This window comes from Streptomyces sp. NRRL F-5727 (assembly GCF_000719555.1).
Lineage (GTDB): Bacteria > Actinomycetota > Actinomycetes > Streptomycetales > Streptomycetaceae > Streptomyces.
In genome coordinates, this window is sequence record NZ_JOGX01000004.1 from 227,780 (window position 1) to 339,798 (window position 112,019).

A 112,019-nucleotide genomic window follows, 5' to 3' on the forward strand; every position below is an offset into this window, starting at 1 on the left:
TGACCACGGTCGCGGAGCGGCTGGGCGTCCCGGTGGATTGATCCGATCCCCCGGCGACCGGAACCCGTCGGCTGTCAGGTCAGGGCCTGGCCCGCGTACAGGGCCCCGATCGTCGTGGCGAGCGCCCCGAGGAGGAGGCGGAGGGCGCGCTCGGGCAGCCGGGGCTGGAGGCGGGCGCCGACGTAGCCGCCGATCAGACCGCCGAGGCCGCAGGCCAGGCCGAGCCACCAGTCGGGCGCGATGTCGCCCGTGCCGGCGAGGGACAGGACGGCGTAGGTCGCCGCGCCGACGACGGACGTCACGAACGTGGTCGCGAGGGCCGCCGGCGCGACCCGGGCGACGGGCAGGCCGCGGGCGACGAGGACCGGGCCGAGGAGGGAGCCGCCGCCGATGCCGTAGATGCCGCCGACGACGCCGACGGCGAGGGCGAGGCCGGTGAGCACGCCGGGCGACGGCTCGGCCGCGGGGGACGCCGGGCCGGGGCGGCGCGCCGGGCGGAGGGTGCGGGCGCACAGCCACAGGCCCAGCGGGAGGAGGAGCCCCGCGATGAGCAGGCGGTAGACCGTCGGGCCCGGCAGGGCGTGGACGCGGATCACCGCGCCGGCCACCACCCCGGGCAGCGTCCCGGCGACCAGGCGCCGGGCGAGCGGGCCGCGCAGCGCGCCGTCGCGGCGGTAGCGCCACAGGGCGCCGGGGCCCGCCACGACGTTGAACAGCAGGTTCGTCGGTGTGACCGCCGGGTTGGGGACGCCGAAGACGCTGAGGTGGACCGGCAGCAGGAAGACGGCGCCGGAGACGCCCACGGGCGCGGTCACCACCGAGATCAGCAGACCGGCGAGCACGCCCGCCGCCGGCGTCCACTCCACCGCCGCCCTCCCCCCTGCTCCCCTTGCCGCTTCCCGTCAGTATCCGCTGCCCGTGTCCGGGGCGGTCAGCGGGAGGGCGATGCCCCAGGCGGCGGCCCGGGCGGCGGCCGCCGCCCGGTTGGGGACGTCGAGCTTCGCGAGGATGTGCTCGACGTGGGTGCCCACGGTGCGCGGGGTGACGTACAGCCGCTCGGCGATCTGCCGGTTGGTGCGGCCGGCCGTCAGCTCGGCCAGCACTTCGAGCTCGCGCGGCGAGAGCCCGCCGGGCCGCTCCGGGCCCGGCGCGGGTCCGGCCGCGGCCTCCTGGTCGGGCGGGGCCTCGCAGGAGGCCACCGCCGCGGCGAGGGACTCGGTGAGCAGGGTGACGACGGCGCGGGCCGGGTCGGGGGTGCGGCGCCGGCCCCGGACGCTGATGTTGAGCATGCCGACGTACCGGCCGTCGGCGGCGAAGAGGCACTGGGCCACGCCGTCCTCGATGCCGAGCGGGGCCAGGACGTCCTGGAAGCCCGGCGAGGCGGCCAGCAGTTCCTCGGGTACGTCCCCGAGCCAGAGCCCGCCCCGGGCCGGGCCGCGCAGCACGGTGAACACCGGGTCCCGGTGGAGGCGGGTCTCGATGTAGGCCGTGGCGTCCTCGGGGTAGCTGCCCGCCAGCGTGGTGTGGCGCCGCCGTCGGGGGTCCCACCGGCTCAGTGAGGCGTGGTCGTGCTCCACCACGTCCGCCAGGGCCGCCAGGACCGTGTCGGCGCCCGCCTCCCCGGCCGTGGCGCTCCTGGCGGCCTCGCGGACGCGGAGGGCCGAGTCCAGGATGTCCGTCGTGTCGCGCCGTGCTGCCATTCCTCCAGGATGATCATCCGTCCGGTGGACGTCAATCGCGCAGCGTGTCGTGGACGATCCGCCCGTCCATGACGGTGAGGACGACGGGCATCTCCGGGATGGCGTGCGGGTCCGCGCCGAGCAGGTCCCCGTCGACCACGCACAGGTCGGCGGCCTTGCCCGGCTCCAGGGAGCCCTTCCAGTCGTCGGCGAAGTCCTGCCAGGCGGCCACGACGGTGTACGTGCGGATCGCCTCGGCCAGCGCGATGCGCTGCTCCGGGCCGCTGACCCGGCCGGCCGCCTTCGACTCGCGCAGCACCATGGTGGCGACGCCCTGGCGCCAGTCCGGGAGGGTGACGGGGGCGTCGGAACCGCTCGCGACCCGCACGCCGGCGTCGAGGGCGTCACGGTAGGGCCAGGCGTAGGCGGCGCGGCCGGCGCCGACGAACTCCTCCTCCATGTCGGCGACGGTCCACTTGATGGTGGGGTTCATGTTGACGCCGTAGTCGTGGGCGGCGAGCACCTTCATGGCGTGCGGGGTGAGGAAGTCGCCGTGGATGACGTAGTGACGGGCGTCGGTCCTCGGGAGGGCGGCCGTGGCCTCGGCGAAGGCGTCCGCGACGGTGTCGATGGCCCGGTCACCGGTGGCGTGGACGCCGAGCTGGTGGCCGGCGGCGTGGGCGTGCCGGATCATGGCCCGGATCTCGGCGACCCGCTCGTCGTCGAGCTCGCCGCCGACGCAGAGGGAGCCGCAGCCGCCGCCGACGTACGGCTCGTGCATCCAGGCCGTCTTGTTGGGGACGATGCCGTCGGCGAAGATCTTGACGCCGTGGACGGCGAGGCGGCGCGGGTCGGCGCCGCCGGCCGGGTCGGAGGCGTCGAGGGCGTCGAGGTTCCGGGCGAACTCCTCGGAGGTGCTCGCCATGCCGGTGGGGAGGAGCAGGATGCCGACGCGGGCGGTCAGCTCGCCGGCGGCGAGCAGCTCGCGGTAGACGTCCAGGGTCTCCGTGCCCATGGTGCCGCGCATGATGCCGTCGCCGCCGGGGCCGAGACCGGGCTCGGTGTAGCTGGTGACGCCGAGTCCGGCGAGGGTGGTGAGGGTCGAGCGGATCGCGTCGGCCCGCTCCCGCCGGCTGAGCGGCGGCAGCGCGTTCTGGACGAGCGCCTGCGCGCCCTCGTGGAGCAGGCCGGTCGGCTCCCCCGCCTCGTCCGTGACGATGGCGCCGCCGGGCGGGGCGACGGTGTCGCGGTCGACGCCGATGAGCTCCAGGGCCTTGGAGTTGACCCAGGTGGCGTGGCCGGAGAAGGAGTACAGGACGACGGGGTGGTCCGGGCTGACCGTGTCGAGGTCGGTGCGCGAGGGCAGCCGGGAGGGGTCGGCGACGCACTCGTCGAGATAGCCGGTGTCCCAGCCGTGCCCGGTGATCCACTGCCCCGCCGGGACGCGCCCCACGGCCTCCCGCACCGCCTCGGTCACGTCGGCGAGGGAGGCGACGGCGGGGTGGCTCAGGTCGAGGGAGAGCGGCGGGGAGGACATGCCGAAGGCGGCGCCGTGCAGGTGGGAGTCGTTGATGCCGGGGAGCAGGGTCGCGCCCTTCAGGTCGACGACGCGGGTGTCCGGTCCGACGTACGGGGCGACGTCCTCCCGGCTGCCGACGGCGCTGATGACCGGGCCGGTCACGGCCAGGGCCTCGGCGACGGAGAACTCCGCGTCGACCGTGACCACACGGCCGCCGACGAACACCAGATCCGCATACGTGTCCACTGAGGGTCCTTTCGAAGAACAGGCGCACCACAGGCGCCCGCGAACGATCTCCCCAGGACTCTGCCGAAACCCGCCCTCGCCGCACATCGGTCATTCCACCGATACGGGCGTGGGGCCGAAAGGGTGCTCCTGCCGGCGGACCGCGGGCGCCCCCCGCGCGCCCCGCCGAACGGACAGGCGGGGCAGGTCAGGACGGGATGTCCGCAGATCCGTTTGGCATCTGAATCCCCAGGATCTCCACCTCTGCTGGTCCCGATGGCGGAGCTCTCGGTTAATAGCAACACGTGGGCCATGCCAGCGAGTTGGTGTCTCCTGTCGTCACCCGTCGCCGCCCGTACCCGTTAGGGGCAGCTAGGACGGGAGCTCTTCCCGCCGGACGAAAGGACAGACACTCCATGCGGTACTTCCGCGGTTTGCTCATCGCGTTCTCGGTAGGTGCCCTGTCACTGGGCACCGTCACCGCCTCCCAGGCGCTGGTCGGCACCGTCGACGCGGCGGCGCACGTCCGCCACGGCGCTGGGGACGAGGGGCACGACAAGGGCGGCGACCACGTCGTCATCGACAAGTCGAAGCACAACCTGAACCACAGCTGCAAGGGCACGTTCGGGTACTGCACCCAGAACGCGGTCTTCGCCCCGAAGATCATCGGAGACGTCGGTCTCATCGGCACCACCGGCCTGATCGGCCTCACGGGAACCACGGGCACGACCGGCACCACCGGTACGAACGGCACGACCGGTACCACCGGAACGACCGGGACCACTGGCACGACCGGGACGACGACGCCGCCCGCGGACGCCGAGTGGTGCTCGCCCGGCTTCTGGAAGAACCACCCCGAGGAGTGGCCGGTCTCGACCGAGATCAAGTACAGCACCGTCTTCGGCGCCCCGCCGCCGCGGTCGAACCTGGGCGTCGCCCAGGGCGCGCCGACGAACCCCTCCCTCTTCGAGGTCGTCAGCAACCCGCAGTGGTACGGCGGCAGCGCGGCCGAGAGGGTCGCCGACTACCTCAGCGACCAGGACCCGCGGATCAACTACCAGGGCTTCCGCGTCGACAACTGCCCGCTCTGAGCACCTCCCCGGCGGCTAGGTCCAGCCGCCGACACCCCCGCTGAGCAGATGTGGCCCGTGCGAAACGCCGACGACGCACGGGCCACCTCACCCAAGGAGCACGATGCGAGAACCGAGGCACCCCGCCCGGTGGTCCCCCGCGTCGACGGCCGCGCTCGCCGTCACGGCGCTCACACTGAGCGGCGCCCTCCTCGCCCACCTGGGGTTCGTCTTCCTCGGCGTGGCCCCGGCCAACGCCGTGAGCGCGCGCCACCACGAGCGGATCGACGCCTACGTCCAGCCCGAGTTCGCCCAGGACTGGAAGCTCTTCGCCCCCAACCCCATGCAGCGCAACGACGCCGTCGGCGTCCGGGTGACGACGGTCGACGCCGACGGCCGCACCCGGCTCTCCGACTGGATCAACCTCACCGACCAGGACATCGAGTCGATCCGCGGCGCCGTAGCGCCGAGCCACGTGGACCAGAACATGCTCCGCCGGGCCTGGGACTCGTACGTCGCCACCCACAGCGTCGAGGGCGACCTCCCCAAGGGCGCACGCGGGGAGCTGACCGGCGCCTACCTCAAGCGCGTGGTCCTCCAGCGGGTGGGGGCCGTCCGGGACGGCGGCCGGGTCACCTCGATGCAGGTCGCCGGCCGCTTCACGCTGATCGACCCGCCGGCCTGGAGCCGGGAGGTGCCGTCGGACACGACCGAGTACCGGTTGCTCCCCTGGTGGCCGGTCGTCCCGCAGGACCTCAGGGAGCTGTGACATGAACCGCTCGCCCCTCCTTCCCGCCCTCGCCGCGCGCTTCGCGGGGCGGCTCCCGGACATCACGACGGTGCGGGCGCCGTACCAGGCCGCCGTCCTGCGCATCGGCCTCGCGGCCGTCTGCCTCGCCTTCCTGCTGCGCGAGTGGCCCCACCGCCACGTGCTGTACGGGAACCGCAGCCCGCTCTCGTCCGACCTGGCCCGGATCCTGGTCGAGGAGGAGGGCAGCTTCACCGTGCTCCTCTGGAGCGACGGGCAGCTGTGGTTCGAGACCGTCTACACCCTGGCGACGGCCGCCGCCGTCGCCGTCCTGCTCGGCTGGCGCACCCGGACCATGTCCGTCCTCCTCATGGTGGGCCTGCTGTCGCTGGAGAACCGCAACAGCCTGGTGGGCGACGGTGGCGACAACGTCCTGCGCATCATGGTCATCTACCTGGTCCTCACCCGCTGCGCCGAGGTGTGGTCCCTCGACGCGCGCCGTGTGCGCCGACGGGCGCGGGAGCTGGAGCGGGCGGCGGAGGCGGGCGGGGCCGAGGAGGCCCGTACCTCCTGGGCGGCGTTCGACGTCCCGGGCATCACCCTGTGGGCGCTGGCGCCCGCGCCGCTCCTCACGGTGTCCGGTCACGCGCCGTGGGGCTGGGCCGCCGCCCTCTGGACGCTGTGGGCGGTCCTCGGCGTCTGGTACGCCGCCGCCCGCTGGTTCCCGCACCACGAGGCGCGGGCCGTCCTGGACGCCGCGGCCTCGATGCTGCACAACGCGGCGATGGTCGTCGTGGCCGCGCAGGTGTGCCTGATCTACGCGACCGCGGGCTGGTACAAGATCCAGGGCTCGCGGTGGCAGGAGGGCAGCGCGCTCTACTACGCCCTGCACCTGGACTACTTCGCGCCGTGGCCGGCGATCTCGGGGTTCCTCGCCTCCCAGACCCTGCTGGTCCTGGCGCTGACCTACGGGACCGTCATGGTGCAGGTGGCATTCCCCTTCACGCTGGCCCACCGCGGGCTGAAGAACGTCCTGCTCGCCGTGATGATCGTGGAGCACCTGGGCATCGCGGTCCTGCTCGGCATCCCGCTGCTGTCGCTGTCGATGGTCGTGTGCGACGCGGTCTTCCTGCCCACCGGCCTGCTCGTGGCGCTCGGTGCCCGGTGCGCCCGGCTCCGCCCGCCCGCGAGGGTGCCCGCCCCCAGGGAGGCGGAACGGGCCCCGGCGACGACGCCGGGCTGACCGCCGGGCCCTGCCCGGGGAAGCGCTACGACCGCGCCCACGCCGGATTCCCGGCGTGGGCGCGGTGCTCTGTGTGGGCGGGCGGGCCCGGGACGTCGGCGCCCGGTCAGAAGACGCTGACGCCGTAGGCGCTGAGGGCCTCCGTGACGGGCTGGAAGAAGGTGGTGCCGCCGGTGGAGCAGTTGCCGCTGCCGCCGGAGGTGAGGCCGAGGGCGGTGGTGCCGGAGAACATGGCGCCGCCGCTGTCGCCGGGCTCGGCGCAGACGTTGGTCTGGATCAGGCCGTAGACGATGTCGCCGTTGCCGTAGTTGACGGTGGCGTTGAGGCCGGTGACGGTGCCGCCGCGCAGGCCGGTGGTGCTGCCGCTGCGCTGGACGGACTGGCCGACGTAGGCGTTGCCGGCGGCGGTGATGTCCCGGTAGCTGCCGTTGTAGAGGTAGACGCGGCCGTCGGCGGCGGAGGCGTTGGAGTGGCGGATGATGCCGTAGTCGTTGCTGGGGAAGCTGGTGCCGGCCCGGGTGCCGAGGACGGCGGTCTGGCCGGAGTTGGTGTACCAGGTGCTCGCGATCTCGGTGCAGTGGCCGGCCGTGAGGGCGTAGTAGGTGCTGCCGCTGCGGACGTTGAAGCCGAGGGAGCAACGGCCGCCGCCGGCCGCGTAGATGGCCTGGCCGCCCGCGATGAGCTTGTTGATCTTGCCGTGGGTGCGCTCGATCTTCAGGTGGGCGGCGTTGCCGCCGGCGGCCTCGCGGAGGGCGGCGATCTCGTCCTGCGAGACGGTGGCGTCGACGGTGACGACGACCTTGCCGGTGGCCTGGTCGGTGTACCAGGCGGTGCCGGCGACGTCGGCCCGGAGCACCGCGTCGCTGGCGGAGGAGAGCGCGGCGGCGGTGGCCCGGGCGGTGTCGGCCGGCTGGGCCGAGGAGGTGGGGGCGGCCAGGGCGGTCGCGGCGACGAAGGCGCCGAGCACGGCGAGCAGGCGGGTGCCCTTGGTGAGGCCGCGGCTGCGGGACGAACGGTTCACTGGATCCTCCGTATGGGGGGCGGGCCGCTGGGTGGGCGGCTCGGGCGGGGAGTGCGATCGGTCATGGGTGACCGACATGAACCTGACAAGCGCTTGCGCTGGGAGGAATCCTCGACTCCGCCGGGCGGGCGCGGCAAGGTGGACTTTCGGCCGCTCTACGCGCGTCCACCCCCGGCCGCAGGAGCGCCGCGCCCGACGGGCCGCCTCCCGAGCCGATCTGAAAACAGGTCAGAAACTTGCAGAGACCCGTTGCAGTTCAGACGCGGGGAACCGGCCCCGCCCCGGACCGCGCTCCCCCGACGCGGCCGATCACCGCCCCACGGCCGGACGGCCGGCTCCGGGACCGGCGGTACGGGGCGGTGGGTCCGCGTTTACGGCGTTCCGCCGGATGGCCGGTTCGCGGCCTTGCGCGGCGTCACGGCGTCCCCCATGAAGCCCCCCGGTCAGGAGAGGAACGCACCGCCCCGGGCGACGACGGCGCCGCCGTGCACGACGAGGTCGCGCTGCGGCGGGCGGGGGCGCGCACGCCGTGGTCGAGGGGGACCACCGGGGGCAGGTACATCCCGCGCCGCCGGACGACCCCGACCGGGCGCGGATCACCGAGGCGCATCTGGCGCCCGTCCGGGGGAACTTCGCCCGCCTCGGGCATCGGCGGCTCGACTGCACGAACACCGCCGGCGTCCTGCCCGAGGCGACCGGCCTCTTCACCCGCGCCCTCGCGCCGGGACCGCGCGGGTGGCGACGGACGGCCGGGGCGTCGGGGGGGGGATCGCCCGGGGCGCCCTGGCCGCGACGGGACGGCTCGGCGCGGCCGGCTGACGCCGCCGCTCAGAAGTCGAAGACCTGCCCGGTCGCGAGGGTGCGCGCGCAGTCGTCGGCGTAGGTGCGCGTCCAGCGCACCGGCCTGCCCTCGTACACGCCGTCAGCGGTCACGGTGACGGTGGTGCCGGGCTCGTCGGCGCAGAACGCGAACGTCGTGCCCGGCAGGCGGTCGAGGTCGCCGGCCGCCCCGCGGACGTCCCGGCACGCCTCCCGGGCGTACGGGTGCGGGGCGGGGGCGTCGGCGGGGCAGTCGAGGTGGACGTGGCCGGCCGACACGATCCGCCCGCCCTCGGACACGTGCGCGCGGGTCAGGTGGAGGGAGGCCGCGCCCGGCGCGACGCCGGGGAGTGGCGCAGCGGCGGCGCAGAGCGTCGTGACGAGCGTGGTCGTGGCGGCGGCGAGGGCGGTGGTGAGGAGTCGTCTCATGGCTCCTCCAACGGGTTCCCCGGGCTTCCGTCACCTCCAGGGGGCCGTTCGGGGTGCGCGGGCGGGCGCGGGAAGGCTTCGGTTGTTGTTCACGGAGGAAGTCCGGGCGTGAGGGGCGGTGTTCGGGTCGGACCGGGACCCTCGTGGCGCCCCGCCCCCCTCGAACCCCAGGACGGACTTCCGTGACCCTTCCGCGCGCACGCCGCCGGCGCCGTGACCTGCCCCTCGCCCTCGCCGCCGTGCCGGCGCTCCTCCTCGGCGCGCTGACCGCCGCGCCCGCGCACGCCGCACCGGCCGACGACGTCCGCGTCAACGAGGTCGTCACCACCGGCTCCGTCGAGGACTCGATCGAGCTGTACAACAAGGGCACGGCGGCGGTCGACGTCTCCGGCTGGATCCTCAAGGACGACAACGACAGCTCCCGGTACACGATCCCCGCCGGCACGACCCTGGCGCCGGGCGCGTTCCGCGCCTTCGACGTCCACGGGAAGTTCGGGCTCGGCTCCAGTGACAAGGCGCGCCTGTACCTGGCCGACGGCAGCACCCTCGTCGACAGTCACTCCTGGAGCAGCCACTCCGCGCCGTCCTGGTCGCGCTGCCCCGACGGCACCGGGGCGTTCCGGGCCGCGGCCGTCACGCTCGGCGCGGCCAACAGCTGCGGCGGCACCGGCGGCGGTACGGAGGCGGCCTGGCCCGGCGGCTCCACGGTCGTCACGGCGGACGCGGCGAACGTCTTCGGCGGCGACCTCAGCGGCCTCCACCAGGAGGGCGGGATCCTCTGGGCCGCGCAGAACAGCGGCAAGCTGTGGCGGCTGGTCCGGGACGGCTCCGGCGGCTGGACGCCCGACACGTCCGCCGGCTGGGGCTCCGGCAAGACCGTGCGCTTCCCCGGCGGTTCCGGCGCTCCTGACGCCGAGGGCGTGACGGTCACCGGGGCGGGCGCCGCCGCCGGCGTGTACGTCGCGAGCGAGCGGAACGGCGACGCCTCCGGCACCAGCCGGCTCTCCGTGCTCCGGTACGACGTCTCCGGCACGGGCTCCACGCTGACCGCCGTCCGCGAGTGGAACCTCACCGCGAGCCTGCCGGCGACCGGCTCCAACCTCGGCTTCGAGGGCATCACCTGGGTCCCCGACACCGCCCTCACCGCCGCCGGCTTCAGGGACGCCGCCACCGGCGCCCTCTACGACCCGGCCGGATACGGAGCCCACGGCGGCGGCGTGTTCTTCGTCGGCGTGGAGGGGACCGGCGCCGTCCACGGGTACGTCCTCCAGGACGGCGGCGCCGCCACGCGCGTCGCCACGGTCGCCACCGGACTGGCCGGCGTCATGGAGCTCCAGTGGGAGCCGCAGGCGTCGCGGCTGTGGGCCGTCTGCGACGACACCTGCGACGGCCGGCACCGCACGCTGAAGGTCGACGCCACCGGCACCTTCGCCGTCGACGCCACGTACGCGCGCCCCGCGGGCATGCCCGACCACAACAACGAGGGCTTCGCGCTCGCCGGCGCCGACGAGTGCGTGGCCGGCAGCAAGCCCGTCTACTGGTCCGACGACTCCAACACCGATGGTCACGCCCTGCGCAGGGGCACCGTCAGCTGCTGACCCGACCGAGTCCCCGGGCTCCCGCCACGCGGTCAGGACCGCTTGGCGGGGGCCTTGGCGGACTTGGCCGGCTTGGCCGGCTTGGCGGAGGTCTTCTTGGCCGAGGGCTTCTCGGCGGGGGCCTTCTCGGTGGCGTTTCCGGGTGCCTTCTCGGCGGGCGGGGTCTTCTTCGCGGACGCCTTCTTGGCAGCCGCCTTCTTCGCGGACGCCTTCTCGGCGGTCGCCTTCTTCGCGGCCTTCTTGGCCGCGGTCTTCTTCGCGGCCTTCTTCGCCACCGCCTTCTTCGCCACCGCCTTCGCCACCACCGGCTTCTCGGCGACGGACTTCTTCCCCGCGGCCCCGGCGACCGGCCACTTCAGCTCCACCTCCAGCTCGACCTCGCCGCCCTCCACCGACAGCTCGATCTCGCCGCGCAGCTCGTCCGGGATCCGCAGGTTCAGCACGCCTCCGCTCAGTTCGAGTTCGGCCTCGCCGCCCGCCCGCAGCGCCTCCGCCAGGGCGGTCAGCTGGTCGGCGGCCTCCTTCCGGGAGAGCGACCGCTTGCGCTCGAACTTGAAGTCCTTCATGACGGCCTCCGGTCATCACACGATGTCGTACATTGCGGACAATACTATCGATCTTGGTCCGCCGCTGGTCGGGTGAAGGCCGGGCGGGCGCGGTGCGCCGGGCGGCGGCGGGGCGGGCCGCGGTGGTAGCCGTCGGCCATGCAGCCGCAGTCCGCGGGGCCGCCCCGGGTGGCCCCTTCCTCCGCACGGCCGCCGCGTACGCGTGGCGGCTGCTCGCCGTCGGCCTACTCCTCTCCACGCTGTTCGCCCTCCTCGGCCGGTTCCACGAGATCGGGGTGGCCCTCTTCCTCGGGCTCGTGGTCACCGCGCTGCTGCGGCCGGTCGCGGACGTCGTCGCCCGCGGGCTGCCGCGGGCGCTCGCGGTGGCCCTCACGCTGCTGGGCGGGCTGGCGCTCGTCCTCGGCGTCCTCGCGCTGGTCGGGGAGGCGGTGGCGGGCCGGCGCACCACGCTGGCGCGGGAGTTCGGGGACGGCCTCGGCCGGGTCCAGCGCTGGCTGGAGGCGCCGCCGTTCCGCCTGGACCCGGGGCCCTGACGGGCCTGGAGGCGAGGATCGGGCGGTTCCTGTCCGACCACCGCTCGGCGCTGCTCGGCGAGGCGGTGAGCGGCGCGCACCACGTGGTGGCGGTGCTCACGACGCTCGCCCTGGCGCTGTTCGCGTCGGTGTTCTTCCTGCACTCCGGGGACCGTCAGTGGGCGTGGTTCCAGGATCAGCTGCCGGAGTCGGTGCGGGGGCGGGTGGCGGTCGGGGGCGGGGCCGCGTGGCGTACGTTCACGGGGTACACGCACGGGATCGTGCTGGTCGCGGCGGTGAACGCGGTCCTGGTGGGGCTCGCGCCGTGGCTGCTGGGGGTGCCGCTCGCGGTGCCGCTGGCGCTGCTGGAGTTCGCCGCCGCGTTCGTGCCGCTGATCGGTTCGCCGATCGCCCTGGCGGTGGCCGCCGTGGTGGCCCTGGCGGCGAAGGGCCCGCTGGTGGCGGGGCTGGTGGTGGCGCTGATCGTCGTCATCGGCCAGATCGAGGGCCATCTGCTGCATCCGCTGGTGATGAGCCGGGCGGTACGGCTCCACCCGCTGGTGGTGGCGATCTCGGTGGTCGCGGGCTCGATCGCGGCGGGCATCGTCGGCGCGGTGGTGGCGGTGCCCCTGGTGTCGGTGGTGTGGTCGGTGTACACCGCGCTGCGGCGCGAGGCCCGGGGCCGTACCGGGGAGTCCGCCGGGAGCCGTACCGGGGAGGCGGAAGCCGGATGAGGGGCGCGGGGCCGACCGGGTGACGGTCCGGCACCGCGCTGGTCTCAGGACGCTTCGATCGCGGCCTTGATGCGCTGTCCGAAGGCGGGCGCGTCCTTGCGGGCCGCGGCCAGGGCGAGGCCGACGAGAAGCCTGCCGAGGCCGTGGCCCTCCAGGACGTTGTGGATGCGGACCCGGGTACCGCCGCCCGGCAGCGGCTCCAGGTCGTAGCCGCCCTGGCTCGCCGTCACCAGGTTCCTGGACTCCTCGGCCCAGCGCAGGGTCCGGGGCGGCTCGTAGGCGGTGATCCGGAAGGTGCGGGCGGTCGTCATCCCGGCGTCCTTCACGGTGGAGCGGAACACGGTGCCGACGGCGGTCGGACCCTCGGGGATCCGCTCGATCCGGAGCACGCGGGGGCTGAACCGTGGGTCGTTCCGCCCGTCGGCGAGGTACGCGAACACCTCGTCGACGGGACGGCCGACCTCGACGGTCGCCTCGAACCGGCCGGACATGGCGCCTCCTGCTCCACTCGGAAGAAACCGGACGAACGCTCACATGGTCACAGCCCACCAGGGATCGCGCCGTCCGGGGCTCCGCCGTTCACGCGTGTCGGGCGAAGGCGTCCGGGAGCGGCTCGCGGGAGGCGTGCCAGGCGGCGGGGAGGGCGGCCACGCCCGTGCGGGCGGCGATCACGCCGCCCGCGATGGCGCAGGTGGTGTCGATGTCGCCGCGCCCGGCGACGGTGGTCCAGAGGCCCTCGTGGAGGTCGTCGAGGTGGCCGGCCGCGCACCAGAGGGCGTAGGGGACGGTGTCGGGGCCCGACATGCGGAAGCCGGAGCCGAGGACTTCGGCGGCGTGCCGCACCGAGGTGTGCGCGGGCATGCGGGCGGCGATCCGGACGCCGGACCGGACGTCGCTCTCCGGGAGGTGCGCGGCGACGGTGTGGAGGACGTCGGGGCGGGTCGGGGCGGGGCCGCCGCGGCTGCGGGTCGCCAGCGCGGCGGCGAGGGCGACGGCCACGGCTCCGGCGACCGCCTCGGGGTGGTGGTGGGAGACGACGGCCTGCCGGGCCGCCTGCTCGGCGGCCGTGTCGAGGTCGGCGGCGTGCCAGGCGCCGAGCGGGGCGACGCGCATGGCCGCGCCGTTGCCCCACGAGCCCTGCCCCTCGAACTGGCCGGCGACGACCTCCCGCCAGGGCTCGCCGGCGCCGATCCTGCGCAGGACGTCGTGCATGGAGGCGCCGTAGCCCCGGTGGCTGTCGTCGGCGTAGGCCGCGGCGAGGGCGTGGGCGAGGCGGTCCTGGTCGACGGTGCCGGCGCCGTCGGCGAGTTCCCGTACGAGGACGAGGGCCTGGGCGGTGTCGTCGCTCCAGCGCCACTGCTCCTCGGACGGCAGGGTGCGCGCCCGGAGCGGCGCCTCTCCGTCGCGGCGGAGGATGCGGAACCAGCGGTCGCCGAAGGCGTCACCGAAGGCGAGCCCGTGCAGCGCGTCCCGTACGGCGGTCGGTGTCTCGGTCATCGGAGCAGTAGATCAGCGGGGAGGCCGCTCGGGCACCTGGTTTCGGGGCCGGGGCCGGTGGGGGCTACAGCGTCTCCCCGGCCGAGTCGACGAGGCGGCGGCGGGCCGTGCGGACGGCCGGGGGCAGGGCGGCGAGGGCGCCGGTCGCGGTGACGGTGAGGACGAGGGCGGCGAGGGCGGCAGGGTCGGGGAGGCGGGCGACTCCGGCGCCGAGGCCGGTCGCGGCGGCCTCGGCGTCGACGAGGCGGTGGCCGAGGGCCGAGCCCGCGGCCGTGCCGAGGAGCGCGGCGGCCAGGGTGGTGAGCGCGGCGGAGGTGACGACGACGGCGCCGAGCTGGCGGGGGGTCAGGCCGATGGCCCGGAGGGCGAGCAGGTCGCGGACCCGGTCGCGTACGCCGGTGCCGATCAGGGTGAGCAGTTCGACGAGGGCGATGAGGGCGAGGACCGCGACGAGCGCGGCGAGGACGCCACGGGGGGCGTCCTCGCCGTCCCCCGGTTCGGCGGTGCCGCGGACCTCGACGCGGGCCCCGGTGGCCGCGGGGACGGCGGCGGCGACCGCCCGGGGGTCGGCGTCCGGGCGCAGGACGAGGGCGTGGAAGGCGGGGCGGAGGCCGGGGGCGCCGTCGCGGAGGGTGTCGAGGGTGGTGGAGACGACCCGGCCGCCGTGGTCGGGTTCGATGCTGCGGCCGACGAGGTGGAGGATCTGCGGGCGGCCCTCGACCGTCATCCGGACCCACTCCCCCACCCGTACGCCCAGGAGGTCGAGCAGCCCCTGGCCGGCGACGGCCTCGTCGGGGCCCTCGGGGGCGCGGCCCTCGACGACGGTGTGCGGGTAGGGCGCCGCGCGGGTGCCGAGGCCGCGCAGGGTGAGGGTGCCGGTCTGGCCGGGGACGAGGGCCGTGAACTCGACGCCCGGGACGGCGTGGGCGACGCCGTCGACGGCCTCCAGCGCGGCCGTGAAGCCGTCGCCGGGCGCCGGCTGTTCGGTGCGGACGGTGAGGGCGGCGGCCCGGCCGACACGGGCGGGGTCGGTACGGAACTGGCCGAGGGTCGTCCAGGCGACGAGGGCCACGGTGATCAGGGCGAGCGGGAGGGCGAGCCGGACCGTGGCGCCGAGGGCCCGGGTCCGGCCGGGTGCGGTGAAGGCGGAGCGCCAGCCGAGGACGAGGACCGGGGAGAGGCGGAGTCCGAGGGCGCGGCGGCCGAGCGCGGAGAGCGGCCGGGCGGCGGGGTGGGCCGAGCGGGCGGCGGGCACCGGGGGGACGCGGCCGGCCCGCCAGGCGGCGAGGGCGGTGGCCGCGGCGATGAGGAGGACGGCGGCGGCGGGGACGCCGACCACGGCGGCGTGGTGGCCGGGCATGCGGGGCCAGAGGGCGACGGCGGCGCCGATCCGGCCGGGGATCCACCGTCCGCAGGCGAGGGTGGCGGCGGTGCCGAGCGCCGCGCCGGCGACGGCGAAGCCGAGGTGCTGGAGGAGGAAGCCGCGGACGACCTGGCCGGGGGTGAAGCCGACGGCCTTGAGGACGGCGATGTCGCCGGCCTGTCCGCGCACCCGGGCCCGGACCGCGCCGGCGACGGCGACGGCCGCGGCGAGGAGGGCGGCGAGGCCGAAGGCGGCGAAGATCTGGCCGAGGAGCCGGTCGTCGCCGCCGATGTCGGCCTTGGCCTGCTGCCATTTGGTGACCTGGTCGATGCGGGCGGCGCCGAGGAGGGTGACGGCGCGCTGGACGGTGTAGTCGGTGTCGTCGGGGTCCTTCAGGCGGAGGCCGGCGGTCTGTCCGGTGGCGGCGGGGGCGAGCCGGTCGAGGGTGCCGGGGAGGATCCAGCCGATGCCGTTGCCCTGGCCGGCCCGGTAGCGCGGTTCGGCGGTCTCGGCGACGCCGGCGACGTGCAGGGTGCGGGTGGTGGGGCCGTGCCGGCCGGCGAGGGTCACGGTGACGGTCTCGCCGGGTTCGGCCCACAGGGTGCGGGCGAGGCTGCGCTCCAGGACGATCTGGTCGGCCGGGGTGCCGGTGGTGAGCCAGTGGCCGGCGGTGAGGAGGGGGCGGGCGGTGTCGGGCGGGCGGGGTCCGGTGACACGCAGGACGACGCCGGCGCGGGTCCCGCCGGTCTCCAGGGTGGCGGCGGCGGTGCGGAAGGGGCCGGAGACGGCGGCGACCTCGTCGAGGGCGGCGAGCGGGGCCAGGTCGGCGGGGTCGAATCCGTCCCGGCCGTCGCGGCCGTGCAGCCAGACGTGGCTGCCCTGCGACTGGTTGAAGAGCCGCTGCCAGGGGTTGACGGAGTAGCTGAGGAGGGCGGCGGAGAGCAGCAGGGAGGCGATGACTCCGGCGCTGGCGAGGACCGCGAAGAGGGCCTCGCCGCGGTGGGTGCGGAGGTCGGAGTGGACCCATCGCCAGGTCGCCCGCATGTCGCCCTTCCTTCCTGGCCGCCTCGGCCGCCCTGCTCGCGGTCAGTCCTTCAGGTCGAGTACGCCGCTCACCCCCGGGCGGGTGGGGGTGGGGTCGCCGAGGGTGGCGTCGTCGGCGATCCGGCCGTCGAAGAAGCTGATGACGCGGTCGGCGGCGCTCGCCATCCGGGCGTCGTGGGTGACCATGAGGATGGTCTGGCCGCGGGCGTGGAAGCGGGCGAGGAGGCGCAGGACGTCGCGCGTGCCCTTGCTGTCGAGACTGCCGGCGGGCTCGTCGGCGAGCAGCAGGGCGGGCTGGTTGACGAGGGCGCGGGCGAGGGCGACCCGCTGCTGTTCGCCGCCGGAGAGGGCGGCGGGGAGGGCGTTCTCGCGTCCCTGGAGGCCGAGTTCGGCGAGGAGTGCGGCGCGGCTCGCGCGGGCGGCGCGGGGGGTGGCGCCGGCGAGGAGGGCGGGGAGTTCGACGTTGTCGGCGACGGTGAGGTGGGAGACGAGGTTGAAGAACTGGAAGACGACGCCGACGCTGCGGCGGCGCAGGACGGCCCAGCGGGCCTCGCCGTGGGCGTCGACGCGTTCGCCGCCGATCCAGAGGCGGCCGCTGTCGGGGCGTTCGAGGCCGCCGACGAGGTGGAGGAGGGTGGACTTGCCGGCGCCGGAGGGGCCGGTGACGGCGACGAACTCGCCTTCCCGGACGGTGAGGTCGACGCCGCGGACGGCGTGGACGGGGGCGCGGTCGCCGCGGTGGGTCTTGGTCAGGCCCTCGGCGTGCACGATCGCCCCCGGCGGGGCGCCCGGTCCTCCGGTCATTCGAGCTCCTCCTGACAGCGCTCCAGCCAGTCGAGGTCGGCCTGGAGGTGCAGCATGGCGCCTTCGATGAGCAGTTGGGCGATCTTGTTGTCGCGGTCCTCGCCGGCGGCGAGCCGGGAGAGGCTGCGCATGGTGTTGAGGTGCTGCCGTCGCTGCCGGTTGATCAGGGCGATGGGGTCGGCGAGTCCGGAGAGGGGGGCGAGGGCGAGTTTCATGAAGAACCCGTCGCGCACCCGGGGTTCGTCGGTGGTGTCCTCGAACCACGCGGCGACGGCCTCCCGTCCGGCGTCGGTCAGGCGGTAGATCCGCTTGTTGGGGCGGCCCGTCTGTTCGACGTCCTCGCCCTCGATGAGTCCGCTCTTCTCCAGCCGGCCGAGGGTCACGTAGACCTGGCCGACGTTGGGCTGAGGGTAGGCGGAGCCGAGGAGTTGTTCAAGGCCCTGCTTGAGCTCGTAGCCGTGGGCGGGGCCCCGGGTGAGGAGTGCCAGCAGCTGCTGCCGCACGCGCTCCCCCTTCTGTCGTGCGCCGTTCCCGGCCCGGTGGTGGCGGCCCGGGGGCCGGTGGACCGGCGGTCGCCGGGTCCGCCGGACCAGTATCACCGATGGGGCGCGCCGTGGGTCTGCCACGATGGAGCGTCGCGTGCGGCACCACGTCCGGGAGGAACGCATGGGGTGGGTACGGTCCGTGGCGAGGGGCGTGCTGGTGGCGGCGGTGCTGCTGGCGGGGTGCGCCGGGGGCGCGCCGCCGTCCGGGGCGGGGCCGGCCGGCGGGCGGGGGGCGCTGACGTTCGTGACGGCGGGGGATCTCACCGACTATCTGGGTCCGTTGGTGGCGGAGTGGAACGCGCGGCGGCCGGCGGAGCGGGTGACGCTGGTCGAGCTGCCGGACGCGGCGGACGAGACGCGGGCGCAGATGCTGAGCGAACTGCGGTCGGGGAGCCGCCGGTTCGACGTGCTGAACATCGATGTGGCGTGGACGTCGGAGTTCGCGGCGGCGGGGCTGGTCGCGCCGCTGGAGCGGGAGCGGTTCGACCTGGCGGCGTTCCTGCCGCCGGTGGTGGAGACGGCGACGTTCCGGGGGCGGCTGTACGCGGTGCCGTACGTGACCAACGCCGGGTTGCTGTACTACCGCAAGGACGTGCTGGACGCGGCGGGCGAGCGGCCGCCCCGGACGTGGGCGGAGCTGGCGCGGCTCGCGCGGACGCTGGCGCCGCGGCACGGACTCGGCGGCTACGCGGGGCAGTTCCTGCCGTACGAGGGGCTGACCGTGAACGTGACGGAGGCGATCCAGTCGGCGGGCGGGACGGTGCTGCGGGAGGAGGGCGCGCGGGTCGGGGTGGACTCGGACGCGGCGCGGGCGGCGCTGACGTTCCTGGCCGGCGGGGTGCGGGAGGGGTGGATCCCGGCGGAGTCGCTGCGGTTCACGGAGGAGGAGTCCCGGGCGGCGTTCGAGGAGGGGCGGCTGCTGTTCCTGCGGAACTGGCCGTATGTGTACGCGGACGCGGGGCGGCCGGGGTCGAAGGTGGCGGGGCGGTTCGAGGCGGCGCCGCTGCCGGGGCCGTACGGTCCGGGGACCAGTGTGCTCGGCGGCTCGAACCTGGCGGTGTCGGCCCGGTCGCGGCACCCGGCGACGGCCGCCGACTTCCTCGCGTATCTGACGAGCGAGCGGGTGCAGCGGCAGGTGCTGACGCGGGGGTCGCTGCCGCCGGTGCGGGCCTCGCTGTACACGGATCCGGAGCTGGTGGCGGCCCACCCGTATCTGCCGATCCTGCGGGAGAGTGTGCTGGCGGCGGTGCCGCGGCCGAAGAGCGCGCGGTACGACCAGGTGAGCCTGGCGGTGCAGGCGGTCGCGCAGGACGTGCTGGCGCTGCGGACCTCGCCCGAGGAGGGGGTCCGGCGGCTGACGCGGGAGCTGGCCGCGATCCCGCACGACGGGCGGGAGACAGCGGGCCCCGTCGGCGACTGACTCCACCACCGCCGCTCCTCTCCCTCGACCCCTCTGCCTACGCGTTAGGTAGAGGGGTTATCCGTTCTCCCCCGAGCGTGCCCAAATGGGCTGTGACACAAGCCTGTTGAGTCGACACCGTTGACATGCTTTCGACATTGCTACTTAACATGAAAGTACCGATGCGAAGGAAGGACGACCATGCGACGACCCTCCCTCACCACCCTCCGCGCCGCCGGCGCGCTCTCCGCGACCCTCGCCCTCGCGCTCACCGCCACCGCCTGCGGCAGCACCGACGACAGCGGGTCCGGCGGCGAGCTCAGCGGCACGACCGTCACGGTCGCCGGCGTCTGGACCGGCAGCGAGCAGAAGAACTTCAAGAAGGTCCTGGACGCGTTCGGCGCGAAGACCGGCGCCAAGACCGTCTTCGTCCCCTCCGGCGACAACGTCTCCACCTTCGTCGGCAGCAAGATCGAGGGCGGCAACGCCCCCGACGTCGTCCTCGTCCCCCAGGTCGGCGTCCTCCAGCAGTTCGCGAAGGCCGGCTGGCTCAAGCCGCTCTCCGAGCAGACCGCCACCACCGCCGGCGGCAACCTCGCGCCGGTCTGGAAGAACTACGGCACGGTCGACGGCACCTTCTACGGCCTGTACTTCAAGGCCGCCCACAAGTCGACCGTCTGGTACGCCCCCGACGCGCTGGAACAGGCCGGGGTGACCGAACCGAAGAGCTGGGACGAACTCCTCGCGGCCGGCCGGACGCTCGCCGACTCCGGCAGGCCCGCCTTCGCCGTCGCCGGCGAGGACGGCTGGACCCTCACCGACTGGTTCGAGAACGTCTACCTCTCGCAGGCCGGACCGGAGAAGTACGACCGGCTCGCCCGCCACGAACTGAAGTGGAACGACCCCAGCGTCGTCACCGCCCTCACCACCCTCGCCGAGGTCTTCAAGGACGAGCGGCTGGTCGCGGGCGGCGCCGCCGAGGCGCTGCGCACCGACTTCCCCGGCTCCGTGGAGAAGGTCTTCGGCCCCGAGCCCAAGGCCGCCCTGGTGTACGAGGGCGACTTCGTCGGCGGCGTCGCCAAGGACGAGTTCGGCCGGAAGCCCGGCGAGGACGCCCGGTTCTTCCCCTTCCCGCCGGTCGGCTCCGGGAAGGCGCCCGTGGTCAGCGGCGGCGACGCCGCCGTCGTCCTCAAGGACGCGAAGAACGCCGACGCCGGCATGCGGTTCCTGGAGTACCTCGCCACCCCGGAGGCCGCCGCGGTGTGGGCCGGCGCCGGCGGCTTCCTCTCCCCCAACAAGGACGTGAAGCCGGAGGCGTACGCCGACGACACCGCCCGCGCCACCGCCGCCTCGCTCGTCGCCGCCGGCGACGACGTCCGCTTCGACATGTCCGACCAGGCGCCCGCCGCCTTCGGCGGCACGAAGGGCGCCGGCGAGTGGAAGCTGCTCCAGGACTTCCTGCGCGACCCCTCGGACCCGGCGCGGACCGCGGCCGCCCTGGAGGCCGCCGCCGCCAAGGCGTACGGGAACTGAGGCCGGACCGCCATGGACCGGCAGTCCGTCACGGACCGGAGCCCCCGCACGCACCGGCGGCCGAAGGCGCGCGCCGCGGGCGACCCGCGGCGCCGCGTCCGGCGCGGCAGGCGGCTCCTCGGTGCCGCCTTCGCCCTGCCCGCGCTCCTGCTGCTGGGCGCGCTCGTCGCGTACCCGGTCGTCTTCTCCGTCGTCCGCAGCCTGTTCGACGCGAGCGGCGACCGCTTCGTCGGCGCGGACAACTACCTGGAGATGGTCCGCGACCCGGCCACCCTGAAGGCGCTCCGCAACAGCGCGATCTGGGTGGTGGTCGCCCCCGTCCTGCTCACCGGGCTCGGGCTCGTCCTGGCCGTGCTCACCGAGCGGGTCCGCTGGGCGACCGCGTTCAAGCTGGTGCTGTTCCTGCCGATGGCCGTGTCGTTCCTCGCCGCGGGCATCGTCTTCCGGCTGGCGTACGAGCAGGATCCCGACCGGGGCGTCCTCAACGCGGTGGTGGTCGGCGTCCACGACGCCTTCGACGCGCCGGCCCCGTATCCGACCGCCCGCGCCCGGGACGGCCGGGGCCTGACCGGCGGACCGGCGAGCGGGTACACGACCGGCGAGCTCCGGCCCGGCTCCGTCGCCGTCCTGCCCTTCGTGGGCGTCGCCCCCGGGGCCGTACCGGGGCGTGCGGAGCCGGCGCGGGCCCCGGAACCGGCACCGGACGGCCTGACCGGCACGGTCTACCTGGACTTCACGCCCGGCACGGGCGGCCGGCCGGGCGTCGTCGACGGACGGGAGCAGGGGCTGCCCGGGATGACCGTCGAGGCGGTCCGCGACGGGAAGGCGGTGGCGTCGGCGCGCACGGACGCCGCCGGCTCGTTCCGGTTCGACGGGCTCGGCGACGGCACGTACCGGCTGCGGGTGCCGGCCGCCAACTTCGCCGCGGGGTACGGCGGTGTCGACTGGCTCGGCCCGACGCTCGTCACCCCGGCGATCATCGGCGCCTATCTGTGGGTGTGGACCGGCTTCTCCATGGTGCTGATCGGCGCGGGGCTGGCCGCGCTCCCCCGCGACGTCATCGAGGCGGCCCGGGTGGACGGCGCGAACGAGCGGCAGATCTTCCGCCGGATCACCGTGCCGCTGCTGGCCCCCGTCCTCACGGTCGTCCTCGTCACGCTGGTCATCAACGTGATGAAGGTCTTCGACCTCGTCTACGTCATCGCCCCGGGACCGGTGCAGGAGGAGGCGAACGTGCTGGCCACCCGCATGTGGCTGGTCTCCTTCGGCGGCGGCAACGACCAGGGGCTCGGCGCCGCCCTCAGCGTGCTGCTGCTCCTGCTCGTCGTCCCGGCGATGGTCTTCAACATCCGGCGCTTCCGGAAGGGCGGCGGCTCATGAACAGGCCCACGCGCGTCACCCGGTGGCTCGGAAGTGCGGCGGTGCAGTCGCTGCTCGTCCTGGTCGCCCTCGTCTGGATCACCCCGCTGGCGGGGCTGCTGCTCTCCTCGCTCCGCTCCGAGCGGGACAACGCCTCGGACGGCTGGTGGACGTCGCTCGTCGAGCCGTCGCAGCTCTCCTTCGACAACTACCGTGCCCTGCTGGAGGATTCGGGGCTGGTCCAGGCGTTCTGGAACACCGTCCTGATCGCCGTCCCCACCACCGCCCTCGTGGTCGGGATCGCGGCGCTCGCCGGATACGCCTTCGCGTGGCTGGACTTCCCCGGCCGGGACGGGCTCTTCCTGGTGGTGGTCGGCCTGTTGGTGGTGCCGGTGCAGATCGGCCTGCTGCCGGTGGCCAAACTCTTCGGCGCCGTGGGGCTGTTCGGGACGGTCGCCGGGGTCGTCCTCTTCCATGTGGCGTACGGACTGCCGTTCGGGGTCTTCCTGCTGCGGAACTTCTTCGCCGAGATCCCCCGCGAGATGCTGGAGGCGGCCCGGCTCGACGGCGGCGGCGAGTGGCGGATCTTCCGGGGTCTCGTGCTGCCGCTGGGCCGGCCGGCGCTGGCGAGCCTGGCGATCTTCCAGTTCCTGTGGGTCTGGAACGACATGCTGGTGGCCCTGCTCTTCGCCGACGGGGAGTCCCAGCCGCTGACGGTGGCGCTCCAGTCCCAGATGCGGCAGTTCGGCTCCAACATCGGGGTCCTCGCGCCGGGGGCCTTCCTCTCCCTGGTCGTCCCGCTGGTGGTGTTCTTCGCCTTCCAGCGGCACTTCGTCCAGGGGGTGATGGCCGGGTCGGTCAAGTGACGGGCGCCGCCCCTCGCCGGGAGCCACCCGAACGGCTGACGCCGGAATCACAGCGGAGCGGACGGAGCGGAAAGTATGATCAGGCGATGTCTGACATGACTGAGACCACGCCCGGCTGGATGACCTCGGACGAGCTGGACACGGCCCGTGCCCGGATGCCGATCCTGTACGTCGACGCGGTTCCCGTGCGGGTGGACGACAGCGGCGAAGTCACGAGCATCGGACTGCTGCTCCGCATCGGCGCCGACGGAACGATCAACCGCACCCTCGTCTCCGGACGCGTGATGCACCACGAGCGCGTCCGGGACGCCCTGTTGCGGCACCTGGAGAAGGACCTGGGTCCGGTCGCCCTGCCGCGGGTGCCCGCCTCGCTCCAGCCCTTCACGGTCGCCGAGTACTTCCCGACCGCGGGCATCACCCCGTTCCACGACCCCCGCCAGCACGCGGTGTCGCTCGCCTACATCGTCCCCGTGAGCGGCGACTGCCGTCCCCGCCAGGACGCCCTCGACCTGGTCTGGTTCACCCCCCAGGAGGCCGCGTCACCGGCCGTCCAGAGCGAGATGCCCGGCGGCCACGGCGTCCTGCTGAAGCAGGCGCTGGCCCATGTGGGGGTCACCTGCTGACACCGCCGAAGCGGGCCCGGCCGCGACGCTCTCGCGCGCGCGGCCGGGCCTGTGCGGTGCCGACTCGGACGGGGACGCGGACTCAGATGCCGCAGGAGGAGGCGGACCAGTAGCGGCTGGACCGGTGGTCCACGTGGGTGTGGTCGGAGTGGCCGGGGTAGCCCGGGCCGAGGATGCCGTTGAAGCCGTGGTAGCGGGCCTGCTGGGCCAGCCGGCACAGCGAGTGCGGGCCGGAGCCGAGGTCGGCGGCGTCGCCGTAGAGGTGCCGGCTGTCCGAGGCGCCGCCGACAGCTGAGTTGCAGGCGGTGCTGCGGAAGCCGCTGGTCACCCGGATGGGCTCGTCGCCGAGGGCGTGGCGGAGCGCCTCCAGCTTCCACATCGTGCGCAGCGCGTTGGCCTTGGCGGTGGTGGCGCTGACGGCGCCGCCCGCCCAGGTGGTGTTGCAGTCGTTCAGCTCGGCGTACGTGAAGTGGATCGGTGTGCAGTCGTCGTCCTGGAGCGCGTACAGCTTGCTGAAGGTCGCCGGTCCGGCGACCCCGTCGGCGGCCAGGCCGTAGGCGGACTGGAAGCGCGACACGGCGGCGGCGGTGGCCGGGCCGTACGAGCCGTCGACGGCCAGCACGCCCCCGTAGCCCGGGTAGCCGGCGACCCGGATCTGGAGCTGGGTGACGTCGGCGCCGGTCGCTCCCTGGGAGAGGGTGCGCGACCAGGTGTAGCAGGCGTCGGCGCGGGCGGGACCCGCACCGGCCACGACGCCGGTGAGGCCGGCGAGCAGCAGGACGAGGGCGAGCAGGAGTCGGGACACGGGGGACGCGAGGGACACGGGCGGAACGGAAGCGCGGGTGTGCGGGGACATACGGGCGGGCCTCCACCTCGGCGGGTACGGAGAACAGGGACCGTGCGTGTCATGCATCTGTCAGAGAACGCCTCTCGGGAGGAAGCCTGGCCGGTCGGTCGACGCGCGTCAACCTCCCCGGACACGGCCGTACGGCGGCACCGCGGCGGGCCGGGATCGGCCCGCGCCGCGATGATGAGAGCGTGAAGGGCGGTGAGAGCACGGGAAGGCCCGGCGGACACGGCGCGGACGTGCCGGGGAACGGGCCGGACCCCGGTGCGGGCGCGGCGGACACGGGTACGGGCGGGACGCCCGTCGATCCGCGGATGTTCGACGGGACCGTCGCCGCCGTCGCCGTCCTCGCGGGCCCCGAGGGACGGCTCCTCTACACCAACTCCGCGTTCACCCGGCTCTTCGGCCCCCGGCGGATCGGACTGCCGGCCCACGCCGCCTTCCCGGACGCGGACGGGCACCGCTTCCTGTCGGTGCTCGACTCCGTACGGGCCACGGGCCGGGCCCGGCAGGTCGTCGGCGAGCGGCGCACCGACCCCGGGGCCGCCGGGCAGGCCCGGCACTTCGTCTACTCCTGCAGCCCCGTCACCACGGAGCGGGGCCCCGGGATCCTCGTCCTCGCCATGGACACCACCGCCGAGACCCAGGCGCTCCAGCGGTACGAGGCGCTGGTCTCCGCGGTCTCCCAGATGGTCTGGGTGATGGGCGCCGACGGGTCCATGGAGGAGCTCGTCCCCGGCTGGGAGCAGCTGACCGGGAAGCCCTGGCACCCGCGGGCGGACGCGGGCTGGTACCCGCACATCCACCCGCGCGACCGGGAGAAGCTGAGCGCGGGATGGCGGCGCGCGGCCGGGGAGGGCGAGCGGCCCGGGGTCTTCGAGGCGACGTTCCGGGTGCGGGCCGCGGACGGCTCCTACCGGCATCTGTCCACCCGTTCCGTGCCGGTGCTGCGGGACGGGCGCGTCGCCGAGTGGGTGGCGGCCACCGCCGACGTCGAGGACGCCTGGGGCACGCGGCTGCGCGAGCGGCTGCTCGCGCAGGTCGCCGCGGTGACGGAGGCGAGCCTGCCGGACGCCTTCGCCGAGGTCGTGAAGGTGCTGGTGCCGGAGCTCACCGACGCCTGCCTGATCCTGCTGCTGTCGCACGACGAGTGGCCGCTGCCGGAGCACGCCGGGGTGACGGCGCGGCGGATCGCGTCGGCGACCCGACCCGGACTGCCGGCCCCGCCCGCGCTGCGCGGGCAGGAGGTGGCGGTGACGCCCGCGGTCCGCGAGGTCCTGCGGGGGCGGGAGCCGGTCACCTTCCCGCTGCCGCCCGGCGGGCCGGTGCCGCCCGGGCTGATCCCCACGGTCAGCGAACGCTGGCTGACCGCCTCGGGCGCCACCAGCCTCACCCTCGTCCCGCTGATCGTCGGCGACCTGGTGCTCGGATACGCCGCCAGCAGCACCAACGGCGACACGCCGATCCCCGGCCCGGCCGAGACCGAACTCCTCCGTGAGGTGCTGCACCACGCCCAGCACCCGATCCGGAAGGTCCTGGACCTCCAGCGGGCCCGGCGCACCGCGCTGGGGCTCCAGCGGTCGCATCTGACCGAGCCGCCGCCGGTGCGGGGCGGGGCGCTGGCGGCGCGCTACCAGCCGGCCAGTCCCAGCGGGGAGATCGGCGGGGACTGGTACGACGCCTTCACGCTGCCGGACGGGACGCTCGTCCTCGGCATCGGGGACGTGGCCGGGCACGATCTGACGGCGGCGACGGCGATGGGGCAGATGCGCAGCATGCTGCGGGCCCTGGCGTACGCGGGCGGGCCGGAGGCCGCGCCGGACGAGGTCCTCGCCCGGCTCGACCAGGTGTCGGCCGGTCTGGCCACCGCTCCCCTGGCCACCGCCCTGCACGCGACCCTGCGCCGCGGCGCGGCCGGTACGTGGCGGCTGACCTGGTCCACCGCCGGGCACCCGCCGCCGCTGCTGGTGCCCGCCGAGGGCGCCGCCCGCTATCTCCCCGGCTCGGCCGACCCGCCCCTCTGCGTGGCCTCGGAACTCCCCCGGACGACCCACGCCCACGTCCTGCGTCCCGGCGACACCCTGCTCCTGTACACCGACGGCCTCATCGAGACGCCGTCCGCCGCCATCGACGAGGGGCAGCGCCAGCTGGCCGCCGAGTCCGCGCGCGGCCGCCGCCTGCCGCTCCCCGAGCTCCTGGGCGTCCTCCAGGAGCTGTCGGACCACCGTGACGACACGGCCCTGCTGGCCTTCCGGGTGGACCGGGGGAGCTGACGCGGGCGGGCCGGGCCGCTCGGTGCGAGCGGCCCGGCCCGGTGCTCCGCGCCTTCCCGGCGCCGGGCGTCAGTAGCGGAGGACGGCGGCGATGCGGCCCTGGCCGTCGAGGGTGCCCGTGGGGACGAAACGGACCTCGGCGCCGGTGTCCAGGGCCCGTTCGACGATCTCGTCGACCATGTCGTCGCGGGCGCCGGCGTCGCCGGCCTCGGCCGGCTGCAGGTGGTCGCCCTCCTCGCGCACGACCGTCCGGTAGTCCTCCTCGACGGCGACGAGCCGCGCCCGGCCCTCCTTGGCCGCCCGCCACACCTCGTCGATGCCGCCGGCGAACTCGCGCCGGCCGCGCGCCGCGTCGAGCTCGGCGGAGAGCGCCGTGACGGCGGCGGCCGCCCGGGCGGCGCGGGAGGGTTCGACGGCGGCGTGGACGGCGGCGGCCGGGGCGCCGGCGAGGCCGCCGTGCTCGACGGTCACCGTGTCGGGGCCGAGCGGGCCCAGCTCCTCCACCGCGCCGAGGGCCGCGGCCGAGCCGAGCACGTACAGCGGGCGGGGCTCGGCGGCGAGGAGGACCCGCAGCTTCTCGTGCGCCTCGCGCAGGAACTGCCGGGTGTCCTCGTCCCGGAAGAGGCTGGGGACATCGCCGACGCGTTCCTCGCGTTCGACGTCCTGGGGCTCCAGGCTGCGGGTCAGCGGGAAGCCGTCCCGGGCGGCCTCGGTGGCCCGCTCGGGGTCGCCGCTCCACAGGGAGACCCGGTCGGCGGCGACGGCGACGGCCCAGTAGGGCTGTTCGGCGGCGCGGGCGGCGACCAGGTTCCGGGTGAGGAAGGTGTCCGAGAGGACCACCCGCTCGGGCACGGTCCGGGGCAGCGACCACACCTGGTGCTCGCCCTGCGCGGCGTAGATCACGAGGCCGTCCTCGGCGCGGGTGAGGTCCACCTCGGCGGCGGCGCGGCCGAGTTGGTCGAGGATGTCGAGCCGGCGCTCGCGCGGCACGTCCGGATCGCCGGTGAGCCGCTTCTCGGCCTCGGCGAGCAGATTGCGCAGCCGGACCGGGTCCTGGGCGTTGTCCGGTCCGCGGCGGTGCGTCGGCATCGCCAGCGAGACGGCCGGGTACGGGCGGGGCTGACGCAGCTTCGCGAGCACCTCAGTGCTGAGCACGGGGTCCATGGAGGGGCCTTCCTGTGGGGTCGGGCGGGCACCGGGGACGGGGGGCCGGCGGTGGTGCGGGGTGGGTACGGAGAGGGGGTCACTCGGGGCCGGCGAGCTGCCGCGCCAGTTCCCTCTCGTCCGCGTCGCTGAGGGACGTCTTCAGGACGGTGCCGCCGTGGCGCTGCATCGCCGCGGTGAACTTGTCCTCGGTGAGCTTCGCGGCCATGATCACGACGGCGGCGGTGCCCGGCCGCAGCAGATCGCCGACCTGCTGCCGGAACCGCTCGTCGATGCCGGACTTGCTGAGCCGGCCGACGAGTCCGCCGAGCGCGGCGCCGGTGAGGGCGCCCACCGCGGGGGCCAGGAAGAGAATGCCGAAGATGGTGCCCCACAGGGCGCCCGTCGCGGCGGTGGCGCCCACGACCCGGCTCGACGTGTCGACATGGGTGCCGCCCTCCGCGTCCACGGAGACGACCGCGAGGCCGTTGAGCACCACCACCTGGTCGCGCTGCAGGTCCTGCACCGTGCCGAGGGCCTCCTCGGCGGCGGCGCGGTCCTCGTACCCGATCACGATGAGTTCCGACACGGACGCCTCCTCGGTCTCGCGCGGGGCGGCGGGGCCGGGCCGCGCGACCGCGTGGGGGCGCCGTCAGCCGCCCCCTTCTCCGCCCGATCCTGTCCCGATATGTCCGGTCCCGCGAATCGAACCGCGCCCGCCGGGGGACGTCAGGCGGGCGTGGTCGCCAGGATCTCCAGGGCCAGTGCGGCGGCGCGCCGGTGCCACAGGCGGGCGCCGCGCAGCATGGTGTGGCCGCCGAACGGCATGGGGACGCCGGTCGCGTCCGCGCCGGCCTCCCGGGCCCGGGCGACGAAGGCCCACGAGTCGCGGGCGGCCGTCACCCGGTCCGTCTCGTCGTGGAGGAGGTGCAGCCGGCGCCCCGCGAGGTGGGCGACCGGCTCGCCCGGCGGACACCAGGGCGCGAGGGCGACGACGCCCCGGACGGCCGGGTCACCGGCGACGGCGAGGGCGGCCCGGCCACCCATGGAGTGGCCGACGAGGACGACCGGGATCTCCCCGAAGCGGGCCCGCAGCCCGGCGAGCGCGGTCTCGGCGTCCCTGGCGGCGTCGGCGCGCTCGCCGTTCCACCCCCGGTGCCGGTAGCGGCCCTCGGCGACCAGCACCGCCCGGCCGCCCGCCGCCCGCCGCACGGCCTCGGCGAAGGGCCGCATGCGCAGGGCGGGCAGGTTGAGGAAGGGCGGGGCCTCCAGCCCGTCGGCCCGCCCGCCGTGCAGCAGGAGCACCGCGCCGGCCGGGGCCTCGGCCCCGTACCGCACGAGCAGCGCGGGGGACGCGGCGGACCGGGGAAGGACGGTCATCGGGCCTCCTGTCGGCCGTTCGGGTGATCGGGCTGAGGCCCGCAGTCTCCCACGACCCTTCACGCCACGCTCTCCCACGGGCCCTTCACGCGAGCCTCCCGCGGGCCCTTCACGCCACGCCCTTCACGCCACGCGCGCGGGCTGTCACGTCATGCCCCACGGCGCTCCGGCCCCGTGCCGCCCGCGCGGGCCTCAGGGCCGGTGATTGTGCCGATGACGGCCTTCCCCGCCGCCCCCACAGTGGCGGGGCCGTCCCACGGCAGCGGCCCCCTCAGGGCGGCCGTACCACGACACGAGAGGACGACTTCGTCGTGAAGCGATACCTTGCCGCGGCCTCCGCCGTCGCCGCCGGCCTCGCGCTGCTCCTCGCCCCGGGCGCGGGAGCGGCGACCGGCAATCCGTACGAGCGCGGCCCCGCGCCCACCGAGGCGAGCGTCGAGGCCCTGCGCGGCCCCTACGCGGTCGCGCAGACCTCGGTCTCCTCGCTCGCCGCCGTCGGTTTCGGCGGCGGCACCATCTACTACCCGACGAGCACGGCCGACGGCACGTTCGGCGCGGTGGCCATCTCGCCCGGCTTCACCGCCACCCAGTCGTCGGTGGCCTGGCTCGGGCCCCGGCTGGCCTCGCAGGGCTTCGTCGTCTTCGTCATCGACACGCTCACCACGCTCGACCAGCCGGACAGCCGGGGCCGCCAGCTCCTCGCCGCCCTCGACCACCTCACCCAGAAGAGCCCCGTCCGGAACCGGGTCGACGCCTCGCGGCTCGGCGTGATGGGCCACTCGATGGGCGGCGGCGGCACCCTCGAAGCGGCGAAGAGCCGACCGAGCCTGAAGGCGGCCGTGCCGCTGACCGGCTGGAACACGGACAAGACCTGGCCCGAGATCAGCACCCCGACCCTCGTCATCGGCGCGGACGGCGACACGATCGCCCCCGTCCTCACCCACTCCGAGCCGTTCTACGAGAGCCTTCCCTCCGGCCTCGACAAGGCGTACCTGGAGCTGAACGGCGCCACGCACTTCACGCCCAACACGTCGGACACGACGATCGCGAAGTACAGCCTCGCGTGGCTGAAGCGCTTCGTCGACGACGACACCCGGTACGAGCAGTTCCTCTGCCCGCTCCCCCGGCCGAGCCTGACGATCGAGGAGTACCGGGGCTCCTGCCCGCTGGGGTCCTGACGGGTCGTGCCGGGACCCGGCGGCCGTGGCGGGCCCGGCGGGTTCCGGCCTCGTGTGCGCGGGCACAGCCCCGCGGCCGGGGGTCTGGGCGCCGGCCCAGACCCCCGTACGGCTCCGTTCCGACCTCCCGCCGGGGCCGTTAGCGTGACGGGCGTGACCGCCGACACCGGACCCGTGCTGTACGGACGGGAGGCCGAACTGGCCGCCGTCTCCCAGCTGTTGTGCCCGACGGAGCGGCCGCTGGGGGGCGAGCCGCTGGTCCGTGTGGCCGGCGGTCCCGGGGAGGGGCGCTCCGCCCTGCTGGCCCGCGCGGCCCGGGACTTCCCCGGTGCGGCGTACGTGGTCGGCGCGCCGCGCCGGCAGGTGCCGTGGAGCGGGGCGCGGGCGCTGTTCGACGCGCTGGTCCCGTCCGGGGCGGGGGCCGGCCGGGCGGCTCGGCTCGCCCGTGGCCCGGACGGGATCGCGGCGGCGCTCGCCGCCTCGCTGCCCGGCCGGGGGCCGGTGCTGCTCTGCCTCGACGACTTCCCGCTGTGGGACGCGCACTCGCGGGCCGCGTTCACGGCACACTGGCGGGCCTCGCACCCGCGCGGCAGCGCCCGCGTCGGCTGGCTCGTGGCGTCCGCACCCGGCCGCCCGCTGCCCGCGGCGGACCCCGTGGACGGCACGGACGCCGCACCGCTGGTCCGGCTGCCGCGCCTCCACCGCGCGAGCGCCCGGGCGCTGGTGGCCGGCGCCGCCGGAGGGCGCGTCGACCCCGCCGTGGGCGAGCGGCTCCTCGACGAGGCGGCCGGGCACCCGGGGGTCCTGGCCGAGGCGGTCCGCCGGCTCGCGCCCGGCGTGCTCGCCGGGACGGTCCCCCGGCCGGGGCGGCTGGTCGACGACGGCGTCCTGGTCACCGTGTACGGCGGGCTGCTGGACGCCCTCCCGGCGGACGGACGCCGGCTGCTGGGCGTGGTGGCGCGGGCCTGCGGCGCGCCGGACGCGTCGAGCCCCGCGCCCGGGGACCCGAACCGCACGGCCGCCGGCACGGCGCTGGCCCGCGCCCGCTCCCTCCGGGTGCCGACCGAGGCCCTCGACGGTCTGGTGGCGGCCGGACTGCTGCACCTCCGGGACGACGCACTCGCCTTCCCCGACCCGTTCCTGCGACGGGCGGCGGCGGCCCAGGACGGCCGGACCCACGGCCGGGACGGGGACCGGGAGCGGGAGCGGGACCGGGGCCGGGACCGGCGGCACGTCTCCACCGCTCCGCCCGACCCCCACGAGCGGCACCGGGCCGATCGTCTCGGGCCTCCCCCGGTCGTGCGGGCGCGGTCGGCCGCGGCGCGGGGGCGGGCCCTGCTGACGCGGGGGTTCGCCGCGCTCGCGGGCGGGCCGGTGATGGACGCGCACGAGGCGTTCCTGCAGGCGGCGAAGGTGCTGCGGGACCGGGAGCCGGCCGAGGCGGCGGACGCCCGGTTCCTCGCCATGGAGGCCGCGTGGGCGGCCGGGGACGTCGGGGCCTGTCTCGCCGCGCTCGACCTGGCCCCCGCCGTCCCGGGCACCGAGCGGGCCTTCGCCGAGGGGCTGCGGGCGGCGCTCACGGTCCGCCCGGACCAGGCGCGTACCCCGCTCTCCTCGGTCGTCGCGGGCGGTGCGGCCCGCGACGAGCCCAGGCTGCTGCTGCGGGCGGGGTCGGCCGCGCTGGTGCTCGGCGACGTCACGGCGGCGGCCCGGCTGCACGGCCGGGCCCTGGCGCGGGCGCGGGCCGAGCAGCGGGCGTCGCTGCTCCCCCGGATCCTCGAACACCTCGCGTACGCCGAGCTGCGCGCCGGACGGTACGCCCGGGCCGGGCACGCCGCCGGGGAGGGGCTGCGCGCCGCCCGCGCCACCGGCCAGCTCAACTCGGCGGCCCACCAGCACGCGGTGCTGGCCCTGGTGGCGTCGGTGACCGGCGACGGGTCGTCGGTCGCGGAGCACGCGGAGCGGGCGCTCGCGATCGGACGCCCGCACGGTCTCGCCCAGGCGGTGACGCTCGCCGAATGGGCGCTGGCCCGGGCGGAGCTGGGCGGGGGTCTCGCCGCCCAGGCCGCCGCGCGCCTCGCGCCGCTGGTCCGCCCCGGCCCGCGCGGCGGCCACTTCGCGCTCCGCATGCTGGCCGTCCCGTGCTTCGTGGAGGCGGCGGTCGCCTCGGGGCGGGCGGTGGAGGCCCGGGCGGCGACGGAGGAGTACGCACGCTGGGCGGGGTACGGGCTCGACCGGCCAGCCCCCGCCCAACTGGCCCGCTGCCGCGCCCTGCTGGCCCCGCACGGCGAGGAGACGCACCGCTGGTTCGGCGAGGCCCTGCGGCACCACGAGACCGGCGGCAACGACTTCGAGCGGGCCCGCACCCTCTTCGCGTACGGGACCTGGCTGCGCCGGCGGCGCCGGCCGGGCGAGGCGCGGGGCCCGCTGCGCGACGCCCTGGTCGCCTTCGAGCGGGCCGCCGCCGAGGGATGGGCCCGGCAGGCCCGCGCGGAGCTCCGGGCGACGGGTGCGCCCGGCGCGCGGCGGCCCGACCCCTCCGCCCTGGCCGGGCTCACGCCGCAGCAGCGGCGGATCGCCCGGCTCGTCGCGGACGGCGCCACGAACGAGGAGGTCGCGGTGCGCCTCTCGCTGAGCCCCCGGACCGTCGACCACCATCTGCGCGGCGTCTACGCCAGGCTCCAGCTCCGGTCCCGGGTCGAACTGTCCGCCCTGGTCGCGGCGGCGGAGCGGTGACCGTCCGGCCGGTCAGCGGGCGCCGAAGACCTGGGTCCAGTAGGGCCCGCCGTCGGTGTGGATGCCGACGCCGATCTCCTTGAAGTCGCAGTTGAGGATGTTCGCGCGGTGGCCGGGGCTGTTCATCCACGCGTCCATGACCTGCTCGGGCGTCGTCTGCCCCTTGGCGATGTTCTCGCCGTAGGTGGTCCACGGGTAGCCGGCGGCGGTGACCCGCTCCCCGGGGCCGTCGCCGTCGGGGTTGGTGTGGTCGAAGAAGTCCCGGGCGGCCATGTCGTCGGAGTGGCCCTGGGCGGCGCTGGTGAGGGTGGCGTTCGCGGTGAGCGGCCCGCACCCCGCCTTGGCGCGTTCGGCGTTGACGAGGGAGATCACCTGGTCCGCGGCCGACCCCTGGCCGGTGTCGTTCTGCCTGCCGCCGCCCGGGTCCGGTTCGGTCGTCGGCGGCGCGGTCGTCCGGGTGGGCTCCGGGGCGGTCGTCGGGGCGACGGTCGGCTTCGCCGGGGTCGCGACGGGGCTCGCGGTGGTGCGGCGCGGGGTGGGGGTCGCCGTGGTGGGGCGCGCGGTGGCGGTCTTCCCGGCGGAGGGCGTGGCGGAGGCGGTCGGCCGGGCGGACGGCGTGCCGGTGCCGGAGGGGGTCGCGGTGGAGGTGGCGGGCGAGACGGACAGCGAGTCCGGGGAGTGGCTGAGGGGGACGTCGGGGCCGGGCACGGTGGCGCGGTTGGCCTCCAGGAGTTCCTCCTGCCCGCCCCGCCCGCCGTACAGCGAGAACGCCCCGCCGGTCACGGCGACGACCGCGATACCGGCCGCGACGGCGGCCCGCCGCCGGGTCCGCTCCTCGACCTGGCGCCGGCGCCGGCGGTCGGCCCGCGTCCCGCGCGGTCCGACGGGCACCGCGGCAAGCCCTCCGAGGTCGTACGCCCGCGTCGGGGCGTCGGCCTCGACGGCCCCGACCTCGACCTCGACCTCGACCTCAGGGTGAGGGTGAGGCCCGGGCACCGCTGGGGCGGCCGTCGCGACGGGCGCCAGCCCGCTGCAGGCCGCGCACGTGCCGGTGTGCGCGGCCAGATGGTCGCGCCAGCCCGGGCCGGGCCGGCCGTCCCAGCCGGCGGTCAGCTCCCGGAGCCTCGGGCAGCGCGGCCGGCGGGCCAGCGCGGCGCCGACGGACCGGGCCGCGTCGACGCGGGTCCGCACGGTCTCCATGCGCAGGGCGGTGTCCTCCGGCGTCCACTGGAGGGCGGCGGCCGTCTCGTACCGCAGGAGCAGCCCCTCGTCCTCCAGCGAGCCGAGCGCGGCGAGCACCGCGTCCTGCACGTCCAGCCAGCCCCCGGCCTGGTCGAGGCCGACGGCCGTGTGCGCGAGGGTGGTGTCCACGGCGAGCGCGACGAGCCAGGGCCGGAACGCCTCCGGGTACGGCAGCGTGTGCAGGGTGCCGTGGGCCCGGCGCAGGGTCTCCTGGACGACGGTGCCGGCGGCGACGGACGGGCGGGCGACGAGGGCGCGGGACACCAGGGCGTGGACGAGCGGCTGATGGGCGCCGAGGACCTGGTCGCACGCCCAGGGGTCCCCGTACTGCGCCGCCCGTATCCGTTCCGTCATCTCGTCCGCACCTGTGGTCCGCTGCACGCCGTCCGTCCTTCTCTCGCCCGTTCCCGGAGTTACCTGCGCCTGGGAGAGCCTCGGCCGGGGAGGGGGATAACGGAAAGAGGGAAAGCGGAATCCGTGACATGGGTCACAGCGGACGGCGGAGCAGGTCATAGGGTGGTCCCCATGGGTGGGGATCATGGTGACGAGTGGCTGGCGGGGCGCCTGCGGGCGCTGACGGGCGGGCGGTTCCCGGTGGCGGGGGCCGTCGTCGGCCCCGGGGGCGCGGTGACGGCGTCCGTGGGCGCGGCGCTCGGGGCGGACTACGAGATCGGGTCCGTGTCGAAGGGCGTCACGGGGCTGCTGTACGCGGACGCGCTGGAGCGCGGGGAGGTGACGGCGGGGACGGCGCTCGGCGCGCTGCTGCCGCTCGCGGACGTGCCGGCGGGCGCGGTGACGCTGGGGGCGCTGGCCACGCACCGGTCGGGGCTGCCGAGGGTGCCGGCCTCGGCCCGGCCGTGGCGGCGGACGGTCGCGCTGTGGCGGCACGGCACCAATCCGTACGGCGAGGACGTCGCCGGCCTGATCGACCAGGCCCGCTCGGTACGGCTGGGCCCGCCGCGGCCCCGCTACTCCAACCTCGGCTTCGAACTCCTCGGGCACGCGCTGGCGGCCGCAGCCGGGACGTCGTACGAGGAGCTGGTCGCCGACCGGATCGGCGGGCCGCTCGGGCTCGGCTGCTTCTACCTGCCCGCGGATCCGGCCGGGCTGCGGCCCGGCGCCCTCGCGGGGACGACCCGGCGGGGCAGGCCGCGCGAGCCGTGGACGGGCGAGGCCCTGGGGCCGGCCGGCGGGATCCGGGCCGACATCGGCAGCATGGCGCGCCTCACCGCCGCTCTCCTCGACTGCACGGCACCGGGGACGGCCGCGCTCGATCCGGTCGCCCGGTTCGGCGCGGGGACCCGGATCGGCGCGGCCTGGATCACCCTGCGGGTCCGGGACCTGACGGTGACGATGCACAACGGCGGGACCGGCGGCTTCCGCTCCTGGCTCGGCCTGGACCGCGCCTCCGGCACCGGCGTGGTCGTCCTGGCGGCGGCGTCCGTCTCCGTGGACCGGCCGGGGTTCGCGCTGCTCACGCGCGACCGGGCCGGGACCGCCTGACCGCGCGCCCGGCATGATCCGAAAGACACGGCCTAGGCGTCGGCGTCCCGGGTCCGGGCCGCCCAGCGGGAGACCGGGCCGGTGGCCGCGGCGGCCAGGGCGAGGAGGGCGCCGAGCAGCAGCCAGCCGAGGGGCCCGACGCCGATGAGGAGGGTCGTGACGACGAGCGGGCCGAGCGACCGGGCCACGGGGACGCCGGCGCCGTAGAAGCCCTGGTACAGGCCGATCCGGTCGGCGGGCGCCAGGCCGAGGCCCAGCTGCCAGGAGCCGGCCGCGTGCCGCATCTCGCCCACGACGAGGAGGACGGCGCCGAGCACCAGGACCGCGACGGCCGCGCCGGCGCCGAGCCCGGGGAGCGCGGTCGCGGCGAAGACGGCGCAGCCGGCGAAGAGGACGACGCCCGCGCCCCGGACCGCCGCCGCGGCGGTGCCGAGGTCGGTGACGGAGCGGGCGGCGCGGACCTGGAAGAGGGTGACGGCCGCGGTGTTGAGGACGAAGAGCGCCGAGACGGTCCAGCCGGGCGCCGCCGTCCGCTGCGCGATCCACAGCGGCAGGGCCAGGCTGAGGAGCGGCATCCGCAGCAGCAGCAGCGCGTTGAGGAGCGTGAGGACCACGTACGGCCGGTCGCGCAGCACGGCCGTCCCGGAGGCCCCGCGCGCGGCGGTCGGGGCGGCCGGGGTCGCCGCGGCTGCGGGGAGCCTGCCCAGCAGCAGGGCGCAGCACAGGAACCCGGCCGTGTCGAGGGCGAAGACGGCGAGGTAGGCGTCGCGCGTGCCGGCGTGCAGGGCGAGGCCGCCGAGGGCCGCCCCGACGGCGAGGCCGCCGTTGAGGACGGCCTGGAGCCGGGCGAGGACGGCGGTCCGGTCGGCCGGGGCGACGAGTCCGGCGAGCAGCGCCTGCCGGGCGGCGGCGAGACCGCTCTGGGCGCAGGCGTACAGGGTGGCGGCGGCGAGGAAGGCCGGGAAGGAGCCGATGAGGAGGAAGGAGGCGACGGCCGCCGCGGTCACGAGCGCGAGGAGGACGGAGACGCCTCGCGGGCCGCGCCGGTCGGCGAGCGCCCCGAGCGGCACCCCGGCGGGCGAGCCGACCGCCCAGGCGATGGCGAGACCGGCCCCGACCTGGGCGGCGGAGAGCCCGACGACATCGGTGAAGTAGAGCGCCGAGGTCACGTAGAAGGCGCCGTCGCCGACGGAGTTGCTGAGCTGGGCGAGGAGCAGGGTGCGGGGTGCGGACGGTCGCGCGGCCGGGGAGGCGGGGGCGGGGACGGTGGTCGCGACCGTGGGGTGCGCCGGGGAGGTGTTCGCCATGGACACGACGGTACGCCGAAGTGGCCCGCGCTCCTTGGTCCATTGACGGCCTGTGGGACTGGGCCACTTCGACGGTCCGTCAGCGGCCGTACATGCCGCGGCACAGCTCCGCCGCGCCTATGGGAGCGTCGATCCGCTGCGCCTCGCGGCAGAGGTTCCGCATCTCGGGGACCTGTGTGCCCGCCGGCCGGGGCGTGGGTGCGCGGGCGGGGGCGGGGACAGGTGCGGGAACGCTGCGCGGGGTCACCGCACGGGTCCGGGGCGGGCGTTGCTTCGTCGCGGCCGGGCGGGGCGGCGTCGTCCGGGGTGCCGGGGCGGGCGCGCGCGTGGCGTCGGATCCGCTGCCGTGCCGCACCGGCGCCCGGCCGTCCCCGTGCGGGCGTCGCGCGGGGGTGTCCCGGGACTCGCGCGCCGGCGCCGATCCGGTCTCCCGGGGCTCCCCCTCGGCCTCCGCCAGTTCCTCCCGGGGCTCGGGCTCGACCGGCCGCGCAGGGCGGGCCGGGAGCGCCGACGGGGGGCGCTGGGCGGCGGGGGCGAGCGCGGGCGGGACGGACCCCGGCGGCCGCGGGGCGGGCGGCGCGGACGGCTTCGGGAGCGCGACGCACCCGCCGACCAGGAGGACGGTGAGCAGCGGGAGCGCGGTGCGGCGGACGTTCATGGCGGTCACGCTGCCGTACGGGGGTGGCGGCGGGAGCCGCTACGGGCCGCGACCACCGCCACGGGTGAACGGCCGGCCCGCCGGGGTGCCGCCCGGTCAGCGGGCCGGTCCGGCGGCGCGCAGGGTCTCCATGAGGGCGAGGAGCAGGGAGACGTCGGGGGTGTAGCGGGTCGGGGCGACGACCAGCGGGCTCCGGCGGCCCTCGGCCCGGACGGTGATCGTGCCGTCCTCGACCTGGACCCCGCTGACGAGGTGCCAGAGCGCGGAGGTGCGGCCCGAGCCGAGTTCGGCGGCGTTGAGCCAGATGATGCCGAAGGAGAGCCGTTCGCCGGCGTCGAGGCGGGCGAGCGCGCCGGGCAGCTGGGCGCGGGCGGCGTCGTGGCGCAGCAGCGGCCCCCAGACGTCGCCGCCGGTGAAGAGGCTGCCGACGACGAGGTTGCGGCCCTCGGTGTCGGTGAGGCCGAAGGAGTACGTGACGGAGAGCGTCCGGCCGTTCCGGGTGCGGCGGACCGTGTTGTCGAGCACCGTGGTGTCGGCGTAACGGACCACCCGGATCCGGCCCTTGAGGTGGACGACGAGCCCTCCCTCGTACTGCTCCAGGCGCGCGTCGCCGGTGCGGGCGCCGAAGACCAGGTGGCCGAGGAGCGAGATCACGCAGAGGACCAGGGAGAGGCCGGGGACGAGCGCGAGGGCTCCGTAGCCGCCGGCGAGGGACGCGACGACGGCCGCGGCGAGGACGGCCGCGAGGACCGCGACCCCGAGCGCGCCGCGGTTCCGCGCCGGGGCCGAGGAGGCGTGGCCGCCGCGGTGCCCGCCGAGCCCGGCCCGTGCCGCCGCCTCCCTCATCAGCCGTTCCTGGTCACCCTGTTCGGCGTCTGTCCGCACCATGGTCTCCCCCGGTCCCGTGTCGGTGTCGTCGGTCTGCGTCGCCATGCTACGGGCAGATCAGAACCCTGTTCTAGAATTGTGTTCTGAACCACTGGCGGCCCGCCGGCGGGGTTCGGCTCCAGAGAGCGCTCTCAGGCCGCTCACCCGTACGGATATCCTGGTCCCGGTACATCACGCGGTCCGTCCGGGCAGCCGCCCGCTCCCGGACCGAGCAGATGAAGGGGGCCCACGTGGCCGAGCAGACGACGAGGGCGCGTCCGACCCTGGAGGCCGTCGCGGCCCTCGCCGGAGTGTCCCGGGCGACGGCCTCCCGGGTCGTCAACGGCGGCGCCGGGGTGCGCCCCCCGCTGGTCGAGAAGGTCCGGCAGGCGGTCGACGCGCTCGGGTACGTGCCGAACCTGGCGGCCCGCACCCTGGTCACCCGGCGGAACGGCGCCGTGGCCGTGGTCATCGCCGAGCCGGAGTTCCGGATCTTCTCCGACCCCTTCTTCCAGGAGCAGGTGCGCGGCATCAGCCGTGAACTGACCGCCCACGACTCGCAGTTGGTGCTGCTCTGGGTGGAGAGCCCGGGCGACTACGACCGGATCGCCCGCTATCTCGCCGGCGGGCACGTCGACGGCGCCCTCGCCTTCTCCCTGCACGACGAGGACGAGCTGGCGGCGGTGCTGCGCCGGGCGAAGGTGCCGACGGTGCTGGGCGGGCGGCCGACGGACGGGATCGGCCAGGACATGCCGTACGTGGACGCCGACAACCGCGGCGGGGCCCGCGAGGCCGTCCGGCTCCTGGTCGGCCGGGGCTGCCGCACGGTCGGGCACCTCGCCGGGCCGCGCGACCAGACCTCGGCGGTGGACCGCGCCGAGGGCTGGCGCGACGCGCTCGGGGAGCCGGATGCGGACCTGCTGTGTCAGGGCGACTTCACGGCGGAGAGCGGCGCCCGGGCGATGGCCGAGCTGCTCGTCCGGCGGCCGGACGTGGACGGGGTGTTCGCCGCCAACGACCTGATGGCCTCGGGTGCGCTGCGGGTGCTGCGGGAGCGGGGGCTGCGGGTGCCGGAGGATGTGGCCGTGGTCGGTTTCGACGACGTGGCGTCGATCGCCGAGCGCACGGAGCCGCCGCTGACGACGGTCCGGCAGGACATCGAGGGCATGGGCCGGCTGATGGTCCGGCTGCTGATGCGACTGCTGAACGACCACGGGTCCGGGGCGCCCGCCCCGGACCCGCTGATCACGCCGACGACGCTGGTGCGCCGGGCGTCGGCCTAGCCTCCGCTCAGTCGAAGGGGATGACCACGACCGAGTCGGCCGTCCCCGTCCTGACCGTGGACGGGCCGTTGCCGATGGCGCTCCACAGTTCCACGCGGACGGTGCCGCCGCGCAGGTCGCCGAGGGTGCCGGTGGCGGACTTCAGGCCGCGGGTCTGGTCGTAGCGCTCCCAGCCGGTTACCGGGTCGGTGGCGAAGTAGTGGTACGTCTCGGTGCGTTCGAAGCTGCCGTCGCCGGTCAGGTCGTAGCTGACCCGGACCTGCTGGCCGAGGCCGACGGTGGTGCCCGCGTCCACCGCGAGGCGGAAGGCGGTGGCGGCGCCCGGGGTCAGGGTGCCGGTGACGTTCCGCGCCTCGTAGACGAGCGGCTGGTACGGGGTGCCGTCGTGGTTGGCGCCGCCGGCGGAGGCGATGGTGTCGCTGCCGGCGGTGGTGTCGGTCGCGGTGGTCAGCTGGCCGCCGCTCTTGAGCCGGAAGGTGTCGCCGGTGCTCGGCTCGGGGCAGGCCGGTCCGCCGGGCTGGCCGCAGGGGATGGTGCCGGTGCCCTTGCCGGTGGCGGTGGAACGGGCCGGTACGGTCAGGGACTTGCCGTCGGAGAAGGTGACGGTGACCGGGGCGGAGCCGTGGTTGTGGGCGGCGTAGGTCCGCTCGGTGCCCTTCAGGAAGACGGCCGAGGTGGGGATCGAGCCGGTGACGGTCGCGTCGGGGGCGCCGAGCGCGTCCAGCGTGGTCAGCCAGTGGTAGGTGTGGGCGCGGGACTCGCCGGCCTCGGGGGTGTAGTTCCCGCCGACCGCGTCGAAGCGGCCCTTGGCGCGGGCCGGCTCGGCGAGCGACTCGAACTCCCAGAGAATGTCGCGCCATTCGACGGCGGGGCCGCCGTTCTCCCGCTCCATCTCGGCCAGGTTGCGCCGGATGGCGCCCGGGTAGGCGCCCATGTGCAACGCGTTGCCGGAGGTCACCGGGAGGGTGTTGATGCCGTGGATCTCCTCGGGGTTGGCGGTCCACCAGGTGGAGTAGGCGCCGCCGCTGCCCCAGACCATGCCGACGGTGTCGTGGCCGAAGGAGCCGGGGAAGACCTGCTGGTCGGCGTCGAACCAGTACTGGCCGATGGCGTCGGACTCGGTGGCGAGGAGGTAGCCGCCGAGGTCGCGCAGGGCGGTGTCGCCGGTGGCCGAGCCCCACAGCACGAGCGCGGCGCTCAGGTTGGTGGACTCGGAGGAGGACTCCTGGTTGTTGCCGGCGGCGAAGCCGGAGTGGCCGGAGGCCCAGCTGTGGCCGGCGTAGACGTCGAAGCCGCGCAGGAACGGGAAGGCCGTGTCGGTGCGGCTGGGGTTGGCGACGTCGCGGACCAGGGTCTTCACCATGCCGCCCCAGGCCGAGTCGGCGGCCCACGCCTGGTCGTACTGGGCGACGATCGCGGCGGCGTACACGTAGTAGCCGTAGTGGAAGTGGTGGTCGTTGAGCTCGGTGTCGCTGCCGTAGGAGGCCGGATAGCCGGTCAGGGTCTTCCAGGTGCGGTCGTACGAGAACTCGTTGGCGCCGCCGGCGGTGAACCAGTCCTGGAGCCGGCCCTTGAGCAGGCCGAGGAGCCGGTCGCGCAGGGCGGTGTCGCCGAGCTGCTCGGCGAGCGGCACGAGCTGGGCGAGCTTCCCGAGCGCCTTGCCGGTCCAGTACGTGTCGGTGGCGCCGGAGAACGGGTCCGCGGAGTTCACCACCTCGTTCAGGTACGTACGCAGCCGGGCCTGGTCCACCGCGCCGGAGGCGGGCAGCCCGGGCAGGACGGCGGCCTGCCTCCGGCTGGTGGTGAAGCTCCGGCTCTCGCGGACCTTCATGGTGCCGCGCGGGGAGACGTAGGTGTACGGGGTGAGGGCGTCCGTGGTGTTGAGCCACTGGTGGCGGTAGAGGGCCTGGAGGGTGCCGGTCTCGGTGCCCTCCTTCGCCTCGGTGGTGAGGGCGTAGGTGGCGTTGATCCTGCCGCCCGAGGACGACCAGGTGACGCGGGAGCCGGTGACGAAGCTGAAGGCGTACCTGCGGAAGGTGGCCAGCGCGTCGGTGGAGGGCAGGACGGCGACGGAGAAGTAGTCCTTGCCGCCGAGGCCGGCGGTCACCGTGGTGCCGGAGACGTTCCAGTCGGTGCCGGTGGGCGAGAAGAGGGCGTAGTGGTGGCCGGCGACGGTGATGCCGAGGACGTTGCCCTGGTCGGCGAAGACGGTGGGGGTGGACGCCGTGGTGATGCGGGCGTCGCCGCCGGTGCCCTTGGCGTACACGAACGGCATGCCGTGGCCGATGGTGGTGCGCAGGGTGCGGGCGCCGTCGGACCAGAGGGGGGTGACGGTCCAGTCGGACCAGTCGTCGGCCTTGGTGTCGGGCGAGTTCAGGCCGGTGAGACCGAGGGTGAGGTCGGCCTTGTGGGCGAACTCGTACTGCCGCCCGTCGCCGACGATCGCGGGCGTGGTGGGGTAGCCGATCTGGAGGCCGCCGGCGACGGCCTGGTAGGTGAGCGGGTGCCCGTACATGGGGGTGGAGTACGGGTTGTCGCCGTAGCGCTGGAAGGCGAGCGAGGACCACCAGTCGTTGGTGGGAACGGGCCGGTCCTTGGCGGCGGCGGTCACCTTGGGGGTGACGGGGGTGCCGGTGTTGGTGGTGGGGCCGGAGGTCCCGGCGGGGCGGGTGTCCGAGTACCCGCCGGCGCCCACGGGGACGGTGGCGGCGGAGGCGGGACCGGCGGCGGCCGGTACGAGACCGGCGGCGGCCAGGGCGGCGGTGAGGACCAGCGACGCGGCCGGTCGGGAGCGGGGAGCTGACACGTACAGCACCTCGTTGGCTCGAAGGGGGTTCGTGGGGGTTCACGGGTTTCGTCCGTCGGCTCGACGGCTCCTGAGAGCGCTCTCAGCAGTGCGCAACGTAAAACTCCCGAAACCTGAGCGTCAAGAGACGGGACGCGAAGCGGTGTTGGGGCGACGGCTCCGTAGGAACCGTTCGATTCGGAGCCGTTACGCCTTCGAGTCTTGACGGGAACGGGAGAGTCGGGGCACGCTCCAGACCGTTCTTGAGAGCGCTCTCAAGCGTCCCTCCGGTCTCCGGGAGGACCCGGAGCCGTCCCTCGCCTCTCCCCCGATCCGTCCCGACGCCAAGGGAGCCCGTCCATGCCCATCACCCGAGCCGCCACCCAGGCCGCCCTCCGCCTCGGAGCGGTCGCGCTCGCCGGTTCCCTGCTCGCCGCCTGCGGATCCGGCTCCTCCGGCACCGCCTCCGACAAGCCGGGCGGCGAGGTCACGATCACCGTCGACCTCTTCGGCTCCTTCGGCTACAAGGAGGCCGGGCTCTACGCCGAGTACGAGAAGCTCCACCCCGGCGTCACCATCAAGCAGACCGACACCGAGGACGAGGCCGACTACTGGAAGTCGCTCCAGACCCGGCTCGCCGGCGGCGGCGGCCTCGCCGACGTCCAGGGCATCGAGGTCGGCCGGATCGCCTCCGTCACCCAGCAGCAGGCCGACCGCTTCGAGGACCTGCGGAAGTACGGTGCCGACGGGCTCAAGAGCCAGTTCGCCGACGCCAAGTGGGCCGCCGCCACCGGGAAGAACGGCGAGGTCCTCGGCCTCGGCACCGACGTCGGCCCCGAGGCGATGTGCTACCGCACCGACCTCTTCGAGCAGGCCGGACTCCCCACCGACCGGGCCGAACTGGCCAAGCGCTGGTCCACCTGGGACGGCTACCTGGAGCTCGGCAAGCAGTACAAGGCCAAGGCGCCCGCCAAGAGCGCCTGGCTCGACAGCGTCGGCAGCCTCTTCTCGATCATGATCGGCCAGGAGAAGGAGCGCTACTACGACGCCTCCGGCGCCCTGATCTGGGAGACCAACCCGGCCCTCAAGACCGCCTGGGAGACCTCCGTCGAGGCGAGCGGCGCCGGCCTCAGCGCCAAGCTCGACCAGTGGTCCCCGCAGTGGAACCAGGCGTTCGCCGCCGGCTCCTTCGCCACCATCCCCTGCCCCGCCTGGATGCTCGGCTACATCAAGGGCCAGGCCGGCGAGTCCGGCAAGGGCAAGTGGGACATCGCCGCGCTGCCCGGCGGCGCCGGCAACTGGGGCGGCTCGTACCTCGCGGTGCCGCGCGCCGCGCAGCACAAGAAGGAGGCGTACGAGCTGATCAAGTGGCTCACCGCGCCCGAGCAGCAGGCCAAGATCTTCGCCAAGCAGGGCAACTTCCCCTCCTCGACCGGCGCCATCGCCGAGGTCGCGGACACCACGGACCCGTACTTCTCCGGCGCGCCGATCGGAAAGATCTTCGGCGACGCGGCCAAGGCGGCCCCGGTCCAGGTCCTCGGCATCCACGACCAGAACATCAACCAGCAGATCACCAACGCGCTGAGCGAGGTCGAGCGCAAGGGCCTCGCCCCCGAGAAGGCGTGGGAGAACGCGAAGAAGGGCGTCGCGAACACCCTCGGCTGACCCCGGCGCGCCTCTGGCCCGGCGTGCCTGACCCGATGTCTCCGGCCCTGCGGGACCCGGTCCGTCGGACCCCGCCAGGTGGGACCCGGTCCGACGGACTCCAGCCCTGCGGGACCCGTCCGGACGGACCCCGGCCGGGGGGACCCGGTTCGACGGACCCCCGGCGGGGCCCGGCCGAAGGACTCCGGCCCTGCGGGACCCGGTCCCGGCGGACCGCGCCAAGGTGGGACCCGGTCCGACGGACTCCAGCCCTGGGGCCTGTCCGTTGGACTCCCGCCCTGCGGTCCCACCGGGAGGGACCCCGGCCGGCGGGACCCGGTTCAACGGACTCCCACCGGCGGGACCCGGCCCGACGGGGCCCCGACCAGCCGGACCCGGTCCGAAGGACTCCAGCCCTACGGGGCCGGCCTGATGGACTCCGGCCCTGCGGGGCCAGGTCCGTCGGACCCCGCCAGGTGGGACCCGGTCCGAAGGACTCCAGCCCTACGGGGCCGGACCGACGGACTCCGGCTCGGCAGGTTCCGGCTCGGGCGGGCCCCGCGCTGGCGGGCCGTCGGGACGGATCCCTCCGGCGCGGGCCCGGCCTGGGCGGGGCCGATCCGGTCGGCCCTGGACCGGGCGGGCCTCGCTCCGGATGGCCCGGACCGGACCGACCGCGACCGGGTGCGGCACCGGCGAGAACCGAGCCGGTGACGTCGGGCCGTACGGAACAGCCCGGTGACCCCGGCCTGTTCGGTGCCCCGTCCGGGCCGGGCACCGGTCCGGTGCCCGGCCCGCCCCGGGCCCTGACCGATCGACCCGACCTGGCCAGGGGACCCGACCCGATCAGCCCAGCCCGGCCGGGGCCTGGCCCGGTCTATCCGGCCCGGCAGAGCCGCCGACCCGGGTGGTCCCGGGCCTGGGCGGGGCCGAGCCGGCTCCGCCCCGCCCGGGGCGACCGGAGCCCGCGGGCTGCGCCGACCCGGGCGCGCGGGCTCGCTCACCCGTCCCGGGACGGGCGCGCGCCGGCTCGCTCGTTCCGGCCGGGGCGGCTCCCCCCGCCCCGGCCACCCGCTCCACCGCCTCACCCTCCTCCGTGACCGTCTCCCGAAGGGCCGCACCGTGACCCTCACCGCACCGGCGAAAGCCGTCACCGTCCCGCGCCAGCCGGTTCTCCGGCGGGCGTGGCGCGCGGTGTCGCCGTATACGTACGTCGCCCCGTTCTTCACCCTCTTCGCCGCCTTCGGGCTCTTCCCGCTGGTCTACACGGCGTACGTCTCCCTCCACCGGGTCGAGCTCCAGGACCCCGGCGCCATGGAGTGGCGCGGGCTCGGCAACTACACCGCCCTGTTCGGCGACGAGTTCTTCTGGACCGCGCTGCGCAACACCTTCACCATCGGCGTGCTCTCGACCGTCCCCCAGCTGGTGATGGCCCTGGCGCTGGCGCATCTGCTCAACCACCGGCTGCGCGGCCGGACCTTCCTGCGCACCGCGATGCTGCTGCCGTACGCCACCTCGGTCGCCGCCGCCACCCTCGTCTTCGCCCAGCTCTTCGGCCGCGACTTCGGGCTCTTCAACTACGTCCTCGGCCTGGTCGGCGTCGGTCCGATCGACTGGCAGTCGGGCACCCTGAGCTCCCAGATCGCCGTCTCCACCATCGTCGTGTGGCGGTGGACCGGCTACAACGCGCTCATCTACCTCGCCGGCATGCAGTCCATCCCGTCCGAGCTGTACGAGGCGGCCGAGATGGACGGCGCCTCCCGGTGGCGGCAGTTCTTCCACGTGACGCTGCCGGGGCTGCGGCCGACCATCCTCTTCACGGTCGTCGTGTCGACGATCGGCGCGACCCAGCTCTTCGGCGAGCCGCTGCTCTTCGAGGGCTCCATGTCGGGCGGCATCTCGCACCAGTACCAGACCCTCGGCCTGTACATGTACGAGCAGGGCTGGGGCTTCTTCCACCTGGGCCGGGCGGCCGCGATCGCCTGGGTGATGTTCCTGCTGATCCTGGTGCTCGTCGGGGTCAACGCCCTGATCGCGCGCCGCCGTTCCCGCAAGGAGGCCGGCCGATGACCGCGCTCGCCGACCCGCCCGCCCCGGTCGTCTCCCCCACGGGACGGCCCCCCGTCCGCCGCCGCCGGTCGGGCGCCGGACGGACCCTGAAGGCCGGACCACTCGCGTACGCCGTGCTGATCCTGGCGGTCCTCGTCTCGGCCTTCCCGTTCTACTGGACCATCGTCGCCGCCAGCCGCACCAACGCCGACCTGGCCCAGGTGCCCCCGTCGCTGGTGCCCGGCCCCCACCTCATCCGGAACTTCGAGGCCGTCCTCGCCGAGGCCGACATCGGCAAGGCACTGCTCAACTCCCTGATCGTGTCCGGCTCGATCACGGTGGGCACGGTGCTCTGCTGCACCCTCGCCGGGTTCGCCTTCGCCAAGCTCCGCTTCCGGGGCCGGGGCGCGCTGCTCGCGGTCACCGTGGGCACGATGATGATCCCGCCGCAGCTCGGCGTCATCCCGCTCTTCATGCTGATCGCGGAGCTCCAGTGGGTGAACCAGCTCCAGTCGGTGATCCTGCCCGGCCTCGTCTCCGCCTTCGGCGTGTTCTTCATGCGCCAGTACCTGGTGCAGTCGCTCCCCGACGAGCTGATCGAGGCGGCAAGGGTGGACGGCGCCTCGACGGCCCGGATCTTCTGGTCGATCGTCGTGCCGATCGCCCGCCCCGGCATGGCCGTGCTCGGCCTGCTCACCTTCATGGCCGCCTGGAACGACTTCTTCTGGCCGATCGTGGCGCTCTCCTCGCAGGAGCCGACCGTCCAGGTGGCGCTCCGCCAGCTCGGCGGCGGATACGTCCACGACCAGTCGGTGATCATGGCCGGCACCCTGCTGGGCACGCTGCCCGTGCTGCTGGTCTTCGGCCTGCTGGGCCGCCAGATCGTCGGCGGCATCATGCAGGGCGCGGTCAAGGGCTGAGCCCCCGCCCTCCCCGATGCCCCCACCCCTTCCTCCTCCCCTCCCCTTTCCTCCCTCTGGAGTTGTCTCCTCATGACCGCTGTCGACGCCCGCCCCGACTCCTCCGCGACCCTCCGCTTCCCGGAGGGTTTCCGCTGGGGCACCGCCACCGCCGCGTACCAGATCGAGGGCGCGGCCACGGAGGACGGCCGGACGCCGTCCATCTGGGACACCTTCAGCCGGACGCCGGGCAAGGTCCGCAACGGCGACACCGGCGACATCGCCGCCGACCACTACCACCGGGTCCGCGAGGACGTGGCCCTGATGCGCGAACTGGGTGTGACGGACTACCGGTTCTCGGTGGCCTGGCCGCGTGTCCAGCCGACCGGGCGCGGACCGGCGCTCCAGAAGGGCCTGGACTTCTACCGGCGGCTCTGCGACGAGCTGCGGGAGGCGGGCATCCGGCCGGTGGCGACGCTGTACCACTGGGACCTGCCGCAGGAGCTGGAGGACGCGGGCGGCTGGCCGCGCCGCGAGACCGCCGCGCGGTTCGCCGAGTACGCCGGGATCGTCGCCGACGGACTCGGCGACCGGGTCGCGACCTGGACGACGCTGAACGAGCCGTGGTGCGCCGCCTTCCTCGGGTACGGCAACGGCGTGCACGCCCCGGGCCGGACGGACGACGCGGCCGCGCTGCGCGCCGCGCACCATCTGAACCTGGCGCACGGCTGGGCGGTGGCGGCGCTGCGGGAGTCGCTGCCGGCCGGCACGGAGGTCTCGCTGACGCTCAACCTGCATGTGGTGCGGTCGCTGACGGAGTCGGCGGAGGACCGGGACGCGGCACGGCGGATCGACGCGGTGGCGAACCGGATCTTCCTGGACCCGGTCTTCCGGGGCCGGCTGCCGGAGGACCTGGTGCGGGACACGGCCGGCGTGACGGACTGGGCGTTCGTACGGGACGGGGACCTGGCGGCGATCGCGGCGCCGATCGACTCGCTGGGCCTGAACTACTACTCGCCGACGGTGGTCGCGGCGGGCTCCTCGGAGTCGCCGTCGCCGTGGGCGGGCGCGGAGCGGCACGTGCGGTTCCTGCCCGCGCCGGGGCCCCGGACGGCGATGGACTGGCCGGTGGACGCGGACGGGCTGTACGAGCTGCTGGTGCGGCTGCGGGACGAGCTGCCGCACGTGCCGCTGGTGATCACCGAGAACGGGGCCGCGTACGACGACTACGCGGACCCGTCCGGGCAGGTGCGCGACCCGGAGCGGGTCGCGTATCTGCACGGGCATCTGGCGGCGGTGCGGCGGGCCGTCGAGGACGGCGCGGACGTGCGCGGCTACTTCCTGTGGTCGCTCCTGGACAACTTCGAGTGGGCCTTCGGGTACAGCAAGAGGTTCGGGATCGTGCACGTGGACTTCGCCAGCCAGCGGCGGACGCTCAAGGACAGCGCCCGCTGGTACGCGGACGTGATCGCGCGCGGCGGGCTGCCGTCCTGACCGTCCGGGCCGCCGGTCAGCCGGTGGTGAGGACGACGAGCCGCTGGGTGGCCCGGGTCATCGCCACGTAGCGGTCCACCGCGCCCTCGATGCCCTCGCCGTACTCCTGCGGGTCGAGGAGGACGACGAGGTCGAACTCCAGGCCCTTGGAGAGGCTCGGCGTGAGCGCCCTGACCCGGGGGCGGTCGCCGAGCTCGGGGAGGCGTCCCTCGGCGGCGATGACGCAGGCGACGCCGTCGGCGTGCTCGGCGAGCCAGTCGTCGAGGAGGGTGTCGAGCTCGGCGGTGGTGCCGTGGTGGACCGGCGTGCCGGAGGCGCGGACCGAGGTCGGCACGTTGGCGTCCGGGAGGGCGGCGCGGATGACCGGCGCGGCCTCCGCCATGACCTCCTCGGGGGTGCGGTAGTTGATGCTGAGCGAGGCCGTCTCGATCCGGTCGAGGCCGACGCGCTCCAGGCGCTCGCGCCAGGTCTCGGTGAAGCCGTGCCGGGCCTGGGCGCGGTCGCCGACGACGGTGAAGCTGCGGGACGGGCAGCGGACGAGCAGCATCTGCCATTCGGCGTCGGTGAGTTCCTGGGCCTCGTCGACGACGACGTGGGCGAACGGGCCGGCCAGCGGGTCGGTGGTGGCGGCGGGCAGGCCGGCGTCGTCGACGAGGCTGTCCTGGAGGTCCTTGCCGAGGAGCATGGTGACGGCGCCCTCGCCGTCGTCGTCGGAGCGCACGATGTTGTCGATGACGCCGGCCATCCGCTCCTTGCGGGCGGCGAGGGTCGCCTTCTCCCGGCGCTTGCGGGCGGCGGACCGGGGGTCGCCGAGCCGCTGCCGGGCCGCGTCGAGGTACGGCAGGTCGGACTCGGTCCACGCCTGGGCGTCGGCCCGCTGGAGGGTGCGCACCTCGTCCCGGTCCAGCCAGGGGGCGCACAGGCGCAGGTAGGCGGGGACGGTCCACAGGTCGCCGACGAGGTCGGTGGGCTCCAGCATGGGCCAGGCGCGGTCGAGGGTGGAGACCAGCTCCCGGTCGCTCCGCAGGGCCCGCTCGAAGAGGACCTCGGGGACCTCGTCGCCGGCCTTCTCCCTGAGGAGGGTGACGAGCTCCTCCCAGATCAGTTCGCGGGCCTCGTTGTGCGGGGTGCTGGGGCCGGGGGCGTCGAAGACCTCCGCCCAGTCCTCGGCGGTGACGGTGAGGTCGCCCCAGTCGGTGGTGACGTGGGTCGGCTCGGCCGGCGGCTCCTCGTAGAAGCGGACGGCCTTCTCGATGCCGCGGACCAGTGCGGCGGAGGACTTGAGCCGGGCGACCTCCGGGTCCTTCTCGGGGCCCGCGGTGGCCCCTTCGGGGACGAGGTCGCGGACGGTGCAGGTGCGCACGCCCTCCTCGCCGAGGCTGGGCAGCACGTCGGAGACGTAGGCGAGGTAGGGCTGGTGGGGGCCGACGAAGAGGACGCCGCCGCGGCGGTGGCCGAGCCGGGGGTCGGAGTAGAGCAGGTAGGCGGCGCGGTGCAGGGCGACGACGGTCTTGCCGGTGCCGGGTCCGCCGTCGACGACGAGGGCGCCGCGCGAGCCGGCGCGGACGATGGCGTCCTGGTCGGCCTGGATGGTGGAGAGCACGTCGCGCATCCGCTCGGAGCGGTTGGTGCCGAGGCTGGCGATGAACGCGGACTGGTCGTCCAGGGCCGCGTGCGCGTCCAGGCCGCCCTCGGTGAAGACCTCGTCCCAGTAGTCGGTGACCGCGCCGCCGTTCCAGCGGTAGCGGCGGCGGCTGGCCAGTCCCATGGGGTGGGCGTGGGTGGCGCCGAAGAAGGGCTCGGCGGCGGGCGAGCGCCAGTCGACGAGCAGCCGGTTCCCGGCGCTGTCGGTGAGGCCGAGGCGTCCGATGTAGAGGGGCTCGGAGCCGTCGGCGGAGACGATCCGGCCGAGGCAGAGGTCGAGGCCGAAGCGGCGCAGGGTGCGCAGCCGGCCCGAGAGCCGGTGGACCTCCAGGTCACGCTCCATCGCCTCGCGGCCCGCGCCGCCGGGGGCGCGGCGCACGGCGTCGAGCCGCTCGGAGAGTTCGGCGACGGCCTGGTCGAGGCTCTCCGCGATGGCCGCGAAGTGCTGCTCGTCGTCGGCGATGAGCGCGGGGGCGGCCTTGGCGGCGAGACGGTCGGGAAGCTGGAAGGGACCGGTGGTGCGCAGCGGCATGGGCACGCGGGGAATCTCGTTTCGGCAGGTGACGGGGTAGATGTGCGATTGTGCGGCATCCGGGGGGCCTTGCCGCAAGGCCCCCCTTGCGCTATACCTTGAACATGGCGGGAGGTGTTCCCGCCTTTTTCTGTGCCCGGGCGCGTTCGGGGCTGTGCCCGGCCCGGCCGGTGCCTGTGCCCGATACCCGGCGGCGGGTGTCGCCGGGCGCGTCAGCGGGTGTCGCCGGTCCAGTCGAAGCGTCCGGGGTCGCCGTCCCGCGGACCGTACACCGCTCTGCCGTCCGCCCCGTAGCGGCCCAGCTCCGTCTCCAGGACCGCGCCGGCGCGTATCTCCTCGCCGGTCCAGTCGGTCACGTCGAGCAGCAGCCCGTCGAGCGGGCCGCCGACCAGCTCCACGTAGACGCGCCCGGGGCGCGGTCCGGGGCGCGGGTCGTCGTGGTCCTGGCCGTAGACCCGGCCACGCAGCAGTTCCTCGTCACGGTCCCCGCCCATGCCGCCGTCCTTCCCCCTGTCCCTGGGACTGTCGCTCTGCCTGTCCATGGCCCCAGCGTGACAGCCGCCACTGACAACGGCCCCCCGGCCGGCCCGTACGGACGTTCCCGTCGGTCCCGAGGCAACCGGACGGGCCGTCAGACCGTCCTCCCGGGCAGAGCCGCCGGAGCGTGTCCGGCGCCCCCACCTGGAAGGATGCCGATGACGATCACGCTCGCCGAGGAGATCGCCCTGCTGTCGCTGGACGACGAGTCCGGGGAGGCGAAGGAGCGGCACGCCGCCGCGTGGGCGGTCGCGGGCGGGATCCTGCTGGAGCTGGCGTTCGCCGGGCGGGTGTCGGTGGCCGGCGGGCGGATCGCCGTCGCGGACGGGAGCCCCACCGGGGAGCCGCTGCTCGACGAGCGGCTGGCGCTGATCACCGCCTGGGCGGCGAAGCGGGACCGGGCTCCGAAGGTCACCGAGTGGCTGACGAGGGACCAGGCGAAGGCGCCGGCCGCGACGGTCGCGCGGCTCTGCGAGCGGGGTCTGGTGGCGGAGGAGAAGCACCGGGTCCTGGGCCTGTTCCCGGTGCGGCGCTACCCCGAGGCGGACGGCTCGGCGGAGCGGGAGCTGCGGGAGCGGCTGCGCGCGGTGGTGCTCGACGGCGCCGCGCCGGACGAGCGGACGGCCGGGCTGGTCGCGCTGGTGCACGGGGCGAAGCTGCACCGGCTGGCGTTCCCCGGGGAGCCGCGCAAGGAGATCGCCGCGCGGATGGCGGAGCTCGCGGAGGGGCAGTGGGCGACCGAGGGCGTCCGGGTGGCGATCCGGGACATGCAGGCGGCGGTGACCACGGCGACGGTGGTCACCCTCTTCGCGGCCACCAGCTGAGCCCGGCCGGGCGGTCAGGTCACGGCGTGACCGTACGTGGCGGCCAGGGCGTCCAGTTCGGGGTCCCCGTACAGCCGGCGCAGGGCCTGGAAGACGGTGACCTTCTCGGGGCCGAAGCGGCTGATGCGCACCTCGAAGCTGTCCGGGGAGACGAACCGCGGCGGGGTGGACTTGGAGTGGAACTTGTCGGCGTACATGACCATCCGCTCCTCGGGCGTGACGGGCACGTAGTCGGCCGGCGGGATGGGCAGCCCCTGGGCGAGGACGTCCTCCTGGGTGATGCCGACGCCGGTGTGGCAGGAGCAGAAGCGGCAGAGGGCCTCGGGCAGGCCCTCCTCCGCGAGCAGCCGGTGGCCGAGGACACCGTGGGTGACGTACGAGGCGCCGTCGATGCGCCCGGAGGTGTCGTACAGCCGGTAGACGCCGATGTCGTGCAGCAGGCAGCCGGCGCGGACGAGGTCGGCGTCGACGCCCCGGCCGGAGCGGGAGAGCAGCTGGTCGGCGATGGCGGCGACGATCTCGCAGTGGGTGAAGACGAGTTCGAAGGCGGCGTCGCTGGGGGCGTGCTTCCGGTGCAGCGCCCGGATCTCGTCATATGAGGGGATCTCCACCCCGGAAGGATATCGGGGCGGGACCCCGCCCCCGACGGGGTGCCGCGGGCGGCTGACGGCCCGGGCCGCGGGCCCGCCGGCTACGGCGGGCGGGTGATGTACGGAGCCGGGCCCGGCGGTCCCGCGCCCGGCCGGGGAAGGGAGGGGAACCGAACCTTCCACGACTCTGCGGCCGGCGGCGAACTCCCGGCCACCCTCCGGCAACTGACGGCGTGTTGTCTCCGTATCCAGGTGCGTTCCGACGACGGAAGGACTCCCATGCAGCGCAGGTCCCTCGCCCTCCTGGCGGCCGTGGCGGTCCTGTCCGCCGCCTCCGTGCCCCTCGCGGAGGCCCGCCCCGCCGTCACACGCCATCCGGTGGACGGCGCGGCGGCCGTCACCAGTACGCCGGCGCCGGGCGTGACGCTCACCACCCTCACGTACGGACGGCGGGACGCCGGCCACGTGTGGACCGTCCAGGTCAACCTGCCCCAGCACCCCGACGGCCCGTTCGCCGGCGCGCCGCTGGCCCTCGGGCCGCGCGGGACGGCGGTGCGGGTGGCGGAGGCGCTGCGGGCGGCGGGGTTCGAGCCGCGGGTGGCGGAGGTGACCACCCCGGCCTACGCGGACCTGCGGCCCGCGGTGCTCGGCTGGACGGTGCGGACCGGCGGCTACCCGGACGAGGCCGGGGCGGCGGCGCTCGCCGGCCGGCTCCGGACGGCCGGGTTCACCGCCCGCACCCGCTACACGGCCCAGGACGGCACCGACGACGACGCGCCGCAGCGCGTCCACGTCCTGCGGATCGACCTGCACGAGTCCGGCGGCCGGCTGGAGACCGGCCACGGGCCCACCCTCCACGGCACCGAACCCCTGACCGCCCTGATCGGCGCGGCGGGAGCCGTCGCCGGGATCAACGGGCAGTGGTTCTACGACAGCGCCCCCGGCGGCCTCTACGTGCGCGACGGCCGGCTGCTCGGCTCCGCCACCCAGGGACGGTCCGGCATCCGGCTGGAGCGCGGCGGGCGGTCCTTCTCCGTCGACACCTTCACGGCCCGGGTGACGGTCACGGCGGCCGGGGAGACCGCGGAGGTCGACGGCGTCAACCGGCTCCCGGGCTCGATCTGGAACTGCGGCGGCGTCGGCGGCGACCTGCCGACCGAGCGCCCGCAGCACGACGTCCGGTGCACCGACGACAGCGAACTCGTCCGCTTCACCCCCGAGTGGGGCGCGCCCCCGGCCGGCCCCGGCGCGGAGGCCGTCCTGGACTCCCGGGGCCGGGTGACATCCGTCCGGCACAGCCGCGGCGCCGCCGTCCCGCCCGGCGGGTCGACGCTCCAGGGCACCGGCGCCGGCGCCGCCTGGCTGCTGCGCACCGTGCGGGTGGGCGCGACGCTCGCCTTCGACGAGCGCGTGCGGGACGGCCGGGGCCGCCCGGTCCCGCTCCACCACGACACGACCGTCCTCCAGGTGGGCCCGGCCCTGGTCCGCGACGGCGAGGTGGCGGTGAACGCGCTGGCCGACGGCGTCGTCCGCGAGGGCCCGGACCAGTCCTTCACCTACGAATGGACGGTGCGCGCCAACCCCCGGTCCATGATCGGCGTGGACGACCGGGGCCGCCTGATGCTGGTCGTCGCCGACGGCCGCCGCCCCGGCGTCAGCGAGGGCCTGGGCATCGACGGCGCCGCCCGCCTGATGCGCGCCCTGGGCGCCCGGGAGGCGCTCAACCTCGACGGCGGCGGTTCGAGCGTCCTCGCGACGGCGGCGGGCATCGTCAACCAGCCCTCCGACGCCGCCGGCGAACGCTCCCTCGGCACCGGCCTCCTCCTGATGCCCCCGGGCTCCCGCTGACGGCGCCGGATCCCCTCCCCCGGTGGGCCGGTGGCGGGTGCGGCGACAGGCGGAGTGCCCGGGGAGCGGCCAGACTGGGCCTGGACCGGGTGTCGAGCACTGACAGGGGTGCACATGTTCGAGGACGTTCCCCCCGTGCCCGACGGCGCCGTCCTCGACACCGTGTTCCGGCAGACCGACGTCGGGGTGCACGTGCTCGACCGGAAGCTGCGGCTCGTACGGGTCACCGGCGCGGGCCTCGTCACGGGGAGCGTCACGGAGCACCTCCTCGGGCGGCCGGCGGCGGAGGCGTACCGGATCTTCGGCGTCGAGGTGCGCGAGGACGCGCTCCGCGAGGTCCTGGACGGCGGACCGCCGCTGCGGGACGTCCTCGTACGGGGCCGCCCGCCGCACGAGACGGGCCCCGGGCACGTCTACTCCGTCTCCGTGTACCCGCTGATCGCACCGGAGGCGGACGGGGGGCAGGCGCCGCCGATCGGGCTGGTCGCCACCGTCAGGGACGTCACCCAGCGGATCCTCGCCGAACAGCGGCTGGGACTGCTCTACCAGGCCCGGGAGCGGATCGGCCGGACCCTGGACGTGGAGCGGACCGCCCAGGAGTTGGTCGAGGTGACCGTGCCGGGCTTCGCCGGATCCGTCGTGGTCGCGCTGACCGACGCCGTACTGCGCGGCAAGCCGCCGGAGCTGCGGCGCGCGGGCGAGACGCCGCTGCTGCGGTGCGCCGCCGTGGGCGGCTCCGGCGCCGTCCACGCGGACGGACCGCTGCCGGAGCCCGGGGCGGTACTGCTGCCCGGACTGTTCGGCGAGCGGCTGCCCGAGGGGCCCGAGCTGGTGCCCGCCGGCCCGGACGTCCGGCTGGTGGCGCCGCTCGCGGTCCGCGGGCAGTTGCTGGGGGCGGTGGCCTTCCGGCGCCCGCCCGGGGCCGACCCGTACACCGAGGACGACCTCGCGCTGGCCGAGGGGGTGACGGCGCACACCGCGACCTGTCTGGAGAACGCGCTCCGCTTCACCCGCGAGCACATCGTGATGACCGCTCTCCAGTCCTGGCCGCTGCGCCCCGAGGGCGAGACCCGGCACGCCGTCGAGGTCGCCCAGCGGCACCGGCCGGGCGGCACCGGGGCGGGCTCCTGGTTCGACGTCATCCCGCTGCCCGGCGCGCGGGTCGCGCTGGTGGTGGGCCAGGTGGAGCGGCCGGGGCTGAGCTCGGTGGCGACCATGGGCCGGCTGCGGACCGCCGTCTACAGCCTCGCGACGCTGGACCTCTCCCCGCACGAACTGCTCGCCCGGCTGCACACCGTGACGCAGCGTCTCGCCCGGGAGCAGGGCCCGGCGCACGACCCGGACGAGCCGGCGGCGAGCTGCACGATCGCCGTGCACGACCCGGTGACCGGACGCCTCGAGATCGCCCGGGCGGGCTCCTCGCTGTGCGTCGCCGTCCGGCCGGACGGCTCCCTCGACGCGGACCTGGTGGAGGAGGGGCCGCTGCTCGGCGGCGACGGGCCGCCGTTCGCCTGCGCCTCCCATCTGCTGCCGGAGGGCACCACCCTGTGCCTGGCCTCCTCCGAACGGGCCGGCGGCGGCCCCTCCGAGGCCCGGATCGCGGCGGCGCTGGCCCTCCCCGGCCGCGGCCCGCATCCGATGGCGGACGACCTGGCGGCCCTCCTCGCGCCCGAACGCGTGCTGCTGGTGGCCCGCACCCTGCGGCTGCCGGCCGGCGACATCGCCGAGTGGGAGGTGCCCGGCGAGCTGTCGGCGGTGGCGCCGGTACGTCACGCGGCCGAGGAACGCGTACGGCGGTGGGGGGTCGGGGTGGACCCGCTCACCGTCGAGCTGATCGTGAGCGAACTGATCACCAACGCGGTCCGGCACGGCGCCCCGCCCGTCGCCCTCCGGCTGCTCCGGGGCGACGCCACGCTCACCGTGGAGGTCCGCGACGGCGCGGCCACCGCCCCGCACCTGCGGCACGCGAAGGCCGGGGACGAGGGCGGCCGCGGCCTGCACATCTGCGCGACGCTGTCGGACGCGTGGGGCGTCCGCTACGAGGCGGAGGGCAAGACGGTGTGGGCGGAGATCGCGCTGGACGCACCGGCGCACTGAGCCGGTGCCGCCGGGTCAGGCGAGGCCGTACGACCTGGGGGTGAGCGGGGTGACGGCGTGCGGGGCCGGAGCGAGACCGAAGCCGTGGTTGGCGGCGACGGCGCGGATGTGGTCGGCCGAGAGCGAGCCGTGCCGTTCGAGGACGAGCACGGGCAGGCCGGAGCGGGTGTGCCCGGCGGTGCGGTGGAAGGACAGGACGCTGACCGCGGTCGGCCGGTGGAAGGGATGGCGCCGGCGGGCGGCCTCCTCGTCGGCGTGCGCCAGGATCCCGACCTCGGGCTCGCCGCCGAACGCGTCGACGAGGCCGTCGGCCCGCCAGTGCGCGGGTTCCTGGGCCCGGCCGGCCGAGGCGACGGCCAGGAAGTCGCCGCCGGTCCGCGCGAGCGCGGCGCCCAGGAAGGCGTGCGAGGGGCAGCGGGTGCCGGGCACGACGACCTGGACCGTACGGGCGCCGCCGTCCGTCCCGACGAGCGCGTCGGGCACCCGGTCGGCCGCCGGCCCCCGCAGCCCGATGGGCCCGAGCCCGAGCAGCTCGTCCATCAGCGACCGCACCTGCTGCCACGGCACGCCCTCGGGGAGCCGGGTCCAGTCGAAGGCGGCCGGGATCCGCTCGGGCACGGTCACCAGCCCGGCGGCCCGGCCCGCCGGACGACCCCTCATCCGGTTCACCCGCTCGACGGTCTCCCGCTCGGAACGGAAGGTCAGCGCGTAGCCGTTGCCGAACCCGTGCGCCACGGCCCGCCCCGCGGCGAGCGCCCCGGCCGCCTCCCGTACGTCCTCCGGGTCGTCGAGCACCCCGGTCCTCACCGCCGTGACCTGCTGAACGCTCACGAAAACCACCTCCGCGTCCTCACCGATGTGATCGTTGTCACGCGTGCAACGACCCAGCGCTGCGGTGGTCACCCCCGGGTGGTGTCGGGACGGGGTTCGCCGAACTCGGTCGGCGGGTGCGGCGGACGGGTTCTATGATCACGTGTTCGACTCGGGACGTGGGCCCCGGGCGGCCGGTGAGGGGACGTCATATGCGAGCTGCGCACGTGCTGAACGATCTGCTGGCCTTCCTGTGGGAGATGCTCGCGCTCGGCGTGCTCGCGTGGTGGGGCTGGCAGGTGGTCGACCCGGTGTGGCTGCGGCTGGTGACCGCCGCGGCGGTGCCGGGGGCGGCGGCGACGCTCTGGGGGCTGTTCGCGGCCCCGAAGGCACGGTTCCGGGTGCCGCTCGCCGGGGTGCTGGCCGTGAAGGCACTGGTCTTCGGGGCCGCGGCGCTGGCCCTGGCGGGGCTCGGGCACGGCACGTGGGCGGGGGTGTTCGGGCTCGTGGCGGTGGTGAACACGGCGTTCGTGACCGTGTTCCGGCGGTCCGCCGCGTACGGGCGCTGACGCCCGCCGCGGCCGGCCGCACGGTCCGTCAGACGACCGCGCCCGACGGGTCGGTGGTCCTGGGGCGCGCGCGGCGGGTGGGGGCCGGGGCGCGGGATTCCAGGGTGACCGTCAGGGGCAGGGCGGTGAAGACCGTGGACGCCATGCCCAGGACGACGCCGGCGAGGAGGGCCACCGAGAAGTCCGTGAGGGTGTCCCCGCCGAGGACGGCGAGGGCGGCCAGGACGAACAGGGCGCCCATCCCGGTGTTGACCGTACGCGGCAGGGTCTGGGCCACCGCACGGTCGGCCAGCTCCGCGAGCGGCGGCCGGCCGCCCTTGCGGCGCAGTTCGCGGAGACGGTCGAGGACGACGACCGAGTCGTTGACCGAGTAGCCGACGACCGTCAGCAGCGCGGCCAGGAACACGCTGTCCACCGGCTTGCCGAGCCAGGCGAAGAGACCGACGACGAGCAGCACGTCCTGCACCATCGCGGCGACGGCCGCCGCCGCGTACGTCCAGCGGAAGCGGACGGACAGGTAGCCGAGCTGGGCGGCGACGGCGAGGCCGAGCGCGAGGAGCGCGTGGGTGCGGAGCTCGCCGCCGAGACTGGGGCCGATGAGGTCGTCGCGTTCGACCGTGACGGGGCCCGCCGCCTCCGTGAGGGCCTCGGTGACGCGGGTATGGGCGGCGTCGCCGGTCTCCCCCACCCGGACGGTGACGTCCCGGCCGCCGTCGCCGGTGGTCTGGACGACGGCGTCGGGGAAACCGGCCGCGGCGATCGCGGCGCGGGCCGCGTCGGCGTCCACCGGGGCGGCCGCCGTGTACCGGACGTCCCGGCCGCCCGTGAACTCGACGCCCAGGTGCACGCCCCGTACGCCGATCCCGGCCAGCGCGAGCAGCAGCAGCGCGGTGCTGACGGTGAACCAGCGGCGCCGGCGGGCCATCAGCCGGGGGGCGCGGCGGCCCAGCCGGGTCCGCAGCCGGCCGAGGCCGGCCATGCCGGTGAGCGCGGGCCTGCGGCGGACGGCGGGCAGGGCGAGGGCCGCGTCGGCGAGCAGCCGCGTGATCACCATGGCGGTGACCATGGAGGCGAGGACGCCGATGGCGAGGGTCACGCCGAAGCCCTTCACGGGGCCGGTGGCGAAGGCGAAGAGGAGGCCGGCGGCGAGGAGCGTGGTGACGTTCGAGTCGGCGACGGCGCTCCACGCCTTGCCGAAGGCGGCGGCGAGCGGGCGGCGCGGATCGCGGGTGACGGCGGCGCGGCCGAGGGCCGCGTACTCCTCCCTGGCGCGTTCGAAGACCAGGACGTTGGCGTCGACGGCGATGCCGACCGCGAGGACGAAACCGGCGAGTCCGGGGAGCGTGAGGGTGGCGCCGAGCGCGACGACCGCCGCGTACGAGATCAGTCCGTAGAGGAGCAGGGCGATCGTGGCGAGCAGTCCGAGGAGCCGGTAGACGGCGATGACGAAGACGCCGGTGCAGGCGAGGCCGATCACGGCGGCGAGGGCACTGGCCCGGATGGCGTCGGCGCCGAGGGTCGGACCGACGGTGCTCTGCTCGACGGTGGTGACGGGGACCGGCAGGGCGCCGCCCTCGACGAGCGCGGCGAGGTCGCGGGCCTCCCGCGCGGAGAAGCCGCCGGTGATCTGGGTGGCGCCGCCGACGATGCCGCCGCCGCAGGTCACGCCGGCCTGGACGGCGGGGGCGGAGACGATCCGCCCGTCGAGGACGATGGCGACCCGGCGGGCGGGGTCGCCGGCCGGGGCGCAGGCGGCCTGGCCGGTGAGCCGGGCCCAGCCGGCGGCGGCGCCGTCGCGGAAGGCGAGGTCGACGGTCCAGCCGCGCCCGCCCGTGGTGTCGAGGACGGCGTCGGCGCTCTTCACGCCGTCGCCGGTGAGGGCGGGCGCGGCGAGGGCGAGGTAGCCGGCGGAGTCGGGGTCGCGGAGGGTGCGGCTGCCGTCGGCGGCGGGCCGTTCCGCCGGTGCGGCGGCGGTGCCGGTGACGGCGTGGACGGTGAGCTGGGCGGTGCGGCCGATGACCTCGGCGGCCGCGCGCGGGTCGCGCAGACCGGGGAGTTCGACGACGATCCGGTTCTCTCCGGAGCGGGCGAGCGACGGTTCGGCCACGCCGAGGCCGTCGACCCGTTTGCGGAGCACTTCGAGGGCGCGGTCGGTGGCCTCCGCGTCGGCGCGGAGTCCGGGGGCGTCCTGGGTCTCCAGGACGATCCGGGTGCCGCCGCGGAGGTCGAGTCCGAGGCGGGGCGAGGTGGTGAGGGCGGTCCAGAGGGCGAGCGCGACGACGGCGAGCGCGAGGAGCGCGCGCCGGAGCACGGCGGACGAGGGCATGGGGTCTCCACGGGCGGTGCACGGCCGCACGCCGGCGGCGGCGTTCCGTGCGGGGCGAGCTGGGGTACGCGCGCGTGCCGGGCGGCGGGCATGCCGGAGGCCCGGACGGCGGCGCGGTGGAACGGCGTCAGCTGTGCCGGGTGGAGGGTGGGCCGCGGGGGGCGGCGGGGTCGTACGGGAGGCCGGGCGGCGCGCGTTCCCGGCGCGGGTCCCCCGCCACGCGCCCGCGTGCCGGTGCCTCGTCGCCGTCGCGCGTGAGCGCGGGCACGGCGGCGGGCGGCGCCGGGAACCGAACGACGTGCTCGACGGCCTCGGCCGGTTCGACGGTCTCGGCGGGAGCCGCGTCGGTGCCGTCGACGACCGGCGCGGCGACGGCGGACGTCGTCGCCGACGGGCCGTCAGGCGCCGGTGCCGGGGCGGTGGCGGCGAGGAAGGCGCAGAGGGCGTACAGCAGGGCGGGGAGGAGGCGGGTCAGGAGGGCCGCGTGCGGGGCACGGCGGGTCGGTCGGCTTGTCGTGCGCACCGTCCGCCCCCCGTTCGCCGTCGTTCGCCGTGGTGTCCCCGTGCCGTCAGCGTAGACGGCGGGCGGTGGGCGCCGGACACCAGGTGTGCGGGGCGGTGGAGTTGAGTACGGGATGAGTACGGGCGCCCATGCCGGAGGCGGGGGCTCCGGCCGACGATGGGCGGGCCGTCGTCGTCCCGGTTCCGAAGGTGGAGGGTCCGCCCGTGCTCAGTCGTCTCGCCGCGCATGTCGTGCCGTTCTTCGGGCGGTTGACCGTGACCGCGGATCCCGGCGCCCGGATCGAGCCGGGCACCATCATCGTCGTCAACCACACCTCGCTCGCCGACCCGGCGCTGGTGCTGGCCGCGCTGCGGCGGCGGCTGGGCGCCGAGCCGGTGCTGCTCGCGGCGGCCGGGCTGTGGCGGGTGCCGGGGCTCGGGCGGGCGCTGTCGCGGGACGGGTACGTGCCGGTGCACCGGAACACCGCGCACGCCTCGGCCGCGCTGGACCGGGCGGCGGTGGCCCTCGCCTCGGGGCGGCCGGTGATGCTGTACGCGGAGGGGCGGATCCCGCCGCGCCGGGAGGCGTCGGAGGCGCCGCCGGAGTCGTTCCGCACCGGTCTGGCGCGGCTCGCCGGGGCGACGGGCGCGCCCGTGGTGCCGGTCGGGCAGGCCGGGGCGCGCCGGATCACCTCGGGCGGGACGGTGAAGCAGATCGCGGGGGTGCTGACGGCGCCGCTGCGGCGCCCGTGTCTGCATGTGCACATCGGGGCGCCGCTGCGGCTGCCGCAGGACGTGCCGGCGGCGACGGCGCTGGCGCACGGGGCCGTCACGGAGGCGTGGCGGAGGGCGGCGCTCGCGCTGGGCGAGCCGGCGGCCGGGGCGGAGCCGGTCAGCCGGCGAGGCCGAGGTCGCCGCCGGGCGGAGGCGTGAGGTAGCGGGCCACGTCCGCGTCGGTGACCTCGGCGAGGGTCGCCGGCCGCCAGCGCGGGTTCCGGTCCTTGTCGACGACCTGGGCGCGGATGCCCTCGACGAGGTCGTGGCCGGTGACGGCGGCGCAGGAGGCCCGGTACTCCAGGTCGAGGACGGCTTCGAGGCTGTCGAGGGCGCGGGCGGCGCGCAGCACGGCGAGGGTGGCCTTGAGGGCGGTCGGGGACTTGGCGAGGAGGGTGGTGGCGGCCTCCTTGGCGGCGGGGACGCCGCTGTCGGTGAGGCGGTCGACGATCTCCTCGACGGTGGGGGCCGCGTAGCAGGCGTCGATCCAGTGGCGCTGCTCGGCGAGGACGCCGGGGGCGGGCGCGGTGGTGTGCCGGGCCAGGGCCTCGTCGGCGGGGAGGCGGGTGAGGTCGGCGGCGAGGGCGTCGAGCGCGGCGGCGGGGACGTGGTGGTCGGCGAGGCCGGTGAGGAGGGCGTCGGCGGCGCCGATCTGGCCGCCGGTGAGGGCGAGGTGGGTGCCGAGTTCGCCGGGGGCGCGGCCGAGGAGCCAGGTGCCGCCGACGTCGGGGACGAAGCCGATGCCGGTCTCGGGCATGGCGACGCGGGAGCGTTCGGTGACGACGCGGACGGAGCCGTGGGCGGAGACGCCGACGCCGCCGCCCATGACGATGCCGTCCATGAAGGCGACGTACGGCTTGGGGTAGCGGGCGATCCGGGCGTTGAGGCGGTACTCGTCGGCCCAGAAGGCGACGGTGGCGGTGCCGCCGGTGTCGCGGGCGTCGTCGTGGATGGCGCGGATGTCGCCGCCCGCGCACAGACCGCGCTCCCCGGCTCCGCGCAGGACGACGGTGGTGACGGCGGGGTCGTGCTCCCAGGCGGTGAGGGCGGCGTCGAGGGCGCGGACCATGGGGTGGGTGAGGGCGTTGATGGCCCGGGGCCGGTCGAGGGTGAGGAATCCGGCCCGGCCCTCGGTGCGGCGCAGGACGTCCGCGTCCCGGTCGGCGGCGTCGGCGGGGTGTTCGGCGGGCACGGCGATCACTCGGTCCTTCCCTGGCACGGCACTGTGTCGCCGCCCAAGGTACCGGGCCGTGATCCGGGGCCGACGGGCGCGGGCGAACGCTGCGGCCTAGCGTGGATGGCGGGGACGATCCGAAGGAGGGATCGCGGGCATGAGCGGCACGATCGGCAGGGCGAAGGAGAAGGCCCGGCACGAGGTCGACAGGGCCAGGGGCCGGGCCAAGGAGCTCGCCGGCAGACTCAGCGGCGACGAGCGCATGGAGGCCGAGGGCAGGACGGACCGCGCCAGGGCCGACCTGCGCAAGGCGTGGCGGAGTCTCCGTGAGCGGGTCAGAGGCGTCGGGGACTCACTGAGGAAGGACCGGTCCTGACGGTACGGGCCGTCCGGGCGGCCCGGCCCCCCGGGCCGTCCGGGACGGCGTCCGCGGACCGGTGGTGACGCGATGGTCGTCGACCTGGTGGTGATCGGGCTCGCGGTGACGCTGTTCCCGCTGCCGATCATGGCCTTCGTGCTGGTGCTGGCCTCGGCCCGGGGGCTGCGCAAGGGGCTGGTGTTCATCGGCGTCTGGCTGGCCTGTCTGGTGGCCGTGATCGGGATCGTCGTGCTGCTCACCGGCGGGCAGCCGCCGCCACCCCGCTCCCCGCCGTCGCGGGCCGCGCAGGTGGCGACGCTGGTCATCGGCGTGGGCCTGATCGGGTACGCGGTGTACCGGCGCCGCCGGACCCGTCGGGGCGCCGCCGTGCCGGCGTCCGCGGACGGGGCCGTGGAGCGGCCGGGGTCCGCTTCGGACGGGGTCTCCTACCGCTCCGCCGCGGTTCTTCCGCTCCTCCTCCAGCCGTGGGGGATGGTCGGCGCGGCGGCCGCCACGGTCGTCCAGGCCGATCTCTCCGACGCCGGGAACGTGGTGGCACTGGTGGGCTTCTGTCTCCTCGCCACGTCGTCGCTGCTGGTGATGGAGCTGTGGATGGTGTTCTCGCCCGAGCGGGCCGAGCGGGCCCTCACCGGGCTGCACGACTGGCTCTCACGCCACAAGGAGCCCGCCATCGTCGGCGTGTGCCTGCTGCTGGGGCTGTGGCTGATGAGCCGCAGTCTCTACCTGCTGACGACGTGACGGGCTCCTCGCCGTGGATCGCGGCGGACCGCGGTGCCCCGGGGGGCTACCGCACGTCGTCGGGCTTCACGACGCACAGGGCCCAGATGACGAAGCCGGACATGGCGATCATCAGGATCGACCAGGCCGGGTAGTACGGCAGGGACAGGAAGCTGGCGATGACGACGAGGGCGGCGATGGCCACGCCGGCGACCCGTGCCCACATCGACACCTTGTACAGGCCGAAGCTGACGAGGATCGCGACGGCGCCGAGGGCGAGGTGGATCCAGCCCCATCCGGTCAGGTCGAACTGGAACACGTAGTTCGGAGTCGTGAGGAAGACGTCGTCCTCGGCGATCGCCATGATGCCCCGGAAGACGCCGACGACGCCGGTGATCCCGAGCATGACGGCGGCGAAGACGGTCAGTCCCCCCGCCCACATCGCGCTCGTGCTTCCCGAGCGGTGAGGGGTGTGCGTGGTGGCCATGGTGGACCTCGCTCTCGCTCCGCCGGGTACGGTCGCGGTACCCGTACTTCCCTCCATGGTGGTCCCGGGACGTCGGGGCCGCACGGTGCGGCGGGTGCTAGCCGGTGGGGCCGTGGGGGTGTCCGAGCCGGCGGCGGCCCGCGGGCTCCGGTACCTCGGCGGCCTCCCTGAGGTCCCCGGAGGCGGCGGCGCGGCGGAACCAGGTGCCGTACGCCCCCGCGAGGGCCGGGGCCGTGGCGCCGTGCAGGAGGACGCTGAAGGCCACGGTGAGGGCGACGACGCGGCCCATGAGCTCCGTGCCGGCGACGTGTTCCTCCGCCACCAGGAGGCCGAGGACGACCGAGGCGAGGCCGCGGGGCCCGAACCAGCCGACGTACAGCACGGTCGGGAGGCGCAGGCCGCTGCCGAGCAGGGAGAGGGCGACGGGGACGAGCCGGACGACGGTCAGGCTGAGCAGGGCGTAGAGCACGATCTGCCAGGTCAGGTGCTGGAGGGCGGGGCCGAGCAGGACGGCGCCGAAGAGGAGCAGGCTGATCGAGGCGAGGAGGCCGCCGAGGTCCTCCGCGAGTTCGGGGGTCGTGTCCCTGCCGCCGGTGCCGTCGGCCGCGGTGGTGTCGGGCGGGCCGGCCGGGATGTTCCGCAGGGCGTGGCCGAAGGCGAAGCCGGCGACCCAGGCGGCGATGAAGCCGCTGCCGTCGACGACGACGGCGAGTTCGTAGGAGCCGGCGGCGACGGCGAGGACGTAGACGTGGCGCCATTCGCGGGTGATCCAGCCGCGGGCCCGGGCGGCCTGGAGCAGCCGGCCGGCGATGCCCCCGACCAGCAGGCCGAGGACGGTGCTGAGCAGCAGGGAGCGCCAGAAGGTGCCCGCGACGCCCTCGGCGGCGTACGAGGTGCCGGGGACGGCGGCGAGGAGGACGACGAAGAACGGCAGCACCATGCCGTCGTTGAGGCCGCTCTCGACGTTGAGGCCCTGCCGGACCAGGGGCGGGACCCGTGTGTCGGAGATCGCGGTCTTGCCGAGCGCGGCGTCGGTGGGTGCCAGGATGACGCCGACCAGCGCCAGCTCCCAGACGGTGAGTCCGGGCAGCAGGGGCCAGGCCAGCAGCCAGCCGGCCGCGATGCTCAGCAGCAGGCCGATGCCGAGCAGGCGCCGGGGCAGGAACCCGCCGCGGGTGAGGTCGCGGCGGCGGACGGTCATGGCGTCGGTGAACAGCACCAGCGTCAGGGCCGCCTCCAGCAGGGCGGTGATGGGCCCCTTCTCGTCGGCGCCGATCACGTCGAGGACGGCCGGGCCGAGCAGGACGCCGCAGCCGGTGAAGACGAGCGCCGAGGAGACCGGGGTGGACGCCAGGCGCCGCGAGCCGAGGGCGTAGGCGGCGGTGACTCCGGCGACGGCCAGCACCGTCCACGCGCCACCGCTCATGGGACCGCCTCCTTCGCTCCCGGCAGGGTCGTCGCCGGCGGGGAGGCGGGCGGACCTGGGAAGCGGGGCGCGACAGCAGAAGAAGGGCGGGAAGGACTCACCCGCTTCTCGCGGATCCTGATTGCACGGTGCACGGCCACGAGGGCCGCTACCCCGTGTCCTCACACGGAGTCCTTCCCGTCACTCCCATGAAAACACCCCGTGGCGCCGCCCGCAGTGCGGGCGGCGCGGGGCGGGTCAGGCCGGGAGGAGGTCCTGGAGGACCCGGCTCCGGCGGGGGGCGCTCAGCCGGAGCTCGATGATGTCCCGGACGGTGGGCCACTCCTCGTCGAGGATCGAGTAGAAGGCCGTGTCCCGGACGGCGCCGTCGAGGCCGCGCGAGTGCGCTCTGCGAATGCCCTCGCAGGTGGCGCCGAGGCGTTCGATGGCCACCCGCGAGCGGGTGTTGCGGGCGTCGGCGCGGAGGGTGATCCGGCGGACGCCCCAGCTCTCGAAGGCGTGGCGGAGCATGAGCAGCTTCGCCTCGGTGTTGATGCCGGTGCCCCGGGCGTCTCCCGCGATCCAGGTGTTGCCGATCTCGGCGGCGTCGGGGATCGCGGTGAGCGGATCACCGTGGGGACGGCCGGGGGCCGGGGGCCAGACCAGCGGTCCCCGCCAGTAGTCGAGTTCGAGGAAGCGGGTGGAGCCGATCACCCGGTCGTCGGCGGTACTGACCAGGGCGAAGGGCAGGCAGCGCCCGACGGCCTGTTCGGCCAGGGCGCGGGCGATGTAGTCGAGAGCGGATTCCAGGCCGTCGGGCACGGGAGTGAAGGCATAGGCCGATCGGTCCGCCTCGCCGGCCCGCGCAAGGGCTTCGGCGTGCCGCATCGCCAGCGGCTCCAGGCGCACGGTGCGCCCGGTCAGGAGAACAGGTACTGGCACGGAACCTCGGGTCTTTCACGGGCAGGGGTCACTTCCGTCACGACGCTGTGCGCCGGAAGTGAAGGGGGGAATCTCGCCGGGTGCCGGATTCACGTCGAGAGACGTCGGATGAGCAGGCAAAACGGTTCGTCACCAGGTGCGAGGAGGAACAGTATGCAGCCACAACAGCTCTGAGAACAGAACCCCGGGAGAACCCGCATCCACGGGCGGGTGAAGCCTGCCGGAGGCGCTCGGAACGCGGTCTCAGGGGGCGGACAGGCACGCCCGCCCCTCGGACGGCGTCAGCGCTCAGACGCAGGTGGGATGCCCCCAGCCCTCCGCGTTCTTGCTGATGCTCTCCCCCTTGTCATAGGCACGCCCACAGCGGCAGCGGCCCGGAAACTTGGCCTTCAGAGTGCCGCCGGACGGGCGACTCCGCCGGGCCCCCGAGGCCCCGGAACCGCCGGGCGCGGAGGAGCGCGCCCGGGGCGTGCGGGGCGCGGAGGCACGCGCCGTGGCGGGCTCGGGGTCGGGGAGGGCGGAGCCGGCGTCCGATCCCAGGGGCTCCTGGGTGCGGGCGCTGTGGCTGGCGGCCCGGTCGGCGGCGTCGTTGAGGGGGTCGCCGCCCGTCTGGTGCGCGGGGGTGTAGACGAAGTCGACGTCCCGGCCGGTGAGCAGGGCGTCGATCCGGACGACGAGGTCCTTGTTGGCGACCGGCGTCCCCGCGGCGGTCTTCCAGCCCTTGCGGCGCCAGCCGGGGAGCCAGGTGGTGACGGCCTTCATGGCGTACTGCGAGTCCATCCGGATCTCCGCGGGCGCCGCGGGGTCCAGGGTCTCCAGGAGCCGTTCCAGGGCAGTGAGTTCGGCCACGTTGTTGGTGGCGCGGCCGAGCGGGCCCGCCTCCCAGCGCTCGACGGTGCCGTCCGCCCGGCCGATGACCCAGGCCCAGGCTGCGGGGCCGGGATTTCCCTTGGACGCGCCGTCACACGCGGCGATGATCTTCTCCAGCATCCTTCGATCCTGACACGGACGGGGGTGTGCTCGGGGCCGTCCGGGGTGCCGTTCCGGGGGCGCCCGGCCGGGTGGCGGCGGGCTCCCCGCGCCACGGGGTGTCGGCGGTTCCCCGTAGACTCGCCGTCTGCCCGCCAAGGGTGGCACCGGCCCCAGCTGACAGGAAGCGACGGACTCCATGAACCACGCGGACGGCACCGCACCGATCTACGCCCAGCTCATACGGGAGCGGGGGGACGTTCCCGGTGACGTGCGCCAGACCGCGGAGGATGTGCTGCGGGACCTGAGCCGGTACATCAAGCTTCCCCCGGCGGCGCCGCAGCAGCCGCCGATGGGCGTCGGTGCGCCGGTGGGCATGCCGGGGATGCAGGGGATGCAGGGGATGCCCGGCCAGCCGGGGATGCAGGGCCAGCCCGGCATGCAGGGCCGGCCGGGGATGCAGGGTCAGCCCGGTATGGGGCAGCCGGGTCAGCCGGGGATGCAGGGCGGTCCGGGAATGGCGGGCGGCCAGCCGGGGCCGCAGGGCCTTCCGGGTGTGCCCGGCCAGCCTGTGCCCGGGAACCCCGGGTCGGCGGGTCCCGCCGGTCTGCCGGGTCCGGCGGGCATGCAGGGCGCCGGTCCGGTCCCCGGCCAGGGCGGCCCGGGCGGGCACGCCGGCATCGTGGCGATGCGGTCGCTGCCGCAGGGCTGAACCCACCCGCAGAAGACAGGGGCCGGGTGGACGCCGAGCGGTACGCGGAGTGCCAGGTGTGCGTCGGCACGGCCGATCCGGGGACGCTCGTCGACCGGCTGCGGCGGCCGTGCCGGATGCCGGGCCGGCCGGGACGGTCGGGGCCGTGAGCGTGCGCCTGGCGCGCCGGGTCGTCCGATCGGCGGACCCGGGGGTCCACCGGAGGGGCCAGAGGCCGTAACCGGCCGGGCGAGGGGGTCGGGGCCCGGGGGCACCGAGGATCGGGGTACGGGAGGGGCCGGTTCGCGCGGTGTCCTCCTCCTGTCCCGTACCGAGGAGCCCGAGATGACGAAGATCCGCCGCCCGTCCCGTACCGCTCGCGTCCTGCTGCCCGCGGCCGTCGCCGGGGTGCTGCTCGCGGGATGCGCCCAGGCGGACGAGGCTCCCGCCGCCGGGACGGCCGCGCCGACGGGCCCCACCGTGACCGTCACTCCCCCGCCGTCCACCGCGTCCGCGCCGTCGCGGACGGCGGCGGGCACGCTGCTCGTCAGCGACTTCGGGTCGGACACCGTGACGTTCGTGGACCCCGCGCGCGGCTCCACCGGCTCCGTGCGGGTGGGCACCGCGCCGTACGGGCTCGCGCTCGGGAAGGACGGGCGGGCCTGGGTCGCGACCGCCGAGGGCGTCGCCGTCGTCGACACCGACACCCGCCGGCGTCTGGCCCTCGTCCCGTACCGGACGGACACCGGTCCCGTGACGACCGGCGAGTACCGGGGCGGCGGGATGGGCATCGCGCTGTCGCCCGACGGGCGGCGGGTGTACGTCGGGGTGAACGTGCCGGGCGGCGACGGCACCCTGGAGGTGATCGACGCCGCGTCCGCGAAGGTGGTGGACGTGGTGGAGGTGGGGCGCCGGCCGTTCGACGTCGACGTGAGCCGGGACGGCTCCGCCGTGTACGCGACGAACCACGACTCCTTCGACGTGACCGTCGTCGACGCGGACTCGCTCGACGCCCGGCGCGTCGAGGTCGCTCCGTACGGCACCGAGGGCGGGCTCGGCTCCTGGCTGAAGCCGCACTACACGGCCGTGCGCCCGTCGGACGGAAAGCTGCTGCTGCCGTTCGAGGGCGAGCGGCTGGCCGTCGTCGACCCGGCCACCGGGCGGGTCGAGATCGAGCCCATGACGGCGAACACGCATCAGCACGGGGCGACCGTGACGCCGGACGGGACGCTCCTCGCGGTCGGCACCGGCCCGATCGACCCGAGCGAGGACCGGGGCCCGTCGCTGACGGTGCGCTCGCCCGAGGGCGTCGAGCGGGTCTACCCGCTCGACGGGCCGCACGAGGACGTGGCCGTCTCGAAGGACGGCCGGACCGCCTATGTGACCGGCGGCTTCACCCGGGACGGGTACTGGGACGGGATCAGCGTCGTCGACCTCGGCTCGGGCGAGGTGAAGCGCCTCGCGGCCGGCTCCCGTCCGCTGGGCGTCGTGGTCCTCTAGCCGGTCGGACCGGTCGGGTCCTAAGGTCGCTCCGCCGTCACCAGCCACGCCGTGCTCAGCAGCCGGACCGGACCCTCGGGGGTCTCGTGGGCGCGGAGGTGGTCGGTGAGCGCGGTGCGGGCGCGGGTGCGCGTGGGCTCGTCGGCCTGGTCCATCAGGTGGCGGCCGGGGCCGGTGGCCAGGAGGAAGTCCGCCGCGTCGGCGGCGTCCCGGCCCCAGGTGCCGTACGCCCGCGCCTCCTCGATCGCGACGCCGGTGAACCCGGCGGCCGCGAGGAGGGTGCGGACGGTGTCCGGGACGGCGAGGGAGAACATGCCGGGGACGCCCGGCCGGCCGAAGTCGCCGACCGGCAGGATGCCGCGTAGCGACGTCATGGCCGTCACCCAGCCGTTGAGCCCGGGATCGGACGGGCAGACGAGGGCGAGCCGCCCGCCGGGGCGCAGGGCGCGGCCGATGTGGGCGAAGGCGGCCTCGGGGTCCTCGAAGAACATGGCGCTGTACCGGCTGATCACCGCGTTGAAGGCGCCCTCCTCGTAGGGGTGGGTCTGGGCGTCGCCGCGGGTGAAGGTGACGTTGTCGACGCCTTCGGCGGCGGCCCGGACGCGGGCCTCGGCGAGCATCGGGGCGGAGAGGTCGAGGCCGAGGGCGTGGCCGCGCGGGGCGCGGCGGGCCGCGAGACGGGTGGTCTGTCCGGCGCCGCAGCCGACGTCGAGGGTGCGGTGCGCGCCGGCGATGCCGGCGGCGTCGAGCAGCGGGGTGTTGAAGCCGTCGTTGACGGCGTTCCAGCGGTCCTGGTGGCGGGCCCAGTGGGCGCCCTCGGGGCCGTTCCAGGCCTGGTCCTGCGCGGCGTTGGCGATGGTGGTCACGGCTGGCTCCTCGTCCGGAGGGAAGTATGGGCACACGCCTATTCCCGAACAGTATGGGCACGTGCCCATACCGGCAATCCCCGTCTACGATCCAGGCAGTCGGATCCGGCCGGGTACTGGGAGAGGGAGGCGGGCTCATGTCACCGCGTGGAGTGGCGACGCCGGACGTGCGCGAGCGGCTGTTCGCGGCGGCCGAGCGGGTCGTGGAGAGGGACGGGCCGGGCGCGCTCACCAGCCGGTCGGTGACGACCGAGGCGGGATGCGCGAAGGGGCTGCTGCACGCCCACTTCTCGGGGTTCGACGAGTTCGTCGCCGAGCTGTGCCTGGACCGCTTCGCCCGTACGGCGGTGAAGGCGCGGGCGCTGGCCGGGGCGGTGGGCCGGGGCACGGTCGGCGGGAACCTCGACGCCGTCGTCCTCGCGCTCTTCGACTCGGGCGGCCCGGCGGTCTCCGGCCTCGCCATGGCCCGCCCCGCCGCCGCGCTGCGGATCCGCGAGGCGCTGGCCGCCGGCGCCCCGGGGTTCACGGCGATCGAGGAGGCCGTCGCCGGCTACCTGGAGGCCGAGCGCGGCCTGGGCCGCGTCCCGGCCGACCTGGACCCGGCCAGTGCGGCCCTCGCCCTCGTCGGCACCAGCCACCACCTGCTGATGACCACCTGGCCCGGCTCCCCCGACCCCCGCCCGGCGGTCCGGCGGCTGGTGGCCACACTCGTCCCGGAGGTCCGGGACGCGGAGGCGCCCTAGCTCCGGGGCGGAGCCGTCAGGGCCGCTCGACGAACGACGTGAAATCGCCCCTCGCACTCCGCGGCAGACCGGGGCGGACCAGGCCGAGGAGCGATACCGCCGCAATGGCGATAGAAAGGGGTGAACCACGGAAAGTCAGTGAACAAGTGCAAAAGCCGCCCGCGAGGTCAGAGGCGGCGACACTTCGCACGCTCATACGGAAGGCGGCAAGCGTGACGCGACCGAGGATTCTCGTGGTGGGCGCCGGGTTCGCCGGAGTGGGCTGTGTGAAGCGGCTCGAACGGCGGCTGACCGCGCGGGAGGCGCGGATCACGCTGCTCTCACCCTTCTCGTACCAGCTCTACCTGCCGCTGCTCCCCCAGGTGGCGGCGGGCGTCCTGACGCCCCAGTCGGTGGCGCTGTCGCTGCGGCGCAGCCAGAAGCACCGGACCCGGATCGTGCCGGGCGGCGCGGTGGGTGTGGACACGGCGGCGAAGGCCGTGGTGGTGCGGACGATCTCCGGGGAGTACGAGGTCGAGCCCTACGACCATCTGGTGCTCGCGCCCGGCAGCGTGACCCGGACCTTCGACATCCCGGGGCTCGCCGACCACGCCCGGGGCATGAAGACGCTGGCCGAGGCGGTCTACATCCGCGACCACGTCATCGCCCAGCTGGACCTGGCCGACGCCAGCGACGACGAGGCCGAGCGGGCGGCGCGGCTCCAGTTCGTGGTGGTCGGCGGCGGGTACGCGGGCACCGAGACGGCGGCCTGCCTGCAGCTGCTCACCCACAACGCGGTCAAGCGGTACCCGCGGCTCGACCCGGCGCTCATCAAGTGGCACCTGGTGGACATCGCGCCCCGGCTGATGCCCGAGCTCGGCGACAAGCTGGGGGCGGCCGCCCTGGACATCCTCACCAAGCGGGGCATCCAGGTCTCGCTGGGGGTGTCGGTGGCCTCGGTGGACGACGAGGCGGTCACTCTGACGGACGGCAGGGTGCTGCCCTGCCGCACCCTCATCTGGACGGCCGGTGTGGCCGCGAGCCCGCTCGTCGCGACCGTCGGCGCCGAGACCGTCCGCGGCCGTCTGGTGACGACGCCGGAGATGCGGGTGCCGGGGCTCGACGGGGTGTGGGCGCTCGGTGACGCGGCGGCGGTGCCGGACCTGGCGAAGGGCGAGGAGGGCGCGATCTGCCCGCCGACGGCCCAGCACGCGATGCGGCAGGGCAAGACGCTCGCCGACAACCTGGTGGCGACCCTGCGCGGCCAGTCGCCGCACCCGTACACGCACAAGGACCTGGGTCTGGTGGTGGACCTGGGCGGGATGGACGGGGTGTCGAAGCCGCTGGGCGTCGAGCTGCACGGGCCGGCGGCGCAGGCGGTGGCGCGCGGCTACCACTGGGCGGCGCTGCGCACCAACGTGGCGAAGACCCGGGTGATGACGAACTGGCTGCTGAACGCGGTGGCCGGGGACGACTACGTACGGACCGGGTTCCTGGCCTCGAAGGCGGGGACGCTGCGGGACTTCGAGTACACCGACGCCTATCTGACGCCGGACCAGATCCGGCTGCACACCGGGCCGTTCCGGGGTGCGGTCGGCTGATCGCACTCCCCCGCGGGCCCGGCCGGCCCCCGGCTCGCCGTGCTGTCAGCGGGCGAGTTCGGGGGCCGGTCCCATGACGACGACGGGTTCGGCGGCCGGGTCGAGGGCGACCAGCAGGGTGCGCAGGTCGTCGCGGTCGAGGGCGACGCACGCCTGCGTGGGACCGCCGTGGTCGACGTGGATCCAGACGCCGCCGCCCTTGTCCGCGCCGAGCGGGCGCTCCTTGTCGAGGGGGGTGCGGCCGGGGACGCGGTTGTAGTCGATGGCGATGACGTGGTCGAAGGAGCCTTCGAGGGACTCGCCGTGGAAGCCGGTGCCGCTGATGGCGAACTCGGGGTCCTCGTCGTACGGGAGGCGGGCGCCGGGGTCGGGCAGACGGCCGCCGGCGTCGCCGATGCGGTAGACGCCGATGGGGGTGCGCAGGTCGCCGGCGGAGTGGTCGGCGGTCCAGCCCTTGAGCGCGTTGCGCGCGGGCCAGGGGCCGCCGGCCTCGTACCACGGGCCGCCGCGGGCGCGCTGGTGGAGGACGACGGTGGCGGTGTTGCTGTTCTCGGTGGCGCCGGTGACGACCAGGGCCTGGGTGGTGCCGTCGGGGATCCGGGCCTGGGTGAGCGGGCCGATGCCGGGGATGCGGGCGGGGCCGGCGGGGCGCGCGTCGGTGGCCTCGGGGGCGGTCGTCTTCGCGGCGGGCGCGGAGGACCCGGCGGGCGGGGCCGGCGGGGTGGCGGCGGTCGGTTCGGGGTGTGCGCAGCCGGTGAGCAGCAGGGCCGCGCACAGGGTGCCGGCGCCGAGGAGCGCGGGGGCGCCCTTGCGGACGAAGGCGGGCATGGGAAGGCATCCTCCTGGCCGGGGGCAGTGCAGCGATCCGTACCCGCTCGGCGGGCGGCGCTGCGCGGGAGGGCGGCGGCCCACCCGTACGGCGGAGCGGGACGTGCGGGAACGCGGTTGACCGGCGGGCGGCGGGTGCGATGGGGTGCGGGGATGAACGGTTTCGAGGGGTGCGGGGAGCTGCGGGTGGTCCCGGCGGCGGGCGGGCGGGAGCTGGCCGACTGGCGGGCGGTCCACAACGCGATCATCCCGACGGCGGTGCTGTCGGCGGACGAGGTGCGGGAGCGGGCCGGGCGGAACCGGCTGGAGGTGGCCTATCTGGGCGGGGTGGCGGTGGGGTGTTCCACCGTGCGTCCGCCGGACGGGGAGACGCCGGCGGCGACGGTGATCGCGCGGATCCTGCCGGAGTACCGGCGGCGGGGCTTCGGGACGGCGCTGTACGAGCAGGGTCTGGCGCACGCGCGGACGATGGATGCGGCGGGGGTCGAGACGGTGGTGCTGGCGTCGAACGAGGAGGGGTTGCGGTTCGCGCTGGCACGCGGCTTCGCGGAGGTGGAGCGGTATGTGCTGCCGGGGGACACGATCCCCTTCGTGACCCTGCGGCTCGGCTGATCCTCCGTACGACTCAAGCGATCTGACGTCTCGTCAGATCTCTGTGTCGCGGGTCTGGGAACCTCGCTCGCCCGGCGCTACCCTCCGCGCATGATACGGACGGTGGTGTGGGGAACCGGAAATGTCGGGCGGGCGGCCATCCGGGCCGTGGACGCCCATCCCGGGCTCGAGCTCGCGGCGGTCCTGGTCTCCGACCCGGCGAAGGTGGGCCGGGACGCGGGGGCGCTCGCGGGCCTCGGGCGCGAGCTGGGCGTGGCCGCGACCGACGACGTCGGGGCGGTGCTCGGCGCCCGGCCGGGCGCGGTGGTGTACGCGGCCTCCGGCGACGTGCGGCCGGACGGGGCGCTGGAGGACGTGGTGCGGGCGGTCGCGGCGGGCGCGGTGGTGGTGACGCCGTCGCTGTACCCGCTGTACGACCCGCGGAACGCGCCGCCGGAGTTCCGTGATCCGGTGCTCGCCGCGGTGGCCGGGGGCGGCGGGTCGCTCTTCGCGTCCGGGGTGGACCCCGGCTGGGGCAACGACGTGCTGCCCCTGCTGGTCAGCGGGCTCGGCACGACCGTGGACGCGGTCCGCTGCCAGGAGATCTTCGACTACTCGACGTACGAGCAGGAGTTCTCCGTCCGCGAGCTGATCGGAATGGGCAAGCCGCTGGACCACGAACCGCCGATGCTCTTCCCCTCGGTGCCGACGATGGTGTGGGGCGGGCAGATCCGGCTGATGGCGCGGGCGCTCGGCGCCGAGGTGGACGAGATCCGCGAGACGGTGGACCGGCGCCCGCTGGAGACGACGGTGAAGACGCGGACGATGGGCGTCTTCGAGGCGGGCACGCAGGGCGCGGTCCGCTTCGAGGTGCAGGGGATCGTCGGCGGCGAGCCGCGGATCGTGATCGAGCACGTGACCCGGATCCATCCGTCCTGCGCGCCGGACTGGCCGGTGCCGCCGGACGGCGCCGGGGCGCACCGGGTGATCGTCGAGGGCCGGCCGCGCATCGAGGTGACGGTGGCGGCCACCGACGAGGACGAGAACCGGGCGGCCGGCGGGAACGCGACGGCGGTCGGGCGCCTGGTCGGGGCGATCGACTGGCTGGCGGCGGCGGAGCCGGGGCTCTACGACGCGCTGGACGTGCCGATACGGCCGGCGGTGGGGAAGCTGGGAAGGAGACCGCGGTGATCATCGACATTCCCGAGGGGCAGGAGCCGATCGGGTACGTGTGGGGCGACATGGTCCCGGAGATCGGGACGGCGGCGGCGAACTTCTCGCTGTCGGTGTACGCCCACACGACCCTGGGGCTGCGCGAGTTCGAGGCGGCGCGGCTGCGGATCGCGCAGATCAACGGCTGTCACTTCTGCCTGGACTGGCGGACGGACCGGGACGGCGTGAAGGTCGAGGAGGGCTTCGACGCGGTGGTCGCGGCCTGGCGGACCACGGAGGTGTCCGACTCCTTCGACGCGCGGACGCGTCTGGCGGCGGAGTACGCGGAGCGGTACGCGCTCGACCACCACGGCCTGGACGAGGAGTTCTGGGCGCGGATGACGGCCCACTACAGCCAGGCGGAGATCGTGGAGCTGACGATGAGCCTGGGTTCGTGGCTGGCCTTCGGGCGGCTGAACCGGGTGCTGGGGCTCGACGAGGTGTGCGTGCTGCCGACCGGCTGAGGCCGTCGGGCGCGTCAGGGGCCGGCCGGTTCTCGAACCGGCCGGCCCGCGCGTGTGCCCGGTCACGCTCAGAAGTCCTCGGCGATGATGCGCTCGATGTTGCGTTCGGCGAGGGCGGTGATGGTGACGAAGGGGTTGACGCTGGTGTTGCCGGGGATGAGGGCGCCGTCGATGACGTAGAGGCCCTGGTAGCCGTGGAGGCGGCCGTGGTTGTCGGTGGCCCGGTCGAGGACGGCGCCGCCGAGCGGATGGTAGGTGAGGTGGTCGCCCCAGATCTTGTAGGCGCCGAAGAGGTCGGTGCGGTAGATCGTCCCCTCCTTGGCGTTGATCTTGTCGAAGACGGACTTCGCCATGTCGATGGACGCCTGCTTCCAGGACCGGTCCCAGCTGAGGTCGACGCGGCCGGTGGCCGGGTTCCAGGTGAACTCGGCGCGGTGCGGGGTGCGGGTGATGGAGAGGTAGAAGGAGGCGTAGGTCTCGATGCCGGTGGGCAGCGGGGCGACCTCGGCGAAGGCGCCGCCGGCGTCCCAGTTGTCGATGCCGGCGGTGGGCATGGCGGACTGGAGCGTGCCGGTGGGGTCCCACATGTGGTTGGCCCGGCCGCACATGACGTTGCCGTTGTCGCCCCAGCCCTTGCCGATGTGCTCGTTGAGGGCGGGCAGGGCGCCGGTGGCCTTGAGGCGGGTCAGGAGCTTGCTGGTGCCGACGCTGCCGGCGGCGAAGAAGACCCGGTCGGCGCGGACGGTCTTGGCGGCGAGGACGGCGCCGGTGGTGTCGATCTGGTCGATGGCGACCGTGTAGCCGCCGGCGGCGGCCGGGGTGACCGAGGTGACCCGGTGCAGGGCGGAGACGGTGACGCGGCCGGTGGCGGCGGCCTGGGCGAGGTAGGTCTTCTGGAGGCTCTTCTTGCCGTGGTTGTTGCCGTAGATGACCTCGCCGTCCAGGGCGGACTTCGGTACGGCTCCGGCCGCCTCCTGCTTCATGTAGTCCCAGTCGTAGACGTTGGGCACGAAGACGAACGGGAAGCCGGAGCGCTGGGCGTGCTTGCGGCCCACGCGCGCGTACTGGTAGCAGGCGGCGTTCTCCCACCAGGTCTCGTCGACGGAGGTGACGCCGAGGCCCGCGTTGGCACGCGGGTAGTAGGTGGCGTACATCTCGGCCGGGTCGACGGTGGGGAGGATCGCCGGGAAGCGCTCGCGGCGCGGGGTGACGGCCATGCCGCCGTTGACCAGGGAGCCGCCGCCGATGCCGCGGCCCTGGTAGACGGTGATGCCGGCGAAGTCCTCGGCGTCGAGGATGCCGGTGTGCCGGGGCACGTCCTTGTCGAGGGGGAAGCCGAGGAACTGGCTCAGCGGCTGCTTGGTGCGGGTGCGCAGCCAGAAGGAGCGGTAGTCGGGCTTGGTGGTGTTGGCGAAGACCTTGCCGTCGGGGCCGGTGGTGTCCCAGGCCAGGCCCATCTCGATCATGTGGACGTCGACGCCGGCGCGGGCGAGGCGGAGGGCGGCGACGGAGCCGCCGTACCCGGTGCCGACGACCAGGGCGCGGACGTGGGAGCCGTCGGGGATGGGACAGACGTTCAGCCCGGGGACCTCGGCGCGGGCCGGGGCGGCGAGACCGCCGGCGAGGGCGGCGGCGCCGAGAACGGAACCTGTTCCCGTCAGGAAGCGGCGGCGGTCGATTCCGTGAGTTCCCTGGGCGGACAGGGAGCGTTCACTCATGTGATCTTCCTCACTCGTGAGCGAATGGGAACACGTTCTACGACCGTCCGCCGAGGAAGTCACGAGAAACCGACGGGTAACTTAGGCCGGATACGCCCTCTTGATCCCCGCGGCGACGTACTCCGCGTGCCTGCGCGCCGCGGGCAGCCGGTCCGCCCAGGAGCCGTACTCCCCCGCCAGATACTGGGCCCGGGCGGCCTCCAGGGGCGCCCGGTGCTCCGCCGGCAGCGACGGCAGCAGCAGGGCCGCGGCCTCGTCCTTGGAAAGGATCCGGCCGGTGCGCAGGGTCGTGAGGATCCGGGCGAGGGTGAGCAGGACGTTGCGGGTGTCGCCGTCGAGATCGGCCAGGAGCTCCGGTACGCCCGCCACCATCGCGGCCCGCAGGTCGGCCTCCGGCACCGGGTCGAAGAGCTCGGTCGGGCGCGGCCCGTACAGGGAGACGTCGCCGGCCCGGGCCATGGTGAGGAGCGGCGCCAGGTCGGGGCAGGGCGCGGGGGCGGGGGTGAGGCCGGCCTCGCAGTCGTCGCGGAGCCATTCGCCGTAGAGGTACTCGCAGACCGGCGGGTACCGCCAGGGGCGGACGTCGGCGTGGACGACCAGGCTGAGTTCGACGGGCCGGGCCGGGCCGCGGTGGGCCCGGGCGCCGGAGACGGCGAGGAGGGCGTCGGTGAGGGCGCGCCGCTCGGCCCCGGTGGTGTGCCGGGTCAGGACGACGAGGACGTCGACGTCGCTGGTGGGCCGCAGCCCGCCGAGGACGGCGGAGCCGTGGACGCAGGCGGCCCGTACGGCCTCGTCCCCGAGGGTCTCGCGGACGATCCGGACGACGTGGTGGGCCGGTGCGGTGGCGTCGGGCACGGGGGCTCCTGGGCGGGGGGCGGTGGACGAGGAGTCCGTCACCGTACCGAAGGGGCCGGGGCCGTACCGGGGTTGTTTCCGGCTCGCGGGCGGAGGAGGGGGAAGGTCGACGCCCGCGAGCCGGTGTTCGGGGGGCGCTCTCAGGCGCGGGCCGGGACCGGCGCGGCCTCGCGGGAGGTGCCGGTGGCGAGGGCGGGTTCGGTGCGGACCGGGCCTTCGAGGAGCCGGCGGAGGAGGGCGGCGCGGCGGGCCGGGTCGTCGCCGTCGGTCTCGGCGAGGAGGGCGGCGAGGACGGCGATGCGGGCCTGGCCGGCGCGGAGGGTGCCGGCGAGCAGGCCGCCCGCGGCGACCAGGTCGACGGCGCCGCCGCCGGTGTAGATCTCGGCGAGCGGGCCGGCCGGGACGCGGGTGGTGACGGCCACGAGGACGCCCTGGGCGGTGGCCTCCGCCACGGCCTCGGCGATCTCCGGGGTGGCGTTCCCGGCGCCGGTGGCGACGAGGACGATGCCGCGGGCCCCGGCGGCGAGGGCGGCGTCGAAGTGCAGCCGGTCGCCGTCGGTGTGGTGGAAGACGACGTCCACGCGGGGCAGTCCGGCGCGGCGGCCGGCGTCCGGGTCGGCGGTGCGGGCGGCAGCCGGGAGCGGCAGGACGGCCGGGCGCTCGGGCAGCCGCTCGACGTCGACGCGGGAGAAGCCGACCCGGCCCAGGCGCTCGGCCGAGGGGTCGGAGAAGGCGTCGGCGGCCAGGGTCTGGGTCTTCACCGTGCCGCGGGCCGCGTGCACGCGTCCGTCGAAGACGACGAGGACGCCGAGGTCGCGGACGGTGGCGGCGACCTGGAGGGCGTCGTACAGATTGCCCGGGCCGTCGCCGTCGCCGGTGCCGAAGGGGCGCTGGGCGCCGGTGAGGACGACCGGGCGGGGGTCGGCGTGGTGGAGGTCCAGGAGGAAGGCGGTCTCCTCCAGGGTGTCGGTGCCGTGGGTGACGACCACGCCGTCGACCCCGGGGTCCGCCAGGGTCTCGTGGACCGTGCGGAGCAGCACGAGCTGGTGGGCCGCGGTCAGGAGCGAGCTGTTGACGTTGAAGAGGTCGCGGACCTCGACGGTCACGCCCTCGGGGAGCGGGGCGGTGGCGAGGACGTCGTCGCCGGAGGCGTCGGCGGCGTAGCCGGTGCCCTGCCAGCGGCTGGCGATCGTGCCGCCGGTGCTGATGACGACGATCCGGCGCGGGGTTCCGTCGTTCGTCCGCTGCATGTCCGCCGCCTCTCGCTGCTCTGGGTGCCCAAGGGGGCTCGGTGATGGCTCCGTGACGAGCGTCGGCAACGCTAGACCAAAAGAGTGAGCAGGCGATTGCGGATACTGATACAGAAATGTTTCCTCATGGCAGATAATTGCGCCATGGACCGAATCGATCTCCACATCTTGCGCGAGCTCCAGCAGGACGGCCGGCTGAGCAACCAGGAGCTCGCCCAGCGGGTCGGCCTGAGCCCCTCCCCCTGCCTGCGCCGGGTGCGCCAGCTGGAGCAGGACGGGGTGATCAGGGGCTACCGGGCGGTCATCGACCCGGAGGCGGTCGGACGGGGCTTCGAGGTGCTGGTCTCGGTCGAGGTGAAGCGGGACCGGGAGACGGTGGAGGCGTTCGAGGAGGCGCTCCAGTCGATCCCGGACGTGATCGAGGCGTACCGGCTCTTCGGCAGCCCGGGCTGTCTGCTGCGGATCGCGGTGGCGGACCTGTCGGCGTACGAGCGGCTGTGGATCGAGCAGCTGACGGCGCTGGCCGGGGTCACCGAGGTGAACTCGCAGATCATCATGAAGCGGATCAAGGAGCCGAAGGGGATGCCGGTGGACGTCCGGGGCGGCTGAGGCGGAAGTGGCGCGACCCGCCCGCGCACGGCTCCCGTGTATGCGAGAACGTCACCGAATGGCTCTTTGTCCGTAACACGACAACCCCCTCCCCCGTGCGACCCTCCCGGATGACACGCAGTCAACACGCGTAGAGTGCCGCCTCCCTGAGCCCGGGACGGCGCTCGCCCGCGTGCCGTCCCCGGAAAGGGCCCCCCATGTCGGTAGCACGGATACGCAGTTGGAAGGTCTGGGCGGCGGTCTCCGCCGCCGTCGTCGGACTCACGCTCCCCGCGGTCACGGCGACGCCCGCCGCCGCCACCACGACCGCGTACGACACCACGTACTACAAGAACGCGGTCGGCAAGACCGGCACGAGCCTGAAGTCGGCGCTGCACACCATCATCAGCAGCCAGAGCAAGATCTCGTACGACGCGGTCTGGAACGCGCTGAAGGTCACCGACCAGGACCCGAACAACACCAACAACGTCATCCTGCTGTACAGCGGCGTCTCCCGCAGCAAGTCCCTCAACGGCGGCGACGTCGGCGACTGGAACCGCGAGCACGTGTGGGCCCAGTCCCACGGCAGCTTCGGCACCTCGGCCGGCCCCGGCACGGACCTGCACCACCTGCGCGCCTGCGACGTCCAGGTCAACAGCATCCGCGGCAACAAGGACTGGGACTTCGGCGGCAGCGCCGTCAGCGGTGCCACCGGCAGCTACACCGACTCCAACTCCTTCGAGCCGCGCAACGCCGACAAGGGCGACGTGGCCCGGATGATCCTCTACATGGCCGTCCGCTACGAGGGCGACGACGCCTGGGCCGACCTGGAGCCCAACGAGTCGACCACCAACGGCAGCGTCCCCTGGCACGGCCGCCTCTCGGTCCTCAAGCAGTGGAACGAGCAGGACCCGCCGAGCGCCTTCGAGGAGCGCCGCAACGACGTCATCTACAACACCTACCAGGGCAACCGGAACCCGTTCATCGACCACCCGGAGTGGGTCGAGGCGATCTGGTAGCACCGCCTTCCGGGCCCCGGCCGCTCCCCCGTTTTGGATTGTCGGAGGATCATCAATACGATCCGCCGATGATCACGAGAAAACGGCTGGCGACCGGGGCCTGCGCCCTGCTCGTCGCCCTGACCGCCGCGCTGCTGCCGACGAGCGCGGCCGCCGACGAACCGGCGAAGGAATCCCCCAAGGTCGAGCTGGTCCTGGACGTCAGCGGCTCCATGCGGGCCAAGGACGTCGACGGCAAGTCCCGGATGAGCGCGGCCAAGGAGGCGTTCAACGAGGTCCTGGACGCGGTGCCGGAGGAGGTCCGGCTCGGCATCCGCACGCTCGGCGCCGACTACCCCGGCAACGACCGCAAGCGCGGCTGCAAGGACACCCGCCAGCTGTACCCGGTCGGCCCGCTCGACCGGACCGAGGCCAAGACCGCCGTCGCCACCCTCGCCCCCACCGGGTGGACCCCGATCGGCCCGGCGCTGCTCGGCGCGGCCGACGACCTCGGCACGGACGGGGCGACCAAGAGGATCGTCCTCATCACCGACGGCGAGGACACCTGCGCCCCGCTCGACCCGTGCCAGGTGGCCCGCGAGATCGCCGCCAAGGGCATCCACCTCGTGATCGACACCCTCGGCCTGGTGCCCGACGCCAAGACCCGGCGGCAGCTCACCTGCATCGCCGAGGCCACCGGAGGCACCTACACCTCCGTCCACCACACCGAGGAACTCTCCCGCCGCGTACGCCAGTTGGTGGACCGCGCGGCCGACCCGGTGGTGACCCCCGTCGCCACCGAGGGCACCCGGCAGTGCGCGGACGCCCCGCAGCTCAAGCCCGGTCTCTACACCGACCGCGAGACGTTCGGCGAGCACCGCTGGTACAAGGTCGACCTGCTGCCCGGCCAGGAACTCCGCGCCTCCGTCAGCATCTCCGCCGACCGGGCCGTGAACGACGACTACGGGGTGCTGCTGCGGGCGGTCACCCGGAGCGGGCGGGAGATCGTCCGCGGCTCCGAGGCCGGCGACGGGCGCACCGACGTCATCTCGACCGGTCTGCGCTACCCGAAGCCGGAGACCGACGACGCGGACGAGGACGGCGACGGCAAGCCGGCCGCCGAGACCGTCTGCCTCCAGGTCAGCAACTCCTTCTCCGCTCCCCCGGCCGTGAAGACCACGCCCGGCATGCCGATCGAGCTGTCCGTGGACATCGTGGACGGTCCGTCCGGCGCCTCGGACGTGGCCTCCTTCGGGCTCGGCCGCGGCTGGTGGCTGCTCGGCGCGCTGGTGCTCGCCGGGTTCCTGGCCGGACTGATCTGGGGCTGGCTGTCCCGCTGGCGCGTCGCCGTCTGGAGGACCCACTGATGCGTACCGTACGGATGCTCGCGGCGGCCGTGCTGGCCGGCGCCGCCCTGCTGGGCCCCGCCGCGCCGGGCGCCCTCGCCGACACGCCCACTCCGTCGGCCCCGGCCGGCGAGGAGGCGGGCCCCACGGAGGCCGGCACCACCTTCCGTACCGCCGCCGCCTTCCGGCCCGGCCAGGAGGCGACCGCGCAGGCGGCCACGGGCGACTACCTGTACTGGGTCTTCCCCGCGGACACCGGCGAACGGCCCACCGTGAAGGCGACGGTGACGCTGCCGGAGAGCGCGCTGCGGCACGGCCCGGCGACCTGGCGGGTCGACGTCTACGACGGGCTGCGGCGCCGCCAGCCGTGCATGTACGGGACCCAGTCCCGCACCGCCGCCAAGGAGGCCGGTTCGGTGCAACTCGCCTGTGTGCTGCGGCCGGTGCGGGCCTCCGCCGACGCCTGGGCCAACGACCCGCTGCCGGGCAGCTACTACGTCCGGCTGACCGTCACCGGGCTGCCGGAGGAGGACCTGGGGCAGCCGTTCTCGGCCCGCGTCGGCGTGGACGTCTCCGACCGGGGCGGCGCGTACGCCACCGACGGGGCGCTCGCCGCGCCGCTGGTGCCCGGCGCGACCACGGCCGAACTGGCCGAGGCCGAGGAGGCGGCGGGCCGGCGGACCGCGGTGGAGGCCGCCGCGCCGGAGGGCGGCTGGTCCTCCGGCTGGTGGTCGGACCGCTGGATCTGGACCGCGGCCGGCGGCGTCCTCGCCGCGCTCGCCGGCATCGGCGGCTACGCCCTGACCAGGGGCGCGGGCCGTCCGCCGCGGGTGCCGCCCGCCGCCTGACCCACCGTGTCCGGAAGCCCCCGTCGCGCGCGCGGCGGGGGCTTCCGCATGTCCGGGGCCCGATGCCCTTTACAGTTCGCATCACGAACTATATGGTTCGTAGCGCGAACAACCGACGGCGCGCACCGCCGTCGGATCCGATCCGATCCGCTCTGAAGGGGAACACGGACATGAACGCGATCGTCACCGTCATCGGCGGGGGTTACGGCGGCTCGACCCTGGCCAAGGCACTGGAAGCGGACACCGAGGCCGGCGTCGAGGTCGTCCTCGTCGACCCCAAGGACGCCTTCGTGCACGCCGCCGGCTCGCTCCGGGCCCTCGTCCGGCCCGACTGGGCGCCGAACGTCTTCTTCCCGTACGACCGGCTGCTCGCCCGGGGCCGGGTGATCCGCGACCGGGCCGGCTCGGTCGACGCCCGGGGCGTCACCCTCGCCTCCGGCGGGCGCGTCGACGCCGACTACGTGGTCGTCGCCACCGGCTCCGCCTACCCGTACCCGGCCAAGTTCGACACCGACTCCTCCGCCGAGGCCCTGGACCGGCTGCGCGCCACCCACGAGGAGCTGGCCGGCGCCGACCACGTACTGATCAGCGGCGCGGGGCCGGTCGGCCTCGAACTCGCCGGCGAGATCCGGTCCGTCTGGCCCGACAAGCGGATCACCCTCGTCGACCCCCGCGACGGACTGCTCCCCGGCTTCGCCCCCGGGCTCCGCGACGACCTCGCCCGGCAGCTCGACGAACTGAAGGTGGAGGTACGCCTCGGCGTGACGCTCACCGAGGAGCCGCCGGCCGGCCCCGGCCGCGCGGGCACCTTCACCGTGGGGACCTCCGACGGCGGCGCGCTCACCGCCGACATCTGGTTCCGCGCCCACGGCGGCGGCGTCCACGAGGGCTTCCTCGCCCCCGACCTCACCGGCGCCCTCACCGCGCGCGGGCAGCTCCGCGTCGACGGGCACCTGCGGGTGGAGGGCCAGGAGCGGGTCTACGCGATCGGCGACGTCACCGCGCTCGACGAGGCCAAGATGGCCGGGTACGCGATGCAGCACGCCGAGGTCGTGGCGGCCAACATCCTGGCCCAGGTGCGGGGCGGCGAACCGGAAGCCACGTACACGCCCTCCCCGATCCCCTCGGTGCTGCTGCCGCTCGGACCGCTGGGCGGCGTCGGCCAGTTCCCGTCCCCGGACGGGCCGCTCGTCCTGCCGGCCGCGACGGTCTCCGCGTACAAGGGGCACGACCTCTTCACCGGGCGGTTCGCCGAGCTCTTCGGCACCGCCGAGGCGTGAGCCCCGGAAGGCTCAGGGGCGGTCGGAGAAGACCTCCGGGACCTCGTTGTCCAGCACGACCCGGCCCAGCAGGCCGGCCAGCAGCTCCCGTTCGGGGTCGTCGAGCCCCGCGGGCAGCAGCTCGATCCGGCGGCACGCCTCCGTGTAGAACACGTCGGCGAGGCGGGCGCCCTCCCCGGTCAGGGCGACCCGCACGGCCCGGCGGTCGTCGGGGTCGGCCGCGCGCTCCACGAAGCCCAGCCGCGAGGTGCGGTCCACCAGGCCGGTCAGGCTGGACTTGGCGAGCCCGAGCTTGGCGCCCAGCTCGCCCATCCCGGTCGGGCCCGGCATCAGGACGCACAGCAGCTGGCCCTGCTGGGGCGTCAGCCCGTAGGCGTGCGCGGCCTCCGCGTACGCGGTGTTCACCAGAAACGCGGAGCGCACCAGCGCGGCGACGACTCCGATCCGCTCACCCTCGTCCTTGGCCATGCCCCCAGAATACCCTTCGTGGCACGAACCATCTGCCCTCAGGGCATCCTCCGGGCGCCCTCCAGGACCGCCTGCCGGATCCGGTGGTAGGTGCCGCAGCGGCAGATGTTGCGCAAGCCGTCGAGGTCCGCCTCGGTGACCTCGCGGCCCGCCTCCCGGGCCTTGCGGACCGCGTCGACCGCCGCCATGATCTGCCCCGGCTGGCAGAAGCCGCACTGGGCGACGTCGAGGTCGAGCCACGCCTCCTGCATCGGGTGCAGCTCGGCGCCGACGGTGTCGGGCAGGCCCTCGATGGTGGTGACCTCGTCCTCGGGGGCGAGCTGCCCCACGGGGACGGCGCAGGGCGTGAACGCCCTGCCGTTGAGGTGGCTCGTACAAGCCCGGCAGACGCCGACCCCGCAGCCGTACTTGGGCCCGGTGACGCCGAGGACGTCCCTGAGGACCCACAGCAGGCGGACGTCGGACTCGACCTCGGCCGTGACGGCCTTGCCGTTGAGGATGAAGGTGTGCTGGGGCACGGGCTGCTCCGGGGGGGGTGTCAGAGGACGCGGTCGCGGCCGTCGGTCGGGGAGGCCGGGATCGGCGGCACGGCCGGCGTGGGCGTGAAGGCGAGCGGGGCGGAGTGGTTGACCGGGAAGACCGTCGGCATCGTGCCGGTCGCCCGGCCGTAGGCGCCGGCGACGGCCGCCATCGCGGCGGCCACCGCCAGCTCGCCCGCGCCGCCGGGCGTGTCGCCCGTCGGCGGCATGACGACGATCTCCAGCTCGGGCGGGGTGTTCCACTGCCGCGTGTAGTAGTAGTTGTCCCAGCTGGACTCCAGGAAGGCGCCGTCCTTCAGGTGCAGTCCTGAGGTGAGGGCGAGGGCGATGCCGTCGGAGATGCCGCCCATCATCTGCGCCTCCAGACCGCGCGGGTTGACCGCGAGGCCGACGTCGACGGCGCAGACCACCCTGGTGACCCGGGGGCCGGTGTACGCGTTCGGGACCGTGCGCCCGGTGGTCGCGGGCCGGCAGTCGATCTCGGCGAGCACCGCCACGTACGCGTGGTACTCGGGGTGCACGGCGATGCCCTGCCCGGTACCGGGCTCCATCGGCCGCCCCCACCGGCCCAGTTGGGCGACCTTGTCGAGGACGGCCCGGGCCCGGGACTCCTTCAGCAGGCGGCGGCGCAGCTCGTAGGCGTCCTCGTCCAGGCGGCGGGCCAGTTCGTCGAGGACCAGCTCCTGGGCGGTGCGCACGTTGGGCGAGTAGATGTTCCGCATCGAGCCCGTGTTGTAGCCCCTGTCGGTCTCGGCGAGGAGCTGGGTGGTGACGCCCAGGTGGTAGGGGCTGATCTGGGTGAGCTGGAACATCGTCTCGGAGAAGGTGAGGTCGGCGACCGGCAGCCGGGCCGCCTCCGCCGTCAGCACCTCGCCGATGCCGTGGCCGAAGTCGGTGGCGACGGAGGTGTGCCGCTGCTCGTACGTCAGCACCTCGCCGAGCGAGTAGGTGGCGCGGACCCGCGAGGTCGACATGGGGTGGGTACGTCCCTGCCGGAAGTCGTCGGTGCGGTGCCACATCAGCTTCACCGGCTTGCCGAGCTTCTTCGAGATCTCGGCGGCCTCGTGGGCGGCGTCGTGGAACAGCTTGCGGCCGAAGGAGCCGCCGCCCTCGGTGACGTGCACCTTCACGGCGGAGACGGGCAGGCCGAGGCGGAGCGCGATCTGCTCCTGGGCGACGATCGGCGCCTTGAGGGAGCCCCAGATCTCGGCGGAGTCCGGGCGGACGTCCGCGATCGCGCAGTTGGTCTCCAGGGCGGCGTTGCTGGCGAAGTGGAAGGTGAAGCGGGCGTCGACGGCCTTGGTGAGCAGCGGCAGCGGCGGGACGACGAGCGGGAGTTCGGCCCGGCGCAGCTCGGCGAGGACGGTGGCGTCGGTGGCGTCCTCGGCGGTGCCGGGACCCCAGTCGACGTCGAGGGCGCGGACGGCGTCGACGCACTGTCCGAAGGTGCGGGCGCGGACGGCGACGCCGGTGGAGACGGGGACGACGTCGGTGACGCCCGGCATGGCCCGTACCGCGTCGAGGTTGGCGACGGAGCGGACGGTGCCGTTGATGGTGGGCGGGCGGCAGACCATCGTCGGCAGGGCGCCCTCGACCTGGAGGTCCATGGCGAACCGCTTGCGGCCGGTGACGGCGGCGAGCGCGTCGAGGCGGCTCCGGCCGGTGCCGACGACCCGGAAGTCCGCGCGGTCCTTGAGGGTGACGGTGACGGCGGTGTCCGCCACGGCGGCGGCCCGGGCGGCGAGTTCGCCGTAGCCGAGGACGGCGCCCGTCGGGGAGAGGACGGTGCCCGCCTTGGTGGTGAGGGTGGACACGGCCTCGCCGAGGACGAGGGAGGCGGCGTGCAGCAGCCGGCCCCGGGCGACGGCGGCCGCGACCCGGATCGGGGTGTAGGTGGAGACGGTGGTGTTGGAGCCGCCGGTGAGCTGGTTGAAGAGCAGTTCCGGGCGGGCGTCGGCGAGGGTGACCTTCACCTTCTCCAGGGGCAGGTCCAGTTCCTCGGCGATGAGCATCGCGGAGGAGGTGGTGACGCCCTGGCCGACCTCGGCGCGCGGCAGCGCGAAGTGGGCGGTCCCGTCGGGGTCGAGCCGGATGGTGATCAGATGGCTGGTCGGCAGCGCGGCCGTGGTCAGCAGGTCGTTGAGGTCGAGGAGTTCGGCCGGCCCGGGCAGCGAGGGGACGACGGCCTCGGCGGTGGTGGGCGCGACGGCCTCGGCGCCGGCCTGGGCGGCGACGGTGAGGGTGGGCGCCGCGAGCACGTAGCCGAGGAAGCGGCGGCGGCCGATGCCGTCGGCTCCGGCGGGCGGGGGGCTCGGTTCGTTCTCGCGCGCGGGATGCCGCCTGGCCATGGGGGGTGCCTTTCGACGCGTGCCGTACCGGCCGGAGGGGCCCGGTCCTTCTTCTCGGGTGCGGGGGCGATCATCGCGCATCCGGGGGCGTGGCGGGGCCGCTTCGGTGAGGAAACCGCGAAGGAACCGTGCTGGTCAGGAGTGCTTTCCGTCAGGTCTGCCGGGTTTCGGACGGTGCGGGGCGCGGCCCGGGGCGTCCGCCGGATCGGGCGGACGCGCCGCTCCGGAGCCTCGTCCGGGCCCGCAGGCCGCGTACGGCCCGGACCCGGCGGGCGTTCACCCGGCCCCGGCACGACCGCAGCTGGTCGCGGGAGACGCGGGCGCGCTGCCCGCCGCCGGCGATGAGCGCGTTGACGGAGACCATCGGATCGCCGCCGACCGAGCGGGCCAGCAGGGCGCCCACCACGACCGGCCCGAGCGCCACCACGAGGGCGGTGCCGGTGGCCGAGGCGTGGCGGAGGGGCCGGGGGCGGCGGCGCGGAGTGCGGAAGGTCATGGGTCCATTCCAGCCGCTCCGGGCGCCGGGCGGATCCGCCGGCGTACTCAGGTCGTGGCGGGACGCGTACTCACGCGGCTCACGGCCCGTCACCCCGCGTGGCGGCGGGAGCGGGAGACGGCACGGCCGCCGAGCGCCGTCGCGGCGAGGCCGACGATCAGGGCCACATAGGCCCCGCCCAGGCCGTTCCCGGTGCCGAGGCCGCCGGCGGCGGTGGCGGCGACCACGCCGCCCAGGACGACGGCGGCCACGCCCGCGGCGAGGGCGAGCCACGCCCCCAGCGGTCCGGTCGCGACGCCGAGACGGCCGGCGGGACGGGCCACGGCCCGCCACGCCACGACCAGGCCGACCAGCCCGATCACCGCGCCGGCGAACGCGCCGATCCGGCCGGCGCTGACGGTGGTCACGGAGGCGGCGAGCGACGACGCCGGGCCGGAGGCGGCGGAGGCGGGCGCGGCGAGGGCGAGGGCCCCGAGCAGGGCGGCCGTTCCGGTGGCGAGCAGGCGGCGGACGGACATGGCGGACTTCCCTTCGGACGGTGCGGTGCGGCGACGTGCCGCGAACCGTGCCCCGAGCCTGTCCGCCGCCCCCTCCCCCGGTCGTCCCCCCGCCGTGGACACTTCGCCTGCCGCGGACGCGGTAGCGGGCGCCTCCCTACCGCGTCCGTGGTAGTCGGAGGCTCGTCCCCGAGGGCGACTCCCGCCGCGCGGCGGGCCGGTTAGGGTGCGCCCATGACGGAAGTGACGGCCGGGGTCCGGCAGTGGTACCTGGAGGCGGCCGTCGCCCTGGGGGTGACGGCGGCGCTGCTGGTCACGGCGGCGTCCGGGCCCCGGCCCGGCACCGGTCCCGCCGTCGTCGCCGGGTACGGGCTCCTCGCGGTCGGCGGGCTGGCCCTGGTCGTGCGGCGCCGGGCGCCCCGGGCGGTGCTCGCCGTCACGGGGGCGTGCGCGATCGGGTACCAGGCGGTGGGTTTCGACGTACCGGTCGTGGCCTATCTGTTTGCCGTGTACGCGGCCGTACGGGCCGGGCAGCGCGCCGTCACGGTCGCGGCGAGCGTGCTGATGCTGGGGGCGCTGCCGGTGGCGGCGCTGCTGTCGGGGCCGTACGAGGTGGGCGAGGCGTTCGCGCGGGCGCGGGGCGCCCTGGAGATCGCCTGGCTGGTCGCGGCGGGCGCCGCGGGCGAGGCGCTGCGGCAGGCCGAGCGGCGGGCGGACGAGGCCGAGCGGACCCGGGAGGAGGTGGCCCGCCGCCGCGCGGACGAGGAACGGCTGCGCATCGCCCGGGAGTTGCACGACTCCCTCACCCACCAGATCTCGGTGATCAAGGTGCAGTCCGAGGTCGCCGTCCATGTGGCGCGCCGACGGGGCGAGGAGGTGCCCGCCGCGCTCCTCGCCATCCAGGAGGCGGGGCGGGAGGCGAGCCGGGAGCTGCGGGCGACCCTGGAGGCGCTCCGCGACGACGACACCGCCCCGCCGTGCGGGCTCGCCGACGTACCGGAACTGGTCGACAGGGTAAGGGCGTTGGGGGTGGACGCGACGCTGACCGTGGAGGGGCGCGGGGCGGACGTGCCGGCCGCCGTGGACCGGACGGTGTACCGGATCGTCCAGGAGTCGCTGACGAACGTCGCCCGGCACTCCGGGGCCGCGACGGCCACCGTGCGGATCGACTGCCGGCCGGAGCTGCTGGCGGTCCGGGTGGAGGACGACGGGCGGGCCGCACCGGCCGGCTCGCCGGTGCCGGGCCTCGGGCTGCTCGGCATGCGCGAGCGCGTCACCGCCCTCGGCGGCCGGCTCAGCGCCGGGCCGCGGGACGGCGGCGGCTTCTCCGTCCTGGCCGAACTTCCCGTGGAGCGCACACCGTGATCCGTGTCCTGCTCGTCGACGACCAGCCGCTCATCCGCAGCGGGTTCCGGGCGCTGCTCGACCTTGAGGACGACATCGAGGTGGTCGCCGAGGCGTCCGACGGCCGGGAGGCGCTGGCGCTCGCCCGCGCGCACCGGCCGGACATCGCGCTCGTGGACATCCGGATGCCCGTCGTCGACGGCATCGAGACCACCCGGCGGATCGCCGCCGACCCGGAGCTCGCCGGGGTGCACGTCGTGATCCTGACCAACTACGGCATGGACGAGTACGTCCTCGACGCGCTGCGGGCGGGTGCCGCCGGCTTCCTCGTCAAGGACGTGCTGCCGGAGGACTTCCTGCACGCCGTGCGGGTCGCCGCGCGCGGCGACGCCCTCCTCGCCCCGTCGATCACCCGCAGGCTCATCCACCGCTGTCTGGCGCAGCCGGCGCCGGCCGTCGCCGGGCCGGCGCTGACCGGGCTGACGGGCCGGGAGCGCGAGGCGGTGGTGCTGGTGGCGCGGGGCCTGTCCAACGACGAGATCGCCGGCCGCATGGTGATCAGTCCGCTGACCGCGAAGACCCACGTCAACCGGGCCATGACCAAACTGGGCGTCCGCGACCGGGCCCAACTGGTCGTGCTCGCCTACGAGTCCGGCCTCGTGACGCCGAACGGCGCCTGACCCGGCGGCCCCCCCGGCGGCGCACGCCCCCTCCTTCCCGGCCCGGGGGCGGGGTGGTGCGGGGCCGGGCGGCGGCGGACGCGGCGCGCTGACGTCCGGCCGGTCGGGTGGGGTGCGGCGGGCGGGGCGCCGTAGCGTACGGGGCACACGTACGACAGCCCAGCCGAGGAGTGCTTCCCCATGGCCGACTACCGCGTCGAGACCGTCCGTACCGGATACCGGCGGTGGACCGCCCGCAACGACCGGGGGGCGGAGGTGCTGATGGCCGCGGCCGACGACGACGGCGCGCAGCCTTCGTTCACGCCGGTGGAGCTGCTGCTGGCGGCGATGGGCGGCTGCGGCGGTCTGGTGATCGACCGGACCGCTCGGGCGGTGGACCACGACGATCTGCGGATCGTCGTGGAGTCGGTGTCGACGCCGGAGGACGACGGGCGAATCGGCCGGATCCGGGTGAGTTACGAGTTCGACCTGCCGGACTCGAACCCGAAGGCGGCGGAGGTCTTCGCGCGCGGGGTGCGGCTCACGCACGAGAAGTTCTGCACGGTGAGCCGCACCGTCGAGCACGGCGCGCGGGTCGAGGCGGTCCTCCCGGACGGGACGGTCGGCTTCGAGGGCTGAGGTCGGATCAGGTCCGGTCGGGTCAGGTCAGGTCAGGTCAGCCAGAGGTCGCGCACGTGCCGGACCGGATCGCTCTCGACCCGGCTCTCGGCGTCCCAGACCTTGGTGGCGGGGGTGCCGGGGGCGTACCGGGGCCAGTCGGCGCCCGGGTCCTGGTCCTTGACGAAGCCGACCCAGGCGCGGTGCACGGCGTCGGCGAGGGCCTGCGGCGGGGTGTGGCCGGCGACCTCGGGGACGCCCTCGGCGTCGAGCAGGTCGAAGGCGAAGGGCAGGTCGAGGCAGTGCACGGCGAGGCCGACGACCGGTGAGCGCCAGGCGAACTCGTAGAGCCAGGTCGGGCGTGCGCGGGCGGCGCGGGCGTCGGCCACCGCCAGGTTCGGCGCCCGGAACATGACGTCGGTGAGGGCCTGGCCGAAGAGGGACTCCTCCGGCGTGTCCGGGTAGGCGGCGGCGAACTCGCCGGTACGCGCCGGGTCGAGGCCCAGCGCGCCGAGGAGGAGCGGGAGCGGCGGGCCGTCGTCGCCGGGGCCGGGGAACATCGAGAACTCGTCGGCGGTGAAGCCGAGCAGGAGCGGGACGTCGGCGCCCGCGTCGCCGGTGGTGAGCGCGTCGGCTGGCGGTACGGGGACGAGGTCGCCGTCCGCGAAGGGGGCGAGGGCCAGCATCGGGGGCAGCCCCGCGCGGTCGGGTCCGTCCTCGGCGAGCCGGTCCTGGAGGGCGAGGAGTTCGTCGTCGCTCAGGTCGCGCAGGGCCGCGGCGGTGGCGGGGACGCCGGTGCGGGCGGTGAGCAGCCGGGCGGCGGCGCGGGCGGTCGCGGGCCCGTCGGGGCGCAGGACGGCGCCGGAGACGGCCAGCGCGCCGCGGAAGAGGCCCCGGGCGGAGGGGACGGAGAGCAGGGTGAGGACGGCTCCGCCGCCGGCGGACTGGCCGGCGATCGTCACCTTGCCGGGGTCGCCCCCGAAGGCGGCGATGTTGTCGCGGACCCAGGTGAGGGCGGCGATCCAGTCGCGGACGCCGCGGTTGTCGGGGGCGTCCTCCAGGTGGAGGAAGCCCTCGATGCCGAGGCGGTAGCCGACGGAGACGAGGACGACGCCGTCGCGGTTGAAGGCGGCGCCGTCGTACCAGGGGCTGGCGGCGGAGCCGGCGACGTAGCCGCCGCCGTGGATCCAGACGAGGACGGGCAGGCCCTCGGCCGGGGCGGTGTCGGGGGTGAAGACGTTGAGGTTGAGGACGCCGGCGCCCGGGACGCTGGGCTCGGGAATGGTGGTGACCTCGGCGAAGGGGCGGCGCTGGGCGGTCGGGCCGTAGGCGGTCGCGTCCAGCGGCGCGGTCCACGGGTCGGGCGGTTCGGGGGCGGCGAAGCGCAGCGCGCCGACGGGCGGCTTGGCGTAGGGGATGCCGAGGAAGCGGTACGTGCCGTCGGCGCGGCGCTCGCCGCGGACGGGTCCGCGGGTGGTGGTGACGAGGGGGCCGGGGGAGGGCATCGGGCGGCTCCTGGGGTGCGCGGGCCGGGGCGGCGGCGGTGGGTGTGCGGGGGTGGCAGCCTCAGCGTCGGGGGTCGGCCCCATTTACGTCAATGGCTGAAATAAAACTGGTGACACGTTTCACTGACACGAGTCATCTCGACTGCTGCGCCGCGCCCGCCGCGGGCCGGGCAGAATCCAGGGGTGCGCCCCGCCCCCGAGTCCCCCGCCGACGTGCGGCGGCACAACCTCGCCCGCGTCCTGCGCCACCTCGCCGACCACGGCCCCTCCTCGCGCGGCGAGGCCGCCGCCGCGACCGGCCTGGCCCACGGCTCCCTCACCGCGCTCGCCGCCGACCTCGTCGGCCGGGGCCTCGTCCGCGAGGCCGGGCTCGTCGCCGGCGGCGGACGCGGGCGGCCCCGGCGGCATCTGGAGACCGTGCCCGAGCGGGTGGTGTCCGTGGCGGTCCGGGTCACCCGGGAACGGCTCCACCTGGCCGTCGCCGACCTCGCCGGACGTCTCGGGCACCGCGCCGACCTCCCCCACACCACCCCCGACGGCGATCCCGGCGCCCTCGCCGACGCCCTGGCCGACGCCGTGCGGGAGACGGCGGCCACCGCCCGGGCCGCGCACCCCGGGGCCCACCTCGCCGGCACCTTCGTCGCCGTGCCCGGCCCCGTCACCGCCGGCGGCCGGATGTTCTCCACCGACTTCGGCTGGCCGGGCCCCGTGGACCTCGGCGCCCTGCTGCGGGACCGGCTCGGCGCCACCGCCGGACCCGTGCTCCTCGCCAACGACGCCAACCTCGCCGCGCTCGCCGAGTACCGCGCGCTGACGGTCCGGCGCGGCACCGCGCCGCGCTCCCTCGCCTACCTCAAGGCCGACGTCGGGGTCGGCGGCGGGCTCGTCCTCGACGGCCGGATCGAGGCCGGCGGCCACGGCGTCGCGGGCGAGCCCGGCCACATGCCGGTCGCCTTCGACGGGCCGCCCTGCGCCTGCGGAGGGCGCGGCTGCCTCGCCCTCTACCTCGGCCCCGAGGCGCTGACCGACGCGGCCGGCCTCGGCGGCCTGCGCGCCGGGCGGGGCACCGAGGCGGCCGTCGCCGCGCTCGGCGCGGCCCTGGCCGCGGGGGAACCGGCCGCCGTCGCGGCCCTGGACGCCGCCGGGGAGGTGCTGGGCGCGGCGGTCCTCGCCGTGACGAGCCTCCTCGACGTGGACGACGTGGTGCTGGGCGGCTACCTCGCCGACTGGCACCCCTGGCTGGTGCGCGGCCTGGAGGCCCGGCTCGCCGGCCGCAGGACCCTGGCGGCGGGCGCGGCCCCGGTGCCGGTCCCGCTGCCCGGCGTGCTCGGCGCCGACGCCCCGCTGCGCGGCGCGGTGGCCCTGGCCCGCGACACCGTGCTCGCCGACCCCGCCTCCGTACCCCCGCGTTGACCGCCGGCCCGGCGGCGCCAGCGGGTGCGGGGCACGGGGCGCCGTGGGCATGATGAAGGCATGACCGACCGGGACGACTTCCTGACGTGGGTCAGGACCGACCTCCAAGCCGCCGAGCGGGCGCTGCACGACGGGGACCCGGCGCCGCGCCGGGCGCTCTGGTCACGGCGCGAGCCGGTGAGCGTCCTGGGCGCCTGGTACAACGCGCTCGGCCAGGAGGACGTGGACACGCTGTTCACGGCGCTCGCCAAGCGCTTCTCCGGCTGTACCTCCTACCGCATCGAGGTGCTGAGCCACGACGTGGTCGGCGACGCCGCCTACACCGCGTGCCTCGAGCACATCTCGACGTCGGTGGACGGGGAGGCCCGCACCTACACGCTGCGCGCCACCCAGACGTACCGGCGCGAGGACGGCGCCTGGCGCGTGGCGCACCGGCACGGCGACCTCGTGCAGGCGTGACCGGCGCCCGCGGCCGTAGAATCGACGGCCGGCGGACGGGGGGAGGCGACGGCACATGGGGTGGACCGCCAAGGAGTTCGTGGGCGGTGTGTTCCTGCTGGGCCCCGGGCTCGTCCTGATCGTGGCCGGGATCGTGTGGAAGGGGCGGGCCGTGCGCCCGTTCGCGGCCCGCAGGGCCGGCCGGATGGCGCACGCGGCGTACGTCCGGGACCTGGAGCGCGCCGTGGAGCAGGCGATCGTGGCGGCCCGCCGCGCCGCCGGGGACGGCGAGCCCGCGATCGTCACGGTGGCGGACGTGGAGCGGCTGGCGCGGGAGCGGTACGGGCACGAGCACGTCGAGCGGCAGCACGCCGCCGCCGCGCTGCGCCGTGGCTTCCGGCGGTACGGCTGCGCGGCGGACTGCGTGACGGACGCCTACGTCTGAGCGCGGCCTCCGGACGGTGGGTCTACGCCGGGTCGGCGGCGCCCGGCACGGGCGTGCCCTGGTGGTGGAAGAGCCGGAGGGTGCCGGCGGGGTCGCGGCGCCAGACCGAGGAACGCCGGGCGTGCCGGCCGTCGATGACGGTCTCGTAGGTGAGGTGGACGACTCCGGGGGCGAGGACGGTGCCGGCGAAGGCCGTGGCGGTGATCGGCGGGCCGTCCTCGCCGCCGTGCAGCTCGGCGAGGGCGGCGAGCATCTCCGCGCGCGTCCAGAGCCGTCCCGAGGCGCCGGTCTCCGTGAACTCCGGGTCCAACAGCTCCTCGGCGAGCGGCCGGGACCGCCGGACGGCGGGGTCGTGGAGGAGGCGCTCGCGGGTGATCGCCTCGGCGACGTCGGGGTGCTGAGGTGTCGTCACGGTGCTCGTCACTCCCCCGTCGCGCCGTCGAGGCGCTCGCGGAGCAGGTCCGCGTGGCCGTTGTGCCGGGCGTACTCCTCGATCATGTGGGCGAGGACGTAGCGGACCGAGTACGTCTCCTCCCCCCGGGTGCCGGTGGCGTCGAGCGACGGGGCCGCGTCCACGATCGCCCGCGAGCGGGCGCACTCGGCCTGCCACACGGCGAAGTCGGCCTCGGCGTCGGCGTGTTCGACGTCGAAGTCGGCCCAGTCGGTGGAGCCGGGCGGGGTCCAGGGGCTGCGGCTCTCCTCCCCGGCCAGCACGTTCCGGAACCAGCCGCGCTCGACCTCCGCGGCGTGCCGGACCAGTCCGAGCAGGGACAGCCCCGACGGCGGCACGGCCCGTTCCTTCAGCTGCTCCGGGGTGAGCCCGGAGCACTTCCAGGCGAGGGTGTCCCGCTGGAACTGCAGCATGGCGGAGAGCGTGGCCCGCTCGTCGGCCCCGGCGAAGGGCACGTGCGTACGCTGGTCGTTCTGGATCATGACGGCATTCTGCCTGGTCACGCCCGTCCCGTCCGCCGGATTTCAGGTGCCGGACGGCGTCGTGGCGGCCTCGTCCCGCTTGACGGCCTCCTCGCCCTCGGTGTCCAGGTGGGGCAGGATCCGGTCCAGCCACCGCGGGGTCCACCAGGCGTGCCTGCCGAGCAGGGTCATCACGGCGGGGACCAGCAGGAGCCGGACCACCGTCGCGTCGATGAGGACGCTGGCGGCGAGACCCAGGCCGAGCATCTTGACCACGATGTTGTCGGAGACGATGAAGGCGGCGAAGACGCTGACCATGATGAGGGCGGCGCAGGTGATCACCCGGGCGGTGATCTCCAGGGCGTGCGCGACGCTGGCCTTGGAGTCGCCGGTGCGCAGCCACGCCTCCCGCACCCGGGAGAGCAGGAAGATCTCGTAGTCCATGCTCAGGCCGAAGACGATCGCGAACATCATCATCGGCACATAGCTCTCGATGGGCACCTTCCCGGAGACGCCGAGCGCGGGTCCGCCCCAGCCCCACTGGAAGACGGCGACGACCACACCGTAGGAGGCGGCGATCGAGAGCACGTTGAGGACGGCGGCCTTGACCGCGACGAGGAGGCCGCGGAAGACCGTGAGGATCACCAGGAAGGCGAGGGCGACGACCACGGCGATGATGAGCGGCAGGCGGCTGGAGACGAGGTCGAGGAAGTCGACCTGGGCGGCGGTCGTCCCGGTGACGTAGGTCTGCGCGTCCGTGCCGGCGACGGCCTGCGGGAGGACGTCGTCGATGAGGTGGTTGGTGAGGTCGGTGGTCCGTTCGTCCTGCGGGGAGGCGACCGAGTAGGCGGTGCCCACGAGGACGTCGCCGTCGGCGGTGGCCTTCAGCGGGGTGACGGAGGCCGCGTCGGGCACGCCGGTGAGCGCCTTCTGGAGGTCGGTGGCGAGCTGGGCGCGGTCGGCGGACGGCACGGCGGACTGGTCGACGACGAGGGTGAGGGGGCCGTTGGCGCCGGGGCCGAAGGCGGTGGAGATCAGGTCGTAGGCGCGGCGGTCGGTGAAGGACTTCGGGTCGGCTCCGTCGCCGATGTGGCCGAGCTGGATGAAGAGCAGCGGAAAGGCCAGGACGAGCAGGGCGACGACGCCGCCGACGAGGAAGTACCAGGGGCGCCGCTCGACGCGCTGGGCGTACCGGTGCCAGGTGCCGTGCGCCTCCGCTCCGGGCTCGGCGTCCGTCTCGGCGACCGGTCTGCGGACGTGGTAGCGGTCGATGCGGCGGCCGGCGAGGCCGAGCAGGGCGGGGACGAGGGTGAGCGCGGCGAGGACGGCGGTGACGACGGTGAAGGCCGCCGCCAGGCCGAGTTTGCCGATGAAGGTGACGCCGGAGACCCACAGGCCGGAGAGGGCGATGACGACGGTGCAGCCGGAGACGAGGACCGCGCGGCCGCTGGTGGTGGTGGCCAGGCCGGCGGAGTCGGCGGGCTCGTGGCCGTTCATGACGTTCTGCCGGTGGCGGGTGATCAGGAACAGCGCGTAGTCGATGCCGACGCCGAGGCCGATCATGGTGGCCAGCGTCGGCGAGACGGTGCCGAAGGTGAACGCGGCGGCGGTGAGGCCCAGCAGGGCCAGTCCGCAGATCGCCCCGATCAGCGCGGTGACCAGCGGCATCACGGCGCCGATCACGCTGCCGAAGCCGATCAGGAGGACCACGATCGCGACGGCGAAGCCGATGGCCTCGCTGGTGCGGTCATCGGCGGCGGGGCGGGCCAGCTCGCCGAGCGGGCCGCCGTACTCGACGGTGACGCCGGCGTCCCTGAGCGGCTGTACGGCCCCGTCGACTCCGGTCAGGTAGTCGGTGCCGAGCGTGGACGGGGGCACGCTGAAGCGGACGGTGATGTAGGCGGTCTTGCCGTCGGTCGAGAGCGGGCCGGTGTTCGGGGTGGTGGAGGAGGTCGGGGGCGGTGGGGTGCCGGGCGGCGGCAGCGGGTTCTGGGCGCCGATGACGTCCGGCAGCTTCTCCAGGGCGGCGACCGTCGAGTTCACGGCGGACGCCTCTTCGGTGAGCGGCTTGGACGGGTCGTTGAGGACGATCTGGGCGCCGTAGCCGCCGGCCGCCGGGTCGTGCGCCTCCAGGACGGACAGGCCGTCGGAGGACTGGGCGCCGGGAAGGTCGAAGTCGTCGGAGTACTGGCCGCCGACCGCCCGGTCGGTGATCTGCAGTCCCACCAGGGCGGCGAGCCAGAGGGCCACGACGACGACGAAGTGGCGGGCGCACCAGTGCCCGAGGCGGTAGAGACGGCTCTGCTTCGCGGGGCGGCCCTGCCGGGCCGCGGGCGTTGCTCTCATGGCCCTGCCATGTCCGGTTACGCGCGTCCCCGAGCGGCCCTTGCTTCCTCACTTCCCGCCGGTTCGTCGTTCTCCGTCCATGGTGCGCCCGCCGTCCGGCGACGGCATCTCGCCGGAGGCACGACGGGGCACGGTCGCCGATAGTGGGGGGATGAAGCGCTATCCGCTCATCGCCGAGCACGGTCTCGTGGGCGACCTCCAGACGGCCGCGCTCATCTCCGACGAGGGCGTGGTCGACTGGTTCGCGGCGCCCCGCTTCGACTCGCCCGGGGTCTTCTCGGCACTCCTCGACCACGACCGGGGCGGGTACTTCCGGCTCTCCGTCGACGGGCCGGACGTGACGGTCAAGCAGCTCTACTACCCGGACACGGCGATGCTCGTGACCCGGTTCATGTCCCCGGACGGGGTGGGCGAGCTGATGGACTGGATGCCGCCGGACCGGACCGGCCGGGCCACCGACCGGCACACCCTGATGCGGGTGATGCGGTGCACGCGCGGAAGCGTCGTGTTCACGCTGGAGTGCCGGCCGCGGTTCGGCTTCGGGCGGACGCCGCACGAGACCCGGGTGGACGGCCGTACCGCGTCCTTCCGCTCGGCGGCGATGGCGGGCTTCCTCCAGACGAACGTACCGCTGGAGCAGGACGGGCCGTCCGACGTGCGGGGCCGGCTGCGGCTGGTCGAGGGCGGGACCGCCGGGGCCTCGTTCACCGTGGACGGCCCCCAGGCCGCGCCGCCACCGCTGCCGGACGTGCGGGAGGTGGAGGCGGCGCTGTGGGACGCCGTGGACTTCTGGCAGCGGTGGGTGCGCACCGCGCGGTACCGGGGCCGCTGGCCGGACATGGTGCACCGGTCGGCGATCACGCTGAAGCTGCTGACGTATCTGCCGACGGGCGCGCCGATCGCGGCGCCGACGCTGGGCCTGCCGGAGCAGGTGGGCGGCGAGCGGAACTGGGACTACCGCTACACCTGGGTGCGGGACGGCTCGCTGGCCGTGCGGGCCCTGCTCGACCTGGGGTTCGCGGAGGAGGCGACCGCGTTCACGGAGTGGCTGACGACGCGGGTCACCGAGCGGTCGACGGGCCCGGCGGGCGGGCGGCCGCTGCAGATCATGTACCGGGTGGACGGGGATCCGTGGCTGCCGGAGGAGGTCCTCACGGAGTTCGAGGGGTACCGGGGTTCGGCGCCGGTCCGGGTCGGCAACGCGGCGGCGGACCAGCTCCAGCTCGACGTCTTCGGCGAGTCGCTGTACGCGCTGGCGCAGGGCACCGGCCAGGACGTCCAGCCGACGTACGACGGGTGGCGGGCGGTGTCGGGCATGCTCGACTGGCTCGCCGAGTCCTGGGACGCGCCCGACGAGGGCATCTGGGAGACCCGGGGCGGCCGGAAGGACTTCACCTTCAGCCGGGTGATGTCCTGGGTGGCCTTCGACCGGGGCCTGCGGCTGGCCGAGGAGTTCGGCCGCCCGGCGGCCCTGGACACCTGGCGGGCGGCCCGGGACGAGATCTTCGCGCAGGTCATGCGGCGCGGCTGGAGCGACCGGCGCGAGGCCCTGGTGCAGTACTTCGGCGGGGACGTCCTCGACGCCTCCCTCCTGCTGATCCCGCGCACGGGTCTGCTCGGGCCCACCGACCCGCGGTGGCTGAGCACCCTCGACGCGATCGAGCGGGCCCTCGTCCGCGACAACCTGGTCCACCGCTACGACCCCGGTGCCGCCCCCGACGGACTGCGCGGCGCCGAGGGCACGTTCAGCCTGTGCACCTTCCTCTACGTGGACGCGCTGGCCCGGGCCGGCCGGGTGCGCCAGGCCCGTTTCGCCTTCGAGAAGATGCTCACGTACGCCAACCATGTCGGCCTGTTCGCCGAGGAGATCGGCCCGACGGGCGAACAACTGGGCAACTTCCCCCAGGCGTTCACCCACCTCTCCCTGATCATGGCGGCGACGACGCTGGACGAGGCCCTGGACGCGACCCTGGACACGCCGGCCGCGCGTCCAGGGTAGGGAACCGGTCTTCGCCGTTCAGGAGGACTTCGCGTAGTCGCCGAAGCCGACCCAGTCGAGGGCCACGCACGGTTCGTCGCCGACGACCCAGGCGTCGTGGCCGGGGGTGACCTCCATGAAGTCGCCGGGGCCGAACTCGTCTTCCTCGCCGGAGTCCATGACGACGTGGATGCGGCCGCTGACCACGTATCCCACGTGCGACGCCTGGCAACTGTCCGTCCCGGCGATCGGCTTGACGTGCTCGGACCACTTCCAGCCCGGTTCGAAGACGGCGCGCCCGACGGGGCCGTGTTCCGTGCCGAGCAGGTCCAGCCTGCCCTTGTCGCCCTCGAAGGGGCGGGTCTCGTCCGCTTGGTCGAAGCTTCTTCGTACGATGCCGGTCATCGTCTCGCCTCCCGGCGGTGCGCGGGTGCCCCGAGTCCTCTCTCAGCGTACGCCGGGGCGGGCGGCCGCTCTCGTTCCCGCTTCACATAAGGAACATATAAGCGCACAATGGGACTGCGGCCTCGTGCCGCGAGCGCGGTCCGACACGCAGCACGCCAGCAAGGAGGCGAGTCACATGGCCGACGTCTCTCACCGTCACGGTGACATCTCGGGACACCCCGACGCCACGGAGATGCGCGACCGCTACGCGCAGATCATGCAGACCAGAGGAGTGGCCGCCGTCGAGGAGCTCGTGATCCTCGCCGGCGTCTGGATCGCGGTCTCCGCTTACACGGTCCACTTCGCGGCCGCCAGGCCGGAGCTGGCCATCACCAACCTGGTGGTCGGCATCGCGCTCGCGGTCCTCGGCCTGTGCACGTCGATGGCCCCGGAGCGGTCCCAGGACCTCAACTTCGTGGTCCTGCTGCTCGGCGCCTGGACGATCGTCGCCCCATGGGTCGTCACCCGGAACCCCGACACCGGCATGGTGCTCAGCAATGTCATCGCGGGCGCGTGCGTCTGTCTGTTCGCCCTCACCGCGGGCGGACTGCTGATGAGCAAGCGCAGGACGTGAGGCTGCACCTTCCCGTCCCCACGGCGGCGCTCCCCCGGGAGCGCCGCCGTACGCGTGTCCGCGCCGCTCCGCCCAGTGACGGACCGGCGCGTTTCCCCGTCCCGCCTTGTGCAGGATGGCGCAGGCCCCGCCGCCCGGCCCCCGCCTAGCCTCGCCGCAACAAGAGCACACGAGGGGCGGTACCACCGGTGAACTGGCACATCCACGACTACCGCGAGAGCGATCTCGCCGCCGTCGTCCATCTGATCGACACCACGGCCGAGCTGGGCCAGGAGTCCGTCTTCTCCCTCGCCGAGTGCATCGGCGCCCTCACCTCCCGCCAGCCGGCCGTCGTCGCCGTCCACCAGGGCGTGCCGATCGGGGCCGCGCTCGCCTCCGTCTCCGGGGAGCGGGCCTGGGTGATGCGGATCGCCATCGCCTCCGCCTGGCGCGGCCGGGGCCTGGCCAGCGCCCTCCTGGTGGAGCTGGAGCGCAAGCTGGTCGCCGCCCGGGTGGGCCGCATCGCGTACGTCCTGCCGGAGGAGGAACTGCTCGGCGAGGGGCTGCTGAACGCCGGCTACACCCGCCGGCCGGCCGTCGCCTACTTCGAGAAGACCGAGCCGCTGCACGGCCCCGCCGCCGGCCTCCTGGACGATCTCGGCGGCCGGCTGCTCCCGGGCGACCTGTGGGCGAAGGTGGCCGGCATGGAGCGGGAGAAGGACCTGATCGAGCGGCGGGTGGTGCTGCCGCTGGCCGAGCCGGAGCGGGCCGGCCGGCACGGGGTCCGGCCGCCGCGGGCCATCTGCCTCTTCGGCCCGCCCGGCACCGGCAAGACGACCTTCGCCCGGGCGGTCGCCTCCCGGCTGGGCTGGCCGTTCGTGGAGATCCTGCCGTCGCGGCTGGCCGACGGCGGCAACCTGGCGGCGGCGCTGCGCTCGGCCTTCGCGCGGATCGCCGAGCTGGACCGGGTCCTCGTCTTCATCGACGAGGTCGAGGAGATCGCCCCGGTCCGCACCGAGCCCGCGCAGCCCGGCGGGCTGCACGGCGTCACCAACGAGCTCCTCAAGCTGATCCCGGGCTTCCGGGAGCGCGACGAGCGGCTCCTGGTCTGCGCGACCAACTCGGTCCGCTCCCTCGACCCGGCCTTCCTGCGGCCCGGCCGCTTCGACTACCTGATCCCGATCGGTACGCCGGACAAGACCGCCCGGGCCGCGATCTGGTCCCGCTACACGGACGGCCGGCCCGAGGTGGACATCGACGAGCTGGTCCTGGCCAGCGACCTGTTCACCCCCGCGGACATCGAGCACGCGGCCCGGGTCGCCGCCCAGGCGTCCTTCGAGCGGGATCTGCTCGCCGTCGGCGGCCGGGACGCGGACGCCCCGGCGCCGGGCGCGAGCACGGCGGACTACCTGGCGGCGATCGCCGCCGCCCGCCCGACGGTGACGCCGGAGCTGGTCGAGGCGTTCGCGGCGGACATCACCAGCCACGCCCGGACCTGACCCTCACCCGGCCGCGAGCGCCGCGTCCAGCTCCGCGCGGTCCGGCGGCCGGGCCCCGGCCCGGGAGACCGTGACGGCGGCCGCCGCCCCGGCCCTGGCCAGCAGCCCGGCGAGGTCGTCGGCGCCGAGCACGGCGAGCCCGGCCCGGTCGCGGCCGGCCAGCGCGTCGAGGACGGCCGACATGAAGGAGTCGCCCGCGCCGACCGTGTCGACGACGGCGACGGGCGGCGCCCCGGCCGCCACGGTGTCCCCCCGGGTCACCGCCAGCGATCCGGCGCCGCCCCGGGTGACGAGGACGACGGCCGGGCCGAGCTCCAGCCAGCGCGCGGCCACCGCCTCCGGGGACTCACCCGGGTAGAGCCAGGCCAGGTCCTCGTCGCTCGCCTTCACCAGGTCGGCCAGGGCCACGCACCGCTCGACCCGGGCCACGGCCGGACCGTGCTCCCCCATCAGCGCGGGCCGCACGTTCGGGTCGTAGCTGACCGTGGCCGTGTCCCTGAGCCGCCCGGTCAGGGCGAGCACGGTGGCGGCGCCCGGCGCGGTGACGGCCGCGATCGAGCCGAGGTGGACGTGCCGCACCGGCCCCCCGGTCGCCGGCGGCCCGTCGGCGGTCAGCGTCCAGGCGATGTCGAAGGCGTACGCCGCCTGGCCGCGCTCGTCGAGGGAGACGACGGCCGTCGGGGTACGGGCGGGGGCGCCGCCGACGGCGATCCGCACCCCGGCGCCGGTGAGGTGTCCGGCGATCAGCCGCCCGGCGTCGTCGTCGGCGAGCTGGGTGAGGAGGGTGGTGTCCCGGCCCAGCCGGGCGAGGCCGTAGGCGACGTTCGCGGGGCTGCCCCCGGCGTGGACGACGTCGGCGGCCCCCGGCTCGCGGACGATGTCGGCGACGCACTCGCCGATCACCAGGAAGGACATGCGGTTCACAGCTCCTTGGCGTAGGTGTCCTGGTGGCCGGCCCGGCCGCCGAAGACGTTCAGGCCGACGTGTCCGGACGCGAAGGCGGCGCCCGGGTCGGTGAGGTCGATGATCCCGCTTCCGTCGAGGAAGACCCGGATCCGGGTGCCCTGGTGGACGACCCGCAGGTGGTACGTGACGCCGTGCCGCACGAGCAGCGACACCCTGGCGAGGGCGGCCGCGTCGTCGAAGGAGCCGCCGCGCCGGACCACCAGCCGGACGGCCCGCAGGTCGGGGTCGACGTTGAGGACGTAGCCGTCGGCGCCGTCCGCGGAGGCCCGCCAGAGCAGGGAGGCGGCGCCGCGCACCCCGTCGGCGCCGCCCAGCCGCAGCAGGGTGGTGAGTTCGAGGTCGGCGAAGCGGCGGGTCGAGAGGGCGTCGCTGTCCCGGTCGAAGACGCAGGTCAGGCCCGCTCCGGTGGGCGCCCAGCGGCCGGCGGGCGTCACGGTGAGCGCGCCGAGGTCGGTGCGGAACTCCCCCGGCGGAGGCGCGGCGGGCAGGGTCCGCCCGGGGGCGCCGCCGACCCGGCAGGTGGAGCCGAGCGGGTGGTGGGCGAGGGTGACGAGCCGGACGGCGCCGCCGTCGGCGGTGAAGGAGAGGCCGGCCGCGTCCGGGTCCGGCAGCACCAGGCCGGTGAGGACGGCCTCCCCCGCGCCGCCGAAGACCTCCACGGAGGAGGAGTCGACGAGGATCCGCAGCCGGACGGTCCGGCCGCCGCCGTCGGGCGCGGCGGCGAGCGGGGCCTCGGCCCGGCCGGCGAACCAGCGGGTGAAGTCGGTGCGCCCGGAGTCGGCGCGGTCGAGGTACAGGCGGCCGCGCCCGGGGTCGTAGCCGACCCGGACGGCCCGTCCCTCCTTCCCGCGCAGCAGGAAGGCGCAGTCCGTGGCGGCCCCCTCGGCGGGGAAGGCGAGTTCGGCCTCGATCTCGTAGGCGGTGCCGGTGAGTCCGGCGCACGGGTCGGGGAGGCCCGGGCCGGCGGTGAGGCCGGTGCGGACGGTCGATCCGGCGCGCAGGGCGGCGAGTTCGGCGACGGGCCACTGCCGCAGGACGGGGTGGCCGGCGGGTCCCGCCGCGAGGGAGAGGACGCGCGGCACGCTGTGCTGGCCCTGCCAGGGGCCGGTGGGGGCGCTGAAGGGGTAGTCCCAGTTGGTGGTCCAGCCGAGCCAGATCCGGCGCCCGTCGGGGGTGTTGTCAAAGGTGATCGCCGCGTAGAAGTCGCGGCCGTGGTCGCTGCGGAGCCAGCCGCCGGGGGCCTGGTCCGGGGTGAAGGCGGTGCCGTCCCAGGTGCCGGTCAGGTACACGGCGGCGGAGCCGTCGGTGGCGCGGACGGCGCCGGTGGAGAGCGTGAGGACCCAGGCGGTGCGGCCGGGGTCGCCGTCGACGGGCAGCGGGAAGAGGTCCGGGCACTCCCAGACGCCGGCGGTGACCCAGGGGCCGTAGCCGAAGGAGCTGACGTGGGTCCAGTGGAGCAGGTCGCGGGAGGTGAGGAAGCGGACGTGGTCGCCGCCGGAGACGACCATCACCCACTGGTCGCGGGCCTCGTCGCGGAGCACCTTCGGGTCCCGGAAGTCCCAGCCGCCGTCCGGTCCTCCGGGGTTCCCGACGAGCGGCTCCGCGCCGCCGTACCACTGCCAGGAGCGGCCCCGGTCGGTGCTGTAGGCGGCCCGCACGGACTGGTTCCCGCCGATCCGGTCGGGGTGGTGGCTGGTGTAGTACGCGATCAGGCCGGACCCGCCGTCGAAGAGACCGGACGCGTCGTGGAGGTCGGCGACGGCGCTGCCGGACCAGCAGTGGCCGTACGCGTTCCAGTCCAGGGCGCGCGGCAGGGACCGCCAGTGCAGCAGGTCGGTGGAGACGGCGTGCGCCCAGCGTCCCTGGTCCTGGTGGAAGAGGTGGTACTCGCCGTCGAAGCAGACGAGCCCGTTGGGGTCGCTGGCGGAGCCGGACCGCTGGGAGTGGTGGAAGGCGGGCCGGTACGGCTCGGTGAAGTGGTCGCGGGAGTCCACGGCGTACACCTCCCGGAAGAAGGCGGTGCCGCCGTCGGCGACGAGTCCGACGGTGCCGCCGGTGGTGGCGGCGGGGGCGCTGTCGATGACCCGGACACCGTCGGCGTGGACCGTGAACTCCCCGTCCAGAAGGTGGACTTCGAGGCGCACGAGGTCGCCGTCCCGAAGCGGGCGGACGGGCGGCGGGGCGCTGGCGAGGAGGGTGCCGCGGGCGTGGTCGAGGAGCCGGACGGCGCCGGCCTGCCGGTCGAGGAGGACGGCGTGCCCGCGGACCAGGAGGCCGGCGGCGCGGGCGCCGGCGAGCCGGACGTCGGCGGAGACGACGAGGCCGGGACCGGCCGGGGCGGGCGCGGTGCGGACTCCGTCGTGGCCGCGGAGGCCGGCGAGGTCTCGGGTCCACGTGCCCGACTCGGTGGTGCCGCCCGGGAGTTCGGCGGCGCCGGGCGCGGTGACGTTCTCGTACGACACGCGTCCGTTGTAGGCCAGCAGGCCGTGCCGGCCGGAGAGGTGGGGGTCGGGGTCCGGGTCCTCGGTGTCGATGACGGGGGCGTAGCCGTCGGGGCGGAGGAAGTCGCTCTGCCAGTGGACGCGCAGCCGGCGGCCCTCGGCCTCGACGCGGAGGCGGTGGACGGTGCCGGGGAGGACCGGGACGGCGTGGCTGGCGAGGGTGGTGTTGCCGTCGACGCGGTAGAGGCGCAACCGGCCCTGGTTGGGGTCGACTTCGACGGCGTAGCCCCGGCTGCCGGTGGCGTCGGCGCGGACCAGGAGGGCGGCCACCGCGTAGGGGTCGTGGACGACGACGTCGGCCTGGAGGGAGGTGTCGTACGCCTCCTCGGCGGCGAGGGTGCGGAGGTTGGTCCCGGCGGGCGCGTCGGCGGTGAGGCCGAGCGGGGTGGGCGTCCAGCCGGGGTCGCCGGTCCAGCCGGTGAGGTCGGTGGTGACGGTCCAGGCGCGGGGCGGCCCGAGGAGGACGGTGCCGGCGGCGGCGAACAGGCCGGTGTGGCCCGCGCGGTGGCGGTGGTCGTGCACCGCGAGCACCGGGCGGCCGTCGACGTGGACGGTGAGCGCGGGCCCGTCGGTGGCGACCTCCAGGAGTTCGCCGGGTCCGGCGGCGCCGGAGGCGAGGACGGTGCCGTCGGCGAGGTCGGTGAGCCGGACCTGGCCGTTGGCGGGCTCCAGGGTGAGGGCGTACCCGGCGGAGCCGTCGGCGGCCGCCCGCAGCACGAGTCCGCCCCGGGCGTTCGGCGTCGCCGGGTCGGCGGCCACCCGGAGGGCGACGCCGGATCGGGCGCCGGTGCGGTGCTCGGTCATCGCGAGCGCGGTGCCTCCGGCGGGGGCGGCGGCGCGCTGCCCTCCGTCGGCGGTGCGCTGCCAACTCCCCCGGTACGGAAGGGGGTCGGGTACGGGCGAGGTCACCGCGCCGAGCGGCGCGGCCGTCCGCCGGCGGGCCCGCGGGGCGGCGCCGGCCGGTGCGGCGGTCAGGGCGAGGGGCAGGGCGGCGAGCGTCCCGGCGGCGAGCACGGCCCGCCGGGAGGGGGTGGCGGGGGAAGGGACGGAAATCATGGGGCCTCCTCGGCGGTGGGTGGCGCATGAGGACGACAGGGGGACGGGAGGCGCGCGGCGCGGCCGCGCGCCTCCCGGGGAGAGGGGCCCGTCAGGGCCAGAGTGCGCGGGGGCCGGTGAAGACCGGGGCCATGTGCCAGGCGTCCAGGCGGTCGACGCGGACCTCGCCGACGGCGGTGAGGGAGACTCCGACGGCCTCGTCCGGGCGGGTCGGGTAGACGCGGGAGGCGAGGGCGCGGCCCCCGGCGAAGATCTCCAGGGCCGAGTGGTCGACCAGGACGCGGAGCGCGACGGTGCCGTCCGCGGTGAGGGGCACCTCGCCGGAGCGCGGGGTGGTGTCGGTGTCCGGGTCCAGGCTGCTCGCCTCGCGGCGCAGCCGGAGGGTGGCGGTCGGGGCCGTGCCCGCCCGGGCCAGCTCGACGACGGTCCGTTCGGCGCCGTCCGGGGTCTCGCGGACGGCGAGCCGCAGCACGGCGCCGGGGGCGAGGCGCAGGGTGGCCTCCAGGTCGAGCTGGTCGCCCCGGACCGCGTCCAGGGCCTCGGCCGGGTCGGGCCCGGGGGTGAAGGAGCCGACGGCGACGTGGTCGCGGCGGAGCCGGGCGAGCTCGGGCACGGGCGCCTGGTGGAGGGCGCCGTCGGCGCCGAGGGTGACCAGGCGGGGCAGCGACATGACGCCGGACCAGCCGGCGCGGGCGGTGGCGCCCTCGCCCCGGCCCTCCTGGAGCCAGCCGAACATGATGCGGCGGCCGTCGGCGTCGCGGGTGGACTGGGGGGCGTAGAAGTGGTTCTGCCCGTAGTCGAGCCGGTGCAGGGCGGTGGGGGTGAAGCGGTCGCCCTCGTACCGGCCGGTCCAGTACAGCGGGTGGTGGGTGGTGCCCTCGTCCCAGGCCGAGAAGGCGAGGACGTCCGTCCCCGCCACCTGGAAGAGGTCGACGCACTCCCACATCGTGCCGGTCCAGTCCGGCTCCCCCGCCCGGCCCTCGCTCGCGTCGCCAATGAGGAGGGGGCCCACGTACCGCCAGCTGCGCAGGTCGTCGGAGTCGTACAGCAGCGCCGTGCCGCCCTGTCCGCGCAGGCCGGAGCCGACGAGCTGCCGCCAGCGGCCGTCCTCCTTCCAGACGCAGTGGTCGCGGTAGGCGGTGAGGTCGAGGCCCGCCGGCGGGGCGGGGATCACCGGGTTGCCGGGGTCCTTGGTCCAGTGGCGGAGGTCGGGGGTGCCGGTGGCGACGCAGGGCAGTTCGCGGTCGCCGTGGCGGCCCGAGTAGACGAGGGTGGGGACGCCGTCGTCGTCGACGAGGACGCCGGACCAGCAGCCGTCGCGGTCGGGGCCGGTGGCGCCGGGGACGAGGGCGACGGGCTCGTCGGTCCAGGTGACGAGGTCGGTGGAGGTGGCGTGGCCCCAGTGGATGCGGTGGTGGGCCGGGGCGAGCGGGTTGTACTGGTAGAAGAGGTGGTAGACGCCGTCCCGGTGGGTGAGCCCGTTGGGGTCGTTGAGCCAGCCGCCCGGCGCGGTGAAGTGGTAGCGGGGTCGGTGCGGGTCGCGGGAGGCGCGCTCGGCGAGGCCGTCGGCGAGCGGCTGCGCAGCGGTGATCAGGTCCTGGGTCATGCGGCGGTGGTCTCGGCTTCCGGGGTGTCCGTGCCCTGGAGGACACGGTGGGCGATCTCGCGGGCGGGGGCGTACAGGTGGCAGCGCACCCAGTGCGCCTGGCCCTCGTCCTCGCCGACGACGTGGCGTACGGGAGTGGTGGCGCTGCACGTGCCGTCGTCGTACGGGCAGGACACGGGGTCGAGCACGGCGGCCCGCAGGCGGGCGCGTTCGGCCTTGTCGTAGCCGGTGCGCCGCTCCGGGTCGGGCACGGCGGAGAGCAGCAGCCGGGTGTACGGGTGGGCGGGGGCGTCCATGACGGCGAGCGCGTCGCCGCCCTCGACGAGCGCGCCGGCGAACATGACGGCGGTGGTGTCGGCGAGGTAGCGCGCGGATCCCAGGTCGTGGGTGATGTACAGCAGGGAGAGGTCGCGTTCGTCGCGGAGCCGGCGCATCAGGTTGAGGACGCCGACGCGGACGGAGACGTCGAGCATGGAGGTGGGTTCGTCGGCGAGGAGGACGCGGGGGCCGACGGCCAGGGCGCGGGCGATGGCGACCCGCTGGCGCTGGCCTCCGGAGAGTTCGTGCGGGTGGGCGTCGAGGTGGTCGGCGGGGAGGCCGACCTCGGCCATCAGGTCGGCGAGCCGGCCGCGGTCGGCGGGGTGGCCGTGCAGGACGAGCGCGCGGGTGAGGAAGTGCTCGACGCGGTGGACGGGGTTGAGCGAGCCGAAGGGGTCCTGGAAGACCATCTGGACGGAGCCGCGGTAGGCGCGGCTCGCCCGGCGGCGTTCGGTGCGCAGGACGTCCTCGCCGTCCAGCAGGATCCGGCCGGCGGTGGGCCGTTCGAGGCGGGCGACGCAGCGGGCGATGGTGGACTTGCCGCTGCCGGACTCGCCGACGAGGGCGGTGACGCGGCCCCGGTCGAGGTCGAGGTCGACGCCGTCGACGGCCCGGACGCGGCGGCGGGAGAAGACGGAGCCGACCTGGAAGTCCTTGGTGAGGCCCCGGACGCGGAGGAGGGGGGTCATGCGGTGGCGCCTTCGGTGAGGGCGGCCCAGTGGCCGGGGGCGAGCTCGCGCAGGTCCGGGATGTTGTCCGAGCAGTCGGACCGGTCGGCGGGGCAGGCGAGGTGGAAGCCGCAGCTGTCGGCGGTGCGCGGGGCGTCGAAGAGGCCCGTGAGGGTGGCGCGGGGTCCGGTGAGCGGCGGGAAGGCCCGCATCAGGGCCTCGGTGTAGGGGTGCCGGGGCCGGGCGAAGAGGGACTGGGCGGGGGCGAGTTCGACGATCCGGCCGCCGTACATGACGCCCATGCGGTGGGACATCTCGACCATGAGCGACATGTCGTGGGTGATGAAGAGGACGGAGAAGCCGAGCCGGCGCTGGAGGTCGGCGATCTGGGCCATGATCTCCTGCTGCACGACGACGTCGAGCGCGGTGGTCGGCTCGTCCATGATGAGCAGCTTGGGGCGGAGGGCGACGGCCATGGCGATGACGACGCGCTGGCGCATGCCGCCGGAGAGCTGGTGCGGGTAGGCGCGGAGCCGGTCGGGGCTGATGCCGACGAGGCCGAGCAGCTCGGCGGCGCGGTCGCGGGCGGCCCGTCTCCGCAGCTTCTCGTGGGTGGTGAAGATGTCGGCGATCTGCTCGCCGACGGTGAGGACGGGGTTGAGGGAGTTCATCGCGGACTGGAAGACCATGGCGATCTCGCGCCAGCGGAAGGCGCGCAGTTCGCGGTCGTCCAGGGCGAGGATGTCGCGGCCCTGGAAGAGGACGCGGCCGGCGGTGATCTCGGCGGGTTCCCTGAGGAGCCGCATGACGGCGTTGGCGAGGGTGGACTTGCCGCAGCCGGACTCTCCGGCGAGGCCGAAGACCTCGCCGGGGCCGATGGTGAAGGAGACGTCGTCGGCGGCGACGACACTGCGGCCCTCGCCGCGGTACTGGACCGTGAGGCCCTGGACGTCGAGGACGTTCACTTCTTTTCCTTCCGACGGGAGTCGCGGCGGGCGCGCAGCCGCGGGTTGGTGATCTCGTCGACGGCGTAGTTGACGAGGGAGAGGGCGAAGGCGACGAGGGCGATGCAGAGTCCGGACGGGACGAAGGCCCACCAGGCGCCGGTCATCAGGGCGCCGTCGTTGCCGGCCCAGTAGAGGTTGGTGCCCCAGCTGACGACCGAGGAGTCGCCGAGGCCGAGGAACTCCAGACCCGCCTGGGCTCCGATGCCGAAGACGACGCAGCCGAGGACGGTGGTCATCACCACGGAGGCCATGTTGGGCAGGATCTCCCGGAACATGATCCGCAGCGGGCGCTCCCCGGTGACGACGGCCGCGGCGACGAAGTCCTTGCCGCGGATGGAGGCGGCCTGGGCGCGCAGCACCCGGGCGGAGCCGGCCCAGCCGGTGACGGTGAGGACGAGGACGACGGTGGCGGTGCCGGGCGGCAGGAA

The 112,019-nt window shown here is 75.2% G+C and carries 99 protein-coding genes and 1 pseudogene (2 of these 100 running past the window's edge); 48 read left to right on the top strand and 52 right to left on the bottom strand.

Annotated features, from left to right (window positions below):
• On the top strand, nucleotides 1–41 hold the final stretch of the coding sequence (locus IF73_RS0104785; protein WP_031003732.1) for an NAD-dependent protein deacetylase. It extends 844 nt beyond the left edge of the window; the window shows 41 of its 885 coding nt (coding positions 845–885); its start codon lies beyond the left edge, outside the window; it ends in the stop codon at nucleotides 39–41.
• Between the two features lie 33 nt (nucleotides 42–74).
• On the opposite strand, the gene IF73_RS0104790 is transcribed toward IF73_RS0104785, so the two are convergent.
• The 3 genes from IF73_RS0104790 to IF73_RS0104800 are packed head-to-tail and all read right to left on the bottom strand — an operon-like array spanning nucleotide 75 to nucleotide 3,444.
• On the bottom strand, nucleotides 75–866 hold the full coding sequence (locus tag IF73_RS0104790; protein ID WP_031003734.1) for a sulfite exporter TauE/SafE family protein: 792 nt from the start codon (nucleotides 864–866) through the stop codon (nucleotides 75–77).
• A 36-nt stretch (nucleotides 867–902) separates the two neighbouring features.
• Nucleotides 903–1,700, bottom strand: a complete 798-nt coding sequence (locus IF73_RS0104795) for a helix-turn-helix transcriptional regulator (protein WP_051716524.1) — start codon at nucleotides 1,698–1,700, stop codon at nucleotides 903–905.
• 31 nt (nucleotides 1,701–1,731) lie between these two features.
• Nucleotides 1,732–3,444 carry an amidohydrolase gene (locus IF73_RS0104800; protein ID WP_031003738.1) on the bottom strand — a complete coding sequence of 571 codons (1,713 nt, stop codon included), beginning with the start codon at nucleotides 3,442–3,444 and terminating at the stop codon, nucleotides 1,732–1,734.
• Between the two features lie 395 nt (nucleotides 3,445–3,839).
• On the opposite strand from IF73_RS0104800, the gene IF73_RS40265 reads away from it, so the two are divergent.
• From IF73_RS40265 to IF73_RS0104815, 3 genes are all read left to right on the top strand, one after another.
• Nucleotides 3,840–4,514 (top strand): hypothetical protein, encoded by a 675-nt coding sequence (locus tag IF73_RS40265; RefSeq protein WP_031003740.1) that lies wholly within the window; start codon nucleotides 3,840–3,842, stop codon nucleotides 4,512–4,514.
• 103 nt (nucleotides 4,515–4,617) lie between these two features.
• On the top strand, nucleotides 4,618–5,262 hold the full coding sequence (locus IF73_RS0104810) for a DUF5819 family protein (RefSeq protein ID WP_051716525.1): 645 nt from the start codon (nucleotides 4,618–4,620) through the stop codon (nucleotides 5,260–5,262).
• Nucleotide 5,263: 1 nt separating this feature from the next.
• Nucleotides 5,264–6,484: a hypothetical protein gene (locus IF73_RS0104815; protein ID WP_051716526.1), complete on the top strand. Its 1,221-nt coding sequence runs from the start codon at nucleotides 5,264–5,266 to the stop codon at nucleotides 6,482–6,484.
• A gap of 106 nt (nucleotides 6,485–6,590) precedes the next feature.
• On the opposite strand, the gene IF73_RS0104820 is transcribed toward IF73_RS0104815, so the two are convergent.
• Together IF73_RS0104820 and IF73_RS38525 are read right to left on the bottom strand one after the other, a co-directional pair.
• Nucleotides 6,591–7,505: a S1 family peptidase gene (locus tag IF73_RS0104820; RefSeq protein ID WP_031003743.1), complete on the bottom strand. Its 915-nt coding sequence runs from the start codon at nucleotides 7,503–7,505 to the stop codon at nucleotides 6,591–6,593.
• 828 nt (nucleotides 7,506–8,333) lie between these two features.
• A complete protein-coding gene (locus tag IF73_RS38525) occupies nucleotides 8,334–8,753 on the bottom strand; it encodes an SSI family serine proteinase inhibitor (protein WP_051716527.1) in 420 nt (139 codons plus the stop codon).
• 182 nt (nucleotides 8,754–8,935) lie between these two features.
• Between IF73_RS38525 and IF73_RS0104830 the strand changes: the two genes are divergently transcribed.
• The gene (locus IF73_RS0104830; RefSeq protein WP_031003745.1) at nucleotides 8,936–10,351 is read left to right on the top strand and encodes a lamin tail domain-containing protein; all 1,416 of its coding nucleotides are present in this window, start codon (nucleotides 8,936–8,938) and stop codon (nucleotides 10,349–10,351) included.
• Nucleotides 10,352–10,383: 32 nt separating this feature from the next.
• Here IF73_RS0104830 and IF73_RS42535 read toward each other — a convergent pair whose 3' ends face one another.
• The gene (locus tag IF73_RS42535) at nucleotides 10,384–10,917 is read right to left on the bottom strand and encodes an amphi-Trp domain-containing protein (protein WP_063833401.1); all 534 of its coding nucleotides are present in this window, start codon (nucleotides 10,915–10,917) and stop codon (nucleotides 10,384–10,386) included.
• A gap of 122 nt (nucleotides 10,918–11,039) precedes the next feature.
• On the opposite strand from IF73_RS42535, the pseudogene IF73_RS37465 reads away from it, so the two are divergent.
• Nucleotides 11,040–12,163: pseudogene (locus IF73_RS37465) on the top strand (AI-2E family transporter).
• A gap of 44 nt (nucleotides 12,164–12,207) precedes the next feature.
• On the opposite strand, the gene IF73_RS0104845 reads toward IF73_RS37465, so the two are convergent.
• From IF73_RS0104845 to IF73_RS0104865, 5 genes are all read right to left on the bottom strand, one after another.
• Entirely contained in the window at nucleotides 12,208–12,654 is a 447-nt protein-coding gene (locus tag IF73_RS0104845) for an SRPBCC family protein (RefSeq protein WP_031003747.1), read from the bottom strand.
• An 88-nt stretch (nucleotides 12,655–12,742) separates the two neighbouring features.
• Complete coding sequence (locus IF73_RS0104850) at nucleotides 12,743–13,660, bottom strand: ADP-ribosylglycohydrolase family protein (RefSeq protein WP_031003750.1); 918 nt, start codon at nucleotides 13,658–13,660, stop codon at nucleotides 12,743–12,745.
• A 64-nt stretch (nucleotides 13,661–13,724) separates the two neighbouring features.
• Entirely contained in the window at nucleotides 13,725–16,067 is a 2,343-nt protein-coding gene (locus tag IF73_RS0104855; protein ID WP_031003752.1) for an FtsX-like permease family protein, read from the bottom strand.
• 42 nt (nucleotides 16,068–16,109) lie between these two features.
• Entirely contained in the window at nucleotides 16,110–16,871 is a 762-nt protein-coding gene (locus IF73_RS0104860) for an ABC transporter ATP-binding protein (protein ID WP_031003754.1), read from the bottom strand.
• The gene (locus tag IF73_RS0104865; RefSeq protein ID WP_031003756.1) at nucleotides 16,868–17,374 is read right to left on the bottom strand and encodes a PadR family transcriptional regulator; all 507 of its coding nucleotides are present in this window, start codon (nucleotides 17,372–17,374) and stop codon (nucleotides 16,868–16,870) included. The genes IF73_RS0104860 and IF73_RS0104865 overlap by 4 nt, the downstream gene beginning before the upstream one ends.
• A 163-nt stretch (nucleotides 17,375–17,537) precedes the next feature.
• Here IF73_RS0104865 and IF73_RS0104870 point away from each other — a divergent pair, with 163 nt between their 5' ends.
• The 5 genes from IF73_RS0104870 to IF73_RS0104890 all read left to right on the top strand — a co-directional run bounded on the left by IF73_RS0104870 (nucleotide 17,538) and on the right by IF73_RS0104890 (nucleotide 23,196).
• Nucleotides 17,538–18,836, top strand: a complete 1,299-nt coding sequence (locus tag IF73_RS0104870; protein ID WP_051716547.1) for an ABC transporter substrate-binding protein — start codon at nucleotides 17,538–17,540, stop codon at nucleotides 18,834–18,836.
• A gap of 180 nt (nucleotides 18,837–19,016) precedes the next feature.
• Nucleotides 19,017–20,348 carry an ABC transporter substrate-binding protein gene (locus IF73_RS0104875; RefSeq protein ID WP_031003759.1) on the top strand — a complete coding sequence of 444 codons (1,332 nt, stop codon included), beginning with the start codon at nucleotides 19,017–19,019 and terminating at the stop codon, nucleotides 20,346–20,348.
• Between the two features lie 12 nt (nucleotides 20,349–20,360).
• Entirely contained in the window at nucleotides 20,361–21,728 is a 1,368-nt protein-coding gene (locus IF73_RS0104880; RefSeq protein ID WP_031003760.1) for an ABC transporter permease subunit, read from the top strand.
• Entirely contained in the window at nucleotides 21,725–22,573 is an 849-nt protein-coding gene (locus IF73_RS0104885; protein WP_031003762.1) for a carbohydrate ABC transporter permease, read from the top strand. Before IF73_RS0104880 ends, IF73_RS0104885 begins: the two co-directional genes overlap by 4 nt.
• An 86-nt stretch (nucleotides 22,574–22,659) precedes the next feature.
• Nucleotides 22,660–23,196, top strand: a complete 537-nt coding sequence (locus tag IF73_RS0104890; protein ID WP_107049194.1) for an NUDIX hydrolase family protein — start codon at nucleotides 22,660–22,662, stop codon at nucleotides 23,194–23,196.
• An 82-nt stretch (nucleotides 23,197–23,278) separates the two neighbouring features.
• On the opposite strand, the gene IF73_RS0104895 is transcribed toward IF73_RS0104890, so the two are convergent.
• Entirely contained in the window at nucleotides 23,279–24,052 is a 774-nt protein-coding gene (locus IF73_RS0104895) for a D-Ala-D-Ala carboxypeptidase family metallohydrolase (RefSeq protein ID WP_078867940.1), read from the bottom strand.
• Nucleotides 24,053–24,357: 305 nt separating this feature from the next.
• Here IF73_RS0104895 and IF73_RS0104900 point away from each other — a divergent pair, with 305 nt between their 5' ends.
• Nucleotides 24,358–26,316 (top strand): SpoIIE family protein phosphatase, encoded by a 1,959-nt coding sequence (locus IF73_RS0104900; RefSeq protein WP_051716528.1) that lies wholly within the window; start codon nucleotides 24,358–24,360, stop codon nucleotides 26,314–26,316.
• Between the two features lie 69 nt (nucleotides 26,317–26,385).
• Here the strand turns inward: IF73_RS0104900 and IF73_RS0104905 are convergent, their stop codons facing one another.
• The 3 genes from IF73_RS0104905 to IF73_RS0104915 all read right to left on the bottom strand — a co-directional run bounded on the left by IF73_RS0104905 (nucleotide 26,386) and on the right by IF73_RS0104915 (nucleotide 28,839).
• Nucleotides 26,386–27,480 (bottom strand): hypothetical protein, encoded by a 1,095-nt coding sequence (locus tag IF73_RS0104905; protein ID WP_031003770.1) that lies wholly within the window; start codon nucleotides 27,478–27,480, stop codon nucleotides 26,386–26,388.
• Nucleotides 27,481–27,559: 79 nt separating this feature from the next.
• A complete protein-coding gene (locus IF73_RS0104910) occupies nucleotides 27,560–28,048 on the bottom strand; it encodes a DUF1269 domain-containing protein (RefSeq protein WP_031003773.1) in 489 nt (162 codons plus the stop codon).
• Nucleotides 28,049–28,188: 140 nt separating this feature from the next.
• Nucleotides 28,189–28,839 (bottom strand): alpha/beta hydrolase, encoded by a 651-nt coding sequence (locus IF73_RS0104915; RefSeq protein WP_051716529.1) that lies wholly within the window; start codon nucleotides 28,837–28,839, stop codon nucleotides 28,189–28,191.
• Between the two features lie 311 nt (nucleotides 28,840–29,150).
• Here IF73_RS0104915 and IF73_RS0104920 point away from each other — a divergent pair, with 311 nt between their 5' ends.
• Both IF73_RS0104920 and IF73_RS0104925 read left to right on the top strand, forming a co-directional pair.
• Nucleotides 29,151–30,017 (top strand): alpha/beta hydrolase family protein, encoded by an 867-nt coding sequence (locus IF73_RS0104920; RefSeq protein ID WP_037878246.1) that lies wholly within the window; start codon nucleotides 29,151–29,153, stop codon nucleotides 30,015–30,017.
• A 153-nt stretch (nucleotides 30,018–30,170) separates the two neighbouring features.
• Nucleotides 30,171–32,753: a helix-turn-helix transcriptional regulator gene (locus IF73_RS0104925; protein ID WP_063833402.1), complete on the top strand. Its 2,583-nt coding sequence runs from the start codon at nucleotides 30,171–30,173 to the stop codon at nucleotides 32,751–32,753.
• Between the two features lie 12 nt (nucleotides 32,754–32,765).
• Here IF73_RS0104925 and IF73_RS0104930 read toward each other — a convergent pair whose 3' ends face one another.
• On the bottom strand, nucleotides 32,766–34,376 hold the full coding sequence (locus IF73_RS0104930; protein WP_158821915.1) for a CAP domain-containing protein: 1,611 nt from the start codon (nucleotides 34,374–34,376) through the stop codon (nucleotides 32,766–32,768).
• Nucleotides 34,377–34,520: 144 nt separating this feature from the next.
• On the opposite strand from IF73_RS0104930, the gene IF73_RS0104935 reads away from it, so the two are divergent.
• Nucleotides 34,521–35,498: a serine hydrolase domain-containing protein gene (locus IF73_RS0104935; RefSeq protein ID WP_031003783.1), complete on the top strand. Its 978-nt coding sequence runs from the start codon at nucleotides 34,521–34,523 to the stop codon at nucleotides 35,496–35,498.
• 32 nt (nucleotides 35,499–35,530) lie between these two features.
• Here IF73_RS0104935 and IF73_RS0104940 read toward each other — a convergent pair whose 3' ends face one another.
• The 3 genes from IF73_RS0104940 to IF73_RS0104950 form a co-directional block, all read right to left on the bottom strand.
• Nucleotides 35,531–36,805: an MFS transporter gene (locus IF73_RS0104940; RefSeq protein ID WP_078867941.1), complete on the bottom strand. Its 1,275-nt coding sequence runs from the start codon at nucleotides 36,803–36,805 to the stop codon at nucleotides 35,531–35,533.
• A gap of 79 nt (nucleotides 36,806–36,884) precedes the next feature.
• Nucleotides 36,885–37,463 (bottom strand): hypothetical protein, encoded by a 579-nt coding sequence (locus tag IF73_RS0104945; protein ID WP_158821917.1) that lies wholly within the window; start codon nucleotides 37,461–37,463, stop codon nucleotides 36,885–36,887.
• A 96-nt stretch (nucleotides 37,464–37,559) separates the two neighbouring features.
• Complete coding sequence (locus IF73_RS0104950; RefSeq protein ID WP_031003789.1) at nucleotides 37,560–38,396, bottom strand: DUF6585 family protein; 837 nt, start codon at nucleotides 38,394–38,396, stop codon at nucleotides 37,560–37,562.
• 170 nt (nucleotides 38,397–38,566) lie between these two features.
• On the opposite strand from IF73_RS0104950, the gene IF73_RS0104955 reads away from it, so the two are divergent.
• Nucleotides 38,567–39,613 carry a LacI family DNA-binding transcriptional regulator gene (locus IF73_RS0104955; protein WP_051716530.1) on the top strand — a complete coding sequence of 349 codons (1,047 nt, stop codon included), beginning with the start codon at nucleotides 38,567–38,569 and terminating at the stop codon, nucleotides 39,611–39,613.
• Nucleotides 39,614–39,620: 7 nt separating this feature from the next.
• On the opposite strand, the gene IF73_RS0104960 is transcribed toward IF73_RS0104955, so the two are convergent.
• Nucleotides 39,621–42,419 (bottom strand): glycosyl hydrolase, encoded by a 2,799-nt coding sequence (locus tag IF73_RS0104960; protein WP_031003793.1) that lies wholly within the window; start codon nucleotides 42,417–42,419, stop codon nucleotides 39,621–39,623.
• 339 nt (nucleotides 42,420–42,758) lie between these two features.
• Between IF73_RS0104960 and IF73_RS0104965 the strand changes: the two genes are divergently transcribed.
• The 4 genes from IF73_RS0104965 (at nucleotide 42,759) to IF73_RS0104980 (ending at nucleotide 48,484) form a co-directional block, all read left to right on the top strand.
• Nucleotides 42,759–44,063 (top strand): extracellular solute-binding protein, encoded by a 1,305-nt coding sequence (locus IF73_RS0104965; protein WP_031003796.1) that lies wholly within the window; start codon nucleotides 42,759–42,761, stop codon nucleotides 44,061–44,063.
• A 1,101-nt stretch (nucleotides 44,064–45,164) separates the two neighbouring features.
• Nucleotides 45,165–46,112: a carbohydrate ABC transporter permease gene (locus IF73_RS0104970; RefSeq protein WP_031003798.1), complete on the top strand. Its 948-nt coding sequence runs from the start codon at nucleotides 45,165–45,167 to the stop codon at nucleotides 46,110–46,112.
• A complete protein-coding gene (locus IF73_RS0104975) occupies nucleotides 46,109–47,011 on the top strand; it encodes a carbohydrate ABC transporter permease (protein WP_031003799.1) in 903 nt (300 codons plus the stop codon). The genes IF73_RS0104970 and IF73_RS0104975 overlap by 4 nt, the downstream gene beginning before the upstream one ends.
• Nucleotides 47,012–47,083: 72 nt before the next feature.
• The gene (locus IF73_RS0104980; protein WP_031003801.1) at nucleotides 47,084–48,484 is read left to right on the top strand and encodes a GH1 family beta-glucosidase; all 1,401 of its coding nucleotides are present in this window, start codon (nucleotides 47,084–47,086) and stop codon (nucleotides 48,482–48,484) included.
• Nucleotides 48,485–48,500: 16 nt separating this feature from the next.
• Here the strand turns inward: IF73_RS0104980 and helR are convergent, their stop codons facing one another.
• Both helR and IF73_RS0104990 read right to left on the bottom strand, forming a co-directional pair.
• The gene (gene helR, locus IF73_RS0104985) at nucleotides 48,501–50,660 is read right to left on the bottom strand and encodes an RNA polymerase recycling motor ATPase HelR (protein WP_031003803.1); all 2,160 of its coding nucleotides are present in this window, start codon (nucleotides 50,658–50,660) and stop codon (nucleotides 48,501–48,503) included.
• A 212-nt stretch (nucleotides 50,661–50,872) separates the two neighbouring features.
• Nucleotides 50,873–51,154: a hypothetical protein gene (locus IF73_RS0104990; RefSeq protein ID WP_031003805.1), complete on the bottom strand. Its 282-nt coding sequence runs from the start codon at nucleotides 51,152–51,154 to the stop codon at nucleotides 50,873–50,875.
• Between the two features lie 201 nt (nucleotides 51,155–51,355).
• Here IF73_RS0104990 and IF73_RS0104995 point away from each other — a divergent pair, with 201 nt between their 5' ends.
• Nucleotides 51,356–52,021 carry a GOLPH3/VPS74 family protein gene (locus IF73_RS0104995; RefSeq protein ID WP_031003807.1) on the top strand — a complete coding sequence of 222 codons (666 nt, stop codon included), beginning with the start codon at nucleotides 51,356–51,358 and terminating at the stop codon, nucleotides 52,019–52,021.
• 14 nt (nucleotides 52,022–52,035) lie between these two features.
• On the opposite strand, the gene IF73_RS0105000 is transcribed toward IF73_RS0104995, so the two are convergent.
• Nucleotides 52,036–52,632, bottom strand: a complete 597-nt coding sequence (locus IF73_RS0105000) for an HD domain-containing protein (RefSeq protein ID WP_031003809.1) — start codon at nucleotides 52,630–52,632, stop codon at nucleotides 52,036–52,038.
• Nucleotides 52,633–52,890: 258 nt separating this feature from the next.
• Between IF73_RS0105000 and IF73_RS0105005 the strand changes: the two genes are divergently transcribed.
• Together IF73_RS0105005 and IF73_RS0105010 are read left to right on the top strand one after the other, a co-directional pair.
• Nucleotides 52,891–54,459: a phosphodiester glycosidase family protein gene (locus IF73_RS0105005; protein WP_031003811.1), complete on the top strand. Its 1,569-nt coding sequence runs from the start codon at nucleotides 52,891–52,893 to the stop codon at nucleotides 54,457–54,459.
• Nucleotides 54,460–54,573: 114 nt separating this feature from the next.
• Nucleotides 54,574–56,556, top strand: a complete 1,983-nt coding sequence (locus IF73_RS0105010) for a SpoIIE family protein phosphatase (protein WP_031003813.1) — start codon at nucleotides 54,574–54,576, stop codon at nucleotides 56,554–56,556.
• Between the two features lie 15 nt (nucleotides 56,557–56,571).
• Here the strand turns inward: IF73_RS0105010 and IF73_RS0105015 are convergent, their stop codons facing one another.
• Nucleotides 56,572–57,387: a hypothetical protein gene (locus IF73_RS0105015; RefSeq protein ID WP_031003815.1), complete on the bottom strand. Its 816-nt coding sequence runs from the start codon at nucleotides 57,385–57,387 to the stop codon at nucleotides 56,572–56,574.
• 191 nt (nucleotides 57,388–57,578) lie between these two features.
• Between IF73_RS0105015 and IF73_RS0105020 the strand changes: the two genes are divergently transcribed.
• Nucleotides 57,579–57,935 (top strand): YrdB family protein, encoded by a 357-nt coding sequence (locus tag IF73_RS0105020; protein ID WP_107049195.1) that lies wholly within the window; start codon nucleotides 57,579–57,581, stop codon nucleotides 57,933–57,935.
• 28 nt (nucleotides 57,936–57,963) lie between these two features.
• Here the strand turns inward: IF73_RS0105020 and secD are convergent, their stop codons facing one another.
• Nucleotides 57,964–60,261: a protein translocase subunit SecD gene (gene secD, locus IF73_RS0105025; protein ID WP_031003822.1), complete on the bottom strand. Its 2,298-nt coding sequence runs from the start codon at nucleotides 60,259–60,261 to the stop codon at nucleotides 57,964–57,966.
• Between the two features lie 127 nt (nucleotides 60,262–60,388).
• Complete coding sequence (locus IF73_RS0105030; RefSeq protein ID WP_031003824.1) at nucleotides 60,389–60,784, bottom strand: hypothetical protein; 396 nt, start codon at nucleotides 60,782–60,784, stop codon at nucleotides 60,389–60,391.
• Nucleotides 60,785–60,987: 203 nt separating this feature from the next.
• Between IF73_RS0105030 and IF73_RS0105035 the strand changes: the two genes are divergently transcribed.
• Nucleotides 60,988–61,695 (top strand): lysophospholipid acyltransferase family protein, encoded by a 708-nt coding sequence (locus IF73_RS0105035; RefSeq protein ID WP_037878319.1) that lies wholly within the window; start codon nucleotides 60,988–60,990, stop codon nucleotides 61,693–61,695.
• Here IF73_RS0105035 and IF73_RS0105040 read toward each other — a convergent pair.
• Nucleotides 61,655–62,734 carry an enoyl-CoA hydratase/isomerase family protein gene (locus IF73_RS0105040; protein WP_234338163.1) on the bottom strand — a complete coding sequence of 360 codons (1,080 nt, stop codon included), beginning with the start codon at nucleotides 62,732–62,734 and terminating at the stop codon, nucleotides 61,655–61,657. The two genes, IF73_RS0105035 and IF73_RS0105040, sit on opposite strands and share 41 nt — an antisense overlap.
• Nucleotides 62,735–62,867: 133 nt before the next feature.
• Here IF73_RS0105040 and IF73_RS0105045 point away from each other — a divergent pair, with 133 nt between their 5' ends.
• Both IF73_RS0105045 and IF73_RS0105050 read left to right on the top strand, forming a co-directional pair.
• Complete coding sequence (locus IF73_RS0105045; RefSeq protein WP_051716531.1) at nucleotides 62,868–63,086, top strand: CsbD family protein; 219 nt, start codon at nucleotides 62,868–62,870, stop codon at nucleotides 63,084–63,086.
• A 72-nt stretch (nucleotides 63,087–63,158) separates the two neighbouring features.
• Entirely contained in the window at nucleotides 63,159–63,827 is a 669-nt protein-coding gene (locus IF73_RS0105050) for a GAP family protein (protein ID WP_031003832.1), read from the top strand.
• A gap of 46 nt (nucleotides 63,828–63,873) precedes the next feature.
• On the opposite strand, the gene IF73_RS0105055 is transcribed toward IF73_RS0105050, so the two are convergent.
• The 4 genes from IF73_RS0105055 to IF73_RS0105070 all read right to left on the bottom strand — a co-directional run bounded on the left by IF73_RS0105055 (nucleotide 63,874) and on the right by IF73_RS0105070 (nucleotide 67,630).
• Nucleotides 63,874–64,293: a DUF7144 family membrane protein gene (locus IF73_RS0105055; RefSeq protein ID WP_031003834.1), complete on the bottom strand. Its 420-nt coding sequence runs from the start codon at nucleotides 64,291–64,293 to the stop codon at nucleotides 63,874–63,876.
• 97 nt (nucleotides 64,294–64,390) lie between these two features.
• Entirely contained in the window at nucleotides 64,391–65,719 is a 1,329-nt protein-coding gene (locus IF73_RS0105060; protein ID WP_063833403.1) for a cation:proton antiporter, read from the bottom strand.
• Between the two features lie 237 nt (nucleotides 65,720–65,956).
• Entirely contained in the window at nucleotides 65,957–66,640 is a 684-nt protein-coding gene (locus IF73_RS0105065; RefSeq protein WP_031003838.1) for a GNAT family N-acetyltransferase, read from the bottom strand.
• A gap of 288 nt (nucleotides 66,641–66,928) precedes the next feature.
• Entirely contained in the window at nucleotides 66,929–67,630 is a 702-nt protein-coding gene (locus IF73_RS0105070; protein WP_031003840.1) for a ribonuclease H family protein, read from the bottom strand.
• 178 nt (nucleotides 67,631–67,808) lie between these two features.
• Between IF73_RS0105070 and IF73_RS38530 the strand changes: the two genes are divergently transcribed.
• Together IF73_RS38530 and IF73_RS0105080 are read left to right on the top strand one after the other, a co-directional pair.
• Nucleotides 67,809–68,321, top strand: coding sequence for a hypothetical protein (locus tag IF73_RS38530; RefSeq protein ID WP_031003842.1), 513 nt, complete (start codon nucleotides 67,809–67,811; stop codon nucleotides 68,319–68,321).
• A gap of 324 nt (nucleotides 68,322–68,645) precedes the next feature.
• The gene (locus IF73_RS0105080; RefSeq protein WP_031003844.1) at nucleotides 68,646–69,800 is read left to right on the top strand and encodes a YncE family protein; all 1,155 of its coding nucleotides are present in this window, start codon (nucleotides 68,646–68,648) and stop codon (nucleotides 69,798–69,800) included.
• A gap of 20 nt (nucleotides 69,801–69,820) precedes the next feature.
• Here IF73_RS0105080 and IF73_RS0105085 read toward each other — a convergent pair whose 3' ends face one another.
• Nucleotides 69,821–70,666, bottom strand: a complete 846-nt coding sequence (locus IF73_RS0105085; protein WP_031003846.1) for a class I SAM-dependent methyltransferase — start codon at nucleotides 70,664–70,666, stop codon at nucleotides 69,821–69,823.
• A gap of 137 nt (nucleotides 70,667–70,803) precedes the next feature.
• On the opposite strand from IF73_RS0105085, the gene IF73_RS0105090 reads away from it, so the two are divergent.
• Both IF73_RS0105090 and IF73_RS0105095 read left to right on the top strand, forming a co-directional pair.
• Complete coding sequence (locus IF73_RS0105090) at nucleotides 70,804–71,409, top strand: TetR/AcrR family transcriptional regulator (RefSeq protein WP_031003848.1); 606 nt, start codon at nucleotides 70,804–70,806, stop codon at nucleotides 71,407–71,409.
• A 212-nt stretch (nucleotides 71,410–71,621) separates the two neighbouring features.
• Nucleotides 71,622–72,989, top strand: coding sequence for an NAD(P)/FAD-dependent oxidoreductase (locus IF73_RS0105095; protein ID WP_031003850.1), 1,368 nt, complete (start codon nucleotides 71,622–71,624; stop codon nucleotides 72,987–72,989).
• 45 nt (nucleotides 72,990–73,034) lie between these two features.
• On the opposite strand, the gene IF73_RS0105100 is transcribed toward IF73_RS0105095, so the two are convergent.
• Nucleotides 73,035–73,817, bottom strand: coding sequence for a L,D-transpeptidase family protein (locus tag IF73_RS0105100; RefSeq protein WP_031003852.1), 783 nt, complete (start codon nucleotides 73,815–73,817; stop codon nucleotides 73,035–73,037).
• 153 nt (nucleotides 73,818–73,970) lie between these two features.
• Here IF73_RS0105100 and IF73_RS0105105 point away from each other — a divergent pair, with 153 nt between their 5' ends.
• The 3 genes from IF73_RS0105105 (at nucleotide 73,971) to IF73_RS0105115 (ending at nucleotide 76,084) form a co-directional block, all read left to right on the top strand.
• Nucleotides 73,971–74,429 (top strand): GNAT family N-acetyltransferase, encoded by a 459-nt coding sequence (locus tag IF73_RS0105105; protein WP_031003854.1) that lies wholly within the window; start codon nucleotides 73,971–73,973, stop codon nucleotides 74,427–74,429.
• 90 nt (nucleotides 74,430–74,519) lie between these two features.
• Complete coding sequence (locus tag IF73_RS0105110; protein ID WP_031003856.1) at nucleotides 74,520–75,599, top strand: dihydrodipicolinate reductase; 1,080 nt, start codon at nucleotides 74,520–74,522, stop codon at nucleotides 75,597–75,599.
• On the top strand, nucleotides 75,596–76,084 hold the full coding sequence (locus tag IF73_RS0105115; protein ID WP_031003858.1) for a carboxymuconolactone decarboxylase family protein: 489 nt from the start codon (nucleotides 75,596–75,598) through the stop codon (nucleotides 76,082–76,084). Before IF73_RS0105110 ends, IF73_RS0105115 begins: the two co-directional genes overlap by 4 nt.
• Before the next feature lie 68 nt (nucleotides 76,085–76,152).
• Here IF73_RS0105115 and IF73_RS0105120 read toward each other — a convergent pair whose 3' ends face one another.
• The 3 genes from IF73_RS0105120 to IF73_RS0105130 form a co-directional block, all read right to left on the bottom strand.
• Nucleotides 76,153–77,802 carry a GMC oxidoreductase gene (locus IF73_RS0105120; protein ID WP_031003859.1) on the bottom strand — a complete coding sequence of 550 codons (1,650 nt, stop codon included), beginning with the start codon at nucleotides 77,800–77,802 and terminating at the stop codon, nucleotides 76,153–76,155.
• Between the two features lie 81 nt (nucleotides 77,803–77,883).
• Nucleotides 77,884–78,657 carry an aminoglycoside adenylyltransferase family protein gene (locus IF73_RS0105125; protein ID WP_031003861.1) on the bottom strand — a complete coding sequence of 258 codons (774 nt, stop codon included), beginning with the start codon at nucleotides 78,655–78,657 and terminating at the stop codon, nucleotides 77,884–77,886.
• A 140-nt stretch (nucleotides 78,658–78,797) separates the two neighbouring features.
• Nucleotides 78,798–79,907 (bottom strand): asparaginase, encoded by a 1,110-nt coding sequence (locus IF73_RS0105130; RefSeq protein WP_031003863.1) that lies wholly within the window; start codon nucleotides 79,905–79,907, stop codon nucleotides 78,798–78,800.
• Nucleotides 79,908–80,051: 144 nt separating this feature from the next.
• Between IF73_RS0105130 and IF73_RS0105135 the strand changes: the two genes are divergently transcribed.
• From IF73_RS0105135 to IF73_RS0105155, 5 genes are all read left to right on the top strand, one after another.
• On the top strand, nucleotides 80,052–80,516 hold the full coding sequence (locus tag IF73_RS0105135) for an Lrp/AsnC family transcriptional regulator (RefSeq protein ID WP_031003865.1): 465 nt from the start codon (nucleotides 80,052–80,054) through the stop codon (nucleotides 80,514–80,516).
• Nucleotides 80,517–80,713: 197 nt separating this feature from the next.
• Nucleotides 80,714–81,514 carry an endonuclease I family protein gene (locus IF73_RS0105140; protein ID WP_031003867.1) on the top strand — a complete coding sequence of 267 codons (801 nt, stop codon included), beginning with the start codon at nucleotides 80,714–80,716 and terminating at the stop codon, nucleotides 81,512–81,514.
• 68 nt (nucleotides 81,515–81,582) lie between these two features.
• On the top strand, nucleotides 81,583–82,860 hold the full coding sequence (locus IF73_RS0105145) for a VWA domain-containing protein (protein WP_031003869.1): 1,278 nt from the start codon (nucleotides 81,583–81,585) through the stop codon (nucleotides 82,858–82,860).
• Nucleotides 82,860–83,687: a hypothetical protein gene (locus tag IF73_RS0105150; protein WP_031003871.1), complete on the top strand. Its 828-nt coding sequence runs from the start codon at nucleotides 82,860–82,862 to the stop codon at nucleotides 83,685–83,687. Before IF73_RS0105145 ends, IF73_RS0105150 begins: the two co-directional genes overlap by 1 nt.
• Before the next feature lie 170 nt (nucleotides 83,688–83,857).
• Nucleotides 83,858–84,967 (top strand): NAD(P)/FAD-dependent oxidoreductase, encoded by a 1,110-nt coding sequence (locus IF73_RS0105155; RefSeq protein ID WP_031003873.1) that lies wholly within the window; start codon nucleotides 83,858–83,860, stop codon nucleotides 84,965–84,967.
• 12 nt (nucleotides 84,968–84,979) lie between these two features.
• On the opposite strand, the gene IF73_RS0105160 is transcribed toward IF73_RS0105155, so the two are convergent.
• From IF73_RS0105160 to IF73_RS0105180, 5 genes are all read right to left on the bottom strand, one after another.
• Nucleotides 84,980–85,435 (bottom strand): MarR family winged helix-turn-helix transcriptional regulator, encoded by a 456-nt coding sequence (locus IF73_RS0105160; protein WP_031003875.1) that lies wholly within the window; start codon nucleotides 85,433–85,435, stop codon nucleotides 84,980–84,982.
• 38 nt (nucleotides 85,436–85,473) lie between these two features.
• The gene (locus IF73_RS0105165; protein WP_031003877.1) at nucleotides 85,474–85,953 is read right to left on the bottom strand and encodes a (2Fe-2S)-binding protein; all 480 of its coding nucleotides are present in this window, start codon (nucleotides 85,951–85,953) and stop codon (nucleotides 85,474–85,476) included.
• A 20-nt stretch (nucleotides 85,954–85,973) separates the two neighbouring features.
• Complete coding sequence (locus tag IF73_RS0105170; protein WP_031003879.1) at nucleotides 85,974–88,322, bottom strand: molybdopterin cofactor-binding domain-containing protein; 2,349 nt, start codon at nucleotides 88,320–88,322, stop codon at nucleotides 85,974–85,976.
• 151 nt (nucleotides 88,323–88,473) lie between these two features.
• Nucleotides 88,474–88,818, bottom strand: coding sequence for a hypothetical protein (locus IF73_RS0105175; RefSeq protein ID WP_063833404.1), 345 nt, complete (start codon nucleotides 88,816–88,818; stop codon nucleotides 88,474–88,476).
• Nucleotides 88,819–88,907: 89 nt separating this feature from the next.
• Entirely contained in the window at nucleotides 88,908–89,336 is a 429-nt protein-coding gene (locus IF73_RS0105180) for a DUF6223 family protein (protein ID WP_031003883.1), read from the bottom strand.
• Between the two features lie 213 nt (nucleotides 89,337–89,549).
• Here IF73_RS0105180 and IF73_RS0105185 point away from each other — a divergent pair, with 213 nt between their 5' ends.
• From IF73_RS0105185 to IF73_RS0105195, 3 genes are all read left to right on the top strand, one after another.
• Entirely contained in the window at nucleotides 89,550–90,680 is a 1,131-nt protein-coding gene (locus IF73_RS0105185; protein WP_031003885.1) for a sensor histidine kinase, read from the top strand.
• Entirely contained in the window at nucleotides 90,677–91,339 is a 663-nt protein-coding gene (locus tag IF73_RS0105190) for a response regulator (protein WP_031003887.1), read from the top strand. Before IF73_RS0105185 ends, IF73_RS0105190 begins: the two co-directional genes overlap by 4 nt.
• 180 nt (nucleotides 91,340–91,519) lie before the next feature.
• Nucleotides 91,520–91,957 carry an OsmC family protein gene (locus IF73_RS0105195; RefSeq protein ID WP_031003888.1) on the top strand — a complete coding sequence of 146 codons (438 nt, stop codon included), beginning with the start codon at nucleotides 91,520–91,522 and terminating at the stop codon, nucleotides 91,955–91,957.
• A gap of 32 nt (nucleotides 91,958–91,989) precedes the next feature.
• Here the strand turns inward: IF73_RS0105195 and IF73_RS0105200 are convergent, their stop codons facing one another.
• A complete protein-coding gene (locus tag IF73_RS0105200) occupies nucleotides 91,990–93,441 on the bottom strand; it encodes a carboxylesterase/lipase family protein (RefSeq protein ID WP_031003890.1) in 1,452 nt (483 codons plus the stop codon).
• 183 nt (nucleotides 93,442–93,624) lie between these two features.
• Between IF73_RS0105200 and IF73_RS0105205 the strand changes: the two genes are divergently transcribed.
• The 3 genes from IF73_RS0105205 to IF73_RS0105215 are packed head-to-tail and all read left to right on the top strand — an operon-like array spanning nucleotide 93,625 to nucleotide 95,737.
• Nucleotides 93,625–94,854 (top strand): ROK family transcriptional regulator, encoded by a 1,230-nt coding sequence (locus IF73_RS0105205; protein ID WP_031003892.1) that lies wholly within the window; start codon nucleotides 93,625–93,627, stop codon nucleotides 94,852–94,854.
• Between the two features lie 60 nt (nucleotides 94,855–94,914).
• Nucleotides 94,915–95,313 carry a nuclear transport factor 2 family protein gene (locus IF73_RS0105210; RefSeq protein WP_031003894.1) on the top strand — a complete coding sequence of 133 codons (399 nt, stop codon included), beginning with the start codon at nucleotides 94,915–94,917 and terminating at the stop codon, nucleotides 95,311–95,313.
• Between the two features lie 55 nt (nucleotides 95,314–95,368).
• A complete protein-coding gene (locus IF73_RS0105215) occupies nucleotides 95,369–95,737 on the top strand; it encodes a hypothetical protein (protein ID WP_031003896.1) in 369 nt (122 codons plus the stop codon).
• 22 nt (nucleotides 95,738–95,759) lie between these two features.
• Here the strand turns inward: IF73_RS0105215 and IF73_RS0105220 are convergent, their stop codons facing one another.
• The 3 genes from IF73_RS0105220 to IF73_RS0105230 are packed head-to-tail and all read right to left on the bottom strand — an operon-like array spanning nucleotide 95,760 to nucleotide 98,995.
• Nucleotides 95,760–96,149 carry a DUF4440 domain-containing protein gene (locus tag IF73_RS0105220; RefSeq protein ID WP_031003897.1) on the bottom strand — a complete coding sequence of 130 codons (390 nt, stop codon included), beginning with the start codon at nucleotides 96,147–96,149 and terminating at the stop codon, nucleotides 95,760–95,762.
• A gap of 8 nt (nucleotides 96,150–96,157) precedes the next feature.
• Nucleotides 96,158–96,670, bottom strand: a complete 513-nt coding sequence (locus IF73_RS0105225; RefSeq protein ID WP_031003899.1) for a DinB family protein — start codon at nucleotides 96,668–96,670, stop codon at nucleotides 96,158–96,160.
• A gap of 42 nt (nucleotides 96,671–96,712) precedes the next feature.
• A complete protein-coding gene (locus IF73_RS0105230) occupies nucleotides 96,713–98,995 on the bottom strand; it encodes an MMPL family transporter (RefSeq protein WP_051716532.1) in 2,283 nt (760 codons plus the stop codon).
• A gap of 151 nt (nucleotides 98,996–99,146) precedes the next feature.
• Here IF73_RS0105230 and IF73_RS0105235 point away from each other — a divergent pair, with 151 nt between their 5' ends.
• Nucleotides 99,147–100,994, top strand: coding sequence for a glycoside hydrolase family 15 protein (locus tag IF73_RS0105235; RefSeq protein WP_031003903.1), 1,848 nt, complete (start codon nucleotides 99,147–99,149; stop codon nucleotides 100,992–100,994).
• Nucleotides 100,995–101,012: 18 nt separating this feature from the next.
• Here IF73_RS0105235 and IF73_RS0105240 read toward each other — a convergent pair whose 3' ends face one another.
• On the bottom strand, nucleotides 101,013–101,378 hold the full coding sequence (locus IF73_RS0105240; RefSeq protein WP_031003905.1) for a cupin domain-containing protein: 366 nt from the start codon (nucleotides 101,376–101,378) through the stop codon (nucleotides 101,013–101,015).
• 175 nt (nucleotides 101,379–101,553) lie between these two features.
• Between IF73_RS0105240 and IF73_RS0105245 the strand changes: the two genes are divergently transcribed.
• Nucleotides 101,554–101,991 (top strand): SPW repeat protein, encoded by a 438-nt coding sequence (locus tag IF73_RS0105245; RefSeq protein ID WP_031003907.1) that lies wholly within the window; start codon nucleotides 101,554–101,556, stop codon nucleotides 101,989–101,991.
• Between the two features lie 188 nt (nucleotides 101,992–102,179).
• On the top strand, nucleotides 102,180–103,469 hold the full coding sequence (locus IF73_RS0105250) for an ATP-binding protein (protein WP_031003908.1): 1,290 nt from the start codon (nucleotides 102,180–102,182) through the stop codon (nucleotides 103,467–103,469).
• Nucleotides 103,470–103,472: 3 nt separating this feature from the next.
• Here the strand turns inward: IF73_RS0105250 and IF73_RS0105255 are convergent, their stop codons facing one another.
• The 6 genes from IF73_RS0105255 to IF73_RS0105280 form a co-directional block, all read right to left on the bottom strand.
• On the bottom strand, nucleotides 103,473–104,384 hold the full coding sequence (locus IF73_RS0105255; protein ID WP_031003910.1) for a carbohydrate kinase family protein: 912 nt from the start codon (nucleotides 104,382–104,384) through the stop codon (nucleotides 103,473–103,475).
• A 5-nt stretch (nucleotides 104,385–104,389) separates the two neighbouring features.
• The gene (locus IF73_RS0105260) at nucleotides 104,390–107,992 is read right to left on the bottom strand and encodes a glycoside hydrolase family 32 protein (protein WP_031003912.1); all 3,603 of its coding nucleotides are present in this window, start codon (nucleotides 107,990–107,992) and stop codon (nucleotides 104,390–104,392) included.
• A 91-nt stretch (nucleotides 107,993–108,083) separates the two neighbouring features.
• Nucleotides 108,084–109,598 (bottom strand): glycoside hydrolase family 32 protein, encoded by a 1,515-nt coding sequence (locus IF73_RS0105265; RefSeq protein ID WP_031003913.1) that lies wholly within the window; start codon nucleotides 109,596–109,598, stop codon nucleotides 108,084–108,086.
• Entirely contained in the window at nucleotides 109,595–110,605 is a 1,011-nt protein-coding gene (locus tag IF73_RS0105270; RefSeq protein WP_031003915.1) for an ATP-binding cassette domain-containing protein, read from the bottom strand. The genes IF73_RS0105265 and IF73_RS0105270 overlap by 4 nt, the downstream gene beginning before the upstream one ends.
• A complete protein-coding gene (locus IF73_RS0105275) occupies nucleotides 110,602–111,549 on the bottom strand; it encodes an ABC transporter ATP-binding protein (protein ID WP_031003917.1) in 948 nt (315 codons plus the stop codon). Before IF73_RS0105275 ends, IF73_RS0105270 begins: the two co-directional genes overlap by 4 nt.
• Nucleotides 111,546–112,019, bottom strand: the 3' portion of a protein-coding gene (locus tag IF73_RS0105280) for an ABC transporter permease (protein WP_031003919.1). The gene runs 459 nt beyond the window's last position; only the last 474 of its 933 coding nucleotides appear in the window; its start codon lies off the right edge, out of view; the stop codon is at nucleotides 111,546–111,548. The genes IF73_RS0105275 and IF73_RS0105280 overlap by 4 nt, the downstream gene beginning before the upstream one ends.

Coding starts and splice junctions, on each gene's coding strand:
- IF73_RS0105150 (WP_031003871.1), top strand. CDS start 82,860: ATGCGTACCGTACGGATGCTCGCGGCGGCCGTGCTGGCCGGCGCCGCC.
- IF73_RS0105155 (WP_031003873.1), top strand. CDS start 83,858: ATGAACGCGATCGTCACCGTCATCGGCGGGGGTTACGGCGGCTCGACC.
- IF73_RS0104990 (WP_031003805.1), bottom strand. CDS start 51,154: ATGGGCGGGGACCGTGACGAGGAACTGCTGCGTGGCCGGGTCTACGGC.
- IF73_RS0105100 (WP_031003852.1), bottom strand. CDS start 73,817: ATGCCCGCCTTCGTCCGCAAGGGCGCCCCCGCGCTCCTCGGCGCCGGC.
- IF73_RS0104885 (WP_031003762.1), top strand. CDS start 21,725: ATGAACAGGCCCACGCGCGTCACCCGGTGGCTCGGAAGTGCGGCGGTG.
- IF73_RS0105020 (WP_107049195.1), top strand. CDS start 57,579: ATGCGAGCTGCGCACGTGCTGAACGATCTGCTGGCCTTCCTGTGGGAG.
- IF73_RS0105120 (WP_031003859.1), bottom strand. CDS start 77,802: ATGAGTGAACGCTCCCTGTCCGCCCAGGGAACTCACGGAATCGACCGC.
- IF73_RS0105105 (WP_031003854.1), top strand. CDS start 73,971: ATGAACGGTTTCGAGGGGTGCGGGGAGCTGCGGGTGGTCCCGGCGGCG.
- IF73_RS0105010 (WP_031003813.1), top strand. CDS start 54,574: ATGTTCGAGGACGTTCCCCCCGTGCCCGACGGCGCCGTCCTCGACACC.
- IF73_RS42535 (WP_063833401.1), bottom strand. CDS start 10,917: ATGAAGGACTTCAAGTTCGAGCGCAAGCGGTCGCTCTCCCGGAAGGAG.
- IF73_RS0105045 (WP_051716531.1), top strand. CDS start 62,868: ATGAGCGGCACGATCGGCAGGGCGAAGGAGAAGGCCCGGCACGAGGTC.
- IF73_RS0104965 (WP_031003796.1), top strand. CDS start 42,759: ATGCCCATCACCCGAGCCGCCACCCAGGCCGCCCTCCGCCTCGGAGCG.
- IF73_RS0105070 (WP_031003840.1), bottom strand. CDS start 67,630: ATGCTGGAGAAGATCATCGCCGCGTGTGACGGCGCGTCCAAGGGAAAT.
- IF73_RS0105245 (WP_031003907.1), top strand. CDS start 101,554: ATGGCCGACGTCTCTCACCGTCACGGTGACATCTCGGGACACCCCGAC.
- IF73_RS0104995 (WP_031003807.1), top strand. CDS start 51,356: ATGACGATCACGCTCGCCGAGGAGATCGCCCTGCTGTCGCTGGACGAC.
- IF73_RS0104870 (WP_051716547.1), top strand. CDS start 17,538: ATGGGGTGGGTACGGTCCGTGGCGAGGGGCGTGCTGGTGGCGGCGGTG.
- IF73_RS0105145 (WP_031003869.1), top strand. CDS start 81,583: ATGATCACGAGAAAACGGCTGGCGACCGGGGCCTGCGCCCTGCTCGTC.
- IF73_RS38530 (WP_031003842.1), top strand. CDS start 67,809: ATGAACCACGCGGACGGCACCGCACCGATCTACGCCCAGCTCATACGG.
- IF73_RS0105055 (WP_031003834.1), bottom strand. CDS start 64,293: ATGGCCACCACGCACACCCCTCACCGCTCGGGAAGCACGAGCGCGATG.
- IF73_RS0104860 (WP_031003754.1), bottom strand. CDS start 16,871: ATGACCGGAGGACCGGGCGCCCCGCCGGGGGCGATCGTGCACGCCGAG.
- IF73_RS0105175 (WP_063833404.1), bottom strand. CDS start 88,818: ATGACCTTCCGCACTCCGCGCCGCCGCCCCCGGCCCCTCCGCCACGCC.
- IF73_RS0105260 (WP_031003912.1), bottom strand. CDS start 107,992: ATGATTTCCGTCCCTTCCCCCGCCACCCCCTCCCGGCGGGCCGTGCTC.
- IF73_RS0105230 (WP_051716532.1), bottom strand. CDS start 98,995: ATGAGAGCAACGCCCGCGGCCCGGCAGGGCCGCCCCGCGAAGCAGAGC.
- IF73_RS0104875 (WP_031003759.1), top strand. CDS start 19,017: ATGCGACGACCCTCCCTCACCACCCTCCGCGCCGCCGGCGCGCTCTCC.
- IF73_RS0104890 (WP_107049194.1), top strand. CDS start 22,660: ATGTCTGACATGACTGAGACCACGCCCGGCTGGATGACCTCGGACGAG.
- IF73_RS0105170 (WP_031003879.1), bottom strand. CDS start 88,322: ATGGCCAGGCGGCATCCCGCGCGCGAGAACGAACCGAGCCCCCCGCCC.
- IF73_RS0105050 (WP_031003832.1), top strand. CDS start 63,159: ATGGTCGTCGACCTGGTGGTGATCGGGCTCGCGGTGACGCTGTTCCCG.
- IF73_RS0105180 (WP_031003883.1), bottom strand. CDS start 89,336: ATGTCCGTCCGCCGCCTGCTCGCCACCGGAACGGCCGCCCTGCTCGGG.
- IF73_RS0105160 (WP_031003875.1), bottom strand. CDS start 85,435: ATGGCCAAGGACGAGGGTGAGCGGATCGGAGTCGTCGCCGCGCTGGTG.
- IF73_RS0104845 (WP_031003747.1), bottom strand. CDS start 12,654: ATGTCCGGCCGGTTCGAGGCGACCGTCGAGGTCGGCCGTCCCGTCGAC.
- IF73_RS0104795 (WP_051716524.1), bottom strand. CDS start 1,700: ATGGCAGCACGGCGCGACACGACGGACATCCTGGACTCGGCCCTCCGC.
- IF73_RS0104900 (WP_051716528.1), top strand. CDS start 24,358: ATGTTCGACGGGACCGTCGCCGCCGTCGCCGTCCTCGCGGGCCCCGAG.
- IF73_RS0105255 (WP_031003910.1), bottom strand. CDS start 104,384: ATGTCCTTCCTGGTGATCGGCGAGTGCGTCGCCGACATCGTCCGCGAG.
- IF73_RS0105210 (WP_031003894.1), top strand. CDS start 94,915: ATGACCGACCGGGACGACTTCCTGACGTGGGTCAGGACCGACCTCCAA.
- IF73_RS0104955 (WP_051716530.1), top strand. CDS start 38,567: ATGAAGGGGGCCCACGTGGCCGAGCAGACGACGAGGGCGCGTCCGACC.
- IF73_RS0104945 (WP_158821917.1), bottom strand. CDS start 37,463: ATGAACGTCCGCCGCACCGCGCTCCCGCTGCTCACCGTCCTCCTGGTC.
- IF73_RS0105140 (WP_031003867.1), top strand. CDS start 80,714: ATGTCGGTAGCACGGATACGCAGTTGGAAGGTCTGGGCGGCGGTCTCC.
- IF73_RS0104905 (WP_031003770.1), bottom strand. CDS start 27,480: ATGGACCCCGTGCTCAGCACTGAGGTGCTCGCGAAGCTGCGTCAGCCC.
- IF73_RS0105130 (WP_031003863.1), bottom strand. CDS start 79,907: ATGCAGCGGACGAACGACGGAACCCCGCGCCGGATCGTCGTCATCAGC.
- IF73_RS0105215 (WP_031003896.1), top strand. CDS start 95,369: ATGGGGTGGACCGCCAAGGAGTTCGTGGGCGGTGTGTTCCTGCTGGGC.
- IF73_RS0105195 (WP_031003888.1), top strand. CDS start 91,520: ATGGCCGACTACCGCGTCGAGACCGTCCGTACCGGATACCGGCGGTGG.
- IF73_RS0105135 (WP_031003865.1), top strand. CDS start 80,052: ATGGACCGAATCGATCTCCACATCTTGCGCGAGCTCCAGCAGGACGGC.
- IF73_RS0105240 (WP_031003905.1), bottom strand. CDS start 101,378: ATGACCGGCATCGTACGAAGAAGCTTCGACCAAGCGGACGAGACCCGC.
- IF73_RS0104940 (WP_078867941.1), bottom strand. CDS start 36,805: ATGGCGAACACCTCCCCGGCGCACCCCACGGTCGCGACCACCGTCCCC.
- IF73_RS0104855 (WP_031003752.1), bottom strand. CDS start 16,067: ATGCGGGCGACCTGGCGATGGGTCCACTCCGACCTCCGCACCCACCGC.
- IF73_RS0105265 (WP_031003913.1), bottom strand. CDS start 109,598: ATGACCCAGGACCTGATCACCGCTGCGCAGCCGCTCGCCGACGGCCTC.
- secD (WP_031003822.1), bottom strand. CDS start 60,261: ATGCCCTCGTCCGCCGTGCTCCGGCGCGCGCTCCTCGCGCTCGCCGTC.
- IF73_RS0105235 (WP_031003903.1), top strand. CDS start 99,147: ATGAAGCGCTATCCGCTCATCGCCGAGCACGGTCTCGTGGGCGACCTC.
- IF73_RS0104935 (WP_031003783.1), top strand. CDS start 34,521: ATGGGTGGGGATCATGGTGACGAGTGGCTGGCGGGGCGCCTGCGGGCG.
- IF73_RS0105005 (WP_031003811.1), top strand. CDS start 52,891: ATGCAGCGCAGGTCCCTCGCCCTCCTGGCGGCCGTGGCGGTCCTGTCC.
- IF73_RS0104850 (WP_031003750.1), bottom strand. CDS start 13,660: ATGACCGAGACACCGACCGCCGTACGGGACGCGCTGCACGGGCTCGCC.
- IF73_RS0104810 (WP_051716525.1), top strand. CDS start 4,618: ATGCGAGAACCGAGGCACCCCGCCCGGTGGTCCCCCGCGTCGACGGCC.
- IF73_RS0104980 (WP_031003801.1), top strand. CDS start 47,084: ATGACCGCTGTCGACGCCCGCCCCGACTCCTCCGCGACCCTCCGCTTC.
- IF73_RS0105185 (WP_031003885.1), top strand. CDS start 89,550: ATGACGGAAGTGACGGCCGGGGTCCGGCAGTGGTACCTGGAGGCGGCC.
- IF73_RS0104950 (WP_031003789.1), bottom strand. CDS start 38,396: ATGGCGACGCAGACCGACGACACCGACACGGGACCGGGGGAGACCATG.
- IF73_RS0105080 (WP_031003844.1), top strand. CDS start 68,646: ATGACGAAGATCCGCCGCCCGTCCCGTACCGCTCGCGTCCTGCTGCCC.
- IF73_RS0104895 (WP_078867940.1), bottom strand. CDS start 24,052: ATGTCCCCGCACACCCGCGCTTCCGTTCCGCCCGTGTCCCTCGCGTCC.
- IF73_RS0104975 (WP_031003799.1), top strand. CDS start 46,109: ATGACCGCGCTCGCCGACCCGCCCGCCCCGGTCGTCTCCCCCACGGGA.
- IF73_RS40265 (WP_031003740.1), top strand. CDS start 3,840: ATGCGGTACTTCCGCGGTTTGCTCATCGCGTTCTCGGTAGGTGCCCTG.
- IF73_RS0105270 (WP_031003915.1), bottom strand. CDS start 110,605: ATGACCCCCCTCCTCCGCGTCCGGGGCCTCACCAAGGACTTCCAGGTC.
- IF73_RS0104915 (WP_051716529.1), bottom strand. CDS start 28,839: ATGACCGTCCTTCCCCGGTCCGCCGCGTCCCCCGCGCTGCTCGTGCGG.
- IF73_RS0105200 (WP_031003890.1), bottom strand. CDS start 93,441: ATGCCCTCCCCCGGCCCCCTCGTCACCACCACCCGCGGACCCGTCCGC.
- IF73_RS0105110 (WP_031003856.1), top strand. CDS start 74,520: ATGATACGGACGGTGGTGTGGGGAACCGGAAATGTCGGGCGGGCGGCC.
- IF73_RS0105225 (WP_031003899.1), bottom strand. CDS start 96,670: ATGATCCAGAACGACCAGCGTACGCACGTGCCCTTCGCCGGGGCCGAC.
- IF73_RS0105090 (WP_031003848.1), top strand. CDS start 70,804: ATGTCACCGCGTGGAGTGGCGACGCCGGACGTGCGCGAGCGGCTGTTC.
- IF73_RS0105060 (WP_063833403.1), bottom strand. CDS start 65,719: ATGAGCGGTGGCGCGTGGACGGTGCTGGCCGTCGCCGGAGTCACCGCC.
- IF73_RS0104880 (WP_031003760.1), top strand. CDS start 20,361: ATGGACCGGCAGTCCGTCACGGACCGGAGCCCCCGCACGCACCGGCGG.
- IF73_RS38525 (WP_051716527.1), bottom strand. CDS start 8,753: ATGAGACGACTCCTCACCACCGCCCTCGCCGCCGCCACGACCACGCTC.
- helR (WP_031003803.1), bottom strand. CDS start 50,660: ATGCCGCTGCGCACCACCGGTCCCTTCCAGCTTCCCGACCGTCTCGCC.
- IF73_RS0104815 (WP_051716526.1), top strand. CDS start 5,264: ATGAACCGCTCGCCCCTCCTTCCCGCCCTCGCCGCGCGCTTCGCGGGG.